Raw genomic sequence first — 111,383 nt, forward strand, 5'->3', positions numbered from 1 at the left:
AGGCCGAGCATGACCAGCACCATCATCAGGCGTGCGGCCGGAAACTTCAGCTTCGCCATCGCATAGGCGCAGGGAACGGCGATCAGCACCTGGAAGAAGAAGATCAGCGCGCAGACCAGCACGCCGTTCCAGAGCAGCGTGCCCATCGGCACCTTCTCCAACGCGTGCATGAAGTTTGCGACATAGTAGAAGTGCTGCGGGATGAGCTGCAGGGCCGATGTGAAGATATCGTCCTGCTTCTTGCCCGCTGTCGAGATCATGAAGATGTAGGGCGCCAGGAAGAAGATCGCGCCGAGGCTCAGCAGGCCGAAACGAAGGATGCGGCCGGGGGTGATTGCGTTGGCGTTCATGTGTAATGCACCTGCCGGTCGAGAAGGCGGTATTGCAGGAACATCAGCGCGACGAGGATCGCCAGGAAGACCACGGTCATCGCCGAGGCATAGCCGACGCGCAGATAGACGAAGCCTTCCTGATAGATCGTGAAGAGCAGCACCTCGGAGGCATGGTTCGGGCCGCCATCCGTCAGTGTCTTCACGGTGTCGAAGACTTTCACGGCATTGGTGACGCTGATGGTGATGACGAAGAGCGTGGTCGGCCCGAGCATCGGCCAGGTGACGAGGCGGAACCGGTCGAGCGCCGATTTCGCGCCGTCGACTTCGGCTGCGGCATAGAGCTCGCGCGGGATGGCGGTCAGGCCCGCCAGGAACAGCACCATGTTGAAGCCGACCGACTGCCAGATGCCGATGATCGACAGGCTGTAGAGCACGGTGGCCGAACTGCCGAGCCAGTTCGGCCCGGGGATGCCGACCAGCGCCAGCATGGCATTGATCGGGCCGATGGTCGGATGGAAGAGATATTGCCAGACGGTCGCCATGGCAACGATCAGCGACGCGACCGGAAGGAAATAGGCGGTGCGGAAGAAGCTGCGGGCGGCCGTTTCGCTCTCGATCAGCAACGCGACGGCGAGACCGAGGACGATCGATGCGGGTGCGACGATCGCCGTATAGATCGTCGTGTTCCAGAGCGACTTCTGGAAGGTGCGATCCTTCAGGAGATGAGCGTAGTTCTCGAAGCCGACGAAGCGGAACTTGCCGAGGCCGAGCTTGAAATCGGTAAAGCCGAGGAAGATGACGGCGATCACCGGCAGAATGACAAAGGCGATGGTGAGGATGATCGCCGGCATGGCTATCAGCCATGCGGTGCGCCTTTCGCTCCTCTCGCGATCCGCGACCGAATGCACCGGCATTGCTGCCGCTGTCACGCTAGCCATTGGCAGCCTCCCGCGCGGGATTGACGGCGAGCGCCTTTGTGCGCAGGCGACGGCCGTCCTCGGCAAAGACCATGGCGCGATCGGCCGAAAGCGTCAGACCGACGGGCGTTCCGGCGGAAAGTCCTGCTGTTTCCGATGGCGAGAGCTTGGCGACGATCGTTTCACCGATCGCGTCGAGCTTACAGAAGAGGATGACTTCGGAACCGAGGAACTCCATGCGCTCGACATGGGCGGCGAGTGCGTCCTGTCGGTTCGGCGAGAGCTTCACGAATTCCGGGCGGATGCCGAGCGTGATTGCGGTGCCGGCAAAATCCGGTTCTTCGAGCGCGAGCCTGATATCGCCGAAGGCGATGACGCCGTTCTCGACGCGGGCGGGCACCAGGTTGATGCGCGGCTGGCCGACGAAGCGGGCGACTTCGACATGGGCGGGATTGTCGTAGATTTCCTGCGGGGTCGCGAGCTGCAGCAGGTTGCCGCCGATCATGACGGCGACGCGGTCCGCCATCGACAGCGCTTCGGCCTGGTCATGGGTGACGTAGACTGTCGGCACGCCGGCGCGGCGGTGCAGCTCGACGATCTCGCCGCGGGCATGGACACGCAGGTTGGCGTCGAGATTGGAGAGCGGCTCGTCCATCAGGAAGATGCTCGGCTGGCGCACCATAGCGCGGGCGAGCGCCACGCGCTGGCGCTGACCGCCGGACATCTGGCCGGGCTTGCGATCGAGCAGATGGTCGATCTTCAGCGACTTCGCCATTTCCTGCACATCGCGCATGATCGCCTTGCGGGTGGCGCGCTGGCCGGGCACCAGCGAGCCGACGAAGGGTAGCCGCTGCGTCGTCGACAGCCGGCGCATGGCGAGCGGCACGGCGATGTTCTGGGCGGCCGTCAGATGCGGGTAGAGCGCGTAGGACTGGAAGACCATCGCGATGTTGCGGTCGGCTGCCGCGATGCCGGACATCTGCGCGCCGCCGATCGTGATTTCGCCGCTGTCGGCATGGTCGAGGCCGGCCAGAATGCGCAGCAGCGTGCTCTTGCCGCAGCCCGAGGGGCCGACAAGGGCAATGAATTCGCCCGCTTCGACATCAAGGCTGACGCCCTTCAGAATGGCGTTGTCGCCAAAGGATTTGGTGATGTTGCGAAGCGAGAGCGCGGTCATGGGGTCGGCTCCGTCTTCACCTTGTGGGCTTCGTGCGGATAGACTTCCTCGACGACGTCGTCGAGATAATAGGCCGTCATGCCGGGCACGGCGACGAGCTGACTTTCGATCGTCTCGCCGAACTGGTGGACGACCGCGCCGATCAGACGCTCGCCCGGCATTTCGCGCTCCATGTTTCTCAGGATGAAGGCCGCGGACGGACCCCAGACGAGCGACGTATCGTTGAAGCGGCCCTGCCATGCCCAGTGCAGATGGCCGCTGGCAAAGAGCGCGACGTCATGGGCGGCGATCAGGTCGTAAAGACGCTTGCGCGGCGAGGGGCGGACGCTCCAGTAGCCGGTATCGCCTTCATCAGGCGTATCGACGAAGAGTGGCTTGTGGGCGAAGAGCGCGAAGCGCAGGTCGCCTCTGCTTTCCAGCATTTCTTCAAGCCACTGGAATTGCTTTTCTTCCTCGTCGTCATTGAAGCCCATCAGCAGGCTGTCGAGGCCGATCAGACGCCAATTGTCGACATCTTCCGCCCAATAGTCGGGGCCGACGAGATTGCGCCAGCGCGCCAGGCGGGTCTCATTGACGGGCTGCAGCGAGCCGGGCAGGTGGCCGACATCGTGATTGCCGGGAACGATCAGCATGGGCACGGAGATCTGGCGCATCAGGTCCATGCAGAAGGCGATGTCCTCATCCTTGTCGGCGCCATCGACACTGAGGTCGCCGGTATGGACGATGAGATCGGCGTTGCTCTTTTCGATCCAGTCGGCCAGCGGCTCCCAATTGCCGTTGAAATGCGGCTTGCTCGGGCTGAAATGCGTGTCGGTGATCTGGATGATTTTCAAGGCGCAGCACCCTTGTAAAGAATTCGGGTCGCGCCAGCCGGGCGTTAAAAAATGCTTAAGGCCGGCGCGTTTCGCCGACCTGTTTAGAAGGCTCCGATGTCAGTTAGGTAACGGGCTTTTTCAGTCGTTTTTCAGTTTTGTCATGTTGAAGTCACATTCGATCAGAGTGGCGCAACGGGATGCGGAGAGTCGTCCCAGGCGCCCCAGATCGACTGGTCGAAACAGATGACGGAGCCAGTCATCAGGCCGGACTCATCAGAAGAGAGATAGGCGCAGGCGCGTGCCACTTCCTGCGGATCGACGAGCCGACCGAAGGGCTGGCTTGCGGCTGCCTTCTCCAGCCAGTCTGCGGACGCACCATGAAATTCACGCTGGATGCGATCCTCGCCTTCGGAGGCCATCCAGCCGATGTTGAGGCCGTTGATGCGGATGCGGTTGCGTAGCACGGCATAGGCGGTGTTCTTGGTCAGCGTTTCCAGCGCGCCCTTCGAAGCACAATAGGCTGATATGAAGGGCTGGCCTGCCTTGGCGGACATGGAACCGATATTGACGATCGTGCCCTCGATCTTCTCGCGCCGCATGACCTTGATCGTCTCTTGCATCAGGAAGAAGGGCGCGCGGACATTGACGGCGAACATCCTGTCGAAAAGCTCGGGGCTGGTGTCGAGGATCGTGCCTCGATCGGTCAGCGCGGCGGCATTGACGAGAGCATCGACGCGGCCGAAGGTCTGGTCGCAGACATGGACGACGTTCTGGGCTTCCTCAACCTTGCCGAGATCAGCCTGGACGTAGACCACCTTCGCGCCCGTTGCGGAGGAAATCTCCTCGGCCCTGGCCTTGCCCTTCTGCTCGTTGCGACCGCAGATGACGATGCCCTTGGCGCCGCGATCGGCGAAGAGCCGGGCAATGGTGGCGCCAAGGCCCTGCGTGCCGCCGGTAACGATGGCGATCTTGCCGTCGAGACGGCTGTGGTTAGATGTCATGTGGTTCCTCCCTGGTGATTGGTGTGGTGATATGCGGATGGCCCCTCGCTTGTGAGCGGGAGGCTTGTGTTTGATGGGTGTGGTCCTTCATCCTGTTCCGAAGGTAGACGAAAGACCCCTCAGCTCAACTTCTTCGCCGCCTGCTCCCTCAGCGCCCTCACAAACGCCTTGTCGCTCCACCCCTCGCGCAGCGCCTCATGCATTAGCTGCGCCTGCGTCTTCGGCGCAAGGCCGCCGAGCGGCGGGTCGCGGTCGAGGTTGGTGGGGAAGGAATAGCCTTCGGCGCAGGACGCGACGGCATTGGCGATCTCGGCTTCCGAGAGCTTGCCCTTCAGCGCTTTCAACGCCGCGAAGAGCTTGCCGCTCATCCGTTCGCGGTCGACCGTTTCCATGGCGCGGCCGAAGGCGGTGGAAACCTGTAGGAGGTTTGCGACGCGCTTGATATCCGTCGAGCGGTTGGTGCCGGCGGCGTGGAAGAGGGCTGGGTTGAAGAAGACGACGTCGCCCTTTTTCAGTGGCAGCTGGACATGGTTCTTCTCGAAATAGTCTTTGAATTCCTGGCGCTTGAGCGCGAGATAGCCGGGCACATAGGTCTGGCTGTGCGGCAGGAAGAGGGTCGGACCGCTTTCGAGCGGCATGTCGCAATGGGCAACCGCGCCCTGCAGCGTCAGGACAGGCGAGAGCTTGTGCACATGGGCCGGGAACTGCTCGATGATCTCGGACGACTGAAAGCCGAGATGGTAATCGCGATGGGCGGATTGGGCGGCACCACCCGGATTGACGCGGTTGACTTGCGCTGTCATCTGGTAGCTCGGCCCGAGCCAGGCTTCGCTCGTCAGCGCCACGATGGCATTGCCGTAATATTTCGCGAAGTTTTCAGGGTTGGCGAGGCAGTGCTTTTCCAGCGAGTTCCAGATGCGATCGTTGGCGCCCGGCTTGGCGAAATGATCGCCGCCACCTGATGACGTGCGGTGCTGTTCCTCGATGATCTCGTCGAAGATCTTGCTGGCGCGGTCGATGATACCTGTGTCCTCATAGGCGCGTTTGAAGACGACGACGCCCGGGCCTTCGCCGAAGGCTTCGCAGATTTCGGCCAGAACGGCGCGTCGGCCATCGGTGGTCGCGGCTGCCGCCAGCACCTTGCGGCTGTCATAGATCAGGATGTTCTTTTCGACGGCATCAGCATGCGGATAATCGGCGAGCTCGGTGGTCTTTTCCGCAAGGGCGCGGAAATCGTCGAGATCACAGCTGTCCTCGGTCAGCCAGACGCGGTCCGCTCTCATTATCTGAAGATTGTCTGTTTTCATCGGTGCCTCCTCCATCGGATGAATGAGAGGACTATACGCCTGACATCGAGTTGATATAGATCATAAAACCATCAAAAATCCATCAGAACGAACGCATCATGACCCATCCCTTTCTCGTCAAGGACATCGCCTTCCAGGCCGGATTGAGCACGGCGACGGTGGATCGCGTCCTGAATGAACGGCCAGGCGTGCGCCGCCAGACGGCGCTGCGCGTCAAGGCGGCGATCGCCGAGCTTGAAAAGCAGCAGACGGGCGCGGAGACGACCGGGCGCAAGATTGCGATCGATATTCTGATGGAGACGCCGGAGCGTTTCAGCGCCGCCGTCCGCGAGGCCTTCGAGGCCGAGGTCTCGACCTTCCTGCCGACGGTCTTCCGCTGTCGCTTCCATTTTTCCGAGATCATGAAACCGGCGGAACTGGCGCAGCTGATCGACCGTATCCGTCTGCGCGGCACGGACGGGCTTGTCGTCAAGGTTCCTGATGTGCCCGATGTCGTCGAGGCGGTTCGCCGCGCCATCGAGGCCGGAATTCCTGTTGTAACGCTGGTGACGGATCTGCCGAATGTTGCGCGATCAGCCTATGCCGGCGCGGATAATCGCGCCGCGGGCGAGACCGCTGCCTATCTGATCGGGGAATATCTTGGCGAGAACGGCCACGTGCTGGTGACGCTCTCCAGCAGCCGGTTTCGCGGCGAGGAAGAGCGCGAGATTGGTTTCCGCCGCATCATGCGCGACCGGTTCCCCGGCATCGGCATGACAGAGATCAGCGAAGGCCATGGCACGGATGCGGCGACCGGAAGCCTTGCGGCAGCGGAGCTGGCGCGGCATCCATCCATCAATGCGGTTTATTCGATCGGCGGCGGCAATCGCGCGGTTCTTGCGGCCTTCGAAGCGGCGGGGCGGCCCGTGCGGGTCTTCGTCGCGCATGATCTCGATGCCGACAATAGGGTGCTGCTGTCAGAGCGGCGGATCACATTCGTGCTGCATCATGATCTCCGGACGGATGCGCGCTCCGCCTTTCGCGCCATCATGAGCCGGATCCCGATCGCGGGGCGCGGCTTTTCATCGTCGCTGTCGGCGGTGGAGATCATCACGCCATATAATATGCCGGCGGGGTGAGCCGCCGGCATAGGGATAAGAGGCTCAGCGAGCGGCCCAGTTGGCGCCGCGGCGGAACATGGTCTTCATCTGCGGCACGCTGAATTCCTTGGCTTGGTGGCCGAGCGAGGAATAGAAGACGCGGCCCTTGCCGTAATGACGTTTCCAGACGACGGGCATGACGACGCCGTTGATCCAGTAAGCATGATCCCCATTGAAGGTCGTCGTCGCCAGCACCTCGTTCGAGGGATCGACGTGCATGTAGTATTGCTCTGATGTGTAGGGGAAATCCTCGATCCCCTCCATGACCGGATCATCCGGGCGGGTAATGTTGACCGTGTAGTCGATGATGTTGCCGGGATGGGCCACCCACTGGCCGCCAATGATGAACTGGTAGTCGACGCTTTCACGGAAACTATCGCCGGCGCCGCCGTGATAGCCGGCAATGCCGACGCCGCTTTCGATGGCGGCGGCGAGGTTCTTGACCTCCTCCTTCTCGATCTTCGACATGGTCACGATCGGCACGATCAGGCTGAGATCGTGGATCGAGGGGTCGGCAAAGGCTTCGGTGCTGTTTTCGACGTAAACCTTGAAGCCGTCTTCCTGCAGCATTTCCTCAATGATCTTGGCGCATTCCTGCGGCTCGTGGCCGCTCCAGCCGCCCCAGACGATCAGTGCTTCACGCATTTCCATTCCTCCTGATTAGCGACCGAGCTTTCCGTCCACGAGGGATTCGGAGAGCGGGGCCGGGCGTTCCGTCTGTGTTGTTATGGTGACCGTGCGACCGCTGTCGGACGCGGTCTGGAAGGCTTCCATGACTTCGAGCACGTGCAGGGCAAGGCTGCCATTGGCGCGGTGCGGCCGGTTCGAGCGGATGGCATGCGCCATGTCGGCGACGCCGAGCGAGCGATAGTTGCCATCGGCATAGGGCGCTGTTACCTCGCGTTCCTGGAATTCGCCGCCCTTCTTCAGATATTCGACCGGGCCGGCGAAGCGGTTTGGGTCGGGCACGATCAGCGTTCCCTCCGTGCCGTAAACTTCGAGCGGCACATGCTTGTGGCCGGCGACATCGAAACTCATGCCGATCTGGACGACGGCACCGTTGGCAAAGGCCATGACGCCGGCGACATGGGTCGCGACATGAACGGGGATGCGCTCGCCATTGCGTGGCTCGCTGGTGATGATGCGCTCCTTGCGCGGCGACACGGCAAAGCCGGCGACCTGGGAGACCGGGCCGAGCAGGTTGACAAGGTCGGTGATGTAGTAGGGACCCATATCGAGCATCGGGCCGCCGCCGACTTCATAATAGAAAGCCGGATTCGGGTGCCAGCGCTCATGGCCGGGACACATGAAGGTCGCGGTGCCGCCGACCGGCTGGCCGATCGCGCCCTCGTCGATGATGGCGCGTGCCGTCTGGTGCCCGCCGCCGAGGAAGGTGTCGGGGGCGGCGCCGATGCGCAGGCCCTTTGCCATGGCGGCATCGGCGAGCTTCTTGCCTTCGGTAAAGTTGATGCCGAGCGGCTTTTCGGAATAAGTGTGCTTGCCGGCATCGAGCGCCTGCAAGCCGACCGCGACATGGGCCTTCGGGATCGTCAGGTTGACGATGATCTCGACTGAGGGATCCGCCATCAGCGTCGCAACATCGACAGCCTTCAGGCCGAATTCGGCGGCCTTGGCCTCCGCCAGTTCGCGGTTCAGGTCGGCCACGCCCCTGATGTCGAGGATCGGGAAGGATTTCATCGCGGTGAGATAGGCGCCGGAAATATTTCCGCAGCCGATGATGCCGATACCAACTTTTTCCATAAACACTCCTCCAAATGGATTTGTCGATAAACCGTGGGATTTCAGAGAGCCGGTGCCGGCCCGGTCGTGCCCCAGGGCGATTCATAGAGCTCGCGCAGGGCAACGACGGCCGCGCCTTGAGCCCAGGTTTCGTCAGCGGACTGGTCGAAGACCAGTTCCGCAACCTCCTCGATCGATGGCGGGATGGCCGTCGCGTAGGCCTCGCGCAGGCTGTCCAGGAACGGCCGGCCGAGCGCCAGGCTGGAGCCGACCAGGATGACGCGCGGCGGCGCAAACAGGGTAACGATATTGGCGAGCGCCATGCCGCAGGCCTCGCCGGCGCGGATGGCGGCGCTGATCAGCGTGTTGTCTTCTGCGGCGATCAGCGTCTGCGCATGGGCCATGCCGCGGCCGAGACGGATCGCTTCGGCAAAACGGCCGCCGGTCGGTTGATCGCCGAGGATCGCGCCTTCGCCGGCCTGGCTCGACAGGCGGATCAGCCCCTGCGGACCGATTCCGAGCACCATGTCGCCGAGATTGTGGCTAAGGCCGCCCGCACCGCGAAAAAGCTGGCCGCCATGCAGCACGCCGAGCCCAAGCGTCTGCTCGAGTGAAACGAGCACCATGTCGTCCAGATCCCGCGCCTGACCGAACCAGTGATGGGCGAGCGTGATCGCATGGGCATCGCTCTCGACCATCGTTGTCACACCGAGGCGATCCGACATTTCGCGGGCGAAATCGACGTCGGATTCACGGAAGATGGGGCTGGTGCGGACGAGGCCGGTGCGATGCTCGACGACGCCGGGGAGGCCGAGGCAGACGGAATCGATTTCCTCGATCGAAAGATCGGCATCGACGACGCAACGGCGAATGCCATCCTCGATGAGATCGGCGATGACGTTGATCGGCTGGCGATCGACGCGCAACGCCAGCGTCAGCTTGGACAGCACCTCGCCGCGGAAATCGGTAACGACGAAGACCATGCGGTTTGCCGCAATCTTGGCGCCTACGACGCGGGCAGCATCGGGATTGAGTTCCAGCATGACGCGGGGTCGGCCTCTTGCGGCAGCGTTACGGAGGTCTCCCTCGGTCAGTGCCAGGATAAGGCCGTCATCCAGCAGCGAGCCGGTGATCGCCGAGACCGTCGTCGTCGAAAGCTGCGTCCGGTCGCTGATCTCGATCCGTGCGATCGACCCCGCCCGCCGGATCGTATCCAGCACGTTGAAGCGGTTGATCGCCCGCATAAGTTCGGGATCTGCAGTCTTCATGAAATTCTGGCCGAGTGCATTTAGTGGCTTGTCGTAATCGTTGTTTTGGGCGTTATTTTTGGCGGGTTGCGAATTTAATACCGCCCTCAAGCCCCCTCTTGTCAAGCCGCTTTGCCTAAAAATTAGGAAAGGCGGTTGACATTCGAGCAAACTTCCCTTGAATTAATCCGCATAAGGGAAAAATTGCTGAGGAACTTTAGATCCCTTCTGGAGGAGAAATCATGTTTCATTTTGCAAGGGCGAAGGCCCTTAGCGGCGCACGCGTTGCTGCGATTTCGGCCGCGACAGGTCTTGCCATTCTGCTCGGCGCGGGAAATGCCGCAGCGGAAACGGTCGTCAAGTGGCTGCATCTCGAACTGGATCCCGGCTATGTCGCGATCTGGCGCAAGATCGCCGATCAATACGAAGCGTCCCATCCGGGCGTGAAGATCCAGATGCAATTCCTGGAAAACGAAGCCTTCAAGGCCAAGCTGCCGACGCTGCTTCAATCCAGCGATGCGCCCGATTTCTTCTACAGCTGGGGCGGCGGCGTGCTGAAGCAGCAGTTGCAGACCGGGACCCTGATGGATCTGACCTCTGCCATGAACGCCAATGGCGGCGAGTGGCTGAAGGCCTATAACCCCGCTTCCGTCACCGGCCTGACCTTCGATGGCAAGATCGGCGCCGTGCCGTTTAAACTCGGTACTGTCAGCTTCTTCTACAACAAGGCTCTCTTCGCCAAGGCCGGCGTCGATGCGTCAGCCATCAAGACCTGGGACGACTATCTGGCCGCGGTCAAAAAGATCAAGGCAGCAGGCATTGTTCCGATCGCTGGCGGCGGCGGCGAGAAGTGGCCGATCCACTTCTACTGGAGCTATCTCGTGATGCGCGACGGTGGCCAGAAGGTGTTCGATGCTGCCAAATCAGGGCAGGGCGACGGCTTCAACGATCCCGCCATCATCAAGGCCGGTGAGCAGCTGGCCGAACTCGGCAAGCTCGATCCCTTCCAGCCCGGCTATCTCGGCGCCACCTGGCCGCAGACGCTCGGCGTCTTCGGCGACGGCAAGGCTGCCATGATCCTTGGCTTCGAAAACACCCAAGCCAACCAGAAAACCAATGCCGGCGACGGCAAGGGTCTGGCACCGGACAATATCGGCCGCTTCGCATTCCCGGCCGTGACGGGTGGCGCTGGCGATCCGAACGACACGCTCGGCGGCCTGAACGCCTGGGCCGTGACGAAGAAGGCTCCGCCGGAAACGCTCGATTTCCTGAAGTATCTGACCAATGCCGACAATGAGCGCATCATGGCGAAGGCCGGCATGATCCTTCCCGTCACCAACGGCTCGGAAGACGGCATCACCAATCCGCTGATGGCCGATGCCGCCAAGCAGCTCGCCGCCACCAAATGGCACCAGAACTTCTTCGACCAGGATCTCGGCCCCTCCGTCGGCCGCGTGGTCAACGACGTCTCGGTCGCGATCGTGTCGGGCCAGATGACCCCGAAGGATGGCGCCCAGCAGGTCCAGGACGCCTTCGAGCAGGACCAGCTCTAAGGGGTACATGGGCGCCGGCTTCCCCCTTGGCCGGCGCCCGTTTTAGTTTTCAAGAGCAAGGACGATCATGACTGATGTCAGCATAACGACCGCGCTGCGGCCCGAAACCGGCGCCAAATCGGCAAGGCGGCACAAGAGCCCCGCCGATCGCGGTCGTCTACCGGTCATCCTGTTGTTTCTTCCGGCAGCGCTGCTGTTGTTCACGATCTTCGTCATCCTGCCGATGGGCGAAGCGGCCTGGTACAGTCTCTACAAGTGGGACGGCTATGGGCCGCCGACCGAATTCATCGGCCTCCGGAATTTCGAGCTGCTGCTCAAGAACGGCGCGTTCCTCACCTCGCTGAAGAACAATGCGCTGATCATCGCCGTCTCGATCATCATCCAGATACCGCTCGCCATCTGGCTTGCGATGATGCTGGCGCATCGCATTGCCGGCGTCGTGCTGTTTCGGCTGATCTTCTTCCTGCCCTATGTACTTGCCGAGGTTGCGGCCGGTCTGATCTGGCGCTTCGTCTATGACGGCGATTATGGTCTCTTCGCCACCTTCGCGCATCTCTTCGGCTTTCAGACGCCCTATGTGCTCGCCGACAAGGACCTTGCCATGTATGCGGTCCTTGCCGTCGTGGTCTGGAAATATTTCGGCTTCCACATGATGCTGTTCATCGCTGGTCTGCAATCGCTCGACAGCAGTATATTGGAAGCGGCGGAGATCGACGGGGCGACAGGCTGGCAGAAATTTCGCTATATAACGCTGCCGCTTTTGGGCTCGACGCTGCGCCTTTCCGTCTTCTTCGCCGTCGTCGGTTCGCTGCAGCTATTCGATCTGATCATGCCGTTGACCGGTGGCGGACCGTTCAATTCCACGCAGACGATGGTGACGTTCCTCTTCAATTTCGGCGTCACTCGCATGCAGGTCGGGCTCGGCAGCGCCGTCGGCGTCGTGCTGTTCATAATCTGCGTGACGCTCGCCTTTGGCTACAAACGGATATTTATGCGCAATGACTGATATGGCCTCATCCGTCCGCGAAAGCACCGGCACGAAGATCTATCTCTACGTGTCGCTTGGTATCATCGCCGCCATCGTGCTGGTTCCGCTGCTGACGACGGCGCTCGGCGGCTTCAAGTCGCTTGGCGACCTCCGTACCAATCCCTTCGGCCTGCCTGTCGAGTGGCACTTCGAGAACTATACGGACATCCTGTTCGGCGAGCGCTACTGGCGGCAGATGATGAATTCGCTGATCATCGCCGTGCTGACCGTGTTCCTTACGGTCTCCGTCTCGGCAATGGCGGCCTTCACCTTCGCGCATGTGAAGTTCTTCGGTTCGAACTTCCTGCTCAACTATTTCCTGATCGGGCTGATGTTCCCGGCGGCAACGGCGATCCTGCCGCTCTTCATCCGCATCCGAGATCTCGGGCTGCTCAATACCTATTGGGGCGTGGTGCTGCCGCAGGTTGCTTTCGGGCTCGGCATGAGCATTCTTCTGTTCCGGAACTATTTTCGAAACCTTCCGGAAGAATTGTTCCAGGCGGCCTTCGTCGATGGTTGCGGCTATATCCGCTTCTTCTGGCATATCTCGCTGCCGCTTTCCCGGCCAATCGTCGCGACGGTCAGCATCATCTCCTTCGTCGGTAGCTGGAACAGCTATATCCTGCCGCTGATCATGCTGAATTCGGATTCGATCTATCCCTGGCCGCTCGGGATCATGGTCTATCGCGGCGAGTTTGGCACCCAGTGGCAGCTGGTGCTGGCCTTCATCACGCTCACCATCGCGCCGACCATCATCGTCTTCTTCCTTGCCCAGAAGCACATCATCGCCGGCCTGACCGCCGGTGCCGTGAAGTCCTGAGCGCATCGATATCGGAGTAAACAGCATGGCATCCGTCGAACTGCAGAACATCCGCAAGCATTATGGCGCGTTGCCGGTCATCCACGGCGTGTCGCTCGCGATCGAGGATGGCGAGTTCATCGCGCTCGTGGGGCCGTCGGGCTGCGGCAAGTCCACGCTGCTGCGGATGATCGCCGGCCTCGAGGAGATCACCGAGGGCGACGTCATGATCGGCGGGCAGGTGGTCAATTCCATGACGCCGCGCGAGCGCAATATCGCAATGGTCTTCCAGTCCTACGCGCTCTATCCGCATATGACCGTCGCCGAGAACATGGGCTTCAATCTGAAGCTTTCCGGCGAAAGCAAGGACAATATCGCCAAGCGCGTCAACGAGGCGGCGCGCATGCTCGACCTTACCAATCTTCTCGACCGCAAGCCGGCGCAGCTTTCCGGCGGCCAGCGCCAGCGCGTCGCCATGGGCCGCGCCGTCGTGCGCAATCCCGCCGTCTTCCTGTTCGACGAGCCGTTGTCGAACCTCGACGCGAAGCTGCGCGTGCAGATGCGCTCGGAGATCAAGGCCTTGCACCAGAAGGTCCAGACGACCTCGATCTATGTCACCCATGACCAGATCGAGGCCATGACGCTTGCCGACCGGATCGTCGTTCTTAACCATGGCAAGATCGAGCAGCAGGGCACGCCGATCGAGCTTTACCGTCAACCGGCCAATCTCTTCGTCGCGGGTTTCATCGGTTCGCCGGCAATGAACGTGCTGGAGGGCGTCGTCGATGGCGTCGACGGTTCGCCCGCCGTGCGCCTGAAGGACGGGACGCCGATCCGGATCGGCGTCGATCGAAAAGTGAAATCCGGTCAATCCGTGAAAGTGGGCTTGAGGCCGGAACATCTCAATCCGGCCGGGACCGGCTCGCCGTTGACGGGCCAGACCCTGCTGGTCGAGCCGACAGGCGCGCAGACGCATGTGCTTTTCGAGCTGGCCGGAGAACAGGTCACTGCCGTTGTGGACGGCGACCTGCCGGTTCGCTATGGCGCGCCGCTCAATGTCGCGGTCAATGCCGAACAGGTCTACGTCTTCGACGGGGCAAGCGGCCTCGCGCTATAGATCCGGTCAGCCGAAGACAAGCCCGCCGTCGACGATCAGGTTCTGGCCTGTCACGGCGCGGGCCCAGGGGCTGGCGAAGAAGAGCACGGCATCGGCCGCCTCTTCCGGCGTCGTGACCTTGCGCAGCGGCGTGCTGTCGGCGATCAGATCGAATACAGCCTGCGGCGTCGCGCTGCTGGCGTCGGTCGTCCGCAGCAGGCCGCCCGAGACCATGTTGACCGTGATCCCCAGCGGGCCGAGTTCGGCAGCGGCGGTGCGGGTCAGGGCCAGCAGGGCGCCTTTCGCGGCGGTATAATCGTGGTAGGGGACAACCGGATTCTGGACGAGATTCGTGCCGATCGTAATGACGCGGCCGAAGCCCGCCTTCTCCATTCCGGGCCGCACTGCCTGTATCAGGTTGAGCGCACCCTTGAGCGCCGTCTCCAAATGAGCGGTCATCTCTTCCCAGCTCAGCGTATCGAGCTTGGGCCGCGCATCGCCGTTGAAGGTGAAATCGGCCAGAGCATTGTGCACGACCGTGGTAGGCGCACCGAAGGCCGATGTGACGTCGGCGACCAGGCGGGTCACTTCGTCTTTGTCGCGAATATCCGCTTGGAACGTGCGGGAATGTTCTCCGAGTTCGGCGGCAAGCGTTTCCGCTCCCTCGCGGCTGTTGCGATAGTTGATCGCGACACGGGCGCCCTCGCGGGCGAAGGCTGCAGCGATGGCCGCGCCGAAGCCGCGGCCGGCGCCGGTGACCAGGACGATCTGCTTGCTCAGCGGCATGCTCATTTCTTCATCCCTTCCATGTCTTTCCAAAGCCCATGAAAATGCTGCACCGGCCCGTGGCCCGAGCCCACGGATAGCTCATCTGCCTCGGCCACCGCACCCGCAAGGTAGCGCTTGGCTATTGCCACCGCTTCCGGTGGGGTCAGTCCCTTCGCGAGTTCCGCGGCGATCGCGCTCGACAGGGTACATCCCGTGCCGTGGGTGTTATGGGTCGGGATCCGGCGTCCTTCGAACCAGGTAAGGCCCGCTGCGGAGGCGAGCACATCGGGGCTTTCTTCCGTCTCGAGATGCCCGCCCTTGATCAGGACGTTTGTTGGCCCGAGGGCGAGAAGGTGTTGCGCCTGGCTTGCCATCTCCTCGCGGTCCTCGGCCAGCGGCTCATGTAGCAGGGCGGCGGCTTCCGGCAGGTTGGGCGTCAGGACCGTTGCAAGCGGCAGAAGGCGGCTGGTCAGGGCAGCGACCGCAGCGGTCGCAAGCAGGGAGGCGCCACCCTTGGCGACCATGACCGGATCGAGCACGACGGGGACGCCACGATGGGGCGCGAGTGCATCGGCAATGGCCTCGGCAATGCCGGCATTGGCGATCATGCCGATCTTCACGGCATCGACCCGCACGTCGGCAAAGACGGTCTTGATCTGATCGGCCACAAACTCTGGCGGCACAAGATGCACACCGAAGACGCCTTGCGTGTTTTGCGCGGTCAGTGCGGTCAATACCGCCATGCCATAGACGCCGCGTGCTGAGAAGGCCTTCAGATCGGCCTGGATTCCCGCTCCACCTGATGGATCGGAGCCGGCGATTGAGAGAACGTTCCTGATCATGAACGCGCCTTCCTAATTTCCTCGGCAATGCGCAAAGTGGCGGTTTCGGGATCGGGGGTGCCACAGATGGCCGAGACGACGGCCAGTCCTTGCGCGCCGGCGGCAAGCACCGCTGCCGTATGTTCCGCCTTCAGTCCGCCAATGGCAACCGATGGCACCGGACTGACCGCGACCAGGCGCGCCAGCCCGTCGAAGCCGATCGGCTGCTTATGGTCGGGCTTGGTCGGCGTCGCAAAGACCGGGCCGATGCCGACATAGTCTGCCAGCATCGGATCGACCGCTTCCGCAAGCGCCAGGGTCTCGACGGACAGGCCGAGGATCATGTCGGGGCCGATGAGATTTCGGGCGGTTCGGGCATCCATGTCTTCCTGGCCGATGTGGATGCCATCGGCGCCGATCGCGATTGCCGCTTCGACATCGTCGTTGACGATGAGCTTCGCACCCGTTCCCTGCAGCACCATTTTCAGGGCGCGGCCCGTTGCAATGCGGCTAGCGGTGTCAGCATCCTTGTCGCGCAACTGCACGATGGTCGCGCCGCCGGTAACGGCCGCCCGCGTCGTCTCGACCATGCCCGTCCCGGCGCAGAGATCGGGATCGAGGACGAGATAGAGGGACAGATCGAAACTGCTCATGCCGCCGACACCCTTGCTTCGCTGTCGAGCGTGCGGCCATCCAGCGATTTCAACGCATCGAGGAAACGCCAGGAGAAGGAGCCGGGGCCCTCAGCCCGCCGTCCGGCGGTCTCTCCCGCCGATGCGAAGGTCGCAAGTGCACCGACGGTCGCGGCGAAGGGATCGTTGGGGCTTGTTGCGGCAAAGGCGCCGACGAGGCAGGTCAGCGAGCAGCCGAGTGCCGTCACCTCAGGCATCAGCGGCGAGCCGCCGGTGATCCTGACGGCGCGTTCTCCGTCAGTCACGAAATCCACCGCGCCTGTCGCTGCGACCACGGCTCCGTGGCGTTTCGCCAGCAGGATTGCCGATTCCTCGGCCTGCTCGACCGGATCGCGGCTGTCGACGCCCTGGCCTTTGCTTGCGCCGCCGGCAAGCGCGATGATCTCCGAGGCATTGCCGCGAATGATCGTCGGCCGCAGTTCCATCAGTTCCGCGACCGCGGCGCGACGGAAGTCCGTTGCATAGTGGGCGACGGGATCGAGAACCCAGGGTTTCCGCGACTGGTTGGCGGATTTGGCGGCTGCGCGCATTCCGGCAAGCCAGGCCGTCGAAAGCGTACCGATATTGATCGTCAGCGCGCCGGATATGGCGGCGAATGCGCCCGCCTCTTCCTCGGCATGCACCATGGCCGGCGAGGCGCCGGCCGCGAGCATGACGTTGGCGGCAATGTTCATCGCCACGTAATTGGTGATGCATTGCACGAGCGGAACAGTCTGCCGCATGGCCGTCAGCGTTGCGCCTGAAGTCTTTGTCGTATCCATATTGCCCCTTTTCATGCGGAGGGGCGACGCGGGGGCGAATGCGCGAATGCTGCGAAAAGGCCCGAGCGACTCCCTCCGCCGGCATTATCCGGTTCAGGTTCGAAGGGTGCATCTCAGCCCGTCTTGCGACGAACGCCCCTGTCTCTCATCATCATTCATGTTGCAGAGAAATGACGCCATGTCATCTGAAATCGTATCACGGGCCGGGACCGTGGACTTAATCGAGGCCGGCCCTTCATTCTTTTCTGATAAAAAGCAGCGCATCCCCATCTCGAAAACTTATACGGCAGCGACTACGTGGCTTTGCGCATGAATTCCGGCGAGGACCTATGACACGTGGCCTGTTCATCCTTGCCGTCCAGATCCTGATCTGCGTCGCCATCTCATTTCTGGCGCTCTGGACGCTGTTGCGCCCCAGGAGCTTTCAGGCTTTTGTGCACGAAAACTTCGGATTGCTGCCTGATGTCAAAAGCGGTGCGCGGCTGGCGCCATTCCTGATCCAGCTCTCATCCCTGTTTTTTCTCTGGTACGCCTACGCGCTTGTCAGCGCATTCGGCGAGGAGATACGTTGGCTTGGAGGCGTCATCAGGCATCTCGTCGGCTAAACTTTTGCGGAATTATCTGTTATCCCCACTGCAAATTTTCCGCCTTACCGAGAAGGAGTTCCGATGTCGGACGAACGAAGCCGTATCGACGCGCTTGAGGAGATCCTGGCACATCAGGCAAAGACAATCGACGAACTTTCCGATCAGCTTGCGGAGCAATGGAAGGTGGTCGAGCAGACGCGGGCAAAGCTTGACCGGTTGACCGAGCGGTTCCTTAATCTGGAAGAGCAGTCGCTGGAGGCGCCTGCCATCACCAAGCCGCCGCACTATTGATTTGATCTTTCGGCCTACCGCAACAGGCTCTGGCCGCCGTCGATCCAGATCGGTGTTCCCGTGATGTGACGGGAACGGTCGGAGGCAAGGAAGAGGACGGCTTCGGCAACCTCCTCGGCGGTGCCGGATTTTCCTGATGTCAGCGGAATTTCACCCTCGGGATATACCGCCGGGACGTCGGCCTCCGCTTGATTGCGCTTGAAAGTATTGTCGGAAATCCGGGTTTCGATGGCGCCGGGGCAGATGGCGTTGATGCGGATATGATGCTTGCCCAATTCGAGGGCGAGTTGCTGCACCATCGCCACCTGTGCCGCCTTCGTTGCCGAATAAGCGGTTGCGCCGGCGGTCGTGAAGGTCCGGGTACCGTTGATCGAGGAGGTGACGATGATCGAGCCGCCGCCTTTTGCCTTCAGGTATGGAACGGCCAGGTGGATCGTCAGATAGGTGCCGCGCAAGTTGACCGCGATGGTTTTGTCCCATTCATCCGGTTTCAGGTCATCGATCGGCGCCCAAACGCCATTGATTCCGGCATTGGCCAGAACCACATCAACGCTTCCGAACGAATGAACCAACTGATCGACCGCGTTGCTCATGCTTGCCTCGTCGGAAACATCGGCGATCAAAGGAATTGCGGTGCCACCGCTGTCGCGGATATGCGCCGCAACCTCTTCGGCTTCGCCCGCTGTATGGCCCAATACGCCGACACTTGCTCCCTCGGCGGTAAGAAGCAGAGACGAGGCCCTGCCGATGCCCGAGGCTCCGCCTGTGACCAATGCGACTTTTCCGGACAGTTCCATTGCGCTCTCCCGCCTGTTCGTCGTCGAGAGCAACCGGAGCGCGGGAAGATTGTTCCCCTTGGCCGACCGGCGGTTTTCCGGATCTGCGCAGGCCCGCCATCACAATTTAGTGTTTCACATGCAGTTGTGTAACAAATGCGGTCGTGCTCGCGTACTCCCAATGACAGAAAATGAACCGCGCGGCTGATATCAAGCCAATCGAGAAGAATTTCGAAATGCCGGGAATATTCCCCGTTATCGGTTGTCTACCTCGATGAAGATGTCTCGCGGTCTCTGTAAAATGGACTGATCGGTCCGACACGCATGATTGCGAGATGGTTGCCGATATTCCTAATCCTTGAAGGAGGTTTGGATCATGTGGAGCAGACGTTTGTTGCTGGTGGGCGCCGGACTTGGTGTGGTGGCGACCCGTTTTGCTTGGGGTAGCAACAGCAGCCCAGCCGCGACCAAGATGGTCGAGAAATTCCCTGTCATGCATAGCGACGAGGAGTGGCACAAAATCCTGACGGACGACCAGTTTGAGGTTTTGCGCCAGGAGGGGACCGAGCGTCCCTTTACAAGCCCGCTCCTGCATGAGGAACGCAAGGGCAATTTTGCCTGCGCAGGTTGCCAGCAGGACGCTTTTTCCTCGACGACGAAATTCGACAGCGGCACGGGCTGGCCGAGCTTCTGGGCGCCGATTGATGGTGCTGTCGGCACGACGCGGGATACGTCCTACGGCATGGTGCGTGATGCGGTGCATTGCAGCCGCTGCGGCGGGCATCTTGGCCACGTCTTCAACGACGGCCCGAAGCCGACCGGATTGCGCTACTGCATGAACGGCGTCGCCATGACGTTCCATACAGTCTCGGCCTAATCGCTGGAAAGATCAGATATCATGTTGCTGTTCGTCCTTGCCTATCTGGGCGGCGTGCTGACGATCGTCAGCCCGTGCATCCTGCCGGTCCTGCCTTTCGTTTTTGCACGGGCCGGCCAACCTTTCCTGCGCAGCACGCTGCCGATGCTGGTCGGCATGGCCGCAACCTTCGCAGCTGTCGCAACGCTTGCTGCCGTTGGCGGCGGCTGGGCGGTGGAAGCCAATGAGTATGGCCGCTACGCCGCGATGGCGCTGCTCGCTGTCTTCGGCATTATCCTGCTTTTCCCGGCGCTGTCGGATTATCTGACGCGGCCACTCGTCTCCCTCGGTGCGCAGCTATCGCAATCCGCTGACAAGAGTGCCCGTAGCGGCGGCTCGACGATCATCGCCTCGCTGCTGCTCGGTGTCGCGACCGGTCTTCTCTGGGCACCCTGTGCCGGCCCGGTTCTCGGCCTGATCCTGACGGGCGCTGCGCTTCAGGGCGCGAGCGTCGGTACGACGCTGCTGCTGCTTGCCTATGCGCTGGGTGCGGCTACGTCGCTTTGCCTGGCGCTTCTGATCGGTGGCCGTGTCTATCAAGTGATGAAGAATTCGCTCGGCGTTGGCGAATGGGTTCGCCGTGGTCTCGGCGTTCTTGTCCTCGTCGCCGTGGTCGCCATCGGTCTTGGCCTCGACACCGGCTTCCTGACACAGGCATCGCTCGCCAGCACCGCTTCGCTGGAGCAGAACCTCGTCGATCGCTTCCATGCGCAGCCGGGCGGCGACCAGGCCATGGCGGGAGCCCAGGGTGGAGCAATGAAGTCGTCGGTCGTCATGAACGGCGGCGACGCCATGATGAGCGCGAACAATCAGATGATGATGAAGAGCGGTGACAATCAGGCGGGCGGCAACAAGTCCGGCGACGGCGGTCAGATGATGATGGCGGCCAACCCTGCCATGATGAGCGGCTCGAACGCCATGATGATGAAGGGCACGCCGCAGGCAGCTGCCGATGCGCTGCCGGTCGAACCGACCACGCCGAAATTCGATGGCGCGGTGCAGTGGCTGAACTCGCCGCCGCTGACGGCTGAATCGCTGAAGGGCAAGGTCGTCCTCGTCGACTTCTGGACCTATTCCTGCATCAACTGCATACGCGCCATTCCCTATGTCAAAGCATGGGCCGAGAAGTACAAGGACCAGGGTCTCGTCGTGATCGGCGTGCATTCTCCGGAATTCGCCTTCGAGAAGAATGTCGACAACGTCAAGAAGGCGATTGGCGACCTCGGCATCACCTATCCTGTTGCCGTCGACAATAATTATGCGATCTGGCGCGCATTCGACAACGAATACTGGCCGGCGCATTATTTCATCGACGCGCAAGGTCGCGTGCGGCACCATCATTTCGGTGAAGGCAGCTACGACGAGTCCGAGCATGTTATCCAGCAGCTTCTGGCGGAAGCCGGCAAGACCAACGTTGCCAAGGATGTGGTCGATGTGAAGGCATCGGGTGCCCAGGCCGCATCCGACGAAGCGGATGTGCAATCGCCGGAGACCTATGTCGGCTACCAGCGTTCGCAGAATTTCGTCGGCGCTGAGGGCACCGTGAACGATGCGGCCCATACCTATGTCGCAGAGACGCCGCGGCTGAACGAATGGGGCTTGACCGGCAACTGGACGGTCGGTTCCGAACAGGGCGCCCTCAACGACGCCAATGGCAGCATCTACTACCGCTTCCATGCCCGCGACCTGCATCTGGTCCTCGGTCCCGGCGCGGACGGCAAGCCGGTGCGTTTCCAAGTGACGGTCGACGGCAAGGCGCCCGGCGACAACCACGGTGTCGATACCGACGCCGACGGCAACGGCACCGTTACCGGCCAGCGGCTCTACCAGCTGGTCCGCCAGAGCGGTCCGGTCGGGGACCATACATTTGAAATCAAGTTCCTGGATCCAGGTGTCCAGGCCTTCGCATTCACCTTCGGCTGAGAGGAGATCATCATGAACAGCTCATCGGAGAATAGGCTTCGCAAGATCGCATCGCGCGCTGGGAGACCGGCCGCCTTCGCACTGGGTGCGTTGCTTTTGGCGGGCGTCGCGTTTCAGTTCACTACGCGTGCTTCCGCCGAGGATGCACGCGCCATTCCGGCGCCGACGACCGACGAAGCGCCGGGTGCCGGCAACGAAACCGTGGTTCTGGCCGGCGGTTGCTTCTGGGGCGTGCAGGGCGTGTTCCAGCACGTCAACGGCGTCGTCAGCGCAACATCCGGCTATGCCGGCGGTGGCAAGGATGCGGCTCATTATGAAATGGTGAGCACCGGCACGACCGGCCACGCGGAATCGGTCAAGATCGTCTTCGATCCGAAGAAGGTCAGTTTCGGCCATTTGCTGCAGATCTACTTCTCCGTCGCCCATGACCCGACGGAGCTGAATTACCAGGGGCCGGACGAGGGTACGCAGTATCGCTCGGCGATCTTCCCGACCACTGCCGACCAGGCCCGTGTCGCCAAGGCCTATATCGATCAGCTCAACCATGCCCGGGTCTTCGATGCAGCGATCGTGACCAAGATCGAGCCGGAGCGGATGTTCTATGCGGCCGAAGACTATCATCAGGATTTTCTGACGACGCATCCGAGCTATCCCTACATCGTCATCAACGATCTGCCGAAGATCGAGAACCTGAAGAAGATGTTCCCCGGCGACTATCGCGCCAACCCGGTTCTGGTCGAAGCCAGCGCTTCGGCCAATTGAGCAGTCGTCACTCCTGAGCCCTGCCGGCAGACAGCGTCTGCCGGTAAAAGGGCAGGATAAGGTGCTCCGTCAGTGGCGCCATCGGTATATCGGTCGGCTCGCGGACGGATATCCAGCGAGCCTCCTCGATTTCCGCCGTTGGTTCGATAGTGCGGCCGTCGACGTCGACCCGGAACACTTCCGCTTCGACGACATGGTCCGGCTCGTTGGCGGCGGCAGCTTCGAAGCGCCCGAGGAAGAGCGCCGCTTCCGGATCGATATCCAGCCCAATCTCTTCCTTCAATTCGCGCACGAGCGCCTGCAGAGAGCTTTCGCCGGGCTCGATCTTGCCGCCGGGCTGCATGAATATGCCGGTGCCGCGCTTGCGGACGAGCAAGGTTTCTCCATTCTTCTCGACGACGAGTGCTGCGGCGATCCTGATCGTGCTCATTTGTCGTTTCTCCGTGAAGAAATAGAATATGGCTGGCGCTCGGATAGGCGTCGACGTGGCCACGACTTATGCTGTTACTGAACGCGGGACTACTACTAATTCTATTATTCGAATACCAATTCTGCCGTGTCTAAAGTTGAATTGTGATAATCTTTTGAAGAGCCGGCGAAGCAATGCGCCTTGTGCAGGACGGCCTGTGTAAAGATCGATGCCTGAGGCGGATTTATTTGATGTATGGGTCCGGGGACCGAAATTTGCATTACGAGCGCCATTCATGATCGTCCGTCCGCGGCCCAGCCTGCTGCAGCTCTTTTTCATCGTTCGCGGTTCGATTGTCCTGCGCATATTGCCGCAGATCATCGTCATTTTCTTGCTCTCGCTCGCCATCGTCGCCGGGCATGAGGAGAGGCCCGGCGTCATTCTCTCTCTCAACAGCGGGCCGTTCGCGCTGCTCGGCATTGCGCTTTCGATCTTTCTCGGCTTCCGCAACAACGCCTGCTACGACCGCTGGTGGGAAGCGCGCAAGGATTGGGGGCAGCTCATCTTCATTGCGCGCGGCTTTGCGCGTCAGACCCTGCTGCTCGAAACATCGGGGGAAGCAGGAATAGCCGCGCGCCAGGGACTGCTGCGGTTGACGATTGCTTTTTCCCATGCACTCGTCTGCCACTTGAGGCCCGGCGGGAACGATGACAAGGTTGCCCGGCATCTCGACGAGGGAACCTTCGGCCTCTATCGCGCTGCCCGCAATCCGCCCGACCTGCTGCTGCGGCTGATGTCGGCCGATCTCGCCCGGCTGAAGGCCGATAACCGGATCAGCGACATTCAATATCAGCTGCTGGATGCAAGCGTGGGGCAGATCGGCGCGGTGCAAGCGGCCTGCGAGCGCATTCGCAGCACGCCTTTGCCGTTCGGCTATACGCTGCTTCTCCACCGTACGGCCTACCTTTTCTGCTTCCTGCTTCCTTTCGGCTTCGTCGACAGCCTCGGCTGGGGAACGCCCTTTGTCACGGCGCTGGTCGCCTACACCTTCTTCGGGCTGGATGCACTTGGGGACGAGCTGGAGGACCCGTTCGGCAATCAACTGAACGCCCTGCCTATCGGCGCGCTTGCCGATACGATCGAGATCAACCTGCGCGAAGCGATGGGCGAGACCGATCTGCCGCCTCTGCCGCAGCCCAAGGATTTTATCCTGATGTGATCCCGCAGAATCTCGCTTCCGCGAAAGCGGCGATTATTTTCTGAAAAATTTTCGCAGACCCATGGAATAAGATCGGCGCTGCATCCGTATATTGGTGCATGGAACGCAAAGAACGGACATTCGATGTTTTGGGGCAGCTCGGTTCGCTGAGACGATACGCCCGCTCGCTTGTCCGCAATGCGGACGAAGCCGAGGATCTGGTGCACGATGCACTGGTCAAGGCCTATGAGCGCAAGTCGACCTTCCGCCGCGGCGCTAACCTGCGCACCTGGCTTTTGTCCATTGTGCACAATGCCCATATCGACCGCCTTCGCAAGGCGCGGTCCATGTCGCGCCGGCATGACGAAGCCGCAGTCGAGATGGAACCGTCCATGCCCGCCGGTCAGGATCATGCAGTGCGCCTGAAGCAGGTTCGGGATGCATTCTTCAATCTGCCCGAGGAACAGCGCGAGGCGCTGCATCTCGTGGCAATCGAGGATCTGTCCTATCAGGAGGCAGCATCGGCACTTGGCATTCCCGTCGGCACGCTGATGTCGCGGATATCGCGGGCCAGGGCACAGCTGCGTGAGTTCGAGAACGAAACGTCGTCGGTCACGCATCTTCGGCTTATCGGAGGGAACGATCATGAAAATCGTTGATCCGATCATCGATGCCGATCTCGATGCTTATGTCGACGGTGAACTGGATGTAACGCGCCGGATAGAGGTTGAATCCTATCTGTCTGAAAATCCGGCCACTGCAGCGAAAGTCATGGCGGATCTGAGCATTCGTGGCGAATTGCGCCTGGCTCTGGCGGGCGAAGTGCCTGCTGGCCGTGCGGAAACACGCGAGGCCGCCCGTCGGCTGGAACGCGGGCTTTCCTATGGACGCGTGCTGAGCACGATTCACAGGATTGCGGCAGTTGCGGTTCTGGTGACCGTGGGCTGGGTTGCGCATACCTCTCTCGGTGCCTTCACCGCGACCGAGGTTGTAGCGTCCACGCGCCCACCGGCCTTCGTGGAGGACGCGGCGCGTGCTTACCGGACAACTGCGTTGCGTGAGCAGGCCGATCCGGCCACCAATGCCCATTACAATCCGGACGAAATTCGTGCGGCAACCGGTATTGTCTTGCCTGATCTGCCGAATGGTTGGTCCGTAACGGACGCGCAGATCTATCCGTCTGAATTCGGCCCGAGCGTCGAACTGGCCATTACCGGAAGGGGCGAGCGGCTGTCACTGTTTGCCGTGCGACCGGGAAGTTTTTCCGTCGAGAAGGTCGCTCATGTCGCCCTCGACGGCGTGCAGGCTGCCTACTGGCGGATCGGCGAAGTCGCTTACGTGCTGATCGCCGACGGCAAATCCAGCAATCTTGATAGCGAGGCGGGGCAGTTGGCCCGCACTCTCTACTAGTCTGAGGTAAGGGAGAACACCATGAACCAGACAGATCAGCGATATGGCTACGGCGCCGCAGGCGGTTCACAGGCGCTCCTCGATGAAGGGCTGCGCAAGCACATGCTGCGCGTCTACAACTACATGGGCATTGGCCTTGTTCTGACCGGCCTTGTTGCCTTTGTCGTCGGCACGACGCCGGCGCTCTACGTACCGATCTTCTCGTCGCCGCTGAAATGGGTGGTGATGCTGGCGCCGCTGGCCTTCGTGTTGTTCTTCTCCTTCCGCATCCAGTCCATGTCGGCGGGGGCGGCACAGATGATGTTCTGGGCCTTCTGCGCGGTCATGGGGCTTTCGCTCGCCTCGGTGTTCCTCGTCTTTACCGGCACGAGCATCGCACGGACCTTCTTCATCGCTGCGACCATGTTCGGCGCGACCAGCCTCTACGGCTATACGACGAAGCGGGACCTCGCGAATTTCGGTTCGTTCCTGATGATGGGCCTGATCGGCGTCATCATTGCCAGCGTCGTCAATATCTTCCTGGGTTCCAGCGCGCTGCAGTTTGCGATCTCGATCATCGGCATCCTCGTCTTCGTCGGTCTGACGGCCTGGGATACGCAGAATATCAAGGAGCAGTATGCCGAGAATTATAGCCAGGAGTCGCAGCAGAAGCTGGCCGTATTCGGTGCGCTGTCGCTCTACCTGAACTTCGTGAATATCTTTCAGCTTCTCCTCAACTTCACAGGGGAGAGGGAGTAATAGCGTCTCCTTCGTGGGGCCGGGAGACGCTTGGGTGCCCGCGGGTTTCATGACAGGCCCGCGGGTACCATTTATTTAAGGAAGACTTGAGCGTTTTCGCTTTTCTTCGAATCGCGGAAACGCTCCATCTCTTTGATTTGACGCAATTCCGGACGCAAAACCGCGTCACACTTTTGCTGGAATTGCTTTAGAGGCTGCGTGCATCCAGCCGATCGCGCAGCATGCTCCATGGGAGCAACGCATTCGGCGCATGGCGCATCAATGCGTGAAACGGGATCGGTGCAGGCGGCGCAAAGGGGATGGGAAGATCCTTGGGATCGGTACCTGCCGCCCAGTCGGCGAGCACACGCCCCATTGCCATCGTCATCGCGATACCGCGACCGTTGCAGGCAAAGCCCGCGATCATGTCGGGACCGAGATCGACGAGATGAGCCAGGAAATCCGGCTCGACGGCTGCAATCCCCGACCAGCTATATTCTATCGGCTGCAGATCCTTCAAATCGAGATGGCGTGCCAGGCGGCGGTGGATCGCCTGCGGCACGCGCTCTTCGGCGCCCGGCCCGACGATATGCATTCCGCCTGTGATGAGCCTGTTGTCGGCATCGAAGCGGAAGGTGAAGAGATTGCGGCGGGTGTCCGAGACACATTGACCGCCCGGCAGCAGGCGCTTGCGCACTGCAGACGGCAATGGTTCCGTGGCGATCTGGAAGACCTTCAGCGGAAAATAGGTTTGCGCCAATCTCGGATTGAGCCGGCCGCCATAGGCATTGGTTGCGACGACGACCTTCGCCGCCCGGACGGTTCCCTGGGCGGCTCGGATATTCCATCGATCACTGTTGCGGCTGACCGATTGGACGGCCGAGCGCTCGAAGATGGCCGCCCCCGCCTTTTCGGCGGCGGCGGCAAGGCCGCGGGCATACTCGACCGGGTTGATCACGCCGCCCGATTTGTCCGTCCATCCGCCGAAATAACCGTCGACGCCTGTCGCGTCGCGTATCTCCTCTCGGCTCAGCACGACGGCCGGCCGGCCCCGCCTTGCCCATTGTCCGGCACGGGATTTCACCTTTTCGAAAGCGGCGGCCGAATGCGCGGGCTGTATCCAGCCTCTCTGGGCCGCGGCGCATTCAATGCCATGATGCCTGATGAGATCGAAGACGAGGTCGCCGCTGCCGGCTGCCATACGGATCAGCCGTTCGCCGTGCTCCGGCCCGAGATGGGCGACGATGTTGTCCGGATCCATCTTGGCGAAATTCGGCACCACGAAGCCGGCGTTCCGTCCCGTCGCACCCCAAGCGATGATCTCAGCCTCGAGAATAACGACCGACAGGCCTTTTTCGGCGGCATGCAGCGCCGTCGAGAGGCCGGAGAAGCCGCCGCCTATGACGGCGAGGTCCGCATCTAGGTTTTCCTGCAGGGATGGGCGGGCCTTGCGGTTGCGTCCGACCGCATGCCAGAGCGATAGATTTTGGCCGGTGGGCCGGATGGAGGCATTCATTGCGTGGCGCCGCTCTCGTCGGGCAAGGCCTTCGCCTGCTTCTTGCCGAAGCGCGGCCGGCGCGGAATGTCGCCAAAAATGCCGTTCGGGCGCACGAGCAGGATGACGCAGAGCATCACGCCGATCGCGACGATCTGCAGCGATGCGGCGCGCGCCTGCTGCTCGGGCGTGAAGAGCACGCTCGTCAGCGCGCCGGAGCCGGCCCAGATCGCCCAGACGAGGATGCTGCCGATGACAGCGCCCTTGTTGCTGCCAGAACCGCCGACGATCAACATGACCCAGACCTGGAAGGTCAGAGTCGGAACGTAGTTGTCGGGGGCGATGAAGCCGATGAAATGCGCCTGCACCGCGCCGGCAAGCCCCATGATGGCGCCGCCGACGGCAAAGGCCTGGACGCGGTAGAAGCGGGCGCTCTTGCCGAGCGAGATCGCGGCGCGCTCGTCCTCCCGCAGCGCCTTCAGCACCCGGCCCCAGGGACTATGTGCCAGGTGCTCCAGCGCAAAATAAACGACGAGCGTGACGGCTGCGACGATGGCTAGGTTCGAAAGGTTGAAGAGAACGGGCGTCTCGGCGAGGCCGGCGAAGGGCCGCGGAATGAAGCCGATGCCGAAGGGACCGCCCGTGAGCATCTGCGCATTCAGCGCGACAAGCTGGACGACGACCGCGACGCCGAAGGTGGTGATGGCGAGATAATCCGATTTCAGACGCAGCGTCGCCGCCCCGACGATGGCGGCGGCAATACCCGCGACCACCATGGCGCCGAGCCAGCCGATGAGGACGGGCATGTCGAAGCCGCCGAGGCGGTTTGCCGTATCCGGCGTCGTCAGCAGCGCCGACGTATAGGCGCCAATCGCGACGAAGCCGGCGAGGCCGACATTGAAGAGGCCGGTCAGACCCCATTGCAGGTTCAGCCCGAGCGTGATCAGCGAAAAGATCAGCGCCGTCGTCAGAAAGAAGGCGCCATAGCCGAAGATATCGATCATCGTTCCTTCACTCCGAAAAGGCCGATCGGCCGGACGAACAGCACCGCCATCAGGATGATGAAGGAGACGGCGGCGCGCCATTCGGCGCCGATCAGTTGCACCGCGCCGGATTCCGCCAACCCGATGATAAGGCCGCCGAGCACGGCGCCGGGAACACTGCCGATGCCGCCGAGGATGGCTGCCGCAAACATCGGCAAGAGCATGTCGAAGCCCATCAGCGGCCGGATCTGCACGAGAACGCCGATCATGACGCCGGCAACGCAGGCAAGCCCGCCGCCGATCAGCCAGGTGACACGCACGACCTTGGCGACATCGATGCCGACGACGCGGGCAAGCGCCGGGTTCTGGCTCAGCGCTTGCATGGAGCGGCCGGTCTGCGTGCGCGTCATCAGCATGTGGACGCCGAAAACGAGGATGGCCGTCAGGATGAGCAGCGCGATCTGGTCAGGTGTGATGCGAATACCGAAGCCGACGGGCATGGCAATCTGGATGGCACGGCTGAAATAAGTCGGCCGCGAGGTGAAGATGAATTCGAGCAGGCTGCGCAGCGCCATGGAGGCGCCAAAGCTTGCCATGACGACGATGATCGACTGTCCCTTGGCCCTGAGCCGGGCAAACAGCACCTTGTCCAGCGCCAAGGCCAGCAAGCCGGTGATCGCCATGCCGAGGATTAGAGCCACGATCAGCGGCCAACCGAAGGAGAGCTTGCCGATCGGCGCGATCTTGCCGAAGAGCGCGCCGATGGCGCTGACGATGGTCAGCGTCGCATAGGTGCCCCAGGCCATGAAATCGCCATGGGCGAAATTGGAAAAGCGCAGGATCGAATAGGTGAGCGTGACCCCGATCGCGCCGAGCCCGATCATCGATCCCGTCAACAGGCCATCGACGACGAATTGCAGGTTCATGCCGCACCCCCGGTCTTCGTATCCGCTGCCTTACGCGCCGGGCGCTGGCCGAGATAGAGTTCGGCGACCACGGGGTCGTTCCAGAGTTCGGAGGCGACGCCCTCGTGCCTATCCTTGCCCTCGACGAGAACATAGGCGCGGTCGCCGATCGCGAGTGCTGCCTTGGCATTCTGTTCGACCAGCAGGATCGTGACGCCGGATTTACGGATATCGGCCAGCATCTCGAACACCATGGAGACGAATTTCGGGGAAAGCCCTGCCGATGGCTCGTCGAGAACGAGAACCTTCGGGTGGACGATCAGGGCGCGGGCGACGGCGAGCATCTGCCGCTGACCACCCGAGAGATTGCCGGCGGCGATGCGGCGATGGCGGGCGAGATCGGGGAAGGTCGCATACATTTCCTCGATGCGGCCGGGGATTTCCTTTGGCTTCAATATCCCGCCCGCGACCTTCAGATTGTCCTCGACCGACATCAGAGGGAAGACGTTTTCCGTTTGCGGCACGAAGGCGAGGCCGAGGCGGACCATGCTATGGGCCGGCGCAGTCGTGATCTCCTTGCCGTCGAGCACAACGCTGCCAGATGTGACTGGCACGAGGCCGGCGATCGCCTTGATGAAGCTCGACTTGCCGGCACCGTTAGGACCCAGAACGACGACGATCTCGCCCTTGTTGACCGTGATCGAGGCGCCGCGAACGATCGGCACGCCGGGCTCGTAGCCGGCGACGAGATCGCGGACGAGGAGGACGGGTTCGCTCATATCCGGTCCCATCATGCCGCCCCTCCGAGATAGGCTTCGATGACGCGCGGATCGCGGGCCACTTCCTCGGCGGTGCCCTCGCAGAGCAGCTGGCCGCTCGCCATGACGATGACGCGATGGCAGAGCCGCGTCACCATGTCGATATTGTGCTCGATGAGCAGGAATGTGATGCCGCGGGCGTTGATGTCGCGGATACGATCGATGATGGTTTCGAGCAGCGTGGCGTTCACGCCGGCCGCCGGCTCGTCGAGAAGAATGATCGCGGGATCGGCCATCATGACGCGCGCCAGCTCCAGCAGCTTGCGCTGGCCGCCGGACAGAACGCGGGCAGGCTCATCGGCGAGGTGGGTGAGTTTGACGAGATCGAGCAGGTCCATGGCCTTCTCATGGGCTGCCTTCTCCTCCGCCGCGACCTTCCAGGGCTGCAGGAAATTGGAGAGAAGCCGCTCGCCGGCCTGTTTCTGGGCGGCGAGCATCACGTTTTCGATCAGCGTCAGATTGGGAAAGGGGCGAGGGATCTGAAAGGTGCGGCCGAGGCCGCGGCCGATGCGGCGATGGGCGGACTCGCCCGAGACCAGCGTGCCGTTCAGCGCAATCTCGCCGCTTGATGGCGCGACGCTGCCGGCCAGAAGGTCGAACATCGTCGTCTTGCCGGCGCCGTTCGGCCCGATCAGTCCGAGAATTTCACCTTTGCGGACATCGAATGAGACGTCGTTGACGGCCGCGATGCCGCCGAAGCGCCGCACGACGTTTTTCGCCGTCAGAACGGGCATATGGGCATCCTCCCCCTGCCGTTCGGAAGTCGTAATCATGGATCCCTCTGGTCGAAAACGGTCATTGCCGCTTCCTGATTTTTGATTTGTGATCACACTTGCATTGATCACGCTAATCAGCTTTACTCGCTTCCGCAAGCCAAAAACGGGAACACCCCAAAACGGGACGAAAATGCAAAAGGCTGCAGTCGAGAAAATCAACGATCCCATAGCCTCGCAGCTCGCGCCTGTCGGCCGTGAGACAGTGCAGGACCGCGTCTATTCCGAGCTGCGCCGTGCGCTGATCGGCGGCCTGTTCGAGCCTAGCCAGGTCCTGACAATCCGCGGTCTTGCCGATGCGCTCGTCACGAGCACCATGCCGGTGCGCGAGGCGCTCGGGCGGCTGATCACCGAGAAAGCGCTGGAGGCGCTGCCCAATCGCTCGGTGCGTGTGCCGCCGATTACGCTGGAGCGCATGGACGATCTCCTGCGTGCGCGCATCCTGATCGAAGGCGAGGCGATCGCGCTTGCCGCCACCCGCATGACGGGGCGCCAGATTACCGCGATCGAGGGCCTGCTCGGCGAGTGGGACGAGATGCGGGCGCTGAAGCACAAGAAGGATGTCGACCGCGAGGTCACGCTCAACCAGAGCTTCCATTTCGAGATCTATCGAGCCTGCGGATCTGCCGTGCTCATCCCGATGATCGAAAGCCTCTGGCTGCAATCCGGCCCGTGCATCCGCGTCGCCATCTATGCCTTCTCCGATGCGGGAGAAATCGACACCGCCCATTATCACCGCAGCATCGTCAAGGCGATCGCGGCGCAGGACGCGCAGGCCGCGCGCGAGGCGCTGGTCGCCGATATCAGCCGCCCCTTCGCCTTCCTGCGCAATAAATTGCAAGCCGAAGCCAACAAGGATTGATCCTCTTATGAGCCAGCGCGCCATCAAGATAACAGAACCGCGTTCCGGCCTCTCTGTCATCGCGCCCTTGCTGGATGGCAAGGCGCCGGACAATGCCGCCTTTTTCTGGGACTATCTTTCGCAAGCGCGGGTAGTGCCCGGCATCCACGCCATGTGGACCGGTCCGGAAATCTCCTGCCCGATCCCGCCGGCGCATCTGGAAGGCGCTTCCTATGCGGACGCGTTGCCGGCGGAGAATGCGACGCTGACGCCGCAGCCGGGCGATATCATGCTGAGCTATGTGCCGCCGCGCATGTGGGGCGGCAGTCCCAACTCCATCTTCGATATCGGTCTGTTCTATGGCCAGGGCGCGAGGCTGCTGTTCCCGATCGGCTGGCTCGCCGGCAGCGTGGTGGCGCAGGTCAGGCCCGAGGAGCGCGAACATTTCGCCAGCGCCTGCGGCGTCATCCGTCGCAACGGCGCCTGTGACGTGACGTTCGAGCGCACGGAGATTTGAGATGGACGATAGTTTCGAGCTCTTCGACCTGCGTGTGGAAGCCGTGATCCCCGAGGGCAAGCCGATCTATTGCGGCGCCAAGGCGGGCGATTACTTCGAGCTGAAGGGTGAGATGCTGTCGCTGCCAGCCGGGCAGGGGTTCTCGATCTATTCGATTTCGGCCGTGCTGCCGCTGCTGGCGGCCAAGCAGCGGCCGACGCACAGCAATGACTGGATGACCTCGGATGCGGAGATCGCCTGCCCGGATCCGAACTGCGCGAGCCGGCTCAGGATCGTTCGGACGGGGACGCGGCGGTTCAGCCATTCGGAGACGACGGCGGTGCCTTTGCCCAGCGGTGGGGACGAATAGAGATGTTGTGCGCGGAGCCCCGTCATCCAGCTGCCGTCACCTTCTCCCCGAAAGGGAGAGGGGAATGCCGCGCGGACTTCGCTCCTCACTCTGCATTTATGAAAAGCTGCGGCAGTGCTGCAAGTCTCTTCTCCCCTCAGGGAGAAGGTGACGGCAGGCGGATGAGGGGCTGCTTGCTTCAAACGACCGAATTTCCAGACACACCGAAAGCCGCATGACATGAGCAAGACTTACGAACTCACCCCAGGCTACACGATCTCCCGCGTCATTCGCGGTGGCTGGCAGCTGGCCGGCGGGCACGGAGAGATCGATCGGGGCCAGGCCGTCACCGATCTCATCGCCGCCTTCGATGCAGGTATCCGGACCTATGACTGCGCCGACATCTATACCGGTGTCGAGGAACTGATCGGCGAGGCGCGGCAACGGTTGCAAGACGAGCGGGGCGCTGATGTCGCTGCGCAAATGCATGTCCACACCAAGCTGGTGCCTGACCTCGAAAGGCTCGCCGATATCAATCGCGACTATATTCGCGGGATCGTCGAGCAGTCCTTGCGTAGACTGAAGACGGAGCGGCTGGACCTCGTGCAGTTCCATTGGTGGGACTATGCGCATACCGGCTATATCGATGCGCTCGGCTGGCTTGCCGAGATGCGCGCTGAAGGCAAGGTGCGCAATGTCGGGACTACCAATTTCGACAGCCCGCGTATCAGACAGATGCTCGATGCCGGCATCCCGCTGGTGAGCCAGCAGCTGCAATATTCCGTGCTCGACCAGCGTCCGCTCAACGGCCTTGCCGAATTGGCGGCAAAGAACGGCATCAAGTTCCTCTGCTACGGCTCCGTCGCAGGCGGCTTCCTCAGTGACAGATGGCTCGGTCAGCCGGAGCCTGACATGCCGCTCGAGAACCGCTCGCTCGTCAAGTACAAGCTCATCATCGATGATTTCGGCGGCTGGGATCTGTTCCAGTCGCTGCTCAGGGCATTGAAGAGCGTCGGCGATCGCCACGGCGCCGATATCGCGACCATCGCCAGTGCCTGGGTGCTGGAGCAGCCGCTGGTCGCCGCAGTCATCGTCGGCGCGCGCAACCAGGCGCATGCGCTTGCCAATGCCAAAATCATGGACCTCGAGTTAACCGAGCAGGACCGCCGCGAGATTGCTGCCATCGTCGGCGAAAGCAAGGGACCGCTCGGCGATGTCTACACGCTGGAGCGCGACCGCACGGGACGCCATGGATCGATCATGCACTACAACCTCAATGATGGCAGGACATGAGCCAGGGATCGCTTTTCGACCGCGCTGAGGCGGAGATCATCGCCTTCCACCGCTTCTTCGTGGAGTGGTATGATGCAGCGACCGCCGATGCCGTCGATTTCGATCGCTGCGAGCGCGTCTTCGGGCAGGATTTTCATATGATCCCGCCCACGGGCAAGCTGTTCGATCGCACCGAGACAATCGCGTTGATCCGGGGAAACCGGGCGACCTACAATGGCGATTTCGCCATTGCGATCGAGGACATCCGTTCCCGCTGGGAGGCGGGCGACGCGATTATGGTGACTTATGTGGAGGCGCAGGTGCGGTCCGGCCAGAAAAGCCGGCGGCAGGCGAGTGCGCTCTTCACCGCGAGTTCATCGGCGCCCGAAGGCGTCGAATGGCAGCATCTGCATGAAACCTGGTTGCAGATGCCGGAGACCTGACAGGCTTACAAACTGAAATAGAAGTCGTACCTAAAAAGGGGAACAGGAATGAAAAAGACGATATTTCAACTGACCACCGCCATGGCGCTTCTGGCCGTAGCCGGTGTTGCCAATGCTGCCGATTGCAAGGTGACCGTCGGCCTCGTGATGGAACTGACCGGCCCTGCCGGCGAATATGGCCAGGCCGGTGCCAAGTCGGTCGAGATGGCCTTCCGTGATATCAACGCGGCCGGTGGCGTGCACGGATGCGATCTTGTCACGGATACGCGCGACAGCCAGAGCCAGGGCAACGTCGCGGTCGATGCGGCAACGCAGCTCGTGCAGGTCAAAAAGGTGCCTGTGATCATTGGCGGCATCATCTCGTCGGTCTCGATCCCGATCCTGACCTCGGTCACGGCACCGGCCAAGATCGTTCAGGTCTCGCCGGCCTCCTCGTCGCCGACGCTGACCGAGCTCGGCCGCCAGGGCAAGACCAACGGCATCTTCTTCCGCACCATCACCTCGGATGCCCTGCAGGGCGTCGCCGCTGCGAAATATGCGATCGACAAGGGCTTCAAGAAGCTCGCGATCATCCACGTCAACAACGACTTCGGCGTCAACATGGTCGCGGAATTCTCGCGTGCCTATAAGGCGCTCGGCGGCACGATCGTGTCAGACACGCCCTATAACGAGAAGCAGTCGAGCTATGCTTCCGAAGTCACCGCCGCGATGGGCGGCGAGCCCGACGGTCTTTATCTCGTCAGTACGCCGGTCGATGGCGCCACGATCGCCCGCACCTGGATATCGCAGGGCGGTGTCCAGAAATTCCTGCTCAATGACGGCATGAACAGCCCTGATTTCATCGATTCCGTCGGCGCCGACTATCTGAAGGATGCCTATGGCACCTCCTCGGGCACCAGCCCGACGGCCTCGACCGACTACTTCATGAAGACTTACAAGGACTTCTCCGGCATCGAGCCTTCGAACCCGGCAGCCGACCGTTCCTATGATGCCGGCGCCATTGTCGGGCTTGCCATCGCGATTGCCGGTTCGGATGATCCGGCCAAGATCAAGGATGCGATGTTCAAAGCGGTCGATCCGGCAGGCACGCCGATCTATGCCGGCAAGGAGGAGTTCGCCAAGGCGCTCGACCTGATCAAGCAGGGCAAGCCGATCCGCTATGAAGGCGTCATCGGCCCTGTGGCCTTCGACAAATATGGCGATATCACCGGCCCGTTCCGCCTCTGGAAGATCGTCGACGGCAAGGTGACGACCGATGGCGAGATGTCGACCGATGACGTCAACAAGCTGCAGGCGCAGCTGAACAAGTAAGCCTTGCGACTTCGGCGGGCCGGCAGGAATTGCGCCGGCCCGTTGGCTACCGAGCCATTCGGTGCTCTTTGTTGTTCACGTCCTTATTCAATCTGGACAATCCCCATTCTTTCGCTCCACAAATCGATTGAGGAGCATTGGGAGGAATCATGGCTGGGGAACCGGACGTCGTTATTATCGGGTCGGGCATGGGAGGCTCGACACTGGCATCGGGCATTGCCGCAAGCGGCGCAAATATTCTCATTCTGGAAGCAGGGGAGCGGCTGGAAGACCGGCCGGAAAACCGCGACCAGCGGGCGATCTTCCAGCGCGGGCATTTTCGTCCCAAGGAAACCTGGTACGAAAAGGGCGGCCAGGGCTTCAACCCGGGCAACTATTACAATGTCGGCGGCAATACGAAATTCTACGGCGCGGTGCTGGTGCGCTTTCGGCGCGAAGATTTCGAGGAGATGCAGCATCTGCACGGCGTTTCGCCAGCTTGGCCCTTTCCCTATGAGGAGCTGGAGCCCTGGTACAGCCAGGCGGAGCAATTCTTTCAGGTCCGAGGTGCTCTCGGCCAGGATCCGACCGAACCATTCCACTCAAAACCCTATGCCTTTCCGCCCGTTCCGGACGAGCCGGCGATCGCCAAGGTGCGCAAGCGCCTGCAGGAAAATGGCATGCACACCTATTCCCTGCCGCTTGGCGTCGATATCGACAAGTGGCTCGCAAAGGGGAACACGCCCTGGGACGCGCATCCGAACAGTTTCGACGGCAAGATGGATGCCGAGACGATCTCGCTGACGAACGCCCTGCAGCATCCGAATGTTCGGCTGAAGACCGGCGCGCGGGTGACGCGGCTGGAAACGGCCGAGGACGGCAAGACGATCGCCGCCGTGCATTACACGTCCTTCGGCGAGGCGAAGGTCGTCAGGCCGAAACTGGTGGTTCTGTCAGCCGGTGCGGTGCAGTCGGCCGTGCTTTTGTTGCGGTCGGCAAGCGAGGCCAATCCGCGCGGTCTCGCCAACAGGTCTGATCAGGTTGGCCGGAACTTCATGAACCACAATTCGTCTGCCGTACTGGCGATCTCGCCGGGCTATCGCAACGATTCCATCTATCAGAAGAGTTTTGGCTTCAATGATTTCTACCTGTCGGATGGCGAGGGCGGTCCGCCGCTCGGCAATGTGCAGCTGCTCGGGCGGGTGTCCGGGGCGATCCTGAAGGCCAATATGCCGGCCTATCCGGAGTGGCTGCTCAATCGAATCTCCGCGCATGCGATCGATTTCTACGCCATGAGCGAGGATCTGCCATCGCCGGAAAGCCGGATTACGGTCGAGGGCGAGCGGATCGTGCTGCAATGGGTGCGCACGAACTGGCAGGCGCATCTCGATCTGGTGTCGAAGCTGAAGCGGGTGCTGAAGAAATCCGGCTTTCCGATCGTGCTGTCGCGGCCCTTTGACAAGCGCACGCCCTCGCATCAATGCGGAACAGTCCGGATCGGCAACGACCCTTCCTCGGCCCCGCTCGACGTCTATTGCCGCGCCTTCGACCATCCGAACCTGTTCGTGGTCGATGCCAGCTATCTGCCGACCTCGGCAGCCGTCAACCCGGCGCTCTCGATTGCGGCCCAGGCGTTGCGGGTTGCCGATCACATGTCTCAGGCGGATTTGAAGCGGTAGCGAGAAGCCCGGCGTTGAGGCGATCAGCCGCCAGACAGGTTCCGTTTGGCTAAGGCAGCGGCAAGGTCGCGCACGGCAAGGTCGAGCATGCGGTTGGCGACGTCACGTGCCGCAGCCCGGTCGCGCAATCTCAGCGCCTCGACCAGCTCGCCATGGACCACGATCGCCTCCTCGCGGCTGTCGACGGCGACATTGGAAGCATGCAGCGCATAGGTGAGTGCGGCATGGATGGCGCTCGACAGGCGGCGAAAGACCTGGTTGTGGCTAGCGCCGAGAAGGACCGTGTGGAACATCACGTCGGCTTCGGTGAAGCGCTCGGGATCAAGGGCTGAATCGCGCATCTGCCGCCAGGCGTGGTCGAGATCGGCGACCTCGCGGGCGGTTGCCCGCTCGGCGGCATATTCGGCCGCTGCCGGCTCGATGGTGCGGCGGGCTTCGAGGATGCAGCCGAGAATGTCGAAATCGCTGATATAGGGACCCATCCATTCGAGTACGTCGGCATCGAGGATGTTCCAGTCGTCGCGGTCGCAGACCGTGGTGCCGACCCTCGGCCTGCCGCGCACCATGCCCTTCGATTCCAATATCTTCAGGGACTCGCGGATGACCGTGCGGCTGACGCCGTAGATCTCGCAGAGATCATTCTCCCGCGGCAGAGGACTGCCGACGGGATAGCGCTCCGAGCAGATGTCCTGCGCAAGCGCTGCCGTCACGTTGCGGCGAACGCGAGGGCGACGAGCCGGGGGCTCGTTCGGGATATCTCCGTCACGCTCAATCGCTTCCAAGTGCTTTCTCCGCCCGGCTCCCTCGCAGCGGATGTTGATTAGCCGAATTCGCTCTGCTTTGCGACATTTACATGGAGGGGTCGGGCACTGTTGCCATAAAAAGTCATATTATTTTTTGATTGCCGAACTTTCGAAAGTTCGGGAGCGCCCCTGTGCGGTTCGAAACCGTCTCTCAATTGGTGGTGGAATCGTCGCTGGCCTGTCGTCTTCCCGAGATAGAGCATTATATTGCCGGCTGGGGCAGTCGTTTCGGCTTCTTCCAATAGGTAACCTGGGACGGCAGGTGCTCTCCCTTAACGCTCAATCGAAACAGGAGGACGGTATGCAAATCAATCGGACAGGTTCCGCTCATTGGACCGGCGGTCTTAAGGACGGCAGAGGGCAGATTTCGACACAGAGCGGCGCGCTCAAGGAATATCCCTATGGTTTCGCCAGCCGCTTCGAGGGCGTTGCCGGCACCAACCCTGAAGAGCTTATCGGTGCTGCCCATGCAGGTTGCTTCACCATGGCCCTCTCGCTGATCCTCGGCGAAGCCGGTCTCAAGGCCGACAGCATGGACACGACCGCCAAGGTGACGCTCGAAAGCGTCGACGGCGGTTTTGCCATCACCGCGATTCATCTGACGCTCGTTGCCAGGATCCCCGGCACCGATCAGGCGAAGTTCGAGGAACTGGCTGCGATGGCGAAGGCCGGATGCCCGGTTTCCAAGGCACTCTCCGCCGTTCCGATCACGCTCGACGCCAAGCTCGGCTGATCGGCGATCGCTACTGCGCCGGATTTTTGGATCCGGCGTTTTTCCTGCACAGAATAGGCATTCATTGAAAAATATGCGGGGTTTGTTCAATCGCTCCGCCGGCCGGCTCACTATCCTCCGCCTCGTTTCTCTTGTTGGGGGTATGCAGGAATGTCCGGACTTACATTGATCCATGTCATTTTGAGCCTGATCGCAATCGGCAGCGGCATCGTCGTCGCTCAAGGCCTGATCAAGGCGCGGCGCTACGAGAAGACCACGCTTCTCTACATGCTGACGACGGCGCTGACGCTTGTTACGAGCTTTCTCTTTCCCTTTAACGGCGTTACGCCGGGGATCGCGGTCGGCGTCATCTGCGTGATCATCTTCATCCCGACGGCACTTGCCCGCTATAGCTTTCAGATGCGTGGCATCTGGCGTCCGGTTTTCGTCGTGGGCGCGCTGGCGATGCTCTTTTTCAACTGTCTGGTACTGATCGTGCAGTCCTTCCAGAAGATCCCGCCGCTCCATGCGCTTGCCCCGACCGACGCCTCGCCGCCGGTGGCAATCTCCCAGGCTGTGCTGCTGGTGATTTTCCTTGTCGTCGGCTTCTTCAGTGTTCGGCGTTTTCGCCCGACGCTGATGGGTATCTGAGCCGGTCTTATATCGTTTTTTACGCATGCGGCGTATTGCCCGCCTGGTCCCCTGGGCCGGGCGGTTTATTGACATGTGAGTAATAATGCTTTACGACTGACGAAAATCGAAAAACGTCACTCGTAAATTGGAAGTGCTTACATGATCGATCTCGCTGAACTCGGCATGGATAGCGTACGTCAGGAAAACGTAACGCGTATCCTCGATTCCGCGGAAAAGCTGTTCCGCCACTACGGCTACAGCAAGACAACCGTGGCCGATATCGCGCGCGATCTCGGCATGTCCACGGCCAATATCTACCGCTTCTTCGCCTCCAAGGTGGAAATCCACCAGGCTATCTGCGGCCGCATGCTGCAGCAGAGCTATCAAATCGTGGTCGATGCTTCGCGCCTGCAGGCGAGCGCTTCTGATCGCCTGCGGTATTATGTCCAAGAGCAATACAAAATGACCGTGGAGGCCATGCTCGACGAGCAGAAGGTCCACGAGATGATTGTCGTCGCGATCGAGCGTGATTGGCACGTCATCGAAAAGCATATCGACAGCGTTCACGACGTGATTGCCGAGATCATTCGTCAGGGCATCGAGGCAGGCGAATTCTTCGAACAGGACCCGGTCGTCGCGTCACGCTGTTTTGGCGCCGCCACAGTCAACCTCTGCCACCCTCAGATGGTGGCGCAATGTCTTACCAAGGAAAACCGGGCATCGCCCGACGATCTGATCGAGTTCGCTATCCGAGCTCTCAAGAAATAAGAGGCAGCGCGGAAAACCGCGCTCCTGCCATTGTCACCCATATCGACTGAGGAGTGCGAGATGTCATCTTCGCGCAAGAGCACACTTATGCCTTCTGTTGCCGGCCTCGCGCTCGTTGCGATGGCGGGCTTTCTCGCAGGCTGCAACGACAAGCAGGCGGAAAATACCGAGGTCGTCAGGCCGGTCAAAGTGCTTGCCATCGCCAAGGCGGATACGACGCGAGCGCTCGATTATTCCGGTTCCGTCCGCGCACGCACCGAAATGAACCTCGGCTTTCGCATCAACGGCAAGATCATCGACCGCCGTGTCGATATCGGCCAGAAGGTAAAACCGGGCGATGTTCTCGCCCGTATCGATTCCACTGATTACGAATTGGCCGTGCGCCGCGCCCAGGCCGATCTTGCCTCCGCCGACAAGCAGGTGCAGACGGCGGACCTGGCGCATAAGCGCGCCCAGCAGCTCTTCGACAAGAATGTTTCTCCCAAGTCGCAGCTCGAGCAGGCAGACCTCACCTATGATCAGGCCGTGTCGACGCGAGACTCCGCCCGGTCGGCACTCGACGAGGCCAATAACCAGGTGGCCTATGCTGATCTCACCTCCGACATGAGCGGCATCGTGACGGCAATCAATGCGGATGTCGGCCAGGTGGTCGGCTCCGGCACGCCTGTCATCACAGTTGCCGTCGATGGCGAAAAGGAAGTGCAGATCGCCGTTCCGGAAATGGATATCGCCCAGTTCAAGCCGGGCAAGGAGGTAAAGGCGCGCTTCTGGTCGGACGACACGCTGGTTCTCGACGGCAAGGTGCGCGAGGTCTCCGGCAGTGCCGATCAGCAATCCAGAACCTTTGCCGTCCGTGTCAGCATGCCGAACGATCCGCGCGTGCTGCTCGGCATGACCGCAACGATTGAGGCGACGGCAGAAAACACGCGGCCTCTCGTTTCCATTCCGCTCAGCGCGCTTGCGCAGAAAGACGGTCAGCAGGTCGTCTGGCTGGTCGACAGCGGTGCGAGCACGGTTCATTCACGCGCCATCAAGGTGGCGGATTTTTCCGCTGACGGCGTGCGCGTCGCCGACGGGCTGAAGGCGGGCGATGTCGTCATCACCGCGGGCACGCAGTTCATGGCCGAGAACATGAAGGTCAAGCTGCCCGCCGCAAAAAGCCAGCAGGCTTCCGCCGACGACGACAGCACCGCTGCCGCAGACGTCGTTCGCTGATCGATTTCGGAGAGGGATCATGACCATGAACACCGTCACCGACGAGAAGAAGCCTTTCAATCTGTCGCGCTGGGCGATTGCCCATCCAAGCATCGCCCGCTTCCTGTTCGGGCTGATCATCATCGCCGGCGCGCTCGGTCTCACCCATATGGGACAGAAAGAAGATCCTGATTTCACCTTCCGCGTCATGGTCGTCCAGGTCATGTGGCCGGGTGCATCGATCAACGACATGCAGGACCAGGTGGTCAACAAGATCGAGCGCAAGCTGCAGGAGACGCCGCACCTAGACTGGGTGAAGTCCTATACGCGTGCCGGCAGCGCGATCATCCAGCTCCAGATCAAGGGCGACACCAATACGGCCGAGGTCAACGACGCCTTCTACCAGGTGCGCAAGAAGGTCGGCGATATCTCGAACGAGTTGCCGTCGGGCCTGCTTGGCCCTTATTTCAACGACGAGTTCGGCGATACTTTCATCACACTGCATTCGATCAGCGGCGATGGCTACAGCTATCCGGAACTGAAAAAGTTCGCGATCCAGGCGCGTGACATGCTGCTTGCGACGCCGGGTGTCGAGAAGGCCGTCATCATCGGTGACCAGCCCGAGAAGATCTTTATCGACGTGTCCTCCAAGGTCCTGGCAGAACGTGGCCTGACGCTTACCGATCTCCAGAATGCCCTTGCAGGACAGAACAATGTCGATCCGGCCGGCTCTGTCGATACGGGCACGCGCTCGGTGCGCATCTCCGTGCAGGGCGATGTGCACAAGGTCGAGGATATCCGCGAACTGCGGCTGAGGGCCGGCGGCCAGGTGACGCGCCTCGGTGATATCGCGACCGTCACGCCGGGCCTTGAGGATCCCTATACGGCGAAGTTCCTCTACAATGGCCACGAGAGCGTGCAGGTCGGCGTCGTTATGGCCAAGGGCTTCAAGGTGACTGATGTCGGCGCGTCCGTCGACGACACCTACAAGCAGTTCATCTCGTCCCTGCCGGTCGGTGTTTCCGTCGATCAGATCGCCAACCAGCCCGATGTCGTGACCGACGCCGTGAGCGAGTTCATGCATGCGCTCGGCGAAGCGCTGGTCATCGTGCTGATCGTTTCCTTCGTCTCGATCGGCTGGCGTTCCGGGCTTGTCATCGCCATTGCCATTCCGCTGGTGCTGGCGGCGACCTTCGCCATCATGTACGAACTCGGCATCGACCTGCAGCGCATTTCGCTCGGCGCGCTGATCATCGCGCTCGGCCTTCTGGTCGATGACGCCATGATCGTCGTCGAATTGATGGAACGCAAACTGGAGGAGGGGCTCGTCAAGCTCGATGCTGCGAGCTTCGCCTATTCCTCGACGGCCTTCCCGATGCTGACGGGTACGCTGATCACCACGGCCGGCTTCATTCCGGTCGGCTTCGCGGCCTCTACGGCGGGTGAATATGTCCGTTCGCTCTTCTATGTAGTCGGGATTGCGCTGGTCACGTCCTGGTTCGTGGCGGTCTATTTCACCCCGTGGCTCGGCTATATGATCCTGAAGCAGCGTCATCATGCGGGTAGCCACCACGATGTGTTCGATACGCGTTTCTACCGCCGCCTACGCGGATCGGTCGCCTGGGCGGTCAAGCATCGCATCATTGTTCTTGCGCTGACACTTGCCACCTTTGCCGGCAGTCTCTTCGCCTTCCAGTTCATTCCGCAGAATTTTTTCCCGCAGTCCTCGCGGCCGGAAATCCTAGTCGATCTCTGGCTGCCTGAGGGCACCAGCATTTCAGAAGTCGAGAAGCAGGCGAAGGCGCTGGAAACGCGCATGGCCGACGATCCGGACAAACGGTTCATCGCCACCTATATCGGCGAGGGCGCACCGCGCTTCTTCCTGCCGCTCGACCAGCAGCTCGTCAATCCGAACTTCGCCCAGCTTCTTGTCATGGCAAAGGACGAGCCGTCGCGCGAAAGGCTGATCGTCAAGCTCAGGACCATTCTCGCGGATGATTTTCCGTCGATCCGCGCCAAGGTCGATCGGCTCTTCCTCGGGCCCCCGACAGGCTGGCCGGTGCAACTGCGCGTTATGGGTCCCGATCGGCAGGAGGTTCGCCATATCGCCGACGAGGTGAAGCAGCGCTTCGCGCAAAACCCGCTGCTCGGTGCTATCCATGACGATTGGCTGGAGCCGGTGCCTGCCATGAAGCTTGTCATCGATCAGGACCGCGCCCGTGCGCTGGGCGTGACCTCGCAGCGGATTCGCCAGGCGATGCAGGCCTCCATGTCGGGCGCGCCTCTCAACGATTACCGCGAGGGCGAGGAAACCGTGTCGATCGTGGCCCGGGAACCGGATGCGAGCCGCCATCTGCTGACGGCAGTCAATTCCGTCTACATTCCGACGGATTCCGGAGGCTTCGTACCCTTGTCGCAGGTTGCCAAGGTCGTGCCCGTCATGGAGCAGGGGGTCGAATGGCGTCGTGACCGCCTGCCGACGATATCGGTCAGGGCAACGCTGCCGGACGGCGTTCAATCCAACGATGTCGTGACCAAGCTCTATAGTGACATGCAGGATCTGAGGTCCAGCCTGCCTGCCGGCTATAGGATCGAGATCCAGGGCGGTGCGGAGGATTCGGCGGAAAGCCAGGCCTCGATTGCCGCCAAGGCGCCGATCATGCTGCTTGTCATCGTCGTTCTCCTGATGGCGCAGCTGCAGCATTTCGGCAAGGCGATGCTGGTGCTGGCAACCGGCCCGCTCGGCATTATCGGGGCCGCAGCCGCACTTCTGATCAGCGGTTCGCCCTTCGGCTTCGTTGCCATCCTCGGCGTCATAGCGTTGCTCGGGATCATCATCCGCAATTCGATCATCCTGGTCGACCAGATCGATCAGGACATAAGGGCGGGCATGGACCGGCAGGAGGCGATCATCGGTTCGGCCGTACGCCGTTTCCGCCCGATCATGCTGACCGCGCTGACGGCGGTCCTGGCCCTGATCCCGATCTCACGCGGCGTTTTCTGGGGACCTCTCGCCTACGCCATGATGGGCGGCATCCTGGTCGCGACGGTGCTGACGATCTTCGTATTGCCGGCCGGCTACGCTCTCTTCTTCGGCAAGGCGCCAAAGACGAAGCAGCCGGTCGAGGACAACGCTTCCGGTTCGGACGATCAGGACCGGGTGCGCAATCACATTCCTCCGCAGATCGCCGCAGAGTAGATCAACCAATAAAAGCGCGGGCAGAAGCGGGAAGGGCTCCGGTATCACCGGAGCCCTTCCTCATTGCAGATGTTCGATCTTCGATCAGAGAGCGTACCAGAGGTAGGGATTTTCGCCCGACTGGATCTTGACCCAGCTCAGGTCGGTCTCGTTCCATGGCTTGATGCGGCTGGTCCTGTTGTCGAGGACCAGATCGCCGTGGTCGGTTTTGACGACCAGCACGGCGTGGCCTTCGCCCGACCGCGTCGTGGCGACGGCGATGCGCAGTGCGCGCGGCGACCAGCCCTTGGCGATCAGATGATCGCGCTTCGTCAGCGCATAATCCTCGCAGTCGCCGGACTTGACGTTGACAGACCAGACATCGTCGCCGTCCTGATCGTTTACGCCGATGATCGAGTGGTTGACGTCATTGTTGGTCGATACGAGTTCCTGCCGGTTGAAATCCGTCAGCACCACCATGGAGGCGCCCTCGCTCGTGTGGCATTCACTCGGATTCTGCATGCAGAACCGGACCTGGGCAAAAGGTGCCAGGGTCGGCTGCCGTTCCACGATGTAGCTCACGGTCGGCGTATTGATCAAACTGCGTGCGTAACCGGCTGGACCGGCCGCCCATACGGGCTGACTGCCGGCCAAGGCCGCAATCGCCACTGTTGCTGCAAGCGTAACTTGCTTCATCATGTCCATATCCCCGTTTCAAGCAGAGCGGTTCTTCCGCCTGTTCTTGTCTCAACACCCGAAAACTCATTCCGGGTTCTGCGGATGCTTCATGCCGCGAAGCTCTGTCCTGCTTCGTCCGCCGATGACCGCGACAATACCGAGGACGGGTCTCAAAGCGCTTAAATGGATATGAGCAATTTTATCGATCTCGGATTTTTGCTGCAAAGCCTTGAAAAATAGGGATTTCCGGCTCCCGCATGCCGATGGGGCGAAAGCATTGTCGCTGTCGTGACATGTTCGGACTGTACGGGTCTCAAGCCGCACTGGAGCCTGCTCTCTATAGAGAGAGGCGGTTTCAATGGCCGATGTCAGCCTCCGCTGAGCCTTGGTTACAACGCCAAGTTTTCCAAGATGTGACTTTACTATCAAAATATATTTATGGTTTAATAATGCCTAATATAAACATAAACTGCCACGAAATGAGGCGTATGGGTATAAAATAGGCCGATAAACCGCCGTTTACGCCGAAAACAATCGGTTTAATTGCAGTCACATCTTCGATTCCATTTTTACTCGGTAAATCCTTGACTTTTTATTTCTATAGCAACGTTGCTGCGGTGCAACAGTTGGGGATTCTCTTGAGTTTGCTTTGGGAAAACCTTCTCGAATTCTTCAGGCAACTCTGATAATTGCTGCGTCGGAGGGACAAGTGCCCTTCGGGGATCATCGAGTGGGCGGTATATGAACAAAAACATTTTGAAGCCGATCGGCTGCATTGCCTTTGCTGCGATGTTGTTGTCGGGATGTACTTACCTGCCGCGCTCCGGCCCCGATGAAAAAGCCATCGACAACCATGCCGCCGTCAAGGTGACCACCAAGGACCGCAAGGCCGGCATCGATTATGTCCTGGTCGACCTCAGCCAGAATATGCTGAAATATTTCGACGAGAAGGCCGCGACCTCGCTGAAGCAGAGTTTTGGCGGCGGCAAGGGCGGCCCGCCGGACATTCCGCTCGGTTATGGCGACGTTGTCCAGGTCTCGATCTTCGAAGCCCAGTCGGGCGGCCTGTTCATTCCGTCTGATGCCGGCAGCCGTCCGGGCAACTTCATCACGCTCCCCAACCAGACGATCGACCGGTCAGGCACGATCAGCGTGCCCTATGCGGGACGGATCCAGGCAGCCGGCCGCCTGAAGGAAGAGGTCGAGCGCGACATCGAGGACAAGCTGTCCAACCGCGCCATCGAGCCGCAGGTGGTCATTACGACCGTCACCAGCAATTCCAGCCAGGTGGCTGTGTTGGGCGACGTGACGACACCGACCCGCGTCGAGCTCAATTCGTCCGGCGAGCGCGTGCTCGACGTGTTGTCGCAGGCCGGCGGCCTGAAGACGGCGGGCATCGAGACCAACATCACGCTGCAGCGCCGCGGCAAGACGGCGACCGTGCCTTACGAGACGCTGCTGAAGAACCCGTCGGAAAACATCTATGTCGCACCTGACGACACGGTCTTTGCCGACCATCAGCGCCGCACCTTCGTCGCCTTCGGCGCCAACGGCCAGAACGGCCGCTTCGACTTCGAGGACACCGACCTGTCGCTGGCCGAAGGCATCGCCAAGGCGGGCGGCCTGAGGGACGACCAGGCGAACCCGGCCCAGGTGCTGCTCTATCGCAATGTCGACCGCAAGATCCTGCAGGCGATGAACGTCAACACCTCCGCCTTCCAATCCGACAAGATCCCGGTCGTCTTCCGCGCCAACCTGCGCGACCCGTCCGGCTTCTTCGCCGCCCAGAAGTTCGCGCTCGCCGACAAGGACATCCTCTACAGCGGCAATTCCGGCTCCGTCGAACTCCTGAAGTTCCTCGATATCGCCAACGCCATTACATCAACCGCGGCCGGCACAACATCCGATACAGTCTCGACACGAGATTCAATCAGAGACATTGGGAACGGCAAAAATTAAGGTCGCTGCTCGGATCGCTGCTCGCCGACCGAGCAGCGAATTGCGATTCGAGCCGGATTTTGAAAACCCTATTAGCGGCCGGTGTTTCAGCTCCGGCCGTTTTCCGTTTCCAGGCTCTGTTCTGGTTCTGGGCTTTGTTCTGGCGACTTAAGCGGCGACGGGAAAGACCGACGGCTCGCCGCCGGCGATCTTCAGAACCGTTAGGTTGCCTGTTGCGAAGGCGGCGGTGTCGATGCCGATGCGCCCGCTGGCAAAGACGGGCTTCATATCAGGCGTATGGCCGTGGATGACGAGCGATGGCAGCTGCGGACCCTTGGTGATGAAAGGTTCGCGTATCCACATCAGATCCCGATCCGATTGCGAATCCATCGATACGCCGGGGCGCACGCCCGCATGCACGAAGATCAGATCGCCAATGGAAAGAGCGATCGGCATGGATCGCAGCAATTCGATATGTTCCGTCGGAACGGCAAGGCGAATTGCTGCGCAGAGCGCATCCAGACCGCCTCGCCCCTGGCTGAAAAGATATTTGGCATCCACGCCATAGGAATAGAGCGTTTCCTCGCCGCCGAACTCCAGCCAGCCGATATTCGTGCGCGGCGCGGTCAGGAACTTGAAGAAGGCGTCATCATGGTTGCCGCAGAGGGCGACGCGGTGGAAACCTTCCGGGGCCGGCGCGCAAAGATGCTGGAGGACGTCCCTCGATCGTTTGCCCCGGTCGACATAATCGCCGAGAAGCACGATCAGTTTCGGGCCGGCAATGAGGCTTGCGTCCTCGACGATCCGCCTCTCCGCTTCGATCAGCGCTTCGTAGCAGCCATGTACATCGCCAATGGCGTAAATGGCAGCATAAGCCAACGGATCGAGGCTAAGCCGCACCCGCGGCGGCTTCTCCACGACCTTCTCGGTATTCCCGCCAAATATCTTTCGAAACAATCCTGCCATGAGCATCCATCGGCGTCAGGCGTGTCGGAGCGCGCACAAAACAGTTATAAAAGGCTTAAATTTCTGCCTGACGTTACGTTAGTTCAACGGCCACCTTTTCGCAATGCAGCAAAGGTCCCAGCTTGCTGAGACAAAGGTCCGATCTTGGGATTTGGTTAAGAGAAATTGGGATGATCGGGGACGGACGAACGTGGCAAGCCGGCGCCGGAGGGCGGGCTGAAGTGCTCCACCTAGAAGGGTTGCGAATTGACGAGCGAGCTTTATCGCTCGATTGTTTCCAACTTCAATTGCAATCCGGCACTATGAGCGTCATCCTCGTATTGGGACAATGCCCAGAGTCGCCAGTCTTTGAAAAGGGAGCGATTCGATTTTCCGGAGAAGAAAGCTGGTGCTGCTAGAGAGATTTGAACTCGGCAGAAATCTATCAATACCCCTGTGAAATAGGCGCTTCAGGGGCGGCCTGTCAAGTCGTGTGTACCACCAGTGTGGCCTAGCGCTTGGATCGACAAATCGCCCTTTACCAAACACGGCGACCGATGTAGCTGCGTATCGACAAATGGAGTTAGTGGGTGCGCAATGCGTTTCGAAGTTGAATTGACTGACGGAAATTTCGGCGTCGATACGCCAAACAACCACATCTACATCACCGATCTGATCCCGCATCTTCCACGTGATGTATTCGGAGGTAGCAACGCTGCTCTGAAGGCGCCTAGATCGGTTGTGCTGGAATATAACGGACGGCGATGCGAGACCGATGTCCCTTCCGATAGCCGGACAGGCAAGCCCCGACCGTTCTTTAGGGCGAGAGCTTTCGTAGGGAGCTTCTTCGCACATTCCAAAGCGAAACCCGGCGATACGGTCATCCTTGAGATGGTGTCGCCCTATCATATTAAGCTATCGCTCAAATAAGTTGAATCTTCTCACGCATCCGATTTCTCTCGCAGCCCTTCCCAGAGCTGTCCCGGGCCGAGCAAGATGTCTTTGATGCCGTCGCGCACCTTCTGGGAATCCAGTGCCTGTTTGCTCATGGTGGCGTGAGCATCGAAGGCGTCCATAATGGCGTCGAGGATTGCCTTGGAAAGGTCCGGCGAGTTGGCGAACTGTTCCTTCGTGTTGTGCTCGGCTTGCCGGGCTAACGTCTCGGACTCCATGAGTTTCCCCTTGAGGACGTTGTTGACGTAGATCACTTGATCGTCGTCAGTCAGCTCACCTTGGAAGAGGTCATTGACCCGCGCCACAATTTCGGCGAGCAGCGCCTTCTCTTTGTCCTGCACGGAGCCTGAACCCGGGGCCGTATACGGCGTCAAAGGCTCTGAGAAGCCGCTCAGTGCCAGATCCCGCTCGCCCTTGCTCGACAGCTTGTGGTGCGTCAGCTTGATCTGAGACACATCAACCACATCCCGTTCACGACCGAACTCCAGCAGCGGTATCAGCCGCTTGAAGAAGATCGAGCGTTTCTCGATGTCGGTATTGCCGTAATCGAAGATCTGAGACAGGAAGGCATAGACGCGGATGAAGGCTCCCATGTCGCCACGGAAGAGCAGCAGGGCGTCCATCTCGTCCTTGGCGTCCTTCGCGCCCCTCTCGTCCTCCTTCGACAAGGCCACCCGACGGAAATCCTGCGCCTCCTTGTATGCCTTCAGCAACCGATCAGCGACCGGCATAATGGCAGCTATGAGGTCGCCTTGGGTCGAATGCGGATCGAGCTCTGCTTTGACCACCCGATCAACCTCGAAGCTGTCGTAGTAGCCAGAAGCGTCAAGCTTCGCCCTCAAGTCGAATACCAAGTTGGGATCGGTCACTCCGGCCAGTTCCGCCGTTTCGTAGTAGGTCTGGAACGCCTTGAGGATGTCATCCGAGCTATTGACGAAATCGAGGACATAGGTTGTGTCCTTGCCTGGATGCGCCCGATTGAGACGGGAGAGCGTCTGAACGGCCTGAATACCAGCTAAGCGGCGATCCACATACATGCCGCAGAGCAGAGGCTGATCGAAGCCTGTCTGGAATTTATTGGCCACCAGCAGGACGTGGTATTCTGGCAGCTTGAAGGTCTCGCGGATGTCGCCACCTTTCAGGCCCGGGTTCAACTCCTTGCTCGTCTCAAGGAATGGCTCAGGCCCGCTTTCCTTGTCATCGACCTCGCCGGAGAAGGCCACCAACGTTCCGAGATCGTAGCCCTGCTCCCGAATGTATTTCCGAATTGCGATCTGCCAGCGTACGGCCTCTATGCGGCTGCCGGTCACGACCATGGCCTTTGCCTTGCCATTAAGCAACGGCTGGACATTCGCTCGGTAGTGCTCGACGACGATCTGTACCTTCTGGCTGATGTTGTACGGATGAAGGCGAACCCAGCGCATCAGGGCCTTAACAGCTTCCTTCCGCTCGACCTCGCGATCCTCCATCTCATCCCCGGCGTTTGCCAGTTTGAAGGCGAGATCATAGGGCGTGTAGTTCTTCAGCACGTCAAGGATGAAGCCCTCTTCAATGGCCTGACGCATCGAATAGACATGGAATGGGGCTGGCTTGTTGTTGTCGCTTGCCGGCTCTTTCGGATCTGGCCGACGCCCGAAGAGTTCCAACGTCTTGCCTTTGGGTGTCGCAGTGAAGGCAACGTAGGTAATGCCGCTTTCGCTTGCACGGGTTGCCATCTGAGCCGCGAGAACGTCTTCACTACTCACTTCGCCACCGTCTCCGAGTTCCGCCAGCTCTTCCGGCGAAAGCACCTGCTTCAGCTTAGAGGCTGTCTCGCCCGTCTGGCTGGAATGCGCCTCGTCGGCAATGACGGCAAACCTCTTGCCTTGAGTTGCAGCCAGTTCCCGAACAGCGTTCAGCGCAAAAGGAAAGGTCTGAATCGTGCAGACCACAATCTTCTTGCCTCCCGCCAACGCTTCGGCCAGTTTGCCGCTCTTCGCCCCGCCCTCACTGGTGATAGTCTCGACAACACCCGTCGTGCGCTCGAAGCCAAAGATTGCCTCTTGAAGCTGGGTGTCGATTACATTGCGGTCAGAGACGACTATAACGGTGTCGAACACCTTGCGGTGCTGCTCATCGTGGAGATCGGCAAGAAAATGGGCCGACCATGCGATAGAGTTCGTCTTTCCCGATCCAGCCGAGTGTTGAATCAGGTATTTGCTCCCGGCACCTTCGGCGAGAACTGCGGCCTGAAGCCTTCGCGTGGCATCAAGTTGGTGAAAGCGTGGAAAGATCAGGCTGGCGATCTTCTTCTTCTTGTCCATTTGCGCGACAATGTAGCGCCCGAGGATCTCCAGCCACGAATGGCGCTCCCAAATCTCCCGCCAAAGGTAGCCTGTAGGATGGCCGCTCTGATCAGGCGGATTACCCTTTCCGCCGCCATTGCCCTTGTTGAACGGCAGGAAGCGAGTGTCCGCGCCCTCAAGCTTGGTCGTCATCATCACTTCGGCATTGCTGACCGCGAAGTGAACCATGGCGCCGCTCGGGAAACTAAGGAGCGGCTCCGGGGATTGCCCTTTGGGGCTCGGATGACGGTCGAACCGAAACTGGTCCACAGCATCGTGGACGCTCTGGGTGAAATCGGTCTTCAATTCGACGGTCGAGACAGGGATTCCATTAAGGAATAGCACGAGATCGATGCAATTCTCGTTGACCTTGGAATAACGCACCTGCCGGATGACGCGCAGCCGGTTGGCGTTATATCGGGCGAGAATTTCCTCATTCAGGCCAAATGCAGGTTTGAACTCGGCAAGTTTCAGCGGCGTCCGAAGGCCAATCAGTTCAACGCCGTGACGCAGAACATCAAGCGTTCCGCGCTCGTCGAGCTGTTTGCGTATACGATCGGACAACATAGTTTCGGCAGCGGGACCGTGATTCTTGGCCAGTGTGTCCCATGCCTTTGGCTGCGAGGCTTGGACCCATGCGACGACATCCGGTACAAACAGCGCTCGGCTGCGGTCGTATTGGGCGGCGTCGTTTGCCGAATGAAGCCAGCCATGCGCAGCAAGATGGCCACAGATTTCCGCTTCGAAACTAATTTCTTTGTGAAGGGACATTAGATTACCAGCCTCCCCGTTTGAGTGCGAGGCCCTTGGCCCATGGGAATGATGCCATTCCTCCGCATCCATCCCAGCCATGTATGCAGTTCGTCGCGCTTGAACTTCAGTGGCTTCTCGTGATGCCACTCGGTGAGAAAGCCTGTGATAATCCCCTCATCATTGATCGTGGCCCGATCAAGAAGCGCATCATTCCAAACGGCAAAGAGTGTGGCCACCGCCTCAGCACCCTTGGTGTCCAGATCGCCAACCTTGGTTAGTACTTGCTCGAAACGTTCACGGCGGTCTCCCAACAAGGGTCCAAGATCTTCCCTTTCAACCTTTGGCCTTGGCCCGGAAAACCTGTAGGCCACCGCGCTGCCGCGACCATCAGGTTGCGCAACGAGCACTTCCCCATCCCGCTGAAGAAGGCGCTCGATGTCGGAAATGAGCGCACGATCAAGAGGACCAGCCGCTTCCCGTTGGTAGCTTCCTCCAAGCTCTTCGATCCCAGCATATGTTTCTGCTAAGTAGACGAGCTTCTGCAGCTTTACCCGACCAAACGTTGGCCGATGGGCAAGTCGCCGCACGACTTCGAAGCCTACGGCGGCTCGCACCAAGGTGGCGTCAGCTGCTGGCGTTTGCTGATGCCGCACATCGATTTTTCCAGTTACAGCAGCGGCAATAAGCGCGGAGCGTCGCTCTTGCAGAAGAGTTATCGCCCGTTCTGCAGCCGCTTGTAGGCGTTCGTTCTTTTTCGTCTCTTGCTCCAAATGAGCAGCTATGGCTTGCTGTTCGTCCAGTGGGGGAATTGGAACGTTCATTGACGTCCAAGCATCCATCCGTAACGCTTTGGTGCCATGCCCCGCTTCGTCAAGCCTCGACAGCGTCTCCCTCTCAAGTCCGCGCAATACCCATGCGAGGAAGTCGTTGTCTATGCCAACGCCATTGACTGCTTTGAGGTCCTGATTGATCGCCATTGGAACAGTAGATACGCACACGGGGAAAGCTCTCGCGAGCATCATTCCCCGAACCAAAACAATGATGGATCCTGCAGGAACCAGAGAGGCAGCACCATCCTGAAGCGCTGCTTCGGTGATAGAGTCCAAGGTTGTTGCCAGCAGATCTGACTTAAGATCTTTCGCTGATGCCCACGGTACGGATCCCTCCCAGTAATCAGGATTCGCCTTACTCGGTGTTCCCCCGCTCTGAAATCCAGCAACATACTTTAGCGGCGTCACCGGCCAATGCTCTGGCACCTTGCCTAGCCATTCGATTCCCGTGTCCTTCATCGGCGCATTCGGGTTCAACCCGTTAGTGACGGCATGGGAAATGGCGGCCTGACGCTTCTCTTTCAGCAGGTCGATCAACCGCCTTTGCTCCTCTACCAGCGCATCGATCTTGGCTGTTTCGCGGTCGAGGAAGGTGACGATGGCGGCTTGTTCTGCCAAGGGAGGTAAAGGGAGCGGCAACGAAGAGATAAAGTCCCAACTAGCGCGGGGCATCTTGGCACCGTAGGTAGATCCATCAACGATCGAGATAAAATCTCTACTTAGCACAAAGTATTGCGCGAAACGGGGATTGGTCTGAGCCGCGGGTCGCAAGACATGGAAATCGCCAACCGCTTGCCCATTGGAAGTGGCCAAGAGAGCTTTTGCCAAATAGGGGCGCAACTTCCCGAACAGGATGTCCCCTGCGCGAAATGAGGTACCCTCGCCTTCGTACGTCGTGTCCGTTTCGAGGTATCTTCCTGACCAGCTCTCGATGTTCTCCAGCGCAATTTTATGATCTTCATTCCCGCCCTTCGTGGTTACTAGGCGTAGTCCATGCTTGAAGCGAACAATGTCCCAGTGGCTGGGAACTTCGCCTATCCAATCCACACCGCTTGGCTGATAGCTCGAATACTCCGAGAGCTTCTGGATCACAGGTGTCATGCGGACAATCCTCCGAGCATCTTCAGGATGCTGCCCGTAATCTTCTTCAGCTCAACATCAATCTCTTCTAGTGGACGCGGCGGTTCGAAGACATAGAAGTGACGGTTGAATGGAATCTCGTATCCTACTTTGATCTTCTCATCGTCGATCCAGGCATCCTTGGCGTGGGGCAGAACCTCTCGGGCGAAATAGTCCTCGATCCGCTCCGACAACGGTACGTTCTCCGTGTCACGCAGGGCAGTGTCCGCCTGTGGCTGGCCCTTGGACTTGGCCCGGGATCCGAACACCACCTTCCCGTGCTCGTCCAGCAGCGGACGTTCCACCGTGATCGTGCGATAGCCGAAGGCCTCGTTGGGGAAGATCTGGGACAGGGGCGCGAGTTTGACCTTGCCGCCCTCCGGAGCCACCGGCGGCGCGTCCCCGGCGGTCACAACCTCGCGTCCGATTTCCTTGCCGCTAGTATTGAGGACTGTTGCGGTCTGAGCCTCGGAGAATGTGCCAAACAGGCGGGTAATGGTGGCGATGTCCGCTTCGCCCATTTCCTTGCGCTTCGACCCGAGGCTCTTGCGCATCTTCTGCCAGAAGGAAGAGCCGTCGATCAGCTGTGTCTTGCCCTTGCGGTGCACTGGCTTGCGGTTGGATAGGACCCAGACATAGGTGGAAATGCCGGTGTTGTAGAACATGTCCGTCGGCAACGCGATGATGGCTTCCAGTAGGTCGTTCTCCAGTACGTAGCGACGGATCTCGCTCTCGCCGCTTCCAGCCCCGCCGGTGAACAGGGGGGAGCCATTGAGGACAATGGCAAAGCGACTGCCGCCGTCCACCGCCGGGCGCATCTTGGAAATGAGATGCAGCAGGAACAGCAGCGAGCCATCGGACACGCGGGGAAGGCCGGGGCCGAAGCGACCGTTGAAGCCTTTCTGCTCATGTTCCGCCCGAACATCCTTCTCAACCTTCTTCCACTCGACGCCGAAGGGCGGGTTGGAGAGCATGTAGTCGAACTTGGCGTCGGCATGGCCGTCCTCGGACAGCGTGTTGCCGAAGACGATGTTGCTAACGTCCTGCCCCTTAATCAGCATGTCCGCCTTGCAGATCGCGTAGGATTCCGGGTTCAACTCCTGCCCGTTCATCACCAGACGGGCCTGTTCGTTGTGCTCGGCGAGATACTCCTCGGCAATCGACAGCATCCCGCCGGTTCCTGCTGTCGGATCGTAGATGGTGCGGACAACACCCGGCTTCGACAGGATGTCGTCATCCTCGACGAACAGGAGGTTGACCATAAGCTTAATGACTTCGCGGGGTGTGAAGTGCTCCCCGGCGGTCTCGTTCGACAGTTCGGAGAATCTGCGGATCAGCTCCTCGAAGATCTGCCCCATCTGCATGTTGCTGACCTTGTCGGGATGAAGATCCACCCGGGCAAACTTCTCGGCCACCTGATAGAGCAGCTTGGCCTTGGCCAACCGGTCGATCTGCGCGGCGAACTCGAAACGCTCGAAGATGTCGCGGACATCCTCCGAAAAGCCTTGGACATATGCATAGAGGTTCGCTGAGATGTTGTCCTGATCGCCAGTCAACAGCTTCATGTCGAGCTTGGAGGTATTGTAGAACGTCTGCCCCGCTTTACGCAGCAGAAATGGCTCGGGATTGACCCCGGCAGCGGTCTTGGCTTCAAGCTCAGCGAGTACAGCCTGTTTCGTCGGCTCCAGAACGCAGTCGATGCGGCGAAGCACGGTAAACGGTAGGATCACCTTTCCGTAATCGGCTTGCTTGTAGTCGCCACGGAGGAGGTCGGCGACAGACCAGATGAATGCCGAAAGTGCCTGTTGATTCATGCCATTCCCCGAATGCGTGTGCTGCATCTGTTATCGACCGCGTCGGTAAACAGGTAGTGACCTGTAGGAGCAGTAGCGGAATGTTTTGGTAGAAAAATGCGAGCGCCCCATCAGATAAGCGACTGGTGGCGGTTCCCCCCGGTACCCCCGACCAAATAGACGTCCTCTACATCCACGCTAAAGCGGCAGGTCGTCCCTGTTCGCTCGCAGCGCTGACCAGCGGACGGCTGGTGATTCTATGCGTCACGTCCTGTGAAATGGAACAGGTTTCACCTCAACCTCGCCTAAGTGGGCTCGGATCGCCAGACCAGATCTTGCCCGCGTAGCGGTATGGGGGTCATTACGCAAGGCGAACGCTGGAAGCATCAGTTTGAACTGGGAGCTTGGTGTACTCTTCCGTAGAAACTACCGTACCAGTCTGCAGCTCCCAAACAAACGCATCATCCTTCAGCTTGGCGTCGAATCTAGCTCCGCCCTCGGGATCAAACTCTATGGCATCCAGTGGAATACGTACCGCGTACACAAACTTGAACTGATGATTCAGCCCTGTCGTAAGAGTTAGTCTGGCGCGATCCGTCGTGAACCGCGTCGTAAAGCATAAAGGCCAGCGCTGAAGCGGGTGATTCATATCGTCTAAAGAATAATGAAGGGCAAGGACGTGCTGTTCCCAGGCGGTCACGCATTGATCTCGTTCCACTGCCTCACGGATCCGATCAAAGAGAGGCTGGTCTTCTATTTGTTGAGCTGGGGGACGTCTGACAAGCATGAGGATGTTCCTGAAACATAATAGGCACGACCTAACGAGCAAGTCCAAATTTACAGTTAAACGGTTGGCCATGCGTGCGGTGTGGGCTTGAGATCGAGCGGCTGGAATCTAGTGCAGACGCGCGTCCACAAAGCTTACTTTTTGGACAACCTTCACTTGACTGTCCACTTCGCGTCCACTAACCATTTGTCCACATTTCTCTTAGAGTGAGGACATTGCATGATCGTCGGCTACGCCAGAGTTAGCTCCACCGGCCAAGACCATCAGACACAGATCGATCGATTGAAAGAAGTCGGTTGTGAGAAGGTCTTCAGCGAGAAGCTCAGCGGCCTCGACCGAGATCGACCTGAACTGCAGAAGGCGCTGGAGTTCGTCCGGGAGAGCGATGTGCTGATAATTACTAAGCTCGATCGTTTGGCCCGTAGCGCTTCGCACCTCCACCAGATCGTGGATGGACTAACGGCCAAGGGCGTCGGCTTCAAGGTGCTTGATGATAGCGGCATTGATACCACGACCCGCTCCGGGAAGCTGCTCTTCGGTATCCTCGCATCCTTTGCCGAATTTGAGACCGCGTTGCGACGTGAGCGTCAGTTGGACGGCATTGCCAAGGCGAAAGCCGAGGGAAAGACTGGTGGCCGACCGGCGCTCATTACCTCTGAGATCAAAGCTCAGATCACGGCTATGAAGAAGGAAGGCGCGAGTGTGCGGCAAATCGCAGCTCAGATAGGGTTCAGCAAGTCAGCCGTCCAGAAAGTGATTGAGGAGGCGCGGTGACGGAGAGATAGCGGCAGCAGTAGCTCGTCATTCGAATTTCTCAAGCCACCTCACGGAACCTCACCCCTAGGAAACAGCACTACTTCACGTCGAAATCGCACCCATCTTCTTCCTCATCAGCCACGGATGCAGGGCCCACATATTCACTCAAATCGACATAATCGTCGAAGTTCTTGAACTTACGTCGGCGTAGCGGATCGCTGTCGATCTCGACCCCCATGTACCACCGATCTGTACGTGAACAGGGTCTCTGCAAATGACGCTAACGAACTTCGACCGATCATCGAAGGTATGAAGCCTGAGGCGAATGGCCTATAGTTCTGAAGGCTAGTTATCGAACATAGCGCGAGTTCGACCAGCCTCCCGGTGCCGGAGATATAGTGACCCAGTACGCGGATCACCAACGAGAGGCATCGGCCATCAAGGGCGGCTGACTGCAATAGGTGCTCCACTAGGAGACAGGTCGCCCTCTTCTCCTGAACATCCAGCAACAGAACAACCGCAACGAAGCTTTTGTCACCGTCATGGCGGCGGCGGCGGCTCGTGTTTGAAAAACATAAGGGAAGAATGGAATACACCAAGCAAGTCCTAGACAGATCTACGGGTGAACTTGTCACCATCTCCACCGGGGAGTGGAGAACGATTACCGAAGTTGCAGATATGCATAGCATCGGGGGCCGTAAGTTCCGGGTCGTCCTCAGAAGACTGAACTTTCTCCAGCTCGAATATGTGGGCGAAGACTGGCGGCACCGCCTTGCCCCATGGGTGACAGAACGGGGATGGGGGAAACGTCTGAGACGAAATTTCGGTGAACGCTCAACGCCGTTCGATGTCGTCAGCCCGGAAGCCCAAGAGTGGATCGGGCAACACCTAGCGTTGGTGCTGGCGGAAATGGAAGCTGAGGTATCACCGGAGATTGCTACTGCGGTCGCCGCTTTAGATGGCTTCCGCACGGCTAGGAATGAATACCGCGCCAAGCTCACCGACGGAAGAGAAATGTCGGTTGAGGAAATGGTTCGATGGATGTCGGACTACTTTCCAAAGCTAAGCCAGCCAGAGATCGCCACGGCGCTCGATGTCAGTCAACAGCTTGTGTCTCGCTATCAAGATCAGCGGTCCAAGTCTCTCAAGCGAGCCCGAGCCTTACGGGGGTCTCGACCGGGCTCAATCGCGGCTGCGGCCTTAACCATGGTCTTCAATCGTTGTGCTTAGGCAAATTACTTAAGCACACAACACACCCATAAATTACAACATCAAGCACAGAACAACCGCACCATCCGGTTCGCGGCTGTGCTCCCGCATTGAATGAAAGGACCTGATGACCACTGAAATTTTAAACTCCGACCACAACAAAAGCCGTTACATCGTCCACACCGATGGAGCGTGTCGGAATAACCCTGGCCCTGGCGGATGGGGCGTGGTTCTCCAGCTCGAAGTTGGCGGCCACGTGACCAAGGAGAAGGAGCTGTCCAGTGCAATGGTCGAGGCGACCACAAACAACAGAATGGAGCTTTCGGCAGCCCTGGGGGCGTTGAGGCGCCTTAGAGACAAGACGATACCCATTACCGTCCGAAGTGACAGCAAATATGTGATCGATGGGATGTCGAACTGGCTGAAAGGGTGGAAGCAGAACGGTTGGCGTACCTCCAACAAGAAACCTGTTCTCAACATGGATCTGTGGCAGGAACTCGATCAGCTCTGCAAGACGCTCGGTCCGATCTCATGGGTATGGGTCAAAGGCCACAGTGGCGATCCTTTGAACGAGCGCTGTGATCGGCTGGCTAACCTCGCGATAGATAAGGCCATCCGGAAGCACAGATCACTTTCATGAGCCTCAGGCCAAAGCTGGTCCGACCTTCGGGTTGGACTGGCTAATTCGGAGCCAACGCCTCCCGATCGGTGTTTTTTGTTTCGAGAATAGGACGAGGGGTTTGAGACCATCGACCGAGCCACGCACACCTCGTTAGATGTCGTACCGTGGAAGCTTTGCGATTTCGCGGTAGAGTGCTTTCATCGTGTTCTCGCCGTAATCGGAGCTGGCGCTTCCGTCCTCGTGTCCCTGAATGGCGTCCATGTATCGCTGTGCGATGTCTACATCACGCGCAATCGTCTTGAACCTGTGTCGCCAAGCGTGGTTCGGCTGTACTCGCTTGTCCTTGACACCCACTGTGTCGCGCACCCAGTCGCCAACCTTCCCTCGGACGCTGGCAGCCTGTGAGTGCCCCGGTTTACGCTTGTTGTCATTCGGGATGTAGAATAGAGGGCCGGGTTTGCGGCTGGCTACCATATCGAGAAGGCCAAGTTCGATCAGGTGCGGATGAATGGGTACCATGCGATATGTGCCGGTCTTCACGGTCCCCGCTTCTGGGGTGATCTTGAGCGACGCAATCCCAAATTCCTCGGTGAAGTCCTCTCGCCTTAGCTGGGTAATTTCCCCGGCTCTCGCTCCGGTATAGGCACATATCCAAGGCACCCAGCGACAAGCGAGCTTGTTCAGATCTGCCATCCCTCCAAGTGTCGAAGGGTCGCGCAGAGCAGCACCTAAAATCGCGTTGGCCTCGTCGTCCGTGAAGCCCGAGGCGCGTTCCTTAATAGCCTTCGGAACTGTCACTCTGACGTTAGCTGTCGGATCAACGGCGATGCGAGCCTTGGCGAGGCCAACTCGGATGACGGTCCTGATCGCAGCTAGGTATTTGCCGTTGACGGTCTTGGCAGATAGCCCCTTTTCGTGACGTAGGAAGTCGCAATATTCAGACACATTGAGCGGAGTGATGCGGTGGACTTCCTCGTGACCAAGGTACACCTTGAAGCTGTCGATCTTCTGCAGAAAGTCGCTCGGGGTTCCCGCCGCTCCTTTATCGGCGAGATGGTCCCGCTCCCAAAGTCTGAACAGGTCGGTGAGTGTGGCGGCCTTCGTGGGTGATCTCTCCTCTTTTGACCGAAGAGGCGGAAATCGGTCTGCCTTTGGATCGGGGCTATAGTCGCCCTGCGCCTTTTTCAGTTGCTGCTCTGCGGCTTGAATAAGCGCGTCATGGGTGTTGTGGATAAGCCGTTCACGACTTTCCGCGTCGGTCGTGCATTCCTCGCTTAGAAGAAGCTCATCGACGCTTGCACCATACCACTGTTCCCAACTCCCGGCTTTGGCAACACGATGGGCCAGATCAATTATGTTTTGCCACGTACGTGGATTGCCCGGATCGTCATCGAACCGCTCAATAATTTTGCGGTAGACCTTGCCGGCAAGCGCGACGATCTGCTTCTGGCTCAGAGGCTCCGGATTGGCTCTCAGGGTCTTCCAGCGCTTCCCAATCTCACGCGTCTTATCGGCAAAGAGCTCCTTTGCAAGAGCTGGGTCTTTCGTCGAGAGCGAGATTTTGACTTCTGCTTTGCCCACGATAGTCACGAGATCAGCCGGGACGCGAACGCGGAAGTAGTAGACGCCGGTTTTGGGATGTTTGAATGGGCGGGGCATTTGTAGGACCATGTGGCCACCTCTGTGTACCACCGAGGCGCTTTCAAGGCTCTGATAACAACCAACTATCTGGAAATCAAATAGAAAGAATGGTGCTGCTAGAGAGATTTGAACTCTCGGCCTCTCCCTTACCAAGGGAGTGCTCTACCCCTGAGCTATAGCAGCATTTCTGCGACGCAGTGTGACGCGTCGTGTGAGCGAGGCGGCTATTGCCATAGCTTGGCGGCAAGTGCAAGCCGCAAAATCCATGTTGTTCGAAACAGCCGTTGAAAAAGTGTGGTCAAGCTTTTGGATGGGCCGGATTTCGGATATGGAGGCTTTATGAGCAAAGACGGGACAGAAGACGAGAAAGCTCAGGCGGCCGGGGCTGTCGGGTCGACGGGTGCGGCTGACAAGACCGAGGCGGATCGGCGGCGGGAGCGTGCGGCGCAGAAGCTTCGCGAGAATCTTGCCCGCCGCAAACAGCAGGTGCGTGCCCGCCGTGCGGGGCAGGCTGATGAGACGGATGGGCTTCCTGCCGCAAAAATGGACGAATCGTAATGAAACGTCGCGTGCAGACCAAACGAATTGAAGCGCCCTTGTATTTCGTCTAAACACCACCTTCCTTCTTAAAGGCTTGGAACTCTCAGGAAAGGCGGGCCCGGCCCGTAATTGACACATGGATCGTATCAGGATTGTCGGCGGGAATGAACTTAACGGTGTCATTCCGATCTCCGGCGCCAAGAATGCCGCCCTTCCGCTGATGATCGCCTCGCTTCTGACCAGCGATACGCTGACGCTCGAAAACGTGCCGCATCTGGCGGACGTCGAGCTTTTGATGCGCATTCTCGGCAATCACGGCGTCGACGTCGCCGTCAACGGCCGTCGCGAGCGCCAGGAAGATTCCTATTCGCGCACGATCCATTTCACCTGTCGCACCATCGTCGACACGACCGCCCACTACGAGCTGGTCTCGAAGATGCGCGCCAGCTTCTGGGTCATCGGGCCGCTTCTTGCCCGCGAAGGCCATGCCCGCGTTTCGCTTCCCGGCGGCTGCACCATCGGCACGCGTCCGGTCGATCTCTTCCTCGAAGGTCTGACGGCCCTCGGCGCGACGATGGAGATCGATGGCGGCTATATCAATGCCAAGGCTCCGAAGGGCGGCCTTGTCGGCGCGCGCTATACGTTCCCGAAAGTATCGGTCGGCGCGACGCATGTCGTCATGATGGCCGCCACGCTTGCGCGCGGCACGACCGTGATCGGCAACGCGGCGCGCGAGCCTGAAATCGTCGACCTTGCAGCCTGCCTGAATGCCATGGGCGCGAAGATATCGGGCGCCGGCACCAGCACTATCACGATCGAAGGCGTTACCTCGCTTTCCGGCGCCCGCCACAGGGTTCTGCCTGACCGCATCGAGACCGGCACATACGCGATGGCGGTTGCCATGGCCGGCGGCGATGTGCGGCTGGAAAATACCGACTCCACGCTTCTCGAAACCGCGCTGGAGACCCTGCGCCGTGCGGGAGCCGAGATCACGCCGACCAATAACGGCCTGCATATCAAGCGCAACGGCGCCGGCATCAAGCCGGTCGATATCGTCACCGATCCCTTCCCGGGCTTCCCGACCGACCTGCAGGCGCAGTTCATGGCGCTGATGACGCGCTCGTCGGGCACCTCGCATATCACCGAGACCATCTTCGAGAACCGCTTCATGCATGTGCAGGAGCTTGCCCGCCTCGGTGCGAAAATTTCGCTTTCCGGCCAGACTGCGAAGATCGAGGGCGTCGAGCGACTGCGCGGCGCGCCAGTCATGGCGACGGATCTGCGCGCTTCGGTATCGCTCGTCATCGCCGGCCTTGCAGCCGAGGGCGAGACCGTCGTGTCGCGCGTCTATCACCTTGATCGCGGCTTCGAACGGCTGGAAGAGAAGCTGACCCGTTGCGGCGCGATCGTCGAGCGGATCAGCGAATAATCGAAAACGGCTGACGCGCCGCGGAGTTCACGCTTCCGCGGTTGCGTCTTTTGTCGTTGCGTCCTATCTCCATCACGGGGATGCCGCTTTCCGGTATTGGCTGGTGATGGGGACGTAAGACGAATGACCACTTTGAAGCTCCTGGCGCTCGACAACGAGGACCTGGCAATCATATCGGCGCATATGCAGGACAGCGTCTTCAAAGTGGGCGACATGTTCTATTCGCCGCGCTTAGGCCAGTTTTCGATCACCGCCAATCGCTTCGTCTGGGAGCTTTCCGACCGCAAGGACAAGGCCTATGAGCGGCATCGCTCGGCCCTCGTGTTCAAACGGGTGCAGGCGGTTCGCTCGACCGGCATCGACAGGCGCCGGCGCGACGAGGTTCTGTCGCTGCTTGCCATCCGTTTCGAGCAGAAGGGCGAGGGCCCTGATGGCACCGTGGAATTGACGCTTGCCGGCAACGCGACGATCGCGCTCGATGTCGAATGTATCGAAGTTCAGCTTGCGGATGTCGGCGGCGCGTGGGAAACGGCTTCCAAACCCGACCACTCGGACGGGGAATAATTTCGGCAGCCGGCAGGCGGCCTCGATTTGAAAGGACTATCGGCAGTGGCTATCTGGCTGGAACATGGATCTGAAGGGTTCGAGCAGAAGTTTGCGGCTTTCCTGACGACCAAGAGGGAAGTGTCCGAAGACGTCAACCTGGCGGTTCGCGCCATCATCGACGATGTCCGGGCGCGCGGCGATGCGGCTCTGGCGGATTATTCCAAGAAATTCGACGGCGTGGACTTTACCAAGGTCCCGATGCGCGTCACCGAAGAAGAAATCAACCAGGCGATCGAGCTGGTTCCTTCCGAAGTGCTCGGCGCGCTGAAGGTCGCTGCCGTCCGCATCGAATCCCATCATCGCAGGCAATTGCCGAAGGACGATATCTATGAGGACGAGCTCGGCGTCGGGCTCGGCTCGCGCTGGACGGCGATCGAGGCCGTCGGTCTCTATGTTCCGGGCGGCACGGCGAGCTATCCGAGTTCGGTGCTGATGAACGCGGTGCCGGCCAAGGTCGCTGGCGTCGAGCGCATCGTCATCGTGGTTCCGGCGACGGGCGGCGCGGTCAATCCGGCAACGCTTGCGGCGGCAAAACTGGCAGGCGTCACGGAAATCTACCGTCTCGGCGGTGCGCAGGCGATTGCAGCCCTTGCCTATGGCACGGAAACGATTGCCCCGGTCGCCAAGATCACCGGTCCCGGCAATGCCTATGTCGCGGCCGCCAAGAAGCACGTCTTCGGCACCGTCGGCATCGACATGATCGCCGGCCCGTCGGAAGTGCTCGTCATTGCCGACAAGGACAACAATCCGGACTGGATAGCCGCCGACCTTCTGGCCCAGGCGGAACATGACGCGGCTGCGCAATCGATCCTGATCACCGACGATGCGGAATTCGCCAAGGCGGTCGAGGCTGCCGTCGAAAGGCAATTGAAGACACTCAGCCGTTCCGAAATGGCTGCTGCAAGCTGGCGCGATTTCGGCGCGATCATTCTGGTGCCTGACTTCAAGGCCGCGCTGCCGCTTTCCAACAGGATCGCGCCTGAGCATCTGGAACTCGCCGTTGCCGATCCCGATGCGCTTCTGCCCGGTATTCGCAATGCCGGCGCCATCTTCATCGGCGCGCATACGCCTGAAGTCATCGGCGATTATGTCGGCGGATCGAACCATGTGCTGCCGACGGCGCGTTCGGCGCGCTATTCGTCCGGCCTTGGCGTGCTGGATTTCGTGAAGCGGACATCGATCCTGCGGCTCGGCGCAGAACAGTTGCGTGCACTCGGACCTGCGGCGATCGCGCTTGCGACCTCCGAGGGGCTGGATGCGCATGCCCGCTCGGTCGCAATACGGCTCAATCTGGAAAAATGAGCGATGGCTGAAGGCGACTACCGGCTGAGCGATGTGGTCCTCGACGACACGATCGGCCGTTCTACGCCCGATGTCGAGCACGAGCGGGCGGTCGCGATCTTCGATCTCATCGAGGAAAACAGCTTCGAGCCCGTGGGCCATACCGGTGGTCCCTACCGGCTGAACCTGTCGCTGATCGATTCCAAGCTGGTCTTCACCATTAGGACGGAGGAGGGCGGCGAGGTGGCGACGCATATATTGTCGCTGACGCCCTTCCGCAGGATCGTGAAGGATTATTTCATGATCTGCGAGAGCTACTATGAAGCGATCCGTTCGGCGACGCCGAGCAAGATCGAGGCGATCGACATGGGGCGTCGCGGCGTTCACAACGAGGGCTCGCAGACGCTGATCGACCGGCTGCAGGGCAAGATCACGCTGGATTTCGATACGGCCCGGCGCCTGTTTACCCTCGTCTGCGTCCTCTACTGGCGCGGGTGACGGCCATGGAGAGCCCAGTGGCCGCAGGCAGCGGTAAGATCCCCGGAGCGATACTGTTCATGTGCGGCATGAACGCGATCCGCTCACCCATGGCGGAGGCGATCGCCCGCAGGCTTCTCCCGCCTGGCATCTATGTAAATTCGGTGGGTGTTCGTGCCGGCGAGAGGGATCCGTTCGTCGATACGGTTCTTGAGGAGATCGGCCTTGTCGTGTTGCGCCGACAGCCGCAGACCCTCGAAGAGCTGGAAGACGACTTCTTCGACGTGATCATCACCCTGTCGCCGGAAGCGCATCACGCCGCGCTGGAACTCACCCGGTCCAAGGCCGTTGATGTCGTTTATTGGCCCATGCCCGACCCGACGGTTGCAACCGGCACTCGAGAGCAGATATTGGATGCTTACCGCGAAGTTCGAGATCGTCTGATCGGCCTGATCGAGAGCAGGCTTGTCAGACGGGATGGTATTGCCGTACAGCCGGCGTGAAACAAATGCATAAAGCCTGATCAACGAGGTTCACAAAACCGCGTTGATTGTGTAGTTTCCGCGCAAATTTCCCGGAGGCCGAGCCCCCGGCCTCAAACCCTACAGGAAGAAAAGCCTTAATGCCGAAAGAAGAAGTCCTGGAATTTCCCGGTATTGTCACCGAATTGCTGCCGAACGCGACCTTTCGCGTAAAGCTCGAGAATGAGCATGAGATCATCGCTCATACGGCTGGCCGCATGCGCAAGAACCGCATCCGCGTTCTGGCAGGCGACAAGGTGCTGGTGGAAATGACCCCTTACGACCTCACCAAGGGCCGCATCACCTATCGTTTCAAATAATCGGCCGTTTCGAACGGGCCGATCCTTCCTAGTCCGCCTGCGATGGTCGAGGTTTGATGGCGCTGAAACACAAGCTGATATTGGCTTCCGGCTCGCCGCGTCGCGTCGACCTGCTGCATCAGGCGGGGATCGATCCTGCGCGCCTGATGCCGATGGATATCGACGAGACGCCGGCCAAGTCCGAACATCCGCGCTCGCTTGCCCGCCGGCTTTCCGCTGAAAAGGCGGAGGCGGCCCATGCCGTCATCCGCAATGATGTCACCTGGCAGGGCAGCTATCTGCTCGCGGCAGATACCGTTGTCGCGGTGGGGCGGCGGATCCTGCCAAAGGCGGAGTTCGTCGATGAAGCTTCGTCGGCTCTGCATCTTTTGTCCGGCCGCACCCATTGGGTCTATACGGGCATCTGCGTGATCACGCCCGATCGCAAGCTGCGGCAGAAGGTCGTCGAGACGAAAGTGCGCTTCAAGCGGCTGTCCGAAACCGATATCGAAGCTTATCTCGCGTCCGGCCAATGGCGCGGCAAGGCGGGGGCGTACGGTATTCAGGGTCTGGCCGGCTGCTTCGTTCAGAAAATCGTCGGCTCCTACACGAATGTCGTCGGATTGCCCCTTTATGAAACCATGCTGCTTTTGTCGGGGGAGGGATTCGATGTCCACGCCCATTGGCAGGAAGGATGATCATCATGGCGGATGAGCGGATGAAGATCGGCGCAAAGGTAGAACCTTTGCGGAAGACGCGTTCTTGTGCCGAGTGCGGACGTCCTTCGGTGCGCGAGCATTATCCTTTCTGTTCGGATCGCTGCCGTTCGTCGGATCTGTCCCGTTGGCTCAACGGCTCCTATGCGATTCCCGTTGCGGAAGACGAGACGAAGGCGGATTATTCCGACGAGGAGTGAGCCGGGACATAGCCGGCTTCGGATGCCCCCGATTGAGATTTCCTTCGGCCGCTATCGAGGTTCTTGTCGTTTACTCTCCCGTAAATCCTTCAATTTCCTTCGGAATTGGCAAAATCCCGTTTCCCGTCAAAAAAGAGTCATTTGACGCTGGACATGGCCGAACAAGATGCTATAACCCCGCTCGCTTCCGGGGAGAACCAAGCCCCTAAGGCTCTTCAAGAAGAGCTTTTCAAGCGAAGCAGAGTTGCCCGGATAGCTCAGTTGGTAGAGCAGCGGATTGAAAATCCGCGTGTCGGTGGTTCAAATCCGCCTCCGGGCACCATTCACTTTCTTGCATTGCCATTAATGCTTCGTGTTTTTGGTCGCCTTTATTGCGTTAGGCCGTAAGTCATGGCTTACGCATCCCTGCTAACGCAGTTTTTATCCACAGATCGCGGCGATCTTTTCGAGGCAGTCGGATGGTCGTGCGTGGGGACGTGTTTATCGCGCGGTTGAGCGGTTAAACTCAATATAAACAGGTGCTATCGGCTTCCGGGGAAGCCATGTGGCTTGTGAGTCGCGGCGGTCGTATTCGTTTCGCGATTGCTATCTTAAATTGAGCCGAGAACGCTTCCGGCAATCTCCGTGGTATGCATTATTAAATTCAAGTCTGCGTAAGTAGCGAGATATTGCTGCGCTGCCGAATCGGGCGTACGAATTATAGATAGGCCAGGTCTTGATTCGTAATGAAGCTTCCCCCACCATATAATGTGGTGGCGGGTGTAAACTCGCCGGATGCGGCGTTAGTTGCAATAGCAAAGCTATCGAGGCGCCATGAACAACAACGATGTGCTGTTTAACGAATTCGCCCGTACTTTTGAAGCGCGGCGCGAAAGCGAGTTATCGTTTTCCGAATACTTGGAAGCGTGTCGGGATAATCCCCTGATGTACGCCAACGCGACGGAGCGTCTGTTGGCCGCCATGGGCGACGCCCAGATGGTGGATACCGCCAAGGATACCCGGCTTGGGCGTATTTTCATGAATCGCACGATCCGGGTCTATCCTGCCTTCTCCGGCTTCTATGGCATGGAAGAGACGATCGAACGGATCGTCGCCTTCTTTCGCCATGCGGCCCAGGGACTGGAGGAGCGAAAGCAGATCCTGTACCTGCTCGGCCCTGTCGGTGGCGGCAAATCCTCTCTTGCCGAACGTCTGAAGGCGCTGATGGAAGTTCACCCCATCTACGTGCTGAAGGCCGGGGACGAGATCAGCCCGGTTTTCGAAAGTCCGCTCAGCCTTTTCGATCCTGTGACCATGGGATCGATACTGGAAGAAAAATACCGCATCCCCCGCCGGCGGCTGACTGGTCTCATGAGCCCTTGGTGCCTGAAACGCCTGGAAGAATTCGAAGGCGATATTTCCAAGTTCCGCGTGGTGAAAATGAACCCGTCGCGTTTGCGGCAGATCGCCATCGCCAAGACGGAGCCCGGTGACGAGAACAATCAGGACATCTCCTCGCTCGTCGGCAAGGTTGATATTCGCAAGCTCGAAAGCCTCGCCCAGAACGATGCGGATGCCTACAGCTATTCGGGTGGTCTCAACCGGGCCAACCAGGGCATTCTCGAATTCGTCGAGATGTTCAAGGCGCCGATCAAGATGCTGCATCCGCTGCTGACGGCGACGCAGGAAGGCAATTACATCGGTACCGAGAATATCGGCGCCATCCCGTTTTCCGGCGTCATCCTGGCGCACTCGAACGAAGCCGAATGGCAGACCTTCAAGGCCAACAAGAACAACGAGGCCTTCATCGACCGTATCTGCGTCGTCAAGGTTCCCTATTGCCTGCGGGTCACGGAAGAGCAGAAGATTTACGAAAAGCTGATCGAGGAATCCGAACTCAGCACGGCGCCGTGCGCTCCCTCGACCCTGGAAACGCTTGCCCGCTTCACCGTATTGTCCCGCCTGACGCGTCATGAGAACTCGACACTGTTCTCCAAGCTGAGGGTATATGACGGCGAAAGCCTGAAGGAGACCGATCCGCGCGCCCGAAGTGTTCAGGAATATCACGATGCGGCGGGTGTTGACGAAGGCATGGACGGCGTTTCGACCCGATTTGCCTTCAAGGTGCTGGCGGCGACTTTCAACCACGATACGACGGAAGTCGGCGCTGATCCGGTTCATCTCATGTATGTGCTGGAGCAGGCGATCCGGCGTGAGCAGCTTCCGAGCGAAACCGAGAAACTCTACATCGAGTTCATCAAGGGCGAGCTTGGGCCGCGCTATGCCGAATTCATAGGGCATGAAATCCAGAAGGCCTATCTGGAATCCTATGGAGACTACGGTCAGAACCTCTTTGACCGCTATGTCGATTATGCCGATGCCTGGATCGAGGATGTCGACTTCAAGGATCCCGATACCGGCCAGATGCTCGATCGCGACCTGCTCAATCAGGAACTGACCAAGATCGAGAAGCCGGCTGGAATTGCCAATCCGAAGGATTTCCGAAACGAGGTCGTCAAGTTCTGCCTGAGGGCACGAGCAGGCAATGCTGGAAAGAATCCATCCTGGACGAGCTACGAAAAGATCCGCGAAGTCATCGAAAAGCGGATGTTCTCCCAGGTCGAGGATTTGTTGCCGGTCATTTCCTTCGGGTCGAAGAAGGACGGAGAAACCGAGAAGAAGCACGGGCAGTTCGTCGAGCGCATGACCTCCAGAGGCTATACGGAGCGTCAAGTTCGGCGGCTTGTTGAATGGTACATGCGTGTAAAGCAAGCAGGGTGAGCCCAACAAGGAAGCGGGAATGCATATTGTCGACCGGCGCCTGAACCCAGGCGGCAAGAGTCTGGAGAATCGCCAGCGTTTTCTGCGGAGAGCCAAGGCGCTGGTGCAGAAAGCGGTCTATGAGTCTTCACAAAATCGCGACATTCAGGACATCCTGAACGGCGGTGAGGTCAGCATTCCCATCGATGGGACGGAGGAGCCCCGGCTGCATCGGGGCGCTGGGGGAAAGCAGGAGCATATCCTGCCAGGCAACAAGACCTTTATCGAGGGTGATATCCTGCCGCGGCCGGAAAGCCGTGGCGGGAGGCCTCGTGAGGCCGGCCAGGGCTCTGGCGAGGATGCCTTCCGTTTCGTTCTGACCCGCGAGGAATTCCTCGACATGTTCCTGGATGATCTGGAGCTTCCGGATCTCGCCAAGCGGCGTCTGGCAACCACCGATCAGGTCAATCCCGTTCGTGCCGGCTATTCGGTATCCGGGTCTCCGGCAAACCTTGCGGTTACCCGTACGATGCGGCTTGCCATGATGCGACGCGTGGCGCTGAAGCGGCCGAAGCCGGAGACGGTTGCCGAACTCGTTGCTGAGCTGGCGGAATGCACCGACGAGGAGCGCCGGCGGGCGCTGGAGGAAGAGATCAAGCTGCTGGAATCCAAAGTCCGGCGTATTCCCTATATCGATCCGATCGATATCCGCTACCGTCGTTTCGAGAACGAGCCGAAGCCGGTGGCGCAGGCAGTCATGTTCTGCCTGATGGACGTTTCAGGTTCGATGTCGGAGCATATGAAGGATCTCGCCAAGCGCTTCTACATGCTGCTCTACATTTTCCTCACGCGGCAATACCGCCGGGTGGAGATCGTCTTCATTCGCCATACGGATACGGCCGAGGAAGTGGATGAGGAAACCTTCTTCCGCAGTCCTGCAACGGGCGGCACGCAGGTATCGAGCGCGATGGAGGCCATGCGGCGGATCGTGATCGATCGCTATCCGCCGTCCGACTGGAACATTTATGCGGCACAGGCCTCCGACGGTGACAACGCCTATTCGGACAATGCGGCGACGGCCACGTTGCTCACCGACTTCATCCTGCCCGCCTGCCAGTATTTCGCCTATCTCGAAGTCGGCGAGTCCCGCAGTTCACCCATCGTGTCAGGCTCGGCACTCTGGTCGCTTTATGAGCGTATCCAGCGCGAATGGCCGCTTCTGTCGATGCGGAAGGTCACGGATCGCAGCCAGATCTATCCTGTTTTCCACGAGCTCTTCCAGCGCCGCCCGGCGGAAGGGAAGGTTGGGTGATGACAAAAAAGATGAAGCGGCTCTATGAGGGGGCTGATTGGGATTTCTCGACGATCCAGCGGATTCACGATGCTTGCGAGAAGATCGCTATCGGAGAACTTGGTCTTGATTGCTATCCCAATCAGATCGAGATCATCACCGCTGAGCAGATGCTGGACGTCTATTCCTCGATCGGCATGCCGCTCTTCTACAAGCACTGGTCCTTCGGCAAGCATTTCGCCCATCACGAGGCTTTCTATCGCAAGGGCCTGAGGGGTCTTGCCTACGAGATCGTCATCAACAGTTCGCCCTGCATCTCCTACCTGATGGAGGAGAACACGGCGACGATGCAGGCGCTGGTCATCGCGCACGCTGCCTTCGGCCACAATCATTTCTTCAAGAACAACTACCTTTTCAAGCTGTGGACCGATGCCGACGGCATCCTCGAATATCTTAACTTCGCCAAGGGCTATATCTCCCATTGCGAGGAGCGTTACGGGCATGCCGCGGTAGAGCGAACCCTGGATGCCGCTCACGCGCTGATGTCGCATGGTGTCCATCGCTATGCGGGCCGCAAGAAGCTTGACCTCAGGCAGGAAGAGCTTCGCCAGCAGGAACGGCGGGCGCATGATGAGAAGATCTTCAACGATCTCTGGCGAACCGTGCCGACCAAGCCGGGGAAAAGTGCGCCGGACCTCAGCCTGGCAAAGCGGCAGTTCGTTGCCGGTCTGCCGCAGGAAAACCTTCTCTATTTCCTTGAAAAGATGGCGCCGAGGCTCAAGCCATGGCAGCGGGAGATCCTTCGCATCGTCCGGCATGTGGCGCAGTATTTCTATCCGCAGGGCCAGACGAAGGTGATGAACGAGGGGACGGCGACCTACGTCCACTATTCGATCATGACGCGGCTCCATGAGCGTGGCGGTATCAGCGACGGCGACTTCCTGGAGTTCCTGAAGTCCCATACCAATGTGGTCTTCCAACCGTCCTTCGACGACCAGCGCTATTCCGGCCTCAATCCCTATGCGCTCGGCTTTGCCATGATGCAGGACATCGAGCGCATCGTCACCAAGCCGGAAGAGGAGGATCGTGCATGGTTCCCCGAAATCGCCGGCACGGGCGATGCGATGGCCGTGCTTCGCGATCTCTGGGCGAACTATCGCGACGAGAGCTTCGTCGCACAGTTCCTAAGCCCCAATCTCATGCGGCGCATGCGCATGTTCCATCTGACCGACGATCCGGAAGAGGAAGAGGGGATTCTGGTTGCAGCGATCCATGATGAACGCGGTTATCGCCGCATCCGGCGGGAATTGTCGCGTCAGTATGATATCGGCTGGATCGATCCGCACATCGAGATCGTCGATGTCGATCTCGCCGGCGATCGTCGCCTCATTCTCAAGCATACGGTCATGAACGGCAGCTTGCTTGACGAAACCGATACGAAGCGCGTCATGCAGCATCTGGCGGATCTATGGAGCTATGACGTCCTGCTGCAGGAGGTCGATCAGTCCGGAGCGTTGCTGAAGGATCATCTGATCCATCCGCGCGAGGCAGTCGTGGCGGCAGCCTAGAGCAATTCTAGCAAAAGTGTCACACGGTTTTGCGTCCGGAATTGCGTCACTCGATGCTGCCGCACCGCTATTCCCCGGGAGCCTCCGCGCCACGGCGTACATGGCCGCTGACCTGTCTTCCGTCCTCCGGGCGAAGGCGCAGAAAACCGGGCAATCCTAGCAATGGAATAATCGCCATCAGCAGGAAGGCGAGATGGAATTTCTCCGGCGTGAGCTGCGATCCATCCAGCGTTACAAGCCCGAGCAGCATGGCAGCGATCGATATGCCGAAGCTGACGCTTAGCTGCTGCAGAACGCCGCCGAGGCTGGTCGCGCGGCTAAGCTGGGCCGCTGGCGTGTCCGAATAGGACAGCGTGTTCGAGGTCATGAACTGTGCCGCGCGGGCAATGCCGAAGACGAAGACATAGGCCATGATAAACCAGCGTGGCGTATCAGGGCCCATCAGGGCAAAGCCGGCAACGATGGCAGAGCCGAACACGGCACTCCACGTCAATACGCGGTCGAAGCCATAGAGGCGAAGCAATCGAGCCGAGACCGGACGCACGGCAAGCGCGCTAAGGGCGCTTACGAAGGTCAGTGTGCCGGATATGATCGGGCTCAGGCCGAAGCCAACCTGCAGCATCAGCGGCAGAAGGAAGGGCACGCCGTTCAGGCCGACGCGACAGATGCCGCCGGCGAGCGTTCCCACCCGGAAGGTCCGCAGGCGAAAGAGCGTGAGATCGACGGCCGGGGATTCAGCGGTCTTTGCATACTGCACGAAGCCGGCGAGCAGAAGGAAGGCTGCGATAAGAACGGCTGCGATGGCCGGGACTGGAATTGTCGGGCGGCCGACATTTTCGATGCCGTATTGCAGCAGGACACAGCCGAGGCCGACCATCACGAAGCCAGGAAAATCGAACTTGAGGCTGCTGTCGCGGTCGGTGTCCTCGACGTAGCGCAGGGCGGCGACCATGCCGATGATGCCGAAGGGCAGGTTGACCCAGAAGATCCAGCGCCAGGACAGATAGGTGGTCAGGAAGCCACCGAGAACGGGTCCGATGACAGGCCCGATGATTGCAGGCAGCGTCATATAGGTCATGGCAGTCACCAGCTGGCTGCGCGGGAAGCTGCGGATCAGAATCAGCCGGCCGACCGGTGTCATCATGGCGCCCCCGAAGCCTTGGAGGGCGCGCGTGGCAATCAGCATCGGAAAGCTTGTGGCCATGCCACAGAGGATCGAGCCGAGGGTGAAGAGAAACAGCGACAGCGTGAAAATACGCCTCGCACCGAAACGATCGGCAAACCAGCCGCTGACCGGAATGAACATGGCAAGCGTGAGGATATAGGTCGTGACAGCAAGGTTCATCCGCACCGGCGTGGTGGCGAGGCTCTTGGCGATGTCGGGGACTGCCGTGATAATGATCGTGGAGTCCAGCTGTTCCATCAGGAAGCCGACCGCGACGACGGCTGGGATGATATAGCGGAGGCGAGGATCACGTTCAGTGACGAAGGTAGGGCTACCCTCGGAGGCTTCATCTGTGGAGGTCATGCAATAGGCTTTCCGCGTCCAGGGCTACTGGGGGACCCTGTCCGCAAATCCGCCGGCGATTTCCGGCTCAACAATCATTACCATTTCAGCACTATAGATCGTGCAGTGCAACAAAAAGCGGCCGCGTTGCGATCATTTGCTGCGAATTTCGGCAGAAGGGCAGAGTGTGCCTCAAAGAATGCATTGTGAAGGTACCAAGTCACAATTTTTCGTGATCGAGTGTATCATTCCAAAACAGTATATAATCGTCGCGCCGCACAAAAGCATTGACGGCTATTAATGTCTTGGTTATTGTTTTGTGCATTGCAACAGATATCTTTCAGATCAATGATGACGCAGTTTAGACTGCGGAGATATTGATCAGTGCCACTGAGCGATTCCAGCTTATTTTGAATGATTGGAATGTGCGATATGGAAAAGATCCTCGTAAATTCAAGGCTGATTTCCGCCGTGAGGTATGATTCCTCGCTGGCTCGTCTGGAAATCGAATTCAAGAGCGGCAGAGTCGTTCCGTATTCTGATATTCCGGAGCAGGTTTATAAAAACCTGATCAACGCGGATTCGCCCGGCTCTTACTATCGCCATCACATTCTGGAACGCGGACCTCGGCCCTATACACGGTCCGGCGGCTGATATTCTTCGATCGTGCGGGATTCTGCGATTTTTACCTGATATTTGCAGCCTGCGGAGGCACTGGCAGCCATTTCGACGTATCGAAGTAATCGCCCGCCCGGCGTTGCTCTGCAGTCGTCCTTTCCAGGTCGAGGACGAAATTGAAGCGCCTGGCATCCTCAAATTCGTGCGAGAAGGTCAGTTTCGCGCCGAATGCGGCCAACGTGACATTCTCAAGCCTACCGATAGGTTCCAGGGCCGCCTGGAAGTCGGGCCATTGGCTTTCCGTCACAAGCGTCGTGACCGTGTTTACAAATTTGTCCCGGAACGCCCGCCCGCCGTCGGTGTCGGGCAGGATGACCTTGAGCCGGACATTGGCAAGTTCACCGGTTTCCGTACCGCGCACGATGATGAAGAAGGAAGCTTCGTTATCGCCTTTCCCGTTCTGGGCCTCATAGCTGCATTCGAAAGTGCCGGTATCGAAGCCGCTCTGTTTCCATTTGCTGACGGGCAGGCCGGCATCCGCCAATTTTGCGCAAAGGTCTTCGCCAGAAATCTTCCAGGTCCTGATGAAACTGACCGGCATCGTTGACGGTGCCTTATCGAAGGCGTGTTCCGGCAAGGGTATCTGTGCCTGCACCTGCGCCAATCTCGGCTTTGTCCTCACGGCGACGACCGGCTTTGCTGCGACCGGCACATCCTGGTGAAGCCAACTGTCGAACCAGGTTATGTGATAGTATTGGGTAAGAGTTCTGAGATTGCGTTTGTCGTTCGCGAGAAGAACTGTCGCCAAAATGGCGGTGCCGATAATGATCGTCGAGATCCAGAAAACGGCTCTGCTTTTCTTCCGCGGCGGCGCGATCGACATACTGAAAACTACGCCTTGCTCAAATTTCGAAGCAAATCTCTACGACTTTAAATTCAGTTCAAAGCGATAGGTCTGCGTTTTATTCTGCAGCCCCAACGGGCAGCCTTACGCAGTCACGATCCTCGCTTCTTGACTAACTCATGCATGTTTTAAGCGTGTCTGGCAATTGTGTTCGAATATGCTCGGAAACTGGCTGAGAACTATCTCATCCGATGCGCTGCTTGAGGGCGCGTACCGTGGCGGCATCCGTGCGGCGGCTTGTCGGCGCAGCGAACCCCAGCGCAAGCAGCCTTGGGTCCTGCTCGTCTTCAGCCACGGAACAGGATGCGTGGATTTCGGTCACTGTGAGGCGCGGCAGCAGCTTGGAGACCGACTGGAGATTGACCCCAGAGCCGGGCATGATGGAGATGCGTCCTGCTGCAACCTTGATCGCATGATCAATGGTCTCCACGCCTTCTGGCGCCGTCTTTTCCCGACCTGACGTCAATATGCGTTCGAAGCCGAGTTTGACGGCCAGTTCGACGGCTTCCTGGATATCGGGAACGAGGTCGAAGGCCCGGTGAAGTGTCCGGCCCATGCCTTCAGCCTGCTTGACCAGCGCTTTCAGCGTTTCGCCATCCAGCCGCCCGTCAGGCAGGGAGGCCCCGAGCACCACGCCGGGAAGACCGGCATAACGGGCAGCATCGATGTCTGCCTTCATCACGTCGAGTTCGTCGGATGAGTAAATGAAACTGCCGGCTCGCGGGCGGATCATGGCGTAGGCAGGGACCGGCTGGGCAGCCGCAGCCGCCATGAGGCCGGCGCTCGGCGTCAATCCACCAACGGGGAGCGCGCTGCAGAGCTCGATGCGGTCGGCGCCGCCGTCGATTGCCTGCAAGAGGCCCTTGATATCTTCGACACAGACTTCAAGCAGCATGGTCGCGTTCTTCAGCATATTTCAGTCCGAGCAGTGCCGCGCCGATCAGGCCGGGCTCGACCTTGCACTGGCTTTGGACGACGAGAGGGCGATCGAATTTTCGCAGGATCCTGGAGCGGACCTCAGCATCAAGCCTTGCCAGCAGGGGCTCGACATTCGACAGGCCGCCGCCAACAGGAACGATTGTCGCGCCTGTGATGTTGACGGTGAGCGCCAGCGGCGGGGCCACGAGGTCCATATAGACATCCAATGTGCGCCCGGCTTTTTCATCGCCCTTGCGCCAGAGGTCGATAATCTCCTCGCTGCGCAGGTCGATATCATCCAGCGTGCGATGAAGTTTTTCGATGCCGCGCGCACCGCCGACCGTGTCGACGCAACCCTTCTGGCCACAGCCGCAGGGATAGGCCGGAATGGCGACCGGCGGCGTCCCGGCGAATGAGGCGATGATCGGGCCATGACCCCATTCTCCGGCAAAGCCGCCCGCAGCGTTGATCAGCCGCCCATCGGCAACCAGCCCCCCGCCAACGCCGGTGCCGAGAATGGCGCCGAAGACGATGCGGTGCCCGCGGCCTGCACCGGACATGGCCTCGGCCATGGCGAAGCAATCGGCATCGTTGGCGATCAATATGGGGTATCCGAGTTCGGCTTCCAGATCGGCAGCAAGGCGGCGCCCATGGATGCAGGGGATATTGGCGCAGGTCAGCGCCTGGGTATCGGGATCGACAACGCCGGCGATGGAAAATGAAATGCAGTCCGGCGTTTCGCCAGCTTCGCCGATCAGTTCGCGGAGCGTTGCGACAAACTGCGTGAAATCGTCTTTCGGGGTTGGGCGCCGGGCAAGCGGCACGATCTCGGTGTCCGATCGGGCAATGCCGCCCTTGATGGCAGAGCCACCAATGTCAAAAGAAACGATCATGATATCCGCCCGTGGAGCCTTTCGCGCTTGCTCGCACCCTTTGCCGATCAATGCAAGAATAATCCGGGCTGCCGAATATTACCGCATCGTGATCCTGGCTTCGAAGCCGTCGGTCTGACCGGGCACCGGAGAGATGAGATCGAGGCGCCCGCCCATCTGGCCTATGATGCGGTCGACAATTGCAAGGCCGAGGCCTGAACCGGCAGCCTTGGTCCGGCCGCGCCGGAACCGTCGCTTCAGGTCGACCAGATCGTTGGCGGGAACCGCTTCGCCGCCGTTTATGACGCGGATCGCACCTTGCTCGGCCTTGACGATGACCTCGCCTTCGGCCTGACCATGCAGCAGCGCGTTTTCGATGAGGTTTCGCAGCACGATCGCAAAAGCGTCGATGTCGACGTTGCGGATCAATGTTCCGTCAGGCTGGCATTCGTTCAGGATGCGCCCTGATGTTTCCGTGTCGCGGTCGTAGTCGCTGATGACCGTCTGTATGATCAGAGCCAGATCGACGGGCTTTTCGGCAGTGCCGATCCCCGCCTCTGCTCGGGCGAGCTGAAGCAGCTTTTCGGCGAGCCGGCCAAGATTGGCAAGCGAGGTTTCGATGCGTCCGGCGCGCTCCACCAGGGGACCTGACGGCAGTTCCGCAATGAGCCGCTGCGTCTGCGCCAGAGCTCCGGCAATCGGTGTCCGCAGCTCGTGGGCGCTGTTCGAGGTAAATTCCCGCTCCGCATCCAGCGCCGCACGCAGGCGGCCGAGCAGAAGGTTGACCGAGCGTGCGATCGGCCGCAATTCGCGCGGCAGGGTATCGCTTTCCAGGGAAGCCATATTGCCGCTGTCCTTGGTGCCGATCTCGCTGCGCAATCTGTCGATCGGCGCAAGCGAACGGCTGACGATGAACCAGATGGCTGCCATGCTGACGGGAATGAGCAAGAGCAGCGGCCAGAGCAGGGCGACGGTACCCTCGCGCACGGCTTCCCGGCGATTGCGGAAGGCGTCGGCGACATGCAGGAAGAGCGTGCCGTTCATGGCAGTTTCGGTGTAGATTCGATATTTCGGCGTGTTGTGAAAACCGATCTTAAGCGGGACTTCATAGGGGACGGTCGGAGCTTCCTGCGAATGCAGGATGATTTTTCCCGTCGCGTCGAGAACCTGGTAGGTCAGATATTCCCTGTTCAAGCCCTGCTGGATTTCCTGGAGGCGCTGTTTATCGTTCTCGCCAGCGCGCTGCCCCAGGTCGTCGAGGACGAGCGGCATCAGGCGTTCGGCCGTTTCCTGCAGCGTGCCGTCGAATATTTCCGCTAGCTCGCGGTTCATGACATAGGCGCCCAGTCCAACCGCAATCAGCCAGAAGATCACCACCATGCCGGTCAGCGTCGTGATCAGGCGGCGGGTAATGCTTACACGGTTCAGCTTCATGCGCTCGGTCATCGCTCACCCAGATAATAGCCGACGCCTCGGGCTGTGCTGATGCGATCCTTGCCGATCTTCTTGCGCAGCCGGCTGATATAGACTTCCACGGTATTGCTCTCGATTTCCGACCCGAAGGAATATAGCGCCTCCTCGATACGGTCCTTCGACACGATCGCACCCGGCCGCACCACGAGAAGGTCGAGGACGGCCCATTCTCGGCCTGTCAGAATGACGTCCTTGCCTGAAATCGTCAGGCGGCGCTGGGGTTGGTCGATCTCGATGTCGCCGACGCGGATCGTCGGCTGCGGGCTGCCCGAATAGCGACGGGCGACGGCCATGATACGTGCAGAGAGTTCGCCGAGATTGAAGGGCTTCACGAGATAATCGTCGGCGCCGCTGTTCAAGCCCTCGATACGGTCGGTGATCTGATCCCTGGCGGTGAGAATGATGACTGGGGTCTCATTGGATTCGCGGCGCAGGCTTTTGAGAAATTCGACGCCGCTACCATCCGGCAGTTGCAGGTCGAGCAGAATGAGGCCGTAGTGCACGGCGCTTGATGCTTCCGCCGCGTCATTCAGTTGCTTCACCCAGTCCACCGCATGCGTCGCAGCAACGATATGATCGCGAACGGCGCTCCCGAGCGTTTCGTCATCTTCAATGAGCAGGATTCTCACTCGTTCCTCACGGTTGACGTGTGTTTATGAAGGGGCGCCATGGTGATAGGCGATCCAATAAAGGCCGAAATAAGCCGCAACGGAAGTGTCATAATTGAACGGGTCGATAAATCCTGGTGTTCGATCGGTGATCGAGAACGTTCACGGCGGCTATGGACAGAAATCGAAGCCACGATTACTTGTTTTGTCCGGCAGGAGGAACGGCACGTCTGATGGCGATGCCGCCACATATTAGAGGACGTTTGCCCATGTTGAAGGGAATTTCACCGCTGCTCAATGCGGATGTGCTTCATGCGTTGAAGGCGATGGGACATGGCGACATGCTTGTCATCGTGGATACGAATTTTCCGGCCGATGCGATCGCCCGCCAGACACGGCTTGGCAAGCTGCTGCGCATCGACAACGTCACGTCCGCGCAGGCCGCCGCCGCCATCCTTTCCCTGATGCCGCTCGACAGCTTCATCGACGATGCTGCAGCCTGCATGGAAGTCGTCGGCGCGCCCGATGAAATTCCCGGGCCTCGCAAGGAAGTGCAGGCCGAGATCGACCGCGCCGAGGGCAAGCATTGGCCGCTGGTGCCGGTCGAGCGTTTCGCCTTCTATGAGCGCGCCAAGAATGCCTATTGCGTGATCCAGACCGGCGAGCGGCGCTTCTATGGTTGTTTCACCTTGACCAAGGGCGTCATTCCGCCGGACATTCAGTAGTCTGTGAAACATCGCACCATTTCCCCCGGTGACGTCGGGGGTCCGCTGCTGTTTTGCATAGAAGGACCATGATGGCGAGGAAGTTGGAAAGCCATGGGCGGCTCGACGATGCGGCACGTGCCGGCTGGCTCTATTATGTTGCGGGACGGACGCAGGACGAGATCGCCTCGGCGATGGGGATTTCCCGACAGTCGGCGCAGCGCCTTGTGTCGCTTGCCGTGGCTGAACGCCTGATCAAGGTCCGGCTCGATCACCCGATCGCGGCCTGTCTCGAACTGGCTCGAGCCCTGCGCGACAAATATGATCTCAAGCATGTCGAAGTCGTTCCCAGCGATGCCGGCTCCAGTTCAACCACGGTCGGGATCGCTGAAGCGGCAGCGGCGGAGATCGAGCGCTGGCTGAAGCGCAGCGATCCTATCGTGCTGGCCATCGGGACGGGACGCACGCTGAAGGCGGCGGTGGATCAGTTGCCCGTCATCGAATGTCCGCAGCACCGCGTCGTTTCGCTCACCGGCAATATCGGCCCTGACGGCTCGGCCGCCTATTACAACGTCATCTTCAGCATGGCGGATGCGATCAAGGCGCGGCATTATCCAATGCCGCTGCCGGTGCTCGTGACCGCTTCCGAGGACCGCGAAGTCCTGCATGCGCAGGCGCTGGTGCGCTCGACGCTCGATATCAGCGCGCAGGCCGATGTTACTTTCGTCGGCATTGGCGAAATGGGGATCGACGCGCCACTCTGCCTCGATGGTTTCCTTGAAAAGGATGAGATGCTGGCGCTGATGAAGCGCGGCGCTGCCGGCGAGATCTGCGGCTGGGTCTTCGACGGGCAGGGGAGGCTCCTCGTCGACCCGATCAACGATAGGGTCGCCAGTGCGCCCATACCGTCACGGGAGACTTCCTCGGTCATCGGTATCGCCAAGGGCAAGCGAAAGCTTTCGGCCATCAAGGCGGCCCTGACAGGTCATCAGATCAACGGTTTGATCACCGACGAGGCTACTGCTGAATTTTTGCTCAGAGACTGAGCAAAAATTATTTTCTTCATTTTCAGATAGTTAGGTTGCATGTTCGGCATCGCAGCAACGAATGTGCATTGACTTTTTGCAATAATGCGTGAGTAATTGCCCATGAGCAAAGCGAATGCTCAGATTTTCTTTTCTTCTGGGAGGAAGATATGAAATTGAAGACTTTTCTGCTGAGCATCTGCTCGGCAACAATGCTTGCTGGGATGGCCTCTGCAGAGACGCTGACCATCGCTACCGTCAACAACGGTGACATGGTTCGCATGCAGAAGCTGACGGATGACTTCAAGAAGAAGAATCCGGACATCGATCTGCAGTGGGTAACCCTCGAAGAAAACGTCCTGCGCCAGAAGGTCACGACCGACATCGCGACCAAGGGTGGCCAGTATGATATTGTCACGATCGGTACCTATGAAGTTCCGATCTGGGCCAAGCAGGGATGGCTGCTGCCGCTCGACAATCTCGGCGCCAGCTACGATGTGGACGACCTTCTTCCGGCCATCCGCAGCGGTCTGACCGAAGACGGCAAGCTCTATGCAGCTCCGTTCTACGGCGAAAGCTCGATGGTCATGTACCGCAAGGACCTGTTCGACAAGGCCGGGCTGAAGATGCCTGACGCCCCGACCTGGGACTTCATCGCGGACGCGGCCAAGAAGATCACCGACAAGGACCATGAAGTCTACGGCATCTGCCTTCGCGGCAAGGCCGGCTGGGGCGAAAACATGGCGTTCCTGACCGCGATGTCGAACTCGTTCGGCGCTCGCTGGTTCGACGAAAAGTGGAACGCACAGTTCGATCAGCCCGAGTGGAAGAAGACCCTCGACTTCTACGTCAAGATGATGAAGGAAGACGGACCTCCGGGTGCCTCCTCCAACGGCTTCAACGAGAACCTCGCTCTGTTCCAGACCGGCAAGTGCGGCATGTGGATCGACGCGACGGTTGCTGCTTCCTTCGTTTCCGATCCTAAGCAGTCCAAGGTCGCCGATCAGGTCGGCTTTGCTCTTGCTCCGGACACTGGTCTCGGCAAGCGCGGCAACTGGCTCTGGGCCTGGAACCTCGCCGTCCCGGCCAGCACCAAGAAGGCCGAAGCTGCCGAGAAGTTCGTCGCATGGGCAACCAGCAAGGACTACACCAACCTCGTTGCGGAAAAGGAAGGCTGGCTGAACGCTCCTCCCGGAACCCGCGCTTCGCTCTATGCCAATGCCGATTACCAGAAGGCAGCTCCGTTCGCGAAGATGACCCTGGACTCGATCAATTCGGCTGATCCGAAGCATCCGACCGTCAAGCCCGTTCCCTATGTCGGCGTCCAGTTCGTCGCCATTCCGGAATTCCAGGGCATCGGTACGGCCGTTGGTCAGCAATTCTCTGCTGCACTCGCCGGTCAGGTCACCGTCGATGCCGCACTGAAGAGTGCACAGCAGCTGACGACGCGCGAAATGAAAAAGGCTGGCTATCCCAAGTAAGAAGCCCTCCCGAGAGAACGAGGGAGTGACCTCCGCTCCCTCACCTAGGTCGCCGTCCGAACTACTCTTCGGCGACCTCTTTTATTTCCGCTGTTTTGCGGCCATTCTCCCGAGATTTAGACAAGATTGGTCCTTGCCATGGCGACGTTACACACCCGTTCCTCCGCGCGCCTGATGATGGCGCCCTCGGTTCTCCTTCTTTTCGCGTGGATGATCGTCCCGCTCGTCATGACGATCTATTTCTCGACGCTGAACTACAATCTGCTCAATCCCGGCGAACACGAATTCATCGGCTTTACCAACTACCAATACTTCCTGACCGATCCGGCCTTCTTCGATGCGCTGCTCAACACGCTGCTGCTCGTTGCCGGCGTGCTCGTGATCACCATCGTCGGCGGCATCGCCTTTGCCCTTCTTCTCGATCAGCCGATGTTCGGCCAGGGGATCGTGCGCATTCTCGTGATTGCGCCGTTCTTTGTCATGCCGACAGTTGCGGCGCTGGTCTGGAAGAACATGTTCATGAACCCGGTGAACGGGCTCTTCGCATACCTGTTCAAGCTGGTGGGACTGCAGCCGCTGGACTGGCTTGCGACCATTCCGCTTTTGTCGATCATCATCATTGTCGCCTGGCAATGGCTGCCCTTTGCGACCCTGATCATGCTGACTGCACTGCAGTCGCTCGACGAGGAGCAGAAGGAGGCCTCCGAAATGGACGGAGCCGGCCCGATCTCGAAGTTCATCTATATCATCCTGCCGCATATGGCTCGTGCCATCACGGTCGTGATCCTGATCGAGACGATCTTCCTGCTTTCGGTCTTTGCAGAAATCCTTGTCACGACGAATGGCGGCCCGGGCACCGACAGCACGAACCTGACGTATCTCGTCTATTCGCAGGCCCTGTTGCAGTTCGACATCGGCGGCGCATCGGCAGGTGGTATCGTCGCCGTCGTCCTTGCCAATATCGTCGCGATCTTCCTCGTCCGCATCGTCGGCAAGAATCTGGAGGCTTGAGATGGCACGTAGCGTTTCTACCCGCCGCAAGGTTGTCATCTCGGTCATCGCCTGGGCGCTGGCCCTCCTGATCTTCTTCCCGATCCTGTGGACGTTCCTGACCAGCTTCAAGACGGAAGGGGAAGCGGTCGCCTCGCCACCATCCTTCCTCTTCTTCCACTGGACGACGGAGAATTATTCCGAGGTGCAGGCCCGATCGGACTATTTCCTGCACTTCTTCAACTCGGTCGTCATCGCCTTCGGCTCTACAATCATCGGCCTGATCATCGCCATTCCGGCCGCCTGGGCCATGGCGTTCTCGCCGACGAAGCGCACCAAAGACGTGTTGATGTGGATGCTGTCGACGAAGATGATGCCACCGGTCGGCGCGCTCATTCCGATCTACCTCATCTTCCGCAATTCCGGTCTGCTGGACAGCCGGATCGGGCTGGTCGGGGTAATGACGCTCATTAACCTGCCGATTATTGTCTGGATGCTCTACACCTACTTCAAGGAAATTCCCGGCGAAATCCTCGAAGCGGCTCGCATGGACGGCGCGACCTTGATGAAGGAGATCGTCTATGTGCTGACGCCGATGGCGGTTCCGGGCATTGCGTCCACGCTGTTGCTCAACATCATCCTGGCATGGAACGAAGCCTTCTGGACGCTCAATCTCAGCACGTCGAACGCGGCGCCGTTGACGACGTTCATCGCCTCCTATTCCAGCCCGGAAGGCCTGTTCTACGCCAAGCTTTCGGCGGCTTCGACCATGGCGATCGCGCCGATCCTCATTCTCGGCTGGTTCAGCCAAAAGCAACTCGTCCGCGGCCTGACCTTCGGCGCAGTAAAATAAAGACTCCAGGGAGAGAAACATGGGCAGCATTACCCTTCAAAAAGTCTCGAAGGTCTTCGGAGACGTCCAGGTCATTCCATCCGTCGATCTCGAGATCGCAAATGGCGAATTCGTGGTCTTCGTCGGTCCGTCCGGTAGCGGAAAATCGACCCTGCTGCGCCTGATCGCCGGCCTCGAGGATCTTTCGGCCGGCAAGCTCGTTATCGACGGCAAGGACGTGACGGCTAGGCCGCCTTCGGAGCGCGGTCTTGCGATGGTCTTCCAATCCTACGCGCTCTATCCGCATATGAGTGTGCGCAACAATATCGCCTTCCCCCTGAAGATGGCGAACATGGATAAGGCCGAAATCGACCGTAAGGTCGCCGATGCCGCCCGCGTCCTGAACCTGACGGATTATCTGGAGCGCAAACCCCGCCAGCTTTCGGGCGGCCAGCGCCAGCGCGTCGCCATCGGTCGAGCGATCGTCCGCCAGCCTTCGGCCTTCCTGTTCGACGAGCCGCTGTCGAACCTCGATGCGGCCTTGCGCGTCAACATGCGCCTCGAAATCAGCGAACTACACCAGCAGCTCAAGACGACGATGATCTACGTCACCCACGACCAGGTCGAGGCGATGACCATGGCCGACAAGATCGTCGTATTGAACCGCGGCAACATCGAGCAGGTCGGTTCGCCGTTGGAACTCTATAAGAACCCGCGCAATCTCTTCGTCGCGGGCTTCATCGGCTCGCCCAAGATGAACCTTGTCAGCGGTGCGCCTGCGCAAAGTTTGAACGTCCACACGATCGGCATCCGCCCTGAACACCTCATCCTCTCGCATGAGAGCGGCGACTGGAAGGGCAGGATCACCGTGGCCGAACACTTAGGCTCCGACACTTTCCTGCATGTGGATGTCGAAGGGATCGGCCCGGTTACGGCCCGTGGCAGCGGCGACTTTGCGTCCCGCGCCGGCGATATCGTCTATCTGACGCCGGACAAGACCCGCATTCACAAATTCAACGACAAGGGCCTGTCGATCTGATCGCCTGCTGTCCGCAGATCCTGCGGCACATGAGAGACGTGCCCGGACCAGAGAAGGCCCGGGTTTATCCTGCGGGAACCCCGGAGGTTGCCGCATATAAAGACCTTTCAGAAGGACTTGAGTCATGACGAAACTATCGCTGGCAACACTAAAGGACGTGTCGGCAACGGCGACTATCCCGGCTTATGACCGGTCGAAGCTTTCGGCCGGCATTGTTCATTTCGGCGTCGGTAATTTTCATCGCGCCCACCAAGCCATTTATCTCGACGATCTTTTCAATCTGGGGCAGGACCATGACTGGGCCATCATCGGCGCCGGTGTTCTCCCGTCCGATGCCGCCATGCGCAAAAAGCTTGCGGCGCAGGATTTCCTGACGACCATCGTCGAGCAGGACAACAACAAGACGGCGGCGCGCGTCACCGCGCCGATGATCGACATCCTGCCGCCCGGCGATGCCAAGGCGATCATCGCCAAGCTCGCGGATCCCTCGATCCGCATCGTCTCCTTGACGATCACCGAAGGCGGCTACTTCATCGATGCGTCAGGCAAGTTCAATCCGGCCCATCCGGCGATATCAGCCGACGGAAAGAACCCAAATGAGCCGAAGACCGTCTTCGGCCTCATCGTCGCTGGTCTGAGGGCGCGACGGGAGAAGGGCATCGCTCCCTTCACCGTCATGTCCTGCGACAACATTCCGCATAATGGCGTGGTCACGACCAATGCCGTTGTCGGCACGGCAAAACTTTCCGATCCCGATCTTGCCGATTGGATCAAGGCGAATGTCGCCTTCCCGAACGCCATGGTGGACCGCATCACGCCGGCGACCGGCCAGCGCGAAATCGACCTGCTCAAGGACGCCTTCAAGATCGAGGACAATTGGCCGGTCTATTGCGAAGAGTTCAAGCAATGGGTTCTCGAAGATAAATTCACCCTCGGTCGCCCGGCGCTCGAGAAGGTCGGCGTCACTTTCGTTCCCGATGTCACGCCCTATGAGCACATGAAGATCCGCATCCTGAACGGCGGCCATGCGGCCATCGCCTATCCGGCTGCGCTGATGGATATTCATTTCGTTCACGACTCCATGGAAGATCCGCTGATCCGCGCCTTCCTTGCCAAGCTCGAGAACGACGAGATCATCCCGATCGTGCCGCCGGTGCCGAACACCTCGTTGACGGATTATTTTGCGCTGATCGAGCATCGACTGCTCAATCCGAAGATCGCCGATACGATCCCGCGCCTGGCGCAGGACGGTTCCAACCGCCAGCCGAAATTCATCCTGCCTTCTACGCTCGACAACCTGCGCCAAGGCCGGGACATCGTCGGTCTGGCGCTCGTCTCCGCTCTGTGGTGCCGTTACTTCGAAGGCACGACTGACAGCGGCCAGAAGATCGTGTTCAACGATGCCAGCGCCGACCGTCTGCACGAGGCTGCCGTGAAGGCGAAGGACGATCCGATGGCGTTCCTCGTCTTCGAAGACATCTTCGGCGAAGTCGCCAAGTCCGACCTCTTCCGCAAGCGTTTTGCCGATGCGCTGCAGACGCTTTGGGAGAAGGGCACGCGCGCGACGCTGCAGCTTTATCTCGACGGCAAGCTGGCGAAATAGGCGGGAGCTTTCTTCGCGTAAGCTTCGGTTTACGCAACTCGCATAAGCAAGACCCGGCGCCCTAACTTGAGGCGCCGGCGGCAAACCAGGCACAGGTTGGATCGGCCATGGCTGATACGGAAAAAGGGCTCGTAATCTTCGACTGCGACGGCGTGCTCGTCGACAGCGAGCCGATTTCCATCAGCGTTCTCGTCCAGGCGATGCGTGACGCTGGCATCGAGATCGATGAAGAGGGGGCCTATCAGCGCTTTCTTGGTCGAAGCCTTGCAACGTTGATCAGCACGCTGGAGACGGAGTTCAACGTTTTTGCCGATCAACAATTTCTCGACCGTATCCGCAACGATCTCTATGCGCGCTTCCGCACCGAGCTGAAACCGATCGATGGGATCGGCGAGGCGATTGATACCCTTGATATCCCCTGCTGCGTGGCATCCTCCAGCCAGCTTGAGCGCATCCGGCTGTCGCTCGGTATCACGGGGCTTCTCGGCCGACTCGATCCCCACATTTTCAGCGCTTCCATGGTGGAACGTGGCAAGCCGGCTCCGGATCTCTTTCTCCATGCCGCCAGGCAAATGCATGTCGAACCATCGCGCTGCATCGTCATCGAAGACAGTCCTGCCGGGATCGTGGCGGCACGGGCGGCGGGGATGACGGTCTTTGCTTTCACCGGCGGATCCCACGCGCATTCGCCGAGCTACCGAGCGGAATTGCAGCAGCTTTCCCCTGAAGTCGTGTTTGACGCGATGCCGGATTTGATACACCTTGTTCGAAAACATAGGTCGGACGGGGCTCATAACTGATGCGTGATCATGTGGTTGCGGTCGATGTCGGCACGGGCAGTGCCCGCGCCGGGTTGTTCGATTCGCGGGGGCGGCTGCTTGGCAAGGGCGAGCATCCCATTCTCATGAATCGCCCGCGCGAGAATCACGCCGAGCACAATTCCGAAAATATCTGGGCTGCCGTATGCGCCGCGGTGCGAAACGCCCGCTCGGTCGCCGGTGTCGATGCATCAGCCGTCGGCGCCATCGGCTTCGATGCGACCTGCTCGCTGGTCGTGCGCGATACGCAGGGGCAGCCGATCAGCGTTTCCAGCGAAGGCGGCACGCATTTCGACACAATCGTCTGGCTCGATCATCGCGCATTGCGGGAAGCCGATTTCTGCACGACGACCGAACATGGCGTGCTCGAATATTCCGGTCATTTCATGTCGCCGGAAATGGAAATGCCCAAGCTGATGTGGCTGAAGAAGAACCTGCCGCACACCTGGGAAAAGAGCGGCTACTTCTTCGATCTCGCCGATTTCATGACCTGGAAGTCGACAGGCTCGCTCGCGCGGTCACGCTGCACCCTGACGGCGAAATGGAATTATCTCGCCCATCGCAAGCCCGGCTGGCAGGCGGATTTTCTGGAGCTGATCGGGCTTCCGGACCTGAAAGTGCGGGGCAATCTTCCGGAGGAGACCGCTCCCGTCGGCTCCAGCGTCGGCACGCTCACGGCAGAAGCTGCCGAAGCGCTGGGGCTTGATCAATCCTGCCACGTTTCAGCAGGCATGATTGACGCCTATGCGGGGGCGCTGGGAGCGCTGGGCGGCTATGCCGGAGATGCAGCCGGGCTCGAGCGGCAACTGGCCCTGATTGCGGGAACGTCGAGCTGCATCGTTGCCTTTTCGAAGGAACGCAAGCGCAGCACCGGCATGTGGGGGCCCTATTACGAAGCGGTATTCCCGGACACTTGGCTGGTGGAGGCCGGGCAATCCGCAACCGGCGCGTTGCTCGATCATATCGTGCGGATGCATGCAGCCGGCGGTGAACCGAATGCGGCGCTGCATGAGCGCATCGTTGCCCGGATTGCGGAACTGCGCGCCGCCGAGGGTGACGGCTTTGCCGCGCGCATCCATGTCCTGCCGGATTTTCACGGCAACCGGTCGCCGCTTGCCGATCCGCATGGGGTCGGCGTGATCAGTGGCATGACGCTCGACACATCGTTCGACGGGCTCTGCCGTCTCTATTGGCGCACAAGCGTCGGCATCGCGCTCGGCATCCGCCATATCCTCGAAAAAATGCATGAATACGGGTATCGTCCCGATACGCTGCATGTGGCGGGGGGGCATGTCAAAAACGCCGTGCTCATGGAGCTTTATTCCGATGTGACGGGATGCAAGGTGATCGTGCCTGCCATGAATGAGGCTGTTCTGCTCGGCACTGCGATCGCCGCTTCCGTCTCCTGCGGACTGCATGCCGATATCGCCGCCGCCGGTGCTGCCATGTATCCGGGTGGTCATGAACGGCTGCCCGATGAAAGCAAGAAAGCAATCTACGATCGCGATTATCGCCGTTTTCTGGCCATGTACCGGCATCGCGCCGAGCTGGAAAAGATGGATTAGCAGGCCGATCGGGGCGATGATGTCGCTTGGCAGTTGAAGCGACATAGGGTTCCCATCGTGAGGCCGGTGTGACAAAGAACTGCACTCACATCAAACCAAACGTCGAAACGCTTGTTTCGGCTCTTGCAGGTCATGCTCCATGAATGAAGAAGAATTCATCGCCCTTTGCAAAAACGGGAAATTCAAGGAGGCTCTTGCACTCGCCCTGCAGGGCGGCGAGAAGCAGAAATTCTCGCCCAGCCGGTTCTCCATGGACAAGAAGACCGGAAAGCCGATCTTCTACCGCGGCAACAAGCGGGTCGAGATGGACGAAGATGGAGAGTGGCAGTTGGCGAAAAACAGCTGGTAGCCGCAGGGTTCCTCTTCAGCGCAACGGTGCGTCGGCGAACATGCCTTCCAGTTCAGCGATCCGGCGCGCGCGTACTTCGGCCTCTTCACCGGCAGAATGAGCAACGGCTGCGGCGAAGAATTCCAGCAATGCTGTCATGGCCACCATATTTTCCCGGCTGCCTACGCGCAGCGGAGGGAGGGAAAGGGTGGCATTGGCAAACTCATGTGCCCATTCGGTATATTGGCCGGTTACAAGCAAGACCTTGTAGCCCGAGCGCCTGGCCGAACGCGCCAGCAGCCGCGATTTCGAGAAGCGGTGCGAATCGATGATGATCAGCATCGCATCCGTCGACTGGTGGCCGAGCAGTTCGATGTAGCTGCCGTTGTTGCCGGACGAAAAATAGACGTGGTCGCGGGCAGACGTCAGTCGCTCGCAGAAATGATGGCCAAGTCCTGCGCAGCTCTGGTGAGTCGCCACGAAAACCTCGCTCGAAGCGAGAACCATGGCGACGGCATCCAGCCATTGCGGCTGACCGGCGAGATTATAGACATGATGGAGCATCTCGACTTGCTCGGCGATGAGACCTGCAAAGGGACGCCCCTCGTTCACGTCTTTCTGCAGCTGTTCTATGGAATGCGGTATCTGCCACGTCGTGGGCGCCACCGTCTCGCGCAAATGAACCTTGATGCCATCAAGCCCCTGATAGCCCAATGCCCTGAGGAAGCGGCCGACTGTCATCGGGCTCAATTCGAGCCGATCGGCGACGGATGAGGCGGTTTCGAAAGGCAGCTCATTCAGATGATCGGAGAAATACCGGGCGATGCGACGCTCGGCAGGCGTTCCCGATTTCATGTACTGCTTGAGCTTCTGGCTAAGATCTTCCAAGTCGGCCTCGCTGGTCTCTCATCTATTTGGCGATCCTTTGAACACATCAACAATTGATGCGGGTGGGGGACACCCGGGGGTTGCTTCGCAGGTTTAAGTTGTTGTTTTCAAAAGTAGCCCAATATATATTAGGGTGTTCTTCATTACAATAAGCCAGTTGCATTCAATTCTATCCCGCAGTGCGGGAGACCCTTGTCGGCGGCGCAATCTCTCATTACATCGCGAACAACTGCCCATTAGGAATGGCTATTGTATGGTGATCGATGCTGCGCGCCTGGCGCTCGCCAATCTTCTTGCACCGGAGACACGGAAGCTCTTCTGGAAAGTACTTGGCATAACGCTGCTGTTGCTGGTCGGGCTATGGCTCGCCTTGCATGGCGCCATCGTTGCCTTTGCCCTGCCATGGGTCGAAAGCTTCTTTCCGGATCTACCGGATTGGGCGGGAGGGGTCGCCTTTGTATTCACGATTTTCGCAGGCGCGGGTCTGGCATTCGGGCTTGCTTTCCTGCTTTCGCCCGTCACTGCTGTTGTCGCCGGCCTTTTTCTCGATGATATCGCCGAGGTCGTGGAGCGGCGCGATTATCCGGCCGACAGGCAGGGTACGGCCATGCCGCTCGTTCCGGCCATGATCGGCTCGTTGAAATTCCTGGGCGTGGTGGTCGTCGGCAATATTATCGCGCTGATCCTGCTCTTCGTGCCGGGCATCAACCTGATCGCCTTCTTCCTGGTCAACGGCTATCTGCTTGGCCGAGAATTCTTCGAATTCGCCGCCATGCGGTTTCGTTCGCCGGAGGAAGCGCGATCCTTCCGGGCAAAGCATTCAACGACGGTTTTCCTGGGTGGCCTGATCATCGCGGCGTTCCTGGCGGTGCCGATCGTCAATCTGCTGACACCGCTGTTTGCCGCAGCGATGATGGTGCATCTGCACAAGCTGCTGAGCGTGCGCGATCCGCTATTCGCCAATCAATTGCGGCGGTAGCGCGACCAGCGGCGCCGGTATGTCCACCGTCTTTTCGGGCGACCGACAGAGATCAGCGATGACGCAGCGTTCGCATTCGGGCTTGCGGGCCTTGCAGACATAGCGACCGTGCAGGATGAGCCAATGGTGTGCGTGATAGAGATAGTGGTCGGGAATAACCTTTAAGAGCCGTTGCTCGACCTCGTCAGGCGTCTTGCCCGGCGCAAGCTTGATGCGATTGGCGATGCGGAAGATATGGGTATCGACCGCGATCGTCGCCTGCCCGAAGGCCATGGATAGCACCACGTTTGCCGTCTTGCGGCCGACGCCGGGCAGCATCAACAGCTCGTCGCGCGTCTGCGGAACCTTGCCATCGAACTTGTCGACCAGCATCTGCGAAAGCGCGATGACGTTCTTTGCCTTGTTGCGGTAGAGCCCGATCGTCTTGATGTAGTCGCGGACCTGGTCTTCGCCGAGTTCCAGCATCTTTTCAGGCGTGTCGGCGACCTTGAACAGGGCACGCGTCGCCTTGTTGACGCCGGCGTCCGTCGCTTGGGCCGAGAGCGCCACGGCAACCACCAGTGTGAAAGGGTTGACGTGCTCCAGCTCGCCCTTCGGCTCCGGCCGCTGGATAGAGAAACGCCGGAATATTTCCTCCACTTCCGCCTTCGAATAGGCGCTGCGGACCGTTGCCGGCTTGCGGCGTGTGGTCACAGTCTTTTGTGGGGCCGGGGTGGTGGATTTGAGTTTCGGATTTGCCATGGAAAACCTATACTCATGCGCCATGATGGAACGCAACGGCGATATGAGCAAAGGCGATCCGGGCACTGATCCCGATGGCGACAGGCCGGTCTTTGCGGCCGAACTCTTTCCCTATCGGTCACTCGGGCGGAAAGGGTTCAGGGTTCTTCTTGTACTTATGGGGACGTTCTGCCTGTTTTACGGCGGCTTGTTCTTGCTGCAGGGCGCATGGCCGATCGGTCTGTTTTTCGGCGCCGATTTCCTCCTTCTCTACGGCGCATTCTGGCTGAACTATCGCTCCGGCCGCGTTCGCGAGCAGGTCACCGTCTCGCGCACCGACGTCTCCATCCGCAAGGTCTCGCCGTCGGGCCGGGTGGAGGAGCATCGCTTCAATCCCTTCTGGGTCCGGTTTCTGGTGCGGCGGCTGCAGGGCGTCGGCATCCGGTCGATGCATGTTCGCGGCGAGGGGCACGACATGGAGATCGGCTCTTTCCTCAGCCCCGAGGATCGCGAGAGCTTCGCAAAAGCGTTCACCGGTGCACTTGCCACGGTAAAGCGGCGAATTTAGCGGTTTCGGCAAGAAACGGGTGGTAACGAAGCACCTGAATGGTCATTTCATGGGCAAGGAGAAAGACCATGAACGCAATCGCTCAATTCAAGACGGACATCACGCCGGAAGGTGCGGATTACGATACGGTCCGCCGCGTCATCGAACTCATCACCGAGGAGTATCGCGATCAGCCGTCGCTGGAGGCGATTGCTGCGCGGCTCGACCAATCTCCCACGCAGTTGCAGAAGACGTTTACTCGCTGGGCCGGCCTGTCGCCGAAGGCATTCCTGCAGGCAGTGACGCTGGATCATGCCAAGCGGCTGTTGCGGCAGGAAAACCTGCCCCTGCTCGAAACATCGATCGAAGTCGGGCTTTCCGGTCCGAGCCGTCTGCACGATCTCTTCGTGACCCATGAGGCCATGTCCCCTGGCGAATGGAAGGCGAAGGGCGGTGGGCTCGTCATCCGTTTCGGCTTCCATCAATCACCGTTCGGCACGGCGCTTGTCATGGCAACCGATCGCGGCCTTGCCGGCCTTGCCTTCAGCGACAGCGGCGACGAGGCCGCTTGCCTTGACGACATGACCTGCCGCTGGCCGAACGCGCAATATGTCGAGGATACGCAGGCAACCGCGCCCTATGCCGAGCGCATTTTCGAGCCCGGCAAATGGACATGCGACCAGCCGTTGCGCGTCGTGCTGATCGGCACGGATTTCCAGGTCCGTGTCTGGGAGAGCCTGCTCAAGATCCCGCTGGGCAAGGCAGTCACCTATTCCGATATCGCACGGGATATCGGACAGCCGACGGCAATGCGGGCCGTGGGCGCCGCAGTCGGCCGCAATCCCATCTCTTTCGTCGTGCCTTGCCATCGCGCGCTCGGCAAGAATGGTGACCTGACCGGCTATCATTGGGGGCTGACCCGAAAGCGGGCCATGCTTGGCTGGGAATCTGCGCAGGCCTGATGGCCTCAGGCAGCCTTGGCCTGCGCCAGGCCAAGCAATGCTACGGCAGCGCTTTCGTCTGTTATCAGCGTGTTGCAGCCGATGCGCCTGATCGTGGCGCGGATCGCCATTGCGCGATGGGCGCCGCCCGAAGACAGCACGATGTGCTTGGCCTTTTTCAGCGTGTCGAGATCGACCGACATGACCCGGCTGTTGATGCTGTGGTCGATGGAATTGCCGTCGGCATCGAGGAAATTGAACATGGTGTCGCAGACGCAGCCGGCATCGATCAGCTGATCCAGCTCCTGCTTGGAAATGAAGCCCTCCGACAGGGAGGTCGAATGCGGGCCGATATCGCCGCAGCTGACGATCGCCAGATCCAGGTTCTCGGCCAGGCGATAGATCGCTTCCAAGCCACATTTCTCGATGAGATTGCGTTTGGTCTCGATGGAATCGACCAGCAGCGGTGCAAGGAACATGTAGCATTCCGCGCCGAGCTGGCTGGCCAGCCTCCATGTATAATCGATCGGATTGGTCTGCTGGACCGCAACGATGCCGCCAAGCAGGGAGACGACCTTGCAATTATCACGACGCGGCGGCCGGAAGCTGGAAAGCGAGGCCGTCATCGTGCGGCCCCAGCCGACGCCGATCGTGTAATTGTCCGGTATGGCTTCGGTCAGGAACTGGCCGAGCGCCAGGCCCACGCACTTGGCCTGGGCATCGGCGCTGCTGTTTGGCGGAGTGGGCACGACGATCGCCTCGTCGAGCCCATAGGCGCGCTCCAGCTTGATTGCCAGTTCGACGCAATCGTCAATCGCCTCGTTGATCCAGATCTGCACTTCGCTGCGTCGCATCGCCTCGTCCAGAAGACGGATAACGGTCGTGCGGCTGATGCCGAGCTGTTCGGCGACTTCCTTCTGGGTGAGACCCTGATTATAATAAAGCCAGGCAGCACGAAGCCTGAGTGACGCCGTCTCGGAATAGGCGGTATGTGTTCCACGTCTCAGTTTGGCCACAGGTCCTCCGGAAACCTCGTCCGTTCATATCGCAGCCGTAGAAGGCGAAATCTGCGCAATTGTGCAGAACGGTTCCTGCGATTTCGGATCTCTTTTCCAGATATTCTATGCCCTGAAACTTATGTCAATTGAAATGCACAAATGTCCTTGACTTTACATCGGCGGAATTGTGATAGTCTGTCGGGAAGCGGGTCCTTGTCCGATCGAGGAGGGCAAATCGTGCGGTTAAACGGCAATCGGTACATCTGGCCAGCCGGACGGTCATTGGCGGCATTTGCGCTTCTTGCAGTCACCGAACTCCATCGTGGTGCCAGCCCGCTTACGGCATCTGGAACATCGCGTCTTTCCCATCGTTACCGAGGTAGTGGAGAGGGAAGTGCGTAAATCCGCCGAAAAATTCATACCGTCTGTCGAACATCGGACGGAATTTCGCACCGGTCAACAGTCCCAATTCAACAAGGATACCTACCATGACATCCAAGCTTGACCAACTCCGTGAGATCACGACGGTGGTTGCCGATACCGGCGACATCGAAGCGGTTGCCCGCCTGAAGCCGGTCGATTGCACGACCAACCCGTCGATCGTTCTGAAGGCCCTCGGCACGCCGATGTTTGCCGACAGCATCAAGGAAGCCGTTGCATGGGGCAAGAAGCAGGGCGGCGCTTCCGAAGCCGTTGCCTCTGCCGTCGCTGACCGTCTTGCAATCTCCGTCGGTGCAGCGCTGTCGAAGCTGGTTCCGGGCCGCGTCTCGACCGAGGTCGACGCCGACCTTTCCTTCGACACCAAGGCTTCGATCGCCAAGGCACACAGCATCATCGCTGCCTACAAGGAACGCGGCATCGAGAAGGATCGCATCCTCATCAAGCTCGCTTCCACCTGGGAAGGCATTCGCGCTGCCGAAGTCCTGCAGAAGGACGGCATCGACTGCAACCTGACGCTTCTCTTCTCGAAGGCCCAGGCCGTTGCCTGCGCCGATGCCAAGGTCTTCCTGATCTCGCCTTTCGTCGGCCGCATCCTCGACTGGTACAAGAAGTCGACCGGCAAGGACTACACGCCGGAAGAAGATCCGGGCGTTCTGTCCGTCCGCGACATCTACAACTACTACAAGGCCAACGACATCAAGACGGTCGTCATGGGCGCCTCGTTCCGTAGCGCCGCCGAAGTCGAGGCCCTTGCCGGCTGCGACCGCCTGACGATCGCTCCAAACCTTCTTGAGGAACTGTCGAAGGACGAAGGCAAGCTCGAGCGCAAGCTTTCGCCCGACATGAAGAAGCCCGCGGCGAAGATCGAGATGGATGAAAAGACCTTCCGCTGGATGATGAACGAAGACGCAATGGCGACCGAAAAGCTTTCGGAAGGCATCCGCAACTTCGCCAAGGACCTCGTCACCCTGCGCACCATGGTCACCAAGGAACTGCAGGCCGTCGCGGCTTGATCTTCCGTTGGTAGACGTGTGATTTGATAGTGAAAAGGCCCCGTTTGTGGGGCCTTTTTTGTTAGAGTGCGGAATTGAGAGCTTGTGGTTGCGGCAGGCGGATGAGGGGCATACGGCACGCCACGCACCGTATGCCCCTGAAACTACTCCCCGCCCGACATAAACTCCGCCCTGATCTCTTCGGATTGGTTTCCGATCGTCGGCGCGGCCCGGTTGTTCTTGTGTCTGACGCCGTTGACGCGGATGGGGCTCGCCGTCGTGCGGACGGAGACGCCGTCGCCGCGGGTAACGGTCTGCAGCATGTCGAGCTGACGGAAGGCCGCTGTCTGCATCAGCTTCGGCCAATCCAGCACCTCCGCGGCCCAGATATCGGCCGGCTGCAGGATCGCAAGCCAATCCCCGACGCTCCTTTCCCTGAGCCGTCCGGCAATCATGCTCTTTACCTCGTCGCGCCGGGAGAAGGCCTCCTCGGGCGTGTAGGTGGCAAGAGCAGGTAAGTCGAGCAAGGGCGCGAGCTTGGAAAGCGGCATCATCGCGACGGCGATCCAACTGTCCGATGTCTGGTAGACGCCGTAGGGTGCTGCGAGATAGGCGTGGGCGTTGCGTACGGAGGATTTCTTCGGCAGGCGGCCGCCGTCGTTCAAATGGGTGGTCAGGACTTCGAACTGGAAATCGATCATGGCCTCGATGAGGCTGGTTTCGACATGCGAACCTTCGCCTGTCATGCCACGGCGTACGAGGCCTGCCAAAATGCCCTGGACGAGGAGATTGCCGGCCAGCATGTCGGCGACCGCGAGGCCGAAGGGAACCGGGCCGTCGTCAGCCTCGCCGTTCAGCCACATGGCGCCGGAGCGGGCCTGGGCCAGTAGATCCTGCCCCGGAAACTGCCGCCATTCATCGGCGGTGCCATAGCCCGTGATGCTGCCATAGACGATACGGGGATTGATCTTGCGCGCCGTCTCATAGTCGAGGCCGAGCCGCTCGATCACACCGGGGCGGAAATTCTGGATGATGACATCCGCCTTGGCGATCAGCGCATGGATACCCCTGAGGTCGTCGGCATCCTTCATGTTGAAGGCAATGCTTTCCTTGCCACGGTTGATCGCGTGGAACAGCGTCGAGTCGCCGCCGATTTCGGTGTCGCTGAGATAGAGACGCCGGCAGAGATCGCCGCCATCCGGCCGCTCGATCTTGATTATGCGCGCGCCGAGATCGCCCAGGCGAAGTGCTGCCATGGGACCCGATAGAAACTGGCTCATATCCAGCACCGTTATGCCGGACAACAGGCCTTCAGCATTCATATTCTTCATCATTCGGCTTTCTTCAGCCTTTCAGTTCAGGTGCATCCGCCGGCCTGCCGTTCTTGTAGCGGACCGTCTGGATATGTTCGCAATAGAGCACTAGCTCGCCTTCGCCCTTGAAGACCTCATAGGAGGATCGGATCAGGCCGAGCTCCACATATTTCGGCTGTTTGTCGAGATTGGTGCGGATGGTGTAGATCGTGTCGCCGATGAAGGTCGGCTTGATGAAACGCAGCTTGTCGTAGCCATAGGAAAAGGCGTTGATGCAGTTGGTCGCGACGAGGCCGAGGCCAGCGGAGAAGACGAAGGCGCCCGCAACGAGCCGCTTGCCGAACATGCCCTCGGTCTCGGCGAAGATCTGGTCGCCCACGTAAGGATGCATGTCGAGCACGAGCGCATTGAACTGCATCGATTCCCCTTCGGAAATCGTGCGCCTCAGCGAGCGGATCTTGTGACCGATCTCGAAATCCTCATAGAACCAGTTTTCCGAATTCCAGACGGGCAGGGAGGCATGATCCTGCGGCATCGTCTTTGGGTGGGTGCTCGAAATGCCGACTGTGGCGGTCATCGGGTCATCAGTCGTCCGGTTATCGGTCATGGGATCATCTTTCCAATGCTGGATAGCCAGAGCGCTTCAGAGTTTCCAGATGCGCTTGGCGTTGCCGTTGTAGAAACGAGCGCGTTCATCGGCGCTGCAGCCTGAGGTCAGCGCATGGGTTGCCGCAATCCACGTGGTCAATCCGCCGCCCAGCGTGCAGACGGGCCAGTCGCTGCCCCACACGACCCGGTCCCAGCCAAAGCTCTGGATTGAGTGTTCGACGAAGGGACGCAGCGTCTCGACAGTCCAGCTTTCCGGATCGGCATAGGCAACGACGCCGGAGATCTTCACCGTAACGTTAGGCCGCTTGGCGATCTCGGTCATGCCCGATTTCCAGATCTCGCTCACGCCGTCCTTGACGGCGGGAACGCCGCAATGGTCGAGAATGAACTGGATGCCGGGGTTCAGGTCGACCAGCGCAATCGCCTTCTGGATCTGATGGGGCAAGACACAGAAATCGAAGGTCAGGCGCGTGCCGGCAAGGCGTTTCAGATTTTCGCGAAAAAGCGCTCCCTCAGAGAGATCATCGGGCACGACATGCAGGACGCGGCGAAATCCCTTGACGAAGGGATCTGCAAGAACCCGATCGAGATAGGCCGGGAACCCATCCTCTTCCGGGCGGCAGGAGGCGATCGCGCCGCGGATCAGGCTGCCCGGTTGCCGCGAAAGCTCCTTGATATAGGCGGTTTCCGCTTCGATATCCTCCGGCGCGACATCCACTTCCATGTGGAGCGTATCCGAAATGCCGGCGCGATGGGCGTCGCGGGCATATTCCTCATAAAGGCTGTCGCGGTTCAGCGCACCGGCTCCCGCAAGCCAGGGATAGTTCAGCTTCGCACGGTCGACGACGTGCAGGTGCGTATCGAAAAGCATGGTGATCCTCCCCTACATGCTATCGACATATACTCACAGAAGAATAGTTTATTCAAATAAAAATTATAGCTCCGCTTCGTCGACCGTTCCTGCCACGGTCTCGGAGATCTGCCGGGCGGCGTCGCAGACGTATTCGATAACCTTCTCATAGCTCGGCGCGTTGCCGTTGACCGGCTGGATATAGGGACAGGTCATGGCCGCCAGCGCATTGCCGTCCATCGCCAGAACCGGTGCCGAGATATTTCGGACACCCGTGGTCTGCAGGCTGTCCATGGTCTCGAAGCCCTTTTCCCGGATGATCTGCAGCTTTTCGTTCAGGTCCTCGGGTTCGGGAATATCGTCATCGCGGCGCTGCTGCTCGGTGATCATCATACGCCGCTGCTTTTCATCCCGGAAGGCCAGGAGGATGTGGCCGGAACCGGTGTTGAAAAGGTTGATCTGGGCGCCGACGCGAATGGAGATGCCCCAATAGGTCGGCGAATCCTGCTGGGCGATGACGACGACGGAGCCGCGGTCGAAGACGGCGAGATGACAGGCTTGTTCGGCGCGATTGGAGAATTCGCGCATCAGTGGCGTCGCGAAGGAGACGAGGCGGCGCACCGGCGCATGGAAATGGGCAAGGCCGAAGAGCTTAAGCGTCAGATAAAAGCGATCGCCCTCCTGGCGCTGGACATAGCCGCGGCGCACCAAGCGGTCGAGCATGCGGTAGAATTCGTTCGGGCTCTTGCCGAGCTGCTTGGCGATTTCGGCCTGGGTCAGGCCGCCATCGATCCGCGACAGCAGCTCGAGAATGTCCAGTCCCTTGTCGAGGGCGGGGGCGCGGTAGCGATCGTTCTCATCATCCAAGGCCATCATCTTTCCTTCATGCGTACATGCCGTTTGGAATTCATATATGAATGAAAATGATTTGCAAACCCGGTGACCGGAACGCTTGACGCTCGATAAATATGATGTTTACATATGAATTATCGATCCATATTTGGAAATCGATTGTCGGGCAAGAGGGTCCGAGCTCAAGGGAGGAGTTCCTATGAAGAAGTTGGGAGCCGGTCTAGTCGCCGGTTTGATGGCGTTTCTTGCCAGTTCCACGGCATGGTCCGCGGATCTGCCCGGAAAATTCGATGGCGTGACGATCGATGCGAAGATCATCGGCGGCCAGCAGTATGAGCCGCTCTATGCGCGCATTGGCGAGTGGGAGAAGGCGACCGGTGCGAAGGTCAACGTTCTTTCGAAGAAGAACTATTTTGACCTCGACAAGGAAATCAAATCCGACATGGCGTCAGGCAACATCACCTGGTGCGTCGGTTCCAACCACTCTTCCTTCGCGCCGATCTATGAAGGCCTCTATACGGACCTGAAGCCGCTGCTACCGGCCGACGAAATCGCCAAGTTCGTCGATTCGACGATCGCTGCCTCGACCATCGACGGCAAGCTGGTGATGCTGCCGCGCGCTCAGTTCGACGTTTCCGCCCTCTATTACCAGAAGAGCCTCTATACCGACGAAGCCAAGAAGAAGGCTTTCAAGGATAAGTTCGGCTACGAGCTGGCGCCGCCGAAGACCTGGAAGGAAGTCAGCGACCAGTCGACCTTCTTTGCCAATCCGCCGAACTTCTACGGTACCCAGTTCCCCGGCAAGGAAGAAGCGATTAACGGTCGCTTCTATGAAATGCTGGTTGCCGAGGGTGGCGAGTATCTCGACAAGGACAAGAAGCCGGCCTTCAATTCCGAAGCCGGTGTACGCGCGCTCGACTGGTTCGTGAACATGTACAAGGCGAAGGCCGTTCCGGCCGGCGTCACCAATTATCTCTGGGATGATCTCGGCGCGGGCTTTGCGTCCGGCACCGTGGCGCTTGACCTCGACTGGCCCGGCTGGGCCTCCTATTTCAACGATCCGAAGTCCTCGAAGATCGCGGGCAATGTCGGCGTCGTCGTTCAGCCGGTCGGCTCCTCCGGCAAGCATACCGGCTGGTCCGGCCATCACGGCTTCTCGGTAACGGAAGCCTGCCAGCACAAGGATGCGGCTGCATCGCTCGTCTGGTGGCTGACCAACGAAGACAGCCAGAAGCTCGAAGCGGCAAACGGCACGCTGCCGACCCGCAAGGCTGTCTGGGATTGGGATATCGCCCAGGCCGCCAACGATCCCTACAAGAAGGAATCGCTCGGCGCCTTCCAGGAAGCCATGAAATACGCCTTCCCGGTTCCGCGCACGCCGGAATGGATCGAAATCTCCAACGCCGTCTATCCGGAACTGCAGTCCGCCATCCTCGGCGACAAGAGCTCCAAGCAGGCGCTGGACGATGCCGCCAAGAAGGCGACCGATATCCTCAAGGATGCCGGCGATCTCTGATCGCCTGACCGATGCTCCGCACCCGGAAACGGGTGCGGATGTCTGAACATGACTTTGGCCAGTACCCATCCGGCCGGTCTGCCAAGGCTAATGTCCTCAAGCTGCGGCGTCACGAAACTGCGTTCCTCATTTTCGGGAATGCGCGGACAGGTACATCAATGTTCAAAAAAATATCTCCACCGGTCCTGCTTCTTCTACCGGCGTTCATCGTTCTTGCGGCGGTGGTTATCTTCCCGCTGCTGCTGTCTCTTTATTCCAGCTTCACGCCCTTCCGGCTGACGCGGCCGAACACGCTTTTCGTCTTCATCGGCCTGCGCAACTATACGCGCATCCTGACCGATCCAGTCTTCCTGGCAGCCTTCGTGCGCACGGTCATCTTGTTGACGATCGCGTTGAACCTTGAAATGCTGCTGGGCCTAGGTCTTGCGCTGCTCGTCAACAAGGCGACGCATGGCAAGCGCGTGCTGCGCACGCTGATGATGTTTCCGATGATGTTTTCGCCCGTCCTCGTCGGCTTCCAGTTCAAGTTCATGTTCAATGACAATGTCGGCATCGTGAACAACGCGCTGCAGTCACTGGGGCTCACTACCGATGCCATTCCCTGGCTGATCGACGGCAATCTCGCGCTGCTTTCCATCGTGATCGCCGAAGTCTGGTCTTCGACATCGGTCTTCGCAATCCTGATCCTGGCCGGCCTGCTCGCCATGCCGCAGGAGCCGGTCGAGGCGGCGCGCGTCGATGGCTGCACCTCGTGGCAGACCTTCCGCTATGTCACCTGGCCATTCCTGATGCCCTTTGCCTTCATCGCCATGACGATTCGCTCGCTCGACGTCGCGCGCGCCTATGACATCGTCAAGATCATGACCGATGGCGGTCCGGCGCAGCGCACCGAACTCCTGTGGACGCTGGTCGGGCGCACCGCCTATTCCGATGCGCAGATGGGCCTCGCCAACGCCATGGCCTATGTCTCGATCATCCTCTCGATCGTCTTCACCGTCTATTTCTTCCGCAAGCTTGCGCTTGCCCGCACCCAGATCGGAGCGGAGTGGTAATCATGGATCGCAACGCTGAACAACGCGTACGCCGCCGCATCGGAAAAGTCCTGCATCTCGTCGGGCTTTTCATCGCGATGCTCATCATCTGCCTTCCGGGCGTCTGGATCATCCTCAGCTCGCTGAGGCCCACCGTCGAGATCATGGCGAAACCGCCGGTCTGGATCCCGCATGAACTCTCGCTCGAAGCCTATCGCGATATGTTCGGCGGGCTCGGCCATGGCGGCATTCCAGTCTTCGACTATTTCCGCAATTCGCTGATCATCTCGATCACCTCGACCGTTATTGCGCTGGCGATCGGCATGTCGGGCGGCTATGCCTTCGCCCGCTTCCGCTTCACGGGCAAGTCGGCCGCCTTCCTCGGCCTGATGCTGACGCGATCGGTTCCCGGTGTCGCACTGTCGCTGCCGCTTTTCATGGTCTATTCGCGCATCGGCATCATCGATACGCATTTCGGTCTGATCCTGACCTATGTTGCGCTGAACGTGCCCTTCACCATCTGGCTGATCGACGGCTTCTTCCGTCAGGTGCCGAAGGATCTGGCCGAGGCGGCGCAGATCGACGGCTGCACGCGCTGGCAGGCCTTCTGGCAGGTGGAGTTCCCGCTTGCCGGTCCCGGCATCGCGTCGGCCGGCATCTTCGCCTTCCTCACCTGCTGGAACGAATATGCGCTGGCGTCGCAGCTGACGCGGTCGATCAATTCCAAGACGCTGCCGGTCGGCCTGCTCGATTATACCGCCGAGTTCACGATCGACTGGCGCGGCATGTGTGCGCTTGCCGTCGTCATGATCGTCCCGGCGCTCATCCTCACTTTCATCATCCAGAAGCATCTCGTGTCCGGCCTGACGTTCGGCGCGGTCAAAGGTTGAATTCGATGGCTCAGGTTTCGCTCAAAAAACTCGTCAAGCGCTACGGCGCGCTGGAAATCGTCCACGGGATCGATCTCGACATCAAGGACAAGGAATTCATCGCGCTGGTCGGCCCCTCCGGCTGCGGCAAGTCCACGACGCTGCGCATGATCGCCGGCCTCGAGGAAGTTTCCGGCGGCGCGATCGAAATCGGCAATACAGTCGTCAACGATCTGCCGCCGCGCGACCGCAACATCTCGATGGTCTTCCAGTCCTACGCGCTCTATCCGCATATGACGGTGCGCGAAAACATGGGCTTCTCGCTGAAAATCGCCAAGCAGCCGCAATCCGAGATCGACAAGCGCGTCAACGAGGCTGCGGCCATTCTCAGCCTTGAAGCGCTGATGGATCGCCGTCCGGCGCAGCTTTCCGGCGGCCAGCGCCAGCGCGTCGCCATGGGCCGCGCGATCGTGCGCCAGCCGGAGGTCTTCCTCTTCGACGAGCCGCTGTCGAACCTCGATGCCAAGCTACGCACGCAGATGCGTACCGAGATCAAGAAGCTGCATGCCAAGGTGCAGTCGACGGTCATCTACGTCACCCACGACCAGGTCGAGGCGATGACGCTCGCCGACCGCATCGTCATCATGCGCGACGGCTATATCGAGCAGGTCGGCACGCCCGATCAAGTCTTCAAGAAGCCTGCTACGCGCTTCGTCGCAGGCTTCATCGGTTCGCCGCCGATGAATATCGTCGAGGGTGTGGTGCAGTCGGGCGCGATCGTCTTTGCGAATGGCGACAAGCTGCCGGTGCCGGAGCAATTCAAGGCGAAGGTCAAGGAGGGCGACAAGGTCGCCTTCGGCCTGCGCCCCGATGACATCTTCCCGACCGGCCATGGACTGCATTCGGGACAGGCTGCTGATGTCCACGAACTGACGCTGCCGGTCGCGATTACCGAACCGCTCGGCAACGAGACGCTGGTCTTTGTCGAATTTGCAGGCCGTGAATGGGTGTCGCGCATGCTCAATCCGCGTCCGCTTGCGAGCGGCGAACAAATCAAGACGAGTTTCGACCTGTCGCAGGCCCACCTGTTCTCGGTCGAAACCGGCAAGAGCCTGGCAGTCTAAGGAGTAACTGATATGGCCCGGATCGAAAAAATCGAATTGCGCATGGTCGACCTGCCGCCGAAGGTGAAGCGGACGGACGCCATCCAGAGCTTCGTCTCCCAGGAAACGCCGATCGTGACCATCACCGACAGCGACGGTGCCGTCGGTGTCGGCTACAGCTATACGATCGGCACCGGCGGCTCCTCCGTCATGCGACTGCTCTCCGACCATCTCGTGCCGCTTCTGATCGGCGAGGATGCTGATTGCATCGAGGCGTTGTGGCACAAGATGGAATTTGCCACCCACGCCACAACGATCGGCGCGATCACGGCCTTGGCGCTTGCCGCGGTCGATACCGCGCTCTGGGATCTGCGCGCGAAGAAGCAGAAGCTGCCGCTCTGGAAGCTTGCCGGCGGTGCCAAGGAAAGCTGCCCGCTCTACACGACCGAGGGCGGCTGGCTGCACATTGCCAAGGAAGCGCTCGTCGAGGATGCGCTCGCCGCCAAGGCCAAGGGCTTTACTGGCTCGAAGGTCAAGATCGGCAAGCCGCACGGCGCCGAGGATTATGACCGCCTGTCTGCCGTTCGAAAGGCGCTCGGCGACAATTTCGAGATCATGACCGACTGCAACCAGGGCTTCACCGTCGACGAGGCGATCCGCCGCGCCGCGCGCCTTCGCGAGCTTGATCTCGCCTGGATCGAGGAGCCGCTGCCGGCCGATGATCTCGACGGTCATATCCGGCTGACGCGTTCGACGCCGACGCCGATCGCGGTCGGCGAATCCATGTATTCAATCCGCCATTTCCGCGAATATATGCAGAAGGGTGCCTGCTCGATCGTTCAGGTCGATGTCGCCCGCATCGGCGGTATCACGCCCTGGCTGAAGGTGGCGCATGCGGCCGAGGCCTTCGACATTCCCGTTTGCCCGCACTTCCTGATGGAGCTGCATGTCAGCCTTGTCTGCGCGGTTCCGAACGGCAAATATGTCGAATACATCCCGCAACTCGACGACCTGACCACCAAGGGCATGGAGATCCGCGACGGCCGTGCCATCGCTCCATCAGAGCCCGGCATCGGCATCGAATGGGATTGGGAGGCGGTCAAGGCGCGCTCGATCGGCGAGTTCACGACCGAACATCACGGATAAAGAGGAGGGGACGGCCATGCAGCGTATGGGAATGGTGATCGGCCTGGAGGCCTCGAAGATTGCCGAATACAAGGCATTGCATGCCGCCGTCTGGCCAGAAATCCTGGCGCTGATCTCCGAGTGCAACATCACCAACTATTCCATCTTCCTGAAGGAGCCGGAAAACCTGCTCTTCGGCTACTGGGAATATGTCGGCACCGACTTCGAGGCTGATATGGCGAAGATGGCGGCCAGCCCGAAGAACCAGGAATGGTGGTCGGTCTGCATGCCCTGCCAGAAGCCGTTCGAGACGCGGAAAGACGGCGAATGGTGGGCAATGATGGAAGAGGTGTTTCATCATGGGTGAGATCTTTACCTCCCCCTTGAGGGGGGAGGTCGCGCGGAACGCGCGGGTGGGGGGGATCGCCACACGCGCCGAGCTTGCCGCAGTCACCCCACCCCGGACCTTCGGTCCGACCCTCCCCCTCAAGGGGAAGGTAGGTTACCCCTTCTCCCCGCTGGGAGAAGGGACTCGCGGAGATCTCCCATGACCTTTGACCCAACCACGCTCCGCCAATGGTGGCCGAAACCCTCCAGCCCCAAGCCCATCGTCATCTTCGGCGCTGGCAGCATCGTCGGCGATGCGCATTTGCCGGCTTACAGGAAGGGTGGTTTCCCGGTCGCCGGCATTTTCGATCCGAATGCGGACAAGGCCAATGCTCTGGCGGACCAATGGGGCATCAGGGCCTTTGCCTCCGAGGAGGAGGCGCTGGGGGCTGATGGCGTGATCTTCGATCTTGCCACGCCGCCAGCCGCTCATGCCGCGATCCTGTCGAGGCTGCCGCGCGGGTCCTTCGCGCTGATCCAGAAGCCGATGGGAAGCGATCTTAATCAGGCGAGCGAAATCCTGAAAGTCTGCCGCGAGCGCGATATCAAGGCGGCGGTGAATTTCCAACTGCGCTTCGCGCCGATGATGCTGGCGCTCTATGATGCGGTCGAGAAGGGGCTGCTCGGCGATGTCGTCGATTTCGACGCCTGGCTGGCACTGGCGACGCCGTGGGGCCTTTGGCCGTTCCTGAAGGGCTTGCCGCGCATCGAGATCGCCATGCACTCGATCCACTATCTCGATTTCATCCGCGGCCTGCTCGGCAATCCGCAAGGCGTGCACGCCAAGACGATCGGCCATCCGAACCACGATGTGGCGCAAACGCGCACCGCCGCCATCCTCGACTATGGCGACAAGGTGCGCTGCGTTCTCTCGGTCAACCACGATCATGATTTCGGCCGCAAGTTCCAGGCCTGTGAGTTCCGGATATCGGGAACGAAGGGTGCGGCTTACATAAAGCTCGGCGTCAATCTCGACTATCCCAAGGGCGAGCCGGACGAGCTCTGGATCCGGGCCGCCGGCGAGACCGAGTGGGCGGAGGTCAAGCTCGAAGGCGCCTGGTTCCCGGATGCCTTCGTCAACCGCATGGCCAACCTGCAGCGCTTTGCATCGGGCGAGGACGAGACGCTGGTCGGCTCCGTCGAGGATGCCTGGCAGACCATGGCGCTGGTCGAGGCCGCCTATCAATCGAGTGCGACGCCGGCAACGCCGATCGCCGCCCTTCCAAAGGCCTGAGGACATGGCAGAACAGACCATCTATTTCGAAGACTACGAGCTGAATTCCGAACGCATCACCACGGGGCGAACGATCACCGAGACGGACTTCGTGGTCCATGCCGGCCATACCGGCGATTTCTTCCCGCATCACATGGATGCCGAATTCGCCAAGACGCTACCCGGCGGGCAGCGTATCGCGCATGGCACGATGATCTTTGCGATCGGCGTGGGACTGACAGCCTCGCTGATCAATCCGGTCGCCTTTTCCTATGGCTATGACCGGCTGCGCTTCATCCGGCCGGTCCATATCGGCGACACGATCCGCACGCGGGTGACGATTTCTGCCAAGGAAGACGATCCGAAGCGGCCGTCGCAGGGCCGCGTCGTGGAGCGCTGCGAAGTGTTGAACCAGCGCAACGAAGTCGTGCTGGCCGCTGACCATATCCTGCTTGTCGAGCGCAAATCGCCTACCACGGAAGTTTGAGAGAAGATTGATGACGAAACTCAAAGGAATGACCTGGTCGCATCCGCGCGGCTATGATCCGATGGTCGCCTGCTCCAAGGCCTGGCTGGAACAGACCGGCGTCGAAATCACATGGGAGAAGCGCTCGCTGCAGGATTTCGAGTCCTTCCCGGTCGAGGAGCTGGCGGCAGCCTATGACCTGATCGTCATCGACCATCCGCATGTCGGCCAGATCACCCGCGAGGATTGCCTGCTGCCGCTCGACGACGGCAAGCATGACGCGGAACTCGCGGCGATTGCGGCGAGCACGGTCGGGCGTTCCTATCCGAGCTACAATTGGCAGGGGCGCCAATGGGCCTTACCGATCGATGCTGCTACGCAAGTGCAGGCTTACCGGCCGGACCGGCTGGAAGGCCCTGTCACGGATCTGCGCGAGATCGCGACGCTGGTCGAAAAGGGCAGGGTCATCCTGCCGATGCGTCCGCCGCATTCGCTGATGACCTTCTATACGCTGGCTGCTCACTTGGGCTTCCCCTGCAAGGTCGAGGGGCCGGGACTGATCGCTGAGGCCGATGGCGAGATCGTGCTCGACTGGATGGCGCGTCTGGTCAAGGGCATGGACAAGTCCTGCTACGAGATGGATCCGATCGCCGTGCTTGATCTGATGTCGGAGCCGGATTGCCCCTACGATGTCGCCCCCTTCATCTACGGTTATGTTAGCTATTCCTTCGAGAAATTCCGCCCGGTGCGCATTGCCTTTGCCGATATCCCTGTCATCGGCGGGCGTCCGGCCAACGGTTCGGCGCTTGGGGGCACCGGCATTGCGGTATCGGCAAAGACGCAGTCGCCCGAGGAGGCGAAAGCCTTTGCACGCTGGATTGCCAGCGGTCCAGTTCAAGCCGGCATTTACGCCGCCGCCAATGGGCAGCCGGGTCATTCCGATGCCTGGGTGAGCGAGGCGGTGAATGCCCGGACGCTCAATTTCTATCGCAATACGCGCGCCACGCTGGAGGGTGCTTTCGTTCGGCCGCGGCATGACGGCTACATGACATTCCAGCAGGACGCATCAGACGTTCTGACCCATGGACTGCGTGACGGCGAACGTCATAGTGTCATGCTGGAAAAGCTGAACACGCTCTTTGCGCAATCATTTCAGACCGGAATCTGACAGAAAGGACCGAGACAATGGGACACGGACTTGAGGGCAAGACCGTATTGATTACCGCGGCAGGCCAGGGCATTGGCCGCGCGAGCGCCGAGCGCTTCATCTCGATGGGTGCCCGCGTGATCGCGACCGATATCAACGAGAAGACGCTCTCGACGCTTGAAGGCGCCGAAACGCATGTTCTCGACGTATTGGACGGCGGGGCGGTCAAGGCCTTTGCCGGGAAGATCGGCGCTATCGACGTGCTCTTCAATTGCGCTGGTTTCGTCCATGCGGGCACGATCCTCGATTGCGAAGAGAAGGACTGGGACTTCTCCTTCAATCTCAACGCCAAGGCGCAGTATATGACCTGCCGGACCTTCCTGCCGGGCATGCTGGAAAAGGGCAAGGGCTCGATTGTCAACATGGCGTCGGTAGCCTCAAGCGTGAAGGGCGTGCCGAACCGCTTTGCCTATTGCGCCTCCAAGGCTGCCGTGATCGGGCTCACCAAGTCGATCGCTGCCGATTTCGTTACCAAGGGTATCCGCGCCAATGCCATCTGCCCCGGCACCGTCGACAGCCCCTCGCTGCACGACCGCCTGCGCGCCACGGGCGATTATGACAAGGCGCTGAAGGATTTCATCGCGCGCCAGCCCATGGGCCGCATCGCGACCGCCGAGGAAATCGCCGCGCTGGTCACCTATCTGGCCGGCGACGAGGCGGGGTTCACCACCGGGCAGATCCACGTCATCGATGGCGGTTGGACCGGCTGAGGTCGTTCCCGATCACAACAGCAGAGACCCCGCCTCGGCGGGGTCTTTTCGTTTCGGCGATTGCCTTGTCCCGGCCAATGCAAAAGTTATATCAATGCGTTGTCGAGGGGCGAAAACGGAGCGGAATATTTTCATGTCGCAAGACAATCAGCGGCAGGTGCGGTCTCCCGCCATGGCCCTCTTTCACAAGCATTTCGCTGTCGCGATAGCCGTCATCGCCAGTATCGTGGTCTTTGTCCTCCTGACATCCGGCCGCTTCAATGCCGGCAATTTCCTGGCGAGCTGGAACGTCGGTGCGGCGGTCTATATCGTGCTTACCTGGTACCGGATGCTGACGGCCGATGTGCGTCGGATCCGCCGGCGCTCCGCCGATCTCGATTTTTCGGATTCGCTCGTTCTCGCGCTTTCCATTCTCGCGGCACTTGCGAGCATTGCCGGCATCGCACTGGAATTGACCGGCGTGAAGGATGCAGCCCCCGGTGCCGCCGCAGCTCAGGCTGGGGTCGCCTTCCTGACCATCCTGATCTCCTGGGTTTTCCTGCACACGCTGTTTACGACCCACTACGCGCATCGCTTTTACGCCGATCCGGGAGCCAAGCCGGCCATCATCTTTCCAGAGCACATAGACGAGCCCATCTATTGGGATTTTCTCTATTTCTCCTTCATCATCGGCGTTGCGGCACAGACCGCTGACGTCGCAATCGCCACTATGCCGATGCGGCGGCTGGCGCTGTTGCATTCGGTACTGTCGTTCCTCTTCAACACGACGATCCTCGCGCTCGCGATCAATGTCGGGGCAAGCTTGTTGTAGCGGTGACATGTTTGCCGCTGCTTTATCTCCCCTCTTTGGATAGAAGCGAGAGCAGCGAGCAGAGGTGAGTGCATGTCGGTCCTTCGTATCCTTGGAAAAGCATCTTCGATCAACGTGCGTAAAGTCCTGTGGACCTGCGACGAGATCGGCATTCGCTATGAGCGCGAGGATTGGGGCATCGGATTCGCATCGACGAAGACGCCGGAATTTCTTGCCAAGAACGCGCGCGGTCTCGTTCCCGTTATCGAGAACGAAGACGGCATCCTGTGGGAATCCAACACGATCTGCCGATACCTTGCCGGCAAATACGGCCGGACCGATCTTCTGCCGACCGATCCCTGGAGCCGCGCCCTGGTGGAGCGGTGGATGGACTGGCAGGCGACTGAGCTCAATACCTCCTGGCGATACGCCTTTCTCGCCCTTGCACGCCGAATTCAGGGCTACGATGACCCGGCGTTGATCGCCGCGAGTGCCGGGGACTGGAATGCGAATATGATCATCCTCGATCGGCATCTCTCGTCCGCAGGCCCCTACGCCGCGGGAGAGGCTTTCACGCTGGCGGACATCGTCATCGGCCTTTCGGTCAATCGCTGGCTGCAGACGCCGATCGAGCGGCCGGATTTGTCGGCAGTCAGTGCCTATCTCGATCGTCTCCGCGAGCGGCCGACCTACATCGGGCACGGTACAAACGACGTCGCTTG

At 59.9% G+C, this 111,383-nt stretch carries 110 protein-coding genes, 2 tRNA genes and 1 riboswitch (2 of these 113 cut by a window edge); of the genes, 70 read left to right on the plus strand and 42 right to left on the minus strand.

Translation table 11 applies throughout. The annotated features are described in order from the left end of the window. The 6 genes from EV561_RS23735 to EV561_RS23760 all read right to left on the minus strand — a co-directional run. Nucleotides 1-350: the beginning of a carbohydrate ABC transporter permease gene (locus EV561_RS23735; protein WP_132525079.1), read on the minus strand. The gene continues 487 nt to the left of window position 1, outside the view; the window shows 350 of its 837 coding nt (coding positions 1-350); its start codon is at nucleotides 348-350; its stop codon lies off the left edge, out of view. Beyond that, nucleotides 347-1,270: a sugar ABC transporter permease gene (locus tag EV561_RS23740; RefSeq protein WP_132525081.1), complete on the minus strand. Its 924-nt coding sequence runs from the start codon at nucleotides 1,268-1,270 to the stop codon at nucleotides 347-349. The genes EV561_RS23735 and EV561_RS23740 overlap by 4 nt, the downstream gene beginning before the upstream one ends. Then, nucleotides 1,263-2,426 (minus strand): ABC transporter ATP-binding protein, encoded by a 1,164-nt coding sequence (locus EV561_RS23745; RefSeq protein ID WP_132525083.1) that lies wholly within the window; start codon nucleotides 2,424-2,426, stop codon nucleotides 1,263-1,265. The genes EV561_RS23740 and EV561_RS23745 overlap by 8 nt, the downstream gene beginning before the upstream one ends. Then, entirely contained in the window at nucleotides 2,423-3,259 is an 837-nt protein-coding gene (locus EV561_RS23750; protein ID WP_132525085.1) for a metallophosphoesterase, read from the minus strand. Before EV561_RS23750 ends, EV561_RS23745 begins: the two co-directional genes overlap by 4 nt. Nucleotides 3,260-3,420: 161 nt before the next feature. Further along, complete coding sequence (locus EV561_RS23755; protein ID WP_132525087.1) at nucleotides 3,421-4,242, minus strand: SDR family oxidoreductase; 822 nt, start codon at nucleotides 4,240-4,242, stop codon at nucleotides 3,421-3,423. A gap of 119 nt (nucleotides 4,243-4,361) precedes the next feature. Continuing rightward, nucleotides 4,362-5,549 carry a phytanoyl-CoA dioxygenase family protein gene (locus tag EV561_RS23760; RefSeq protein ID WP_132525089.1) on the minus strand — a complete coding sequence of 396 codons (1,188 nt, stop codon included), beginning with the start codon at nucleotides 5,547-5,549 and terminating at the stop codon, nucleotides 4,362-4,364. A gap of 98 nt (nucleotides 5,550-5,647) precedes the next feature. Here EV561_RS23760 and EV561_RS23765 point away from each other — a divergent pair, with 98 nt between their 5' ends. After that, nucleotides 5,648-6,667: a LacI family DNA-binding transcriptional regulator gene (locus tag EV561_RS23765; RefSeq protein ID WP_132525091.1), complete on the plus strand. Its 1,020-nt coding sequence runs from the start codon at nucleotides 5,648-5,650 to the stop codon at nucleotides 6,665-6,667. A gap of 24 nt (nucleotides 6,668-6,691) precedes the next feature. On the opposite strand, the gene EV561_RS23770 is transcribed toward EV561_RS23765, so the two are convergent. From EV561_RS23770 to EV561_RS23780, 3 genes are read right to left on the minus strand one after another with little or no spacing between them, the layout of a single operon-like run. Beyond that, on the minus strand, nucleotides 6,692-7,333 hold the full coding sequence (locus tag EV561_RS23770; RefSeq protein WP_132525093.1) for a ThuA domain-containing protein: 642 nt from the start codon (nucleotides 7,331-7,333) through the stop codon (nucleotides 6,692-6,694). A 15-nt stretch (nucleotides 7,334-7,348) separates the two neighbouring features. Continuing rightward, a complete protein-coding gene (locus EV561_RS23775) occupies nucleotides 7,349-8,449 on the minus strand; it encodes a Gfo/Idh/MocA family oxidoreductase (protein WP_132525095.1) in 1,101 nt (366 codons plus the stop codon). A 41-nt stretch (nucleotides 8,450-8,490) separates the two neighbouring features. Further along, complete coding sequence (locus EV561_RS23780; protein ID WP_132525097.1) at nucleotides 8,491-9,696, minus strand: ROK family transcriptional regulator; 1,206 nt, start codon at nucleotides 9,694-9,696, stop codon at nucleotides 8,491-8,493. A gap of 221 nt (nucleotides 9,697-9,917) precedes the next feature. Between EV561_RS23780 and EV561_RS23785 the strand changes: the two genes are divergently transcribed. The 4 genes from EV561_RS23785 (at nucleotide 9,918) to ugpC (EV561_RS23800) (ending at nucleotide 14,171) form a co-directional block, all read left to right on the plus strand. Further along, nucleotides 9,918-11,228 (plus strand): extracellular solute-binding protein, encoded by a 1,311-nt coding sequence (locus EV561_RS23785; RefSeq protein ID WP_132525099.1) that lies wholly within the window; start codon nucleotides 9,918-9,920, stop codon nucleotides 11,226-11,228. Nucleotides 11,229-11,295: 67 nt separating this feature from the next. Next, the gene (locus EV561_RS23790; protein ID WP_132525101.1) at nucleotides 11,296-12,234 is read left to right on the plus strand and encodes a sugar ABC transporter permease; all 939 of its coding nucleotides are present in this window, start codon (nucleotides 11,296-11,298) and stop codon (nucleotides 12,232-12,234) included. Further along, nucleotides 12,227-13,075 carry a carbohydrate ABC transporter permease gene (locus tag EV561_RS23795; protein ID WP_132525103.1) on the plus strand — a complete coding sequence of 283 codons (849 nt, stop codon included), beginning with the start codon at nucleotides 12,227-12,229 and terminating at the stop codon, nucleotides 13,073-13,075. The genes EV561_RS23790 and EV561_RS23795 overlap by 8 nt, the downstream gene beginning before the upstream one ends. A gap of 25 nt (nucleotides 13,076-13,100) precedes the next feature. Then, nucleotides 13,101-14,171 (plus strand): sn-glycerol-3-phosphate ABC transporter ATP-binding protein UgpC, encoded by a 1,071-nt coding sequence (ugpC, locus tag EV561_RS23800; RefSeq protein WP_132525105.1) that lies wholly within the window; start codon nucleotides 13,101-13,103, stop codon nucleotides 14,169-14,171. 6 nt (nucleotides 14,172-14,177) lie between these two features. Here the strand turns inward: ugpC (EV561_RS23800) and EV561_RS23805 are convergent, their stop codons facing one another. Genes EV561_RS23805 through thiM form a run of 4 tightly spaced genes read right to left on the minus strand, consistent with a single transcriptional unit; the run spans nucleotide 14,178 to nucleotide 17,192 of the window. Beyond that, nucleotides 14,178-14,942, minus strand: a complete 765-nt coding sequence (locus EV561_RS23805) for a 3-oxoacyl-ACP reductase (protein WP_132525107.1) — start codon at nucleotides 14,940-14,942, stop codon at nucleotides 14,178-14,180. Continuing rightward, a complete protein-coding gene (gene thiD / locus EV561_RS23810; RefSeq protein ID WP_132525109.1) occupies nucleotides 14,939-15,760 on the minus strand; it encodes a bifunctional hydroxymethylpyrimidine kinase/phosphomethylpyrimidine kinase in 822 nt (273 codons plus the stop codon). The genes EV561_RS23805 and thiD overlap by 4 nt, the downstream gene beginning before the upstream one ends. Beyond that, on the minus strand, nucleotides 15,757-16,392 hold the full coding sequence (thiE, locus tag EV561_RS23815) for a thiamine phosphate synthase (RefSeq protein WP_132525111.1): 636 nt from the start codon (nucleotides 16,390-16,392) through the stop codon (nucleotides 15,757-15,759). Before thiE ends, thiD begins: the two co-directional genes overlap by 4 nt. Then, nucleotides 16,389-17,192 carry a hydroxyethylthiazole kinase gene (thiM, locus tag EV561_RS23820; protein ID WP_132525113.1) on the minus strand — a complete coding sequence of 268 codons (804 nt, stop codon included), beginning with the start codon at nucleotides 17,190-17,192 and terminating at the stop codon, nucleotides 16,389-16,391. The genes thiE and thiM overlap by 4 nt, the downstream gene beginning before the upstream one ends. A gap of 53 nt (nucleotides 17,193-17,245) precedes the next feature. Then, nucleotides 17,246-17,342: riboswitch (TPP riboswitch) on the minus strand. Between the two features lie 179 nt (nucleotides 17,343-17,521). On the opposite strand from thiM, the gene EV561_RS23825 reads away from it, so the two are divergent. After that, nucleotides 17,522-17,797, plus strand: a complete 276-nt coding sequence (locus tag EV561_RS23825; RefSeq protein ID WP_132525115.1) for a hypothetical protein — start codon at nucleotides 17,522-17,524, stop codon at nucleotides 17,795-17,797. A 63-nt stretch (nucleotides 17,798-17,860) separates the two neighbouring features. After that, nucleotides 17,861-18,070, plus strand: a complete 210-nt coding sequence (locus EV561_RS23830) for a SlyX family protein (RefSeq protein ID WP_132525117.1) — start codon at nucleotides 17,861-17,863, stop codon at nucleotides 18,068-18,070. A 14-nt stretch (nucleotides 18,071-18,084) separates the two neighbouring features. Here EV561_RS23830 and EV561_RS23835 read toward each other — a convergent pair whose 3' ends face one another. Continuing rightward, on the minus strand, nucleotides 18,085-18,867 hold the full coding sequence (locus EV561_RS23835) for an SDR family NAD(P)-dependent oxidoreductase (RefSeq protein WP_132525119.1): 783 nt from the start codon (nucleotides 18,865-18,867) through the stop codon (nucleotides 18,085-18,087). Nucleotides 18,868-19,222: 355 nt separating this feature from the next. On the opposite strand from EV561_RS23835, the gene msrB reads away from it, so the two are divergent. Genes msrB through msrA form a run of 3 tightly spaced genes read left to right on the plus strand, consistent with a single transcriptional unit; the run spans nucleotide 19,223 to nucleotide 22,447 of the window. Next, nucleotides 19,223-19,723 (plus strand): peptide-methionine (R)-S-oxide reductase MsrB, encoded by a 501-nt coding sequence (gene msrB / locus EV561_RS23840; RefSeq protein ID WP_132525121.1) that lies wholly within the window; start codon nucleotides 19,223-19,225, stop codon nucleotides 19,721-19,723. A 21-nt stretch (nucleotides 19,724-19,744) separates the two neighbouring features. Beyond that, nucleotides 19,745-21,685, plus strand: a complete 1,941-nt coding sequence (locus EV561_RS23845; RefSeq protein ID WP_132525123.1) for a cytochrome c biogenesis protein DipZ — start codon at nucleotides 19,745-19,747, stop codon at nucleotides 21,683-21,685. Nucleotides 21,686-21,697: 12 nt separating this feature from the next. Next, nucleotides 21,698-22,447 carry a peptide-methionine (S)-S-oxide reductase MsrA gene (gene msrA, locus EV561_RS23850; RefSeq protein ID WP_132525125.1) on the plus strand — a complete coding sequence of 250 codons (750 nt, stop codon included), beginning with the start codon at nucleotides 21,698-21,700 and terminating at the stop codon, nucleotides 22,445-22,447. Nucleotides 22,448-22,454: 7 nt separating this feature from the next. Here the strand turns inward: msrA and EV561_RS23855 are convergent, their stop codons facing one another. Continuing rightward, nucleotides 22,455-22,877 (minus strand): NUDIX domain-containing protein, encoded by a 423-nt coding sequence (locus EV561_RS23855; protein ID WP_132525127.1) that lies wholly within the window; start codon nucleotides 22,875-22,877, stop codon nucleotides 22,455-22,457. 274 nt (nucleotides 22,878-23,151) lie between these two features. On the opposite strand from EV561_RS23855, the gene EV561_RS23860 reads away from it, so the two are divergent. From EV561_RS23860 to EV561_RS23875, 4 genes are all read left to right on the plus strand, one after another. Further along, entirely contained in the window at nucleotides 23,152-24,075 is a 924-nt protein-coding gene (locus EV561_RS23860; RefSeq protein ID WP_132525129.1) for a bestrophin family protein, read from the plus strand. 98 nt (nucleotides 24,076-24,173) lie between these two features. After that, complete coding sequence (locus tag EV561_RS23865) at nucleotides 24,174-24,713, plus strand: sigma-70 family RNA polymerase sigma factor (protein ID WP_132525131.1); 540 nt, start codon at nucleotides 24,174-24,176, stop codon at nucleotides 24,711-24,713. Then, a complete protein-coding gene (locus tag EV561_RS23870) occupies nucleotides 24,700-25,464 on the plus strand; it encodes an anti-sigma factor (RefSeq protein ID WP_132525133.1) in 765 nt (254 codons plus the stop codon). The genes EV561_RS23865 and EV561_RS23870 overlap by 14 nt, the downstream gene beginning before the upstream one ends. A 21-nt stretch (nucleotides 25,465-25,485) precedes the next feature. Next, nucleotides 25,486-26,202, plus strand: a complete 717-nt coding sequence (locus EV561_RS23875; protein WP_132525135.1) for a Bax inhibitor-1/YccA family protein — start codon at nucleotides 25,486-25,488, stop codon at nucleotides 26,200-26,202. Nucleotides 26,203-26,389: 187 nt separating this feature from the next. Here the strand turns inward: EV561_RS23875 and EV561_RS23880 are convergent, their stop codons facing one another. The 5 genes from EV561_RS23880 to EV561_RS23900 are packed head-to-tail and all read right to left on the minus strand — an operon-like array spanning nucleotide 26,390 to nucleotide 31,155. Continuing rightward, complete coding sequence (locus EV561_RS23880; RefSeq protein WP_132525137.1) at nucleotides 26,390-27,697, minus strand: FAD-binding oxidoreductase; 1,308 nt, start codon at nucleotides 27,695-27,697, stop codon at nucleotides 26,390-26,392. After that, complete coding sequence (locus EV561_RS23885) at nucleotides 27,694-28,680, minus strand: branched-chain amino acid ABC transporter permease (protein WP_165927893.1); 987 nt, start codon at nucleotides 28,678-28,680, stop codon at nucleotides 27,694-27,696. Before EV561_RS23885 ends, EV561_RS23880 begins: the two co-directional genes overlap by 4 nt. Beyond that, a complete protein-coding gene (locus EV561_RS23890; RefSeq protein ID WP_132525138.1) occupies nucleotides 28,677-29,585 on the minus strand; it encodes a branched-chain amino acid ABC transporter permease in 909 nt (302 codons plus the stop codon). The genes EV561_RS23885 and EV561_RS23890 overlap by 4 nt, the downstream gene beginning before the upstream one ends. Continuing rightward, complete coding sequence (locus EV561_RS23895) at nucleotides 29,582-30,343, minus strand: ABC transporter ATP-binding protein (RefSeq protein WP_132525320.1); 762 nt, start codon at nucleotides 30,341-30,343, stop codon at nucleotides 29,582-29,584. The genes EV561_RS23890 and EV561_RS23895 overlap by 4 nt, the downstream gene beginning before the upstream one ends. Nucleotides 30,344-30,354: 11 nt before the next feature. After that, nucleotides 30,355-31,155, minus strand: a complete 801-nt coding sequence (locus EV561_RS23900; RefSeq protein ID WP_132525140.1) for an ABC transporter ATP-binding protein — start codon at nucleotides 31,153-31,155, stop codon at nucleotides 30,355-30,357. A gap of 133 nt (nucleotides 31,156-31,288) precedes the next feature. On the opposite strand from EV561_RS23900, the gene EV561_RS23905 reads away from it, so the two are divergent. The 7 genes from EV561_RS23905 to EV561_RS23935 all read left to right on the plus strand — a co-directional run bounded on the left by EV561_RS23905 (nucleotide 31,289) and on the right by EV561_RS23935 (nucleotide 37,525). Further along, nucleotides 31,289-32,017: a GntR family transcriptional regulator gene (locus tag EV561_RS23905; RefSeq protein ID WP_132525142.1), complete on the plus strand. Its 729-nt coding sequence runs from the start codon at nucleotides 31,289-31,291 to the stop codon at nucleotides 32,015-32,017. A 7-nt stretch (nucleotides 32,018-32,024) separates the two neighbouring features. Continuing rightward, nucleotides 32,025-32,513, plus strand: a complete 489-nt coding sequence (locus EV561_RS23910; RefSeq protein WP_132525144.1) for a DUF3830 family protein — start codon at nucleotides 32,025-32,027, stop codon at nucleotides 32,511-32,513. Nucleotide 32,514: 1 nt separating this feature from the next. Beyond that, nucleotides 32,515-32,862: a TIGR04076 family protein gene (locus tag EV561_RS23915; RefSeq protein WP_132525146.1), complete on the plus strand. Its 348-nt coding sequence runs from the start codon at nucleotides 32,515-32,517 to the stop codon at nucleotides 32,860-32,862. Between the two features lie 219 nt (nucleotides 32,863-33,081). After that, complete coding sequence (locus tag EV561_RS23920) at nucleotides 33,082-34,134, plus strand: aldo/keto reductase (protein WP_132525148.1); 1,053 nt, start codon at nucleotides 33,082-33,084, stop codon at nucleotides 34,132-34,134. Continuing rightward, complete coding sequence (locus tag EV561_RS23925) at nucleotides 34,131-34,556, plus strand: hypothetical protein (RefSeq protein WP_132525150.1); 426 nt, start codon at nucleotides 34,131-34,133, stop codon at nucleotides 34,554-34,556. Before EV561_RS23920 ends, EV561_RS23925 begins: the two co-directional genes overlap by 4 nt. Before the next feature lie 48 nt (nucleotides 34,557-34,604). Next, nucleotides 34,605-35,867, plus strand: coding sequence for an ABC transporter substrate-binding protein (locus EV561_RS23930; RefSeq protein ID WP_132525152.1), 1,263 nt, complete (start codon nucleotides 34,605-34,607; stop codon nucleotides 35,865-35,867). A 149-nt stretch (nucleotides 35,868-36,016) separates the two neighbouring features. Next, complete coding sequence (locus EV561_RS23935; protein WP_132525154.1) at nucleotides 36,017-37,525, plus strand: GMC family oxidoreductase; 1,509 nt, start codon at nucleotides 36,017-36,019, stop codon at nucleotides 37,523-37,525. A 23-nt stretch (nucleotides 37,526-37,548) separates the two neighbouring features. Here EV561_RS23935 and EV561_RS23940 read toward each other — a convergent pair whose 3' ends face one another. Continuing rightward, nucleotides 37,549-38,307 carry a FadR/GntR family transcriptional regulator gene (locus EV561_RS23940; protein ID WP_132525156.1) on the minus strand — a complete coding sequence of 253 codons (759 nt, stop codon included), beginning with the start codon at nucleotides 38,305-38,307 and terminating at the stop codon, nucleotides 37,549-37,551. A gap of 322 nt (nucleotides 38,308-38,629) precedes the next feature. Between EV561_RS23940 and EV561_RS23945 the strand changes: the two genes are divergently transcribed. The 5 genes from EV561_RS23945 to EV561_RS23965 all read left to right on the plus strand — a co-directional run bounded on the left by EV561_RS23945 (nucleotide 38,630) and on the right by EV561_RS23965 (nucleotide 44,834). Then, on the plus strand, nucleotides 38,630-39,061 hold the full coding sequence (locus EV561_RS23945; protein WP_132525158.1) for an OsmC family protein: 432 nt from the start codon (nucleotides 38,630-38,632) through the stop codon (nucleotides 39,059-39,061). 150 nt (nucleotides 39,062-39,211) lie between these two features. Continuing rightward, entirely contained in the window at nucleotides 39,212-39,691 is a 480-nt protein-coding gene (locus tag EV561_RS23950) for a hypothetical protein (protein ID WP_132525160.1), read from the plus strand. 141 nt (nucleotides 39,692-39,832) lie between these two features. Next, nucleotides 39,833-40,441, plus strand: a complete 609-nt coding sequence (locus EV561_RS23955) for a TetR family transcriptional regulator (protein WP_132525162.1) — start codon at nucleotides 39,833-39,835, stop codon at nucleotides 40,439-40,441. A gap of 60 nt (nucleotides 40,442-40,501) precedes the next feature. Then, nucleotides 40,502-41,656 carry an efflux RND transporter periplasmic adaptor subunit gene (locus tag EV561_RS23960; protein WP_132525164.1) on the plus strand — a complete coding sequence of 385 codons (1,155 nt, stop codon included), beginning with the start codon at nucleotides 40,502-40,504 and terminating at the stop codon, nucleotides 41,654-41,656. Nucleotides 41,657-41,681: 25 nt separating this feature from the next. Beyond that, on the plus strand, nucleotides 41,682-44,834 hold the full coding sequence (locus EV561_RS23965; RefSeq protein ID WP_207910582.1) for an efflux RND transporter permease subunit: 3,153 nt from the start codon (nucleotides 41,682-41,684) through the stop codon (nucleotides 44,832-44,834). Between the two features lie 84 nt (nucleotides 44,835-44,918). Here the strand turns inward: EV561_RS23965 and EV561_RS23970 are convergent, their stop codons facing one another. Next, on the minus strand, nucleotides 44,919-45,512 hold the full coding sequence (locus EV561_RS23970; protein WP_132525168.1) for a transglutaminase-like cysteine peptidase: 594 nt from the start codon (nucleotides 45,510-45,512) through the stop codon (nucleotides 44,919-44,921). Nucleotides 45,513-46,232: 720 nt separating this feature from the next. Between EV561_RS23970 and EV561_RS23975 the strand changes: the two genes are divergently transcribed. Next, nucleotides 46,233-47,450, plus strand: a complete 1,218-nt coding sequence (locus EV561_RS23975; RefSeq protein ID WP_132525170.1) for a polysaccharide biosynthesis/export family protein — start codon at nucleotides 46,233-46,235, stop codon at nucleotides 47,448-47,450. A gap of 147 nt (nucleotides 47,451-47,597) precedes the next feature. Here EV561_RS23975 and EV561_RS23980 read toward each other — a convergent pair whose 3' ends face one another. The 5 genes from EV561_RS23980 to EV561_RS24000 all read right to left on the minus strand — a co-directional run bounded on the left by EV561_RS23980 (nucleotide 47,598) and on the right by EV561_RS24000 (nucleotide 56,934). After that, on the minus strand, nucleotides 47,598-48,395 hold the full coding sequence (locus EV561_RS23980) for a metallophosphoesterase family protein (RefSeq protein WP_348633752.1): 798 nt from the start codon (nucleotides 48,393-48,395) through the stop codon (nucleotides 47,598-47,600). A gap of 920 nt (nucleotides 48,396-49,315) precedes the next feature. Next, nucleotides 49,316-52,423, minus strand: a complete 3,108-nt coding sequence (locus EV561_RS23985) for a type I restriction endonuclease (RefSeq protein ID WP_132525174.1) — start codon at nucleotides 52,421-52,423, stop codon at nucleotides 49,316-49,318. Next, entirely contained in the window at nucleotides 52,423-54,336 is a 1,914-nt protein-coding gene (locus tag EV561_RS23990; protein WP_132525176.1) for a restriction endonuclease subunit S, read from the minus strand. Before EV561_RS23990 ends, EV561_RS23985 begins: the two co-directional genes overlap by 1 nt. Then, the gene (locus EV561_RS23995; RefSeq protein ID WP_132525178.1) at nucleotides 54,333-56,168 is read right to left on the minus strand and encodes a class I SAM-dependent DNA methyltransferase; all 1,836 of its coding nucleotides are present in this window, start codon (nucleotides 56,166-56,168) and stop codon (nucleotides 54,333-54,335) included. The genes EV561_RS23990 and EV561_RS23995 overlap by 4 nt, the downstream gene beginning before the upstream one ends. 340 nt (nucleotides 56,169-56,508) lie before the next feature. Beyond that, nucleotides 56,509-56,934 (minus strand): hypothetical protein, encoded by a 426-nt coding sequence (locus EV561_RS24000; protein ID WP_132525180.1) that lies wholly within the window; start codon nucleotides 56,932-56,934, stop codon nucleotides 56,509-56,511. Nucleotides 56,935-57,153: 219 nt separating this feature from the next. Here EV561_RS24000 and EV561_RS24005 point away from each other — a divergent pair, with 219 nt between their 5' ends. From EV561_RS24005 to rnhA, 3 genes are all read left to right on the plus strand, one after another. Further along, complete coding sequence (locus tag EV561_RS24005) at nucleotides 57,154-57,708, plus strand: recombinase family protein (RefSeq protein ID WP_132525182.1); 555 nt, start codon at nucleotides 57,154-57,156, stop codon at nucleotides 57,706-57,708. Between the two features lie 543 nt (nucleotides 57,709-58,251). Then, entirely contained in the window at nucleotides 58,252-58,920 is a 669-nt protein-coding gene (locus EV561_RS24010) for a hypothetical protein (protein ID WP_245512874.1), read from the plus strand. A 106-nt stretch (nucleotides 58,921-59,026) separates the two neighbouring features. After that, nucleotides 59,027-59,539 carry a ribonuclease HI gene (gene rnhA / locus EV561_RS24015; RefSeq protein WP_132525184.1) on the plus strand — a complete coding sequence of 171 codons (513 nt, stop codon included), beginning with the start codon at nucleotides 59,027-59,029 and terminating at the stop codon, nucleotides 59,537-59,539. Between the two features lie 132 nt (nucleotides 59,540-59,671). Here rnhA and EV561_RS24020 read toward each other — a convergent pair whose 3' ends face one another. Continuing rightward, complete coding sequence (locus tag EV561_RS24020) at nucleotides 59,672-61,192, minus strand: DUF6538 domain-containing protein (RefSeq protein ID WP_132525186.1); 1,521 nt, start codon at nucleotides 61,190-61,192, stop codon at nucleotides 59,672-59,674. A gap of 78 nt (nucleotides 61,193-61,270) precedes the next feature. Then, nucleotides 61,271-61,345: transfer RNA gene (locus EV561_RS24025), tRNA-Thr, on the minus strand. 156 nt (nucleotides 61,346-61,501) lie between these two features. Between EV561_RS24025 and EV561_RS24030 the strand changes: the two genes are divergently transcribed. The 13 genes from EV561_RS24030 (at nucleotide 61,502) to EV561_RS24090 (ending at nucleotide 72,829) form a co-directional block, all read left to right on the plus strand. Beyond that, nucleotides 61,502-61,720: a hypothetical protein gene (locus EV561_RS24030; RefSeq protein WP_132525188.1), complete on the plus strand. Its 219-nt coding sequence runs from the start codon at nucleotides 61,502-61,504 to the stop codon at nucleotides 61,718-61,720. A 118-nt stretch (nucleotides 61,721-61,838) separates the two neighbouring features. Further along, entirely contained in the window at nucleotides 61,839-63,131 is a 1,293-nt protein-coding gene (murA, locus tag EV561_RS24035; RefSeq protein WP_132525190.1) for a UDP-N-acetylglucosamine 1-carboxyvinyltransferase, read from the plus strand. 123 nt (nucleotides 63,132-63,254) lie between these two features. After that, nucleotides 63,255-63,695, plus strand: coding sequence for a DUF2948 family protein (locus EV561_RS24040; RefSeq protein WP_132525192.1), 441 nt, complete (start codon nucleotides 63,255-63,257; stop codon nucleotides 63,693-63,695). Between the two features lie 45 nt (nucleotides 63,696-63,740). Continuing rightward, a complete protein-coding gene (gene hisD, locus EV561_RS24045) occupies nucleotides 63,741-65,039 on the plus strand; it encodes a histidinol dehydrogenase (RefSeq protein ID WP_132525194.1) in 1,299 nt (432 codons plus the stop codon). Between the two features lie 3 nt (nucleotides 65,040-65,042). Further along, complete coding sequence (locus tag EV561_RS24050) at nucleotides 65,043-65,516, plus strand: UPF0262 family protein (RefSeq protein WP_132525196.1); 474 nt, start codon at nucleotides 65,043-65,045, stop codon at nucleotides 65,514-65,516. Nucleotides 65,517-65,521: 5 nt separating this feature from the next. Then, complete coding sequence (locus tag EV561_RS24055) at nucleotides 65,522-65,998, plus strand: low molecular weight phosphatase family protein (protein WP_132525198.1); 477 nt, start codon at nucleotides 65,522-65,524, stop codon at nucleotides 65,996-65,998. 119 nt (nucleotides 65,999-66,117) lie between these two features. Further along, nucleotides 66,118-66,336, plus strand: coding sequence for a translation initiation factor IF-1 (infA, locus tag EV561_RS24060; protein WP_003545338.1), 219 nt, complete (start codon nucleotides 66,118-66,120; stop codon nucleotides 66,334-66,336). A gap of 56 nt (nucleotides 66,337-66,392) precedes the next feature. Next, nucleotides 66,393-67,013, plus strand: a complete 621-nt coding sequence (locus tag EV561_RS24065; RefSeq protein WP_132525200.1) for a Maf-like protein — start codon at nucleotides 66,393-66,395, stop codon at nucleotides 67,011-67,013. A 5-nt stretch (nucleotides 67,014-67,018) separates the two neighbouring features. Continuing rightward, a complete protein-coding gene (yacG, locus tag EV561_RS24070; RefSeq protein WP_188079878.1) occupies nucleotides 67,019-67,231 on the plus strand; it encodes a DNA gyrase inhibitor YacG in 213 nt (70 codons plus the stop codon). A 246-nt stretch (nucleotides 67,232-67,477) separates the two neighbouring features. After that, nucleotides 67,478-67,553: transfer RNA gene (locus EV561_RS24075), tRNA-Phe, on the plus strand. 491 nt (nucleotides 67,554-68,044) lie between these two features. Then, the gene (locus EV561_RS24080) at nucleotides 68,045-69,991 is read left to right on the plus strand and encodes a PrkA family serine protein kinase (RefSeq protein WP_132525202.1); all 1,947 of its coding nucleotides are present in this window, start codon (nucleotides 68,045-68,047) and stop codon (nucleotides 69,989-69,991) included. A gap of 19 nt (nucleotides 69,992-70,010) precedes the next feature. After that, the gene (locus tag EV561_RS24085; protein WP_132525204.1) at nucleotides 70,011-71,282 is read left to right on the plus strand and encodes a YeaH/YhbH family protein; all 1,272 of its coding nucleotides are present in this window, start codon (nucleotides 70,011-70,013) and stop codon (nucleotides 71,280-71,282) included. Beyond that, on the plus strand, nucleotides 71,282-72,829 hold the full coding sequence (locus tag EV561_RS24090) for a SpoVR family protein (RefSeq protein WP_132525206.1): 1,548 nt from the start codon (nucleotides 71,282-71,284) through the stop codon (nucleotides 72,827-72,829). The genes EV561_RS24085 and EV561_RS24090 overlap by 1 nt, the downstream gene beginning before the upstream one ends. A gap of 67 nt (nucleotides 72,830-72,896) precedes the next feature. Here EV561_RS24090 and EV561_RS24095 read toward each other — a convergent pair whose 3' ends face one another. Next, nucleotides 72,897-74,357, minus strand: a complete 1,461-nt coding sequence (locus tag EV561_RS24095) for a DHA2 family efflux MFS transporter permease subunit (protein WP_132525208.1) — start codon at nucleotides 74,355-74,357, stop codon at nucleotides 72,897-72,899. Between the two features lie 411 nt (nucleotides 74,358-74,768). On the opposite strand from EV561_RS24095, the gene EV561_RS24100 reads away from it, so the two are divergent. Then, the gene (locus EV561_RS24100) at nucleotides 74,769-74,990 is read left to right on the plus strand and encodes a KTSC domain-containing protein (RefSeq protein WP_132525210.1); all 222 of its coding nucleotides are present in this window, start codon (nucleotides 74,769-74,771) and stop codon (nucleotides 74,988-74,990) included. Nucleotides 74,991-75,021: 31 nt separating this feature from the next. Here the strand turns inward: EV561_RS24100 and EV561_RS24105 are convergent, their stop codons facing one another. The 5 genes from EV561_RS24105 to EV561_RS24125 form a co-directional block, all read right to left on the minus strand. Next, nucleotides 75,022-75,837 (minus strand): DUF6030 family protein, encoded by an 816-nt coding sequence (locus tag EV561_RS24105; protein WP_132525212.1) that lies wholly within the window; start codon nucleotides 75,835-75,837, stop codon nucleotides 75,022-75,024. Nucleotides 75,838-76,042: 205 nt separating this feature from the next. After that, on the minus strand, nucleotides 76,043-76,771 hold the full coding sequence (locus tag EV561_RS24110) for a copper homeostasis protein CutC (protein ID WP_245512876.1): 729 nt from the start codon (nucleotides 76,769-76,771) through the stop codon (nucleotides 76,043-76,045). Then, on the minus strand, nucleotides 76,743-77,669 hold the full coding sequence (locus EV561_RS24115) for an ROK family protein (protein WP_132525214.1): 927 nt from the start codon (nucleotides 77,667-77,669) through the stop codon (nucleotides 76,743-76,745). Before EV561_RS24115 ends, EV561_RS24110 begins: the two co-directional genes overlap by 29 nt. Before the next feature lie 78 nt (nucleotides 77,670-77,747). Then, nucleotides 77,748-79,094 (minus strand): HAMP domain-containing sensor histidine kinase, encoded by a 1,347-nt coding sequence (locus EV561_RS24120; protein WP_245512878.1) that lies wholly within the window; start codon nucleotides 79,092-79,094, stop codon nucleotides 77,748-77,750. Continuing rightward, the gene (locus EV561_RS24125) at nucleotides 79,091-79,750 is read right to left on the minus strand and encodes a response regulator (RefSeq protein ID WP_132525216.1); all 660 of its coding nucleotides are present in this window, start codon (nucleotides 79,748-79,750) and stop codon (nucleotides 79,091-79,093) included. Before EV561_RS24125 ends, EV561_RS24120 begins: the two co-directional genes overlap by 4 nt. Nucleotides 79,751-79,998: 248 nt before the next feature. On the opposite strand from EV561_RS24125, the gene EV561_RS24130 reads away from it, so the two are divergent. The 10 genes from EV561_RS24130 to EV561_RS24175 all read left to right on the plus strand — a co-directional run bounded on the left by EV561_RS24130 (nucleotide 79,999) and on the right by EV561_RS24175 (nucleotide 90,135). Continuing rightward, nucleotides 79,999-80,454 (plus strand): RbsD/FucU family protein, encoded by a 456-nt coding sequence (locus EV561_RS24130; RefSeq protein ID WP_132525218.1) that lies wholly within the window; start codon nucleotides 79,999-80,001, stop codon nucleotides 80,452-80,454. Nucleotides 80,455-80,525: 71 nt separating this feature from the next. After that, nucleotides 80,526-81,479, plus strand: coding sequence for a sugar-binding transcriptional regulator (locus EV561_RS24135; protein ID WP_132525220.1), 954 nt, complete (start codon nucleotides 80,526-80,528; stop codon nucleotides 81,477-81,479). Between the two features lie 149 nt (nucleotides 81,480-81,628). Next, entirely contained in the window at nucleotides 81,629-82,939 is a 1,311-nt protein-coding gene (locus EV561_RS24140) for a sugar ABC transporter substrate-binding protein (protein WP_132525222.1), read from the plus strand. A 138-nt stretch (nucleotides 82,940-83,077) separates the two neighbouring features. Next, nucleotides 83,078-83,950: a sugar ABC transporter permease gene (locus EV561_RS24145; RefSeq protein WP_132525224.1), complete on the plus strand. Its 873-nt coding sequence runs from the start codon at nucleotides 83,078-83,080 to the stop codon at nucleotides 83,948-83,950. Between the two features lies 1 nt (nucleotide 83,951). Beyond that, nucleotides 83,952-84,782 (plus strand): carbohydrate ABC transporter permease, encoded by an 831-nt coding sequence (locus EV561_RS24150; RefSeq protein ID WP_132525226.1) that lies wholly within the window; start codon nucleotides 83,952-83,954, stop codon nucleotides 84,780-84,782. A gap of 19 nt (nucleotides 84,783-84,801) precedes the next feature. Continuing rightward, on the plus strand, nucleotides 84,802-85,800 hold the full coding sequence (locus EV561_RS24155) for an ABC transporter ATP-binding protein (RefSeq protein WP_132525228.1): 999 nt from the start codon (nucleotides 84,802-84,804) through the stop codon (nucleotides 85,798-85,800). Nucleotides 85,801-85,924: 124 nt separating this feature from the next. Then, nucleotides 85,925-87,403: a mannitol dehydrogenase family protein gene (locus tag EV561_RS24160; RefSeq protein ID WP_132525230.1), complete on the plus strand. Its 1,479-nt coding sequence runs from the start codon at nucleotides 85,925-85,927 to the stop codon at nucleotides 87,401-87,403. Nucleotides 87,404-87,510: 107 nt separating this feature from the next. Continuing rightward, on the plus strand, nucleotides 87,511-88,203 hold the full coding sequence (locus EV561_RS24165; RefSeq protein ID WP_132525232.1) for an HAD family hydrolase: 693 nt from the start codon (nucleotides 87,511-87,513) through the stop codon (nucleotides 88,201-88,203). After that, a complete protein-coding gene (locus EV561_RS24170; RefSeq protein ID WP_132525234.1) occupies nucleotides 88,203-89,786 on the plus strand; it encodes an FGGY-family carbohydrate kinase in 1,584 nt (527 codons plus the stop codon). The genes EV561_RS24165 and EV561_RS24170 overlap by 1 nt, the downstream gene beginning before the upstream one ends. 139 nt (nucleotides 89,787-89,925) lie before the next feature. Further along, on the plus strand, nucleotides 89,926-90,135 hold the full coding sequence (locus EV561_RS24175) for a hypothetical protein (protein WP_132525236.1): 210 nt from the start codon (nucleotides 89,926-89,928) through the stop codon (nucleotides 90,133-90,135). Between the two features lie 15 nt (nucleotides 90,136-90,150). Here EV561_RS24175 and EV561_RS24180 read toward each other — a convergent pair whose 3' ends face one another. Beyond that, nucleotides 90,151-91,002 (minus strand): MurR/RpiR family transcriptional regulator, encoded by an 852-nt coding sequence (locus tag EV561_RS24180; protein WP_132525238.1) that lies wholly within the window; start codon nucleotides 91,000-91,002, stop codon nucleotides 90,151-90,153. A gap of 253 nt (nucleotides 91,003-91,255) precedes the next feature. Between EV561_RS24180 and EV561_RS24185 the strand changes: the two genes are divergently transcribed. Further along, nucleotides 91,256-91,981, plus strand: coding sequence for a sulfate transporter family protein (locus EV561_RS24185; protein ID WP_132525240.1), 726 nt, complete (start codon nucleotides 91,256-91,258; stop codon nucleotides 91,979-91,981). On the opposite strand, the gene nth is transcribed toward EV561_RS24185, so the two are convergent. Next, nucleotides 91,955-92,722, minus strand: coding sequence for an endonuclease III (gene nth / locus EV561_RS24190; protein WP_132525242.1), 768 nt, complete (start codon nucleotides 92,720-92,722; stop codon nucleotides 91,955-91,957). The two genes, EV561_RS24185 and nth, sit on opposite strands and share 27 nt — an antisense overlap. A gap of 22 nt (nucleotides 92,723-92,744) precedes the next feature. On the opposite strand from nth, the gene EV561_RS24195 reads away from it, so the two are divergent. Then, nucleotides 92,745-93,269: a DUF2244 domain-containing protein gene (locus tag EV561_RS24195; protein WP_132525330.1), complete on the plus strand. Its 525-nt coding sequence runs from the start codon at nucleotides 92,745-92,747 to the stop codon at nucleotides 93,267-93,269. Between the two features lie 68 nt (nucleotides 93,270-93,337). After that, nucleotides 93,338-94,210: a bifunctional helix-turn-helix domain-containing protein/methylated-DNA--[protein]-cysteine S-methyltransferase gene (locus EV561_RS24200; protein WP_132525244.1), complete on the plus strand. Its 873-nt coding sequence runs from the start codon at nucleotides 93,338-93,340 to the stop codon at nucleotides 94,208-94,210. Between the two features lie 5 nt (nucleotides 94,211-94,215). On the opposite strand, the gene EV561_RS24205 is transcribed toward EV561_RS24200, so the two are convergent. Then, nucleotides 94,216-95,205: a sugar-binding transcriptional regulator gene (locus EV561_RS24205; RefSeq protein WP_132525246.1), complete on the minus strand. Its 990-nt coding sequence runs from the start codon at nucleotides 95,203-95,205 to the stop codon at nucleotides 94,216-94,218. Nucleotides 95,206-95,675: 470 nt separating this feature from the next. Here EV561_RS24205 and tal point away from each other — a divergent pair, with 470 nt between their 5' ends. After that, a complete protein-coding gene (tal, locus tag EV561_RS24210; protein ID WP_132525248.1) occupies nucleotides 95,676-96,641 on the plus strand; it encodes a transaldolase in 966 nt (321 codons plus the stop codon). 143 nt (nucleotides 96,642-96,784) lie between these two features. Here tal and EV561_RS24215 read toward each other — a convergent pair whose 3' ends face one another. From EV561_RS24215 to EV561_RS24230, 4 genes are all read right to left on the minus strand, one after another. Then, nucleotides 96,785-97,951, minus strand: coding sequence for a CaiB/BaiF CoA-transferase family protein (locus EV561_RS24215; RefSeq protein ID WP_132525332.1), 1,167 nt, complete (start codon nucleotides 97,949-97,951; stop codon nucleotides 96,785-96,787). Nucleotides 97,952-97,964: 13 nt separating this feature from the next. Continuing rightward, the gene (locus EV561_RS24220) at nucleotides 97,965-98,510 is read right to left on the minus strand and encodes a MaoC family dehydratase (protein WP_132525334.1); all 546 of its coding nucleotides are present in this window, start codon (nucleotides 98,508-98,510) and stop codon (nucleotides 97,965-97,967) included. A gap of 66 nt (nucleotides 98,511-98,576) precedes the next feature. Next, on the minus strand, nucleotides 98,577-99,413 hold the full coding sequence (locus tag EV561_RS24225; RefSeq protein ID WP_132525250.1) for an amidohydrolase: 837 nt from the start codon (nucleotides 99,411-99,413) through the stop codon (nucleotides 98,577-98,579). 63 nt (nucleotides 99,414-99,476) lie between these two features. Beyond that, nucleotides 99,477-100,265 (minus strand): IclR family transcriptional regulator, encoded by a 789-nt coding sequence (locus EV561_RS24230; protein WP_132525252.1) that lies wholly within the window; start codon nucleotides 100,263-100,265, stop codon nucleotides 99,477-99,479. 178 nt (nucleotides 100,266-100,443) lie between these two features. On the opposite strand from EV561_RS24230, the gene EV561_RS24235 reads away from it, so the two are divergent. The 12 genes from EV561_RS24235 to EV561_RS24290 all read left to right on the plus strand — a co-directional run. Further along, nucleotides 100,444-101,760 carry an extracellular solute-binding protein gene (locus tag EV561_RS24235; RefSeq protein WP_132525254.1) on the plus strand — a complete coding sequence of 439 codons (1,317 nt, stop codon included), beginning with the start codon at nucleotides 100,444-100,446 and terminating at the stop codon, nucleotides 101,758-101,760. 158 nt (nucleotides 101,761-101,918) lie between these two features. Beyond that, nucleotides 101,919-102,812, plus strand: coding sequence for a sugar ABC transporter permease (locus EV561_RS24240; RefSeq protein WP_132525256.1), 894 nt, complete (start codon nucleotides 101,919-101,921; stop codon nucleotides 102,810-102,812). A 2-nt stretch (nucleotides 102,813-102,814) separates the two neighbouring features. Further along, nucleotides 102,815-103,681, plus strand: coding sequence for a carbohydrate ABC transporter permease (locus EV561_RS24245; RefSeq protein ID WP_132525258.1), 867 nt, complete (start codon nucleotides 102,815-102,817; stop codon nucleotides 103,679-103,681). 5 nt (nucleotides 103,682-103,686) lie between these two features. Continuing rightward, complete coding sequence (ugpC, locus tag EV561_RS24250; protein WP_132525260.1) at nucleotides 103,687-104,784, plus strand: sn-glycerol-3-phosphate ABC transporter ATP-binding protein UgpC; 1,098 nt, start codon at nucleotides 103,687-103,689, stop codon at nucleotides 104,782-104,784. A 12-nt stretch (nucleotides 104,785-104,796) separates the two neighbouring features. Further along, the gene (locus EV561_RS24255) at nucleotides 104,797-105,909 is read left to right on the plus strand and encodes a mandelate racemase/muconate lactonizing enzyme family protein (RefSeq protein ID WP_132525262.1); all 1,113 of its coding nucleotides are present in this window, start codon (nucleotides 104,797-104,799) and stop codon (nucleotides 105,907-105,909) included. A gap of 16 nt (nucleotides 105,910-105,925) precedes the next feature. Further along, nucleotides 105,926-106,255 (plus strand): L-rhamnose mutarotase, encoded by a 330-nt coding sequence (locus EV561_RS24260; protein ID WP_132525264.1) that lies wholly within the window; start codon nucleotides 105,926-105,928, stop codon nucleotides 106,253-106,255. Nucleotides 106,256-106,435: 180 nt separating this feature from the next. After that, nucleotides 106,436-107,509, plus strand: coding sequence for a Gfo/Idh/MocA family oxidoreductase (locus EV561_RS24265; RefSeq protein ID WP_132525266.1), 1,074 nt, complete (start codon nucleotides 106,436-106,438; stop codon nucleotides 107,507-107,509). A 4-nt stretch (nucleotides 107,510-107,513) separates the two neighbouring features. After that, nucleotides 107,514-107,975 carry a MaoC/PaaZ C-terminal domain-containing protein gene (locus EV561_RS24270; protein ID WP_132525268.1) on the plus strand — a complete coding sequence of 154 codons (462 nt, stop codon included), beginning with the start codon at nucleotides 107,514-107,516 and terminating at the stop codon, nucleotides 107,973-107,975. A 7-nt stretch (nucleotides 107,976-107,982) separates the two neighbouring features. Then, nucleotides 107,983-109,122 (plus strand): extracellular solute-binding protein, encoded by a 1,140-nt coding sequence (locus EV561_RS24275; RefSeq protein WP_132525270.1) that lies wholly within the window; start codon nucleotides 107,983-107,985, stop codon nucleotides 109,120-109,122. Nucleotides 109,123-109,139: 17 nt separating this feature from the next. Continuing rightward, complete coding sequence (locus EV561_RS24280; protein ID WP_132525272.1) at nucleotides 109,140-109,871, plus strand: SDR family oxidoreductase; 732 nt, start codon at nucleotides 109,140-109,142, stop codon at nucleotides 109,869-109,871. 133 nt (nucleotides 109,872-110,004) lie between these two features. Beyond that, nucleotides 110,005-110,682 carry a DUF1345 domain-containing protein gene (locus EV561_RS24285; protein ID WP_132525274.1) on the plus strand — a complete coding sequence of 226 codons (678 nt, stop codon included), beginning with the start codon at nucleotides 110,005-110,007 and terminating at the stop codon, nucleotides 110,680-110,682. A gap of 72 nt (nucleotides 110,683-110,754) precedes the next feature. Continuing rightward, a protein-coding gene (locus tag EV561_RS24290; protein ID WP_132525276.1) for a glutathione S-transferase crosses the window boundary here: on the plus strand, nucleotides 110,755-111,383 show its 5' portion. It continues 1 nt past the right edge of the window; the window shows 629 of its 630 coding nt (coding positions 1-629); it begins with the start codon at nucleotides 110,755-110,757; its stop codon straddles the right edge of the window (only 2 of its three bases are visible, at nucleotides 111,382-111,383).

It is taken from the genome of Rhizobium sp. BK376 (genome assembly GCF_004341625.1).
Taxonomy (GTDB): domain Bacteria; phylum Pseudomonadota; class Alphaproteobacteria; order Rhizobiales; family Rhizobiaceae; genus Rhizobium.

What these genes read in the sequence shown, in the direction of transcription:
- EV561_RS23740 (WP_132525081.1), bottom strand. Translation starts at nt 1,270, where the DNA reads ATGGCTAGCGTGACAGCGGCAGCAATGCCGGTGCATTCGGTCGCGGAT.
- EV561_RS23745 (WP_132525083.1), bottom strand. Translation starts at nt 2,426, where the DNA reads ATGACCGCGCTCTCGCTTCGCAACATCACCAAATCCTTTGGCGACAAC.
- EV561_RS23755 (WP_132525087.1), bottom strand. Translation starts at nt 4,242, where the DNA reads ATGACATCTAACCACAGCCGTCTCGACGGCAAGATCGCCATCGTTACC.
- EV561_RS23760 (WP_132525089.1), bottom strand. Translation starts at nt 5,549, where the DNA reads ATGAAAACAGACAATCTTCAGATAATGAGAGCGGACCGCGTCTGGCTG.
- EV561_RS23765 (WP_132525091.1), top strand. Translation starts at nt 5,648, where the DNA reads ATGACCCATCCCTTTCTCGTCAAGGACATCGCCTTCCAGGCCGGATTG.
- EV561_RS23770 (WP_132525093.1), bottom strand. Translation starts at nt 7,333, where the DNA reads ATGCGTGAAGCACTGATCGTCTGGGGCGGCTGGAGCGGCCACGAGCCG.
- EV561_RS23775 (WP_132525095.1), bottom strand. Translation starts at nt 8,449, where the DNA reads ATGGAAAAAGTTGGTATCGGCATCATCGGCTGCGGAAATATTTCCGGC.
- EV561_RS23780 (WP_132525097.1), bottom strand. Translation starts at nt 9,696, where the DNA reads ATGAAGACTGCAGATCCCGAACTTATGCGGGCGATCAACCGCTTCAAC.
- EV561_RS23785 (WP_132525099.1), top strand. Translation starts at nt 9,918, where the DNA reads ATGTTTCATTTTGCAAGGGCGAAGGCCCTTAGCGGCGCACGCGTTGCT.
- EV561_RS23790 (WP_132525101.1), top strand. Translation starts at nt 11,296, where the DNA reads ATGACTGATGTCAGCATAACGACCGCGCTGCGGCCCGAAACCGGCGCC.
- EV561_RS23795 (WP_132525103.1), top strand. Translation starts at nt 12,227, where the DNA reads ATGACTGATATGGCCTCATCCGTCCGCGAAAGCACCGGCACGAAGATC.
- ugpC (WP_132525105.1), top strand. Translation starts at nt 13,101, where the DNA reads ATGGCATCCGTCGAACTGCAGAACATCCGCAAGCATTATGGCGCGTTG.
- EV561_RS23805 (WP_132525107.1), bottom strand. Translation starts at nt 14,942, where the DNA reads ATGAGCATGCCGCTGAGCAAGCAGATCGTCCTGGTCACCGGCGCCGGC.
- thiD (WP_132525109.1), bottom strand. Translation starts at nt 15,760, where the DNA reads ATGATCAGGAACGTTCTCTCAATCGCCGGCTCCGATCCATCAGGTGGA.
- thiE (WP_132525111.1), bottom strand. Translation starts at nt 16,392, where the DNA reads ATGAGCAGTTTCGATCTGTCCCTCTATCTCGTCCTCGATCCCGATCTC.
- thiM (WP_132525113.1), bottom strand. Translation starts at nt 17,192, where the DNA reads ATGGATACGACAAAGACTTCAGGCGCAACGCTGACGGCCATGCGGCAG.
- EV561_RS23825 (WP_132525115.1), top strand. Translation starts at nt 17,522, where the DNA reads ATGACACGTGGCCTGTTCATCCTTGCCGTCCAGATCCTGATCTGCGTC.
- EV561_RS23830 (WP_132525117.1), top strand. Translation starts at nt 17,861, where the DNA reads ATGTCGGACGAACGAAGCCGTATCGACGCGCTTGAGGAGATCCTGGCA.
- EV561_RS23835 (WP_132525119.1), bottom strand. Translation starts at nt 18,867, where the DNA reads ATGGAACTGTCCGGAAAAGTCGCATTGGTCACAGGCGGAGCCTCGGGC.
- msrB (WP_132525121.1), top strand. Translation starts at nt 19,223, where the DNA reads ATGTGGAGCAGACGTTTGTTGCTGGTGGGCGCCGGACTTGGTGTGGTG.
- EV561_RS23845 (WP_132525123.1), top strand. Translation starts at nt 19,745, where the DNA reads ATGTTGCTGTTCGTCCTTGCCTATCTGGGCGGCGTGCTGACGATCGTC.
- msrA (WP_132525125.1), top strand. Translation starts at nt 21,698, where the DNA reads ATGAACAGCTCATCGGAGAATAGGCTTCGCAAGATCGCATCGCGCGCT.
- EV561_RS23855 (WP_132525127.1), bottom strand. Translation starts at nt 22,877, where the DNA reads ATGAGCACGATCAGGATCGCCGCAGCACTCGTCGTCGAGAAGAATGGA.
- EV561_RS23860 (WP_132525129.1), top strand. Translation starts at nt 23,152, where the DNA reads ATGATCGTCCGTCCGCGGCCCAGCCTGCTGCAGCTCTTTTTCATCGTT.
- EV561_RS23865 (WP_132525131.1), top strand. Translation starts at nt 24,174, where the DNA reads ATGGAACGCAAAGAACGGACATTCGATGTTTTGGGGCAGCTCGGTTCG.
- EV561_RS23870 (WP_132525133.1), top strand. Translation starts at nt 24,700, where the DNA reads ATGAAAATCGTTGATCCGATCATCGATGCCGATCTCGATGCTTATGTC.
- EV561_RS23875 (WP_132525135.1), top strand. Translation starts at nt 25,486, where the DNA reads ATGAACCAGACAGATCAGCGATATGGCTACGGCGCCGCAGGCGGTTCA.
- EV561_RS23880 (WP_132525137.1), bottom strand. Translation starts at nt 27,697, where the DNA reads ATGAATGCCTCCATCCGGCCCACCGGCCAAAATCTATCGCTCTGGCAT.
- EV561_RS23885 (WP_165927893.1), bottom strand. Translation starts at nt 28,680, where the DNA reads ATGATCGATATCTTCGGCTATGGCGCCTTCTTTCTGACGACGGCGCTG.
- EV561_RS23890 (WP_132525138.1), bottom strand. Translation starts at nt 29,585, where the DNA reads ATGAACCTGCAATTCGTCGTCGATGGCCTGTTGACGGGATCGATGATC.
- EV561_RS23895 (WP_132525320.1), bottom strand. Translation starts at nt 30,343, where the DNA reads ATGAGCGAACCCGTCCTCCTCGTCCGCGATCTCGTCGCCGGCTACGAG.
- EV561_RS23900 (WP_132525140.1), bottom strand. Translation starts at nt 31,155, where the DNA reads ATGATTACGACTTCCGAACGGCAGGGGGAGGATGCCCATATGCCCGTT.
- EV561_RS23905 (WP_132525142.1), top strand. Translation starts at nt 31,289, where the DNA reads ATGCAAAAGGCTGCAGTCGAGAAAATCAACGATCCCATAGCCTCGCAG.
- EV561_RS23910 (WP_132525144.1), top strand. Translation starts at nt 32,025, where the DNA reads ATGAGCCAGCGCGCCATCAAGATAACAGAACCGCGTTCCGGCCTCTCT.
- EV561_RS23915 (WP_132525146.1), top strand. Translation starts at nt 32,515, where the DNA reads ATGGACGATAGTTTCGAGCTCTTCGACCTGCGTGTGGAAGCCGTGATC.
- EV561_RS23920 (WP_132525148.1), top strand. Translation starts at nt 33,082, where the DNA reads ATGAGCAAGACTTACGAACTCACCCCAGGCTACACGATCTCCCGCGTC.
- EV561_RS23925 (WP_132525150.1), top strand. Translation starts at nt 34,131, where the DNA reads ATGAGCCAGGGATCGCTTTTCGACCGCGCTGAGGCGGAGATCATCGCC.
- EV561_RS23930 (WP_132525152.1), top strand. Translation starts at nt 34,605, where the DNA reads ATGAAAAAGACGATATTTCAACTGACCACCGCCATGGCGCTTCTGGCC.
- EV561_RS23935 (WP_132525154.1), top strand. Translation starts at nt 36,017, where the DNA reads ATGGCTGGGGAACCGGACGTCGTTATTATCGGGTCGGGCATGGGAGGC.
- EV561_RS23945 (WP_132525158.1), top strand. Translation starts at nt 38,630, where the DNA reads ATGCAAATCAATCGGACAGGTTCCGCTCATTGGACCGGCGGTCTTAAG.
- EV561_RS23950 (WP_132525160.1), top strand. Translation starts at nt 39,212, where the DNA reads ATGTCCGGACTTACATTGATCCATGTCATTTTGAGCCTGATCGCAATC.
- EV561_RS23955 (WP_132525162.1), top strand. Translation starts at nt 39,833, where the DNA reads ATGATCGATCTCGCTGAACTCGGCATGGATAGCGTACGTCAGGAAAAC.
- EV561_RS23960 (WP_132525164.1), top strand. Translation starts at nt 40,502, where the DNA reads ATGTCATCTTCGCGCAAGAGCACACTTATGCCTTCTGTTGCCGGCCTC.
- EV561_RS23965 (WP_207910582.1), top strand. Translation starts at nt 41,682, where the DNA reads ATGAACACCGTCACCGACGAGAAGAAGCCTTTCAATCTGTCGCGCTGG.
- EV561_RS23970 (WP_132525168.1), bottom strand. Translation starts at nt 45,512, where the DNA reads ATGATGAAGCAAGTTACGCTTGCAGCAACAGTGGCGATTGCGGCCTTG.
- EV561_RS23975 (WP_132525170.1), top strand. Translation starts at nt 46,233, where the DNA reads ATGAACAAAAACATTTTGAAGCCGATCGGCTGCATTGCCTTTGCTGCG.
- EV561_RS23980 (WP_348633752.1), bottom strand. Translation starts at nt 48,395, where the DNA reads ATGGCAGGATTGTTTCGAAAGATATTTGGCGGGAATACCGAGAAGGTC.
- EV561_RS23985 (WP_132525174.1), bottom strand. Translation starts at nt 52,423, where the DNA reads ATGTCCCTTCACAAAGAAATTAGTTTCGAAGCGGAAATCTGTGGCCAT.
- EV561_RS23990 (WP_132525176.1), bottom strand. Translation starts at nt 54,336, where the DNA reads ATGACACCTGTGATCCAGAAGCTCTCGGAGTATTCGAGCTATCAGCCA.
- EV561_RS23995 (WP_132525178.1), bottom strand. Translation starts at nt 56,168, where the DNA reads ATGAATCAACAGGCACTTTCGGCATTCATCTGGTCTGTCGCCGACCTC.
- EV561_RS24000 (WP_132525180.1), bottom strand. Translation starts at nt 56,934, where the DNA reads ATGCTTGTCAGACGTCCCCCAGCTCAACAAATAGAAGACCAGCCTCTC.
- EV561_RS24005 (WP_132525182.1), top strand. Translation starts at nt 57,154, where the DNA reads ATGATCGTCGGCTACGCCAGAGTTAGCTCCACCGGCCAAGACCATCAG.
- rnhA (WP_132525184.1), top strand. Translation starts at nt 59,027, where the DNA reads ATGACCACTGAAATTTTAAACTCCGACCACAACAAAAGCCGTTACATC.
- EV561_RS24020 (WP_132525186.1), bottom strand. Translation starts at nt 61,192, where the DNA reads ATGGTCCTACAAATGCCCCGCCCATTCAAACATCCCAAAACCGGCGTC.
- EV561_RS24030 (WP_132525188.1), top strand. Translation starts at nt 61,502, where the DNA reads ATGAGCAAAGACGGGACAGAAGACGAGAAAGCTCAGGCGGCCGGGGCT.
- murA (WP_132525190.1), top strand. Translation starts at nt 61,839, where the DNA reads ATGGATCGTATCAGGATTGTCGGCGGGAATGAACTTAACGGTGTCATT.
- EV561_RS24040 (WP_132525192.1), top strand. Translation starts at nt 63,255, where the DNA reads ATGACCACTTTGAAGCTCCTGGCGCTCGACAACGAGGACCTGGCAATC.
- EV561_RS24050 (WP_132525196.1), top strand. Translation starts at nt 65,043, where the DNA reads ATGGCTGAAGGCGACTACCGGCTGAGCGATGTGGTCCTCGACGACACG.
- EV561_RS24055 (WP_132525198.1), top strand. Translation starts at nt 65,522, where the DNA reads ATGGAGAGCCCAGTGGCCGCAGGCAGCGGTAAGATCCCCGGAGCGATA.
- infA (WP_003545338.1), top strand. Translation starts at nt 66,118, where the DNA reads ATGCCGAAAGAAGAAGTCCTGGAATTTCCCGGTATTGTCACCGAATTG.
- EV561_RS24065 (WP_132525200.1), top strand. Translation starts at nt 66,393, where the DNA reads ATGGCGCTGAAACACAAGCTGATATTGGCTTCCGGCTCGCCGCGTCGC.
- yacG (WP_188079878.1), top strand. Translation starts at nt 67,019, where the DNA reads ATGGCGGATGAGCGGATGAAGATCGGCGCAAAGGTAGAACCTTTGCGG.
- EV561_RS24080 (WP_132525202.1), top strand. Translation starts at nt 68,045, where the DNA reads ATGAACAACAACGATGTGCTGTTTAACGAATTCGCCCGTACTTTTGAA.
- EV561_RS24085 (WP_132525204.1), top strand. Translation starts at nt 70,011, where the DNA reads ATGCATATTGTCGACCGGCGCCTGAACCCAGGCGGCAAGAGTCTGGAG.
- EV561_RS24090 (WP_132525206.1), top strand. Translation starts at nt 71,282, where the DNA reads ATGACAAAAAAGATGAAGCGGCTCTATGAGGGGGCTGATTGGGATTTC.
- EV561_RS24095 (WP_132525208.1), bottom strand. Translation starts at nt 74,357, where the DNA reads ATGACCTCCACAGATGAAGCCTCCGAGGGTAGCCCTACCTTCGTCACT.
- EV561_RS24100 (WP_132525210.1), top strand. Translation starts at nt 74,769, where the DNA reads ATGGAAAAGATCCTCGTAAATTCAAGGCTGATTTCCGCCGTGAGGTAT.
- EV561_RS24105 (WP_132525212.1), bottom strand. Translation starts at nt 75,837, where the DNA reads ATGTCGATCGCGCCGCCGCGGAAGAAAAGCAGAGCCGTTTTCTGGATC.
- EV561_RS24110 (WP_245512876.1), bottom strand. Translation starts at nt 76,771, where the DNA reads ATGCTGAAGAACGCGACCATGCTGCTTGAAGTCTGTGTCGAAGATATC.
- EV561_RS24115 (WP_132525214.1), bottom strand. Translation starts at nt 77,669, where the DNA reads ATGATCGTTTCTTTTGACATTGGTGGCTCTGCCATCAAGGGCGGCATT.
- EV561_RS24120 (WP_245512878.1), bottom strand. Translation starts at nt 79,094, where the DNA reads ATGACCGAGCGCATGAAGCTGAACCGTGTAAGCATTACCCGCCGCCTG.
- EV561_RS24130 (WP_132525218.1), top strand. Translation starts at nt 79,999, where the DNA reads ATGTTGAAGGGAATTTCACCGCTGCTCAATGCGGATGTGCTTCATGCG.
- EV561_RS24135 (WP_132525220.1), top strand. Translation starts at nt 80,526, where the DNA reads ATGGCGAGGAAGTTGGAAAGCCATGGGCGGCTCGACGATGCGGCACGT.
- EV561_RS24140 (WP_132525222.1), top strand. Translation starts at nt 81,629, where the DNA reads ATGAAATTGAAGACTTTTCTGCTGAGCATCTGCTCGGCAACAATGCTT.
- EV561_RS24145 (WP_132525224.1), top strand. Translation starts at nt 83,078, where the DNA reads ATGGCGACGTTACACACCCGTTCCTCCGCGCGCCTGATGATGGCGCCC.
- EV561_RS24150 (WP_132525226.1), top strand. Translation starts at nt 83,952, where the DNA reads ATGGCACGTAGCGTTTCTACCCGCCGCAAGGTTGTCATCTCGGTCATC.
- EV561_RS24155 (WP_132525228.1), top strand. Translation starts at nt 84,802, where the DNA reads ATGGGCAGCATTACCCTTCAAAAAGTCTCGAAGGTCTTCGGAGACGTC.
- EV561_RS24160 (WP_132525230.1), top strand. Translation starts at nt 85,925, where the DNA reads ATGACGAAACTATCGCTGGCAACACTAAAGGACGTGTCGGCAACGGCG.
- EV561_RS24165 (WP_132525232.1), top strand. Translation starts at nt 87,511, where the DNA reads ATGGCTGATACGGAAAAAGGGCTCGTAATCTTCGACTGCGACGGCGTG.
- EV561_RS24170 (WP_132525234.1), top strand. Translation starts at nt 88,203, where the DNA reads ATGCGTGATCATGTGGTTGCGGTCGATGTCGGCACGGGCAGTGCCCGC.
- EV561_RS24175 (WP_132525236.1), top strand. Translation starts at nt 89,926, where the DNA reads ATGAATGAAGAAGAATTCATCGCCCTTTGCAAAAACGGGAAATTCAAG.
- EV561_RS24185 (WP_132525240.1), top strand. Translation starts at nt 91,256, where the DNA reads ATGGTGATCGATGCTGCGCGCCTGGCGCTCGCCAATCTTCTTGCACCG.
- nth (WP_132525242.1), bottom strand. Translation starts at nt 92,722, where the DNA reads ATGGCAAATCCGAAACTCAAATCCACCACCCCGGCCCCACAAAAGACT.
- EV561_RS24195 (WP_132525330.1), top strand. Translation starts at nt 92,745, where the DNA reads ATGATGGAACGCAACGGCGATATGAGCAAAGGCGATCCGGGCACTGAT.
- EV561_RS24200 (WP_132525244.1), top strand. Translation starts at nt 93,338, where the DNA reads ATGAACGCAATCGCTCAATTCAAGACGGACATCACGCCGGAAGGTGCG.
- tal (WP_132525248.1), top strand. Translation starts at nt 95,676, where the DNA reads ATGACATCCAAGCTTGACCAACTCCGTGAGATCACGACGGTGGTTGCC.
- EV561_RS24215 (WP_132525332.1), bottom strand. Translation starts at nt 97,951, where the DNA reads ATGAAGAATATGAATGCTGAAGGCCTGTTGTCCGGCATAACGGTGCTG.
- EV561_RS24220 (WP_132525334.1), bottom strand. Translation starts at nt 98,510, where the DNA reads ATGACCGCCACAGTCGGCATTTCGAGCACCCACCCAAAGACGATGCCG.
- EV561_RS24225 (WP_132525250.1), bottom strand. Translation starts at nt 99,413, where the DNA reads ATGCTTTTCGATACGCACCTGCACGTCGTCGACCGTGCGAAGCTGAAC.
- EV561_RS24230 (WP_132525252.1), bottom strand. Translation starts at nt 100,265, where the DNA reads ATGGCCTTGGATGATGAGAACGATCGCTACCGCGCCCCCGCCCTCGAC.
- EV561_RS24235 (WP_132525254.1), top strand. Translation starts at nt 100,444, where the DNA reads ATGAAGAAGTTGGGAGCCGGTCTAGTCGCCGGTTTGATGGCGTTTCTT.
- EV561_RS24240 (WP_132525256.1), top strand. Translation starts at nt 101,919, where the DNA reads ATGTTCAAAAAAATATCTCCACCGGTCCTGCTTCTTCTACCGGCGTTC.
- EV561_RS24245 (WP_132525258.1), top strand. Translation starts at nt 102,815, where the DNA reads ATGGATCGCAACGCTGAACAACGCGTACGCCGCCGCATCGGAAAAGTC.
- ugpC (WP_132525260.1), top strand. Translation starts at nt 103,687, where the DNA reads ATGGCTCAGGTTTCGCTCAAAAAACTCGTCAAGCGCTACGGCGCGCTG.
- EV561_RS24255 (WP_132525262.1), top strand. Translation starts at nt 104,797, where the DNA reads ATGGCCCGGATCGAAAAAATCGAATTGCGCATGGTCGACCTGCCGCCG.
- EV561_RS24260 (WP_132525264.1), top strand. Translation starts at nt 105,926, where the DNA reads ATGCAGCGTATGGGAATGGTGATCGGCCTGGAGGCCTCGAAGATTGCC.
- EV561_RS24265 (WP_132525266.1), top strand. Translation starts at nt 106,436, where the DNA reads ATGACCTTTGACCCAACCACGCTCCGCCAATGGTGGCCGAAACCCTCC.
- EV561_RS24270 (WP_132525268.1), top strand. Translation starts at nt 107,514, where the DNA reads ATGGCAGAACAGACCATCTATTTCGAAGACTACGAGCTGAATTCCGAA.
- EV561_RS24280 (WP_132525272.1), top strand. Translation starts at nt 109,140, where the DNA reads ATGGGACACGGACTTGAGGGCAAGACCGTATTGATTACCGCGGCAGGC.
- EV561_RS24285 (WP_132525274.1), top strand. Translation starts at nt 110,005, where the DNA reads ATGTCGCAAGACAATCAGCGGCAGGTGCGGTCTCCCGCCATGGCCCTC.